The organism is Mycobacterium sp. pW045 (genome assembly GCF_041287085.1).
GTDB lineage: Bacteria > Actinomycetota > Actinomycetes > Mycobacteriales > Mycobacteriaceae > Mycobacterium > Mycobacterium algericum_A.
Window position 1 is genome coordinate 226007 of record NZ_JBGGKU010000005.1, and the last position, 112414, is coordinate 338420.

General features: G+C 67.3%; 112 protein-coding genes (2 of these 112 cut by a window edge). 79 read left to right on the forward strand and 33 right to left on the reverse strand.

All coding sequences use genetic code 11. The annotated features are described in order from the left end of the window. The 13 genes from ACAG20_RS10325 to ACAG20_RS10385 all read left to right on the forward strand — a co-directional run. Positions 1-16 carry the final stretch of an aldehyde dehydrogenase family protein gene (locus tag ACAG20_RS10325; RefSeq protein WP_370492464.1) on the forward strand. Its footprint begins 1487 nt before the window's first position, so the window shows 16 of its 1503 coding nt (coding positions 1488-1503); its start codon lies beyond the left edge, outside the window; it ends in the stop codon at positions 14-16. Further along, positions 13-1218 carry a CaiB/BaiF CoA transferase family protein gene (locus ACAG20_RS10330; protein ID WP_370492465.1) on the forward strand — a complete coding sequence of 402 codons (1206 nt, stop codon included), beginning with the start codon at positions 13-15 and terminating at the stop codon, positions 1216-1218. The genes ACAG20_RS10325 and ACAG20_RS10330 overlap by 4 nt, the downstream gene beginning before the upstream one ends. 8 nt (positions 1219-1226) lie before the next feature. Continuing rightward, positions 1227-2474: an OB-fold domain-containing protein gene (locus ACAG20_RS10335; protein ID WP_370492466.1), complete on the forward strand. Its 1248-nt coding sequence runs from the start codon at positions 1227-1229 to the stop codon at positions 2472-2474. After that, positions 2471-3637, forward strand: coding sequence for a thiolase family protein (locus ACAG20_RS10340; protein ID WP_370492467.1), 1167 nt, complete (start codon positions 2471-2473; stop codon positions 3635-3637). Before ACAG20_RS10335 ends, ACAG20_RS10340 begins: the two co-directional genes overlap by 4 nt. 63 nt (positions 3638-3700) lie before the next feature. Continuing rightward, on the forward strand, positions 3701-5002 hold the full coding sequence (locus ACAG20_RS10345) for an MCE family protein (protein ID WP_370492468.1): 1302 nt from the start codon (positions 3701-3703) through the stop codon (positions 5000-5002). Next, complete coding sequence (locus ACAG20_RS10350) at positions 4999-6027, forward strand: MCE family protein (RefSeq protein ID WP_370492469.1); 1029 nt, start codon at positions 4999-5001, stop codon at positions 6025-6027. Before ACAG20_RS10345 ends, ACAG20_RS10350 begins: the two co-directional genes overlap by 4 nt. Positions 6028-6073: 46 nt before the next feature. Beyond that, positions 6074-7168, forward strand: coding sequence for an MCE family protein (locus tag ACAG20_RS10355; RefSeq protein WP_085084130.1), 1095 nt, complete (start codon positions 6074-6076; stop codon positions 7166-7168). Next, positions 7165-8613: an MCE family protein gene (locus tag ACAG20_RS10360; protein WP_085084129.1), complete on the forward strand. Its 1449-nt coding sequence runs from the start codon at positions 7165-7167 to the stop codon at positions 8611-8613. The genes ACAG20_RS10355 and ACAG20_RS10360 overlap by 4 nt, the downstream gene beginning before the upstream one ends. After that, positions 8610-9773, forward strand: coding sequence for an MCE family protein (locus ACAG20_RS10365; protein ID WP_085084127.1), 1164 nt, complete (start codon positions 8610-8612; stop codon positions 9771-9773). The genes ACAG20_RS10360 and ACAG20_RS10365 overlap by 4 nt, the downstream gene beginning before the upstream one ends. After that, positions 9774-11324 carry an MCE family protein gene (locus tag ACAG20_RS10370; RefSeq protein ID WP_370492470.1) on the forward strand — a complete coding sequence of 517 codons (1551 nt, stop codon included), beginning with the start codon at positions 9774-9776 and terminating at the stop codon, positions 11322-11324. 17 nt (positions 11325-11341) lie between these two features. Then, positions 11342-11848 carry a hypothetical protein gene (locus tag ACAG20_RS10375; protein WP_085084123.1) on the forward strand — a complete coding sequence of 169 codons (507 nt, stop codon included), beginning with the start codon at positions 11342-11344 and terminating at the stop codon, positions 11846-11848. Between the two features lie 15 nt (positions 11849-11863). Beyond that, positions 11864-12283: a hypothetical protein gene (locus ACAG20_RS10380; RefSeq protein WP_085084121.1), complete on the forward strand. Its 420-nt coding sequence runs from the start codon at positions 11864-11866 to the stop codon at positions 12281-12283. A gap of 38 nt (positions 12284-12321) precedes the next feature. Beyond that, positions 12322-12780: a hypothetical protein gene (locus tag ACAG20_RS10385; protein ID WP_085084119.1), complete on the forward strand. Its 459-nt coding sequence runs from the start codon at positions 12322-12324 to the stop codon at positions 12778-12780. Positions 12781-12783: 3 nt separating this feature from the next. On the opposite strand, the gene ACAG20_RS10390 is transcribed toward ACAG20_RS10385, so the two are convergent. From ACAG20_RS10390 to ACAG20_RS10410, 5 genes are all read right to left on the reverse strand, one after another. Then, positions 12784-13386: a twin-arginine translocation pathway signal gene (locus ACAG20_RS10390; RefSeq protein ID WP_085084117.1), complete on the reverse strand. Its 603-nt coding sequence runs from the start codon at positions 13384-13386 to the stop codon at positions 12784-12786. Further along, entirely contained in the window at positions 13383-14177 is a 795-nt protein-coding gene (locus ACAG20_RS10395) for a hypothetical protein (RefSeq protein ID WP_370492471.1), read from the reverse strand. Before ACAG20_RS10395 ends, ACAG20_RS10390 begins: the two co-directional genes overlap by 4 nt. A 96-nt stretch (positions 14178-14273) precedes the next feature. Then, positions 14274-14705, reverse strand: coding sequence for a hypothetical protein (locus ACAG20_RS10400; protein WP_085084113.1), 432 nt, complete (start codon positions 14703-14705; stop codon positions 14274-14276). Between the two features lie 97 nt (positions 14706-14802). After that, the gene (locus tag ACAG20_RS10405; protein ID WP_085084111.1) at positions 14803-16443 is read right to left on the reverse strand and encodes an FAD-dependent oxidoreductase; all 1641 of its coding nucleotides are present in this window, start codon (positions 16441-16443) and stop codon (positions 14803-14805) included. A gap of 29 nt (positions 16444-16472) precedes the next feature. Further along, entirely contained in the window at positions 16473-17174 is a 702-nt protein-coding gene (locus ACAG20_RS10410) for an IclR family transcriptional regulator (RefSeq protein ID WP_085084342.1), read from the reverse strand. A gap of 137 nt (positions 17175-17311) precedes the next feature. Here ACAG20_RS10410 and ACAG20_RS10415 point away from each other — a divergent pair, with 137 nt between their 5' ends. From ACAG20_RS10415 to ACAG20_RS10455, 9 genes are read left to right on the forward strand one after another with little or no spacing between them, the layout of a single operon-like run. Next, positions 17312-18175, forward strand: coding sequence for an alpha/beta fold hydrolase (locus ACAG20_RS10415; RefSeq protein ID WP_013830384.1), 864 nt, complete (start codon positions 17312-17314; stop codon positions 18173-18175). Between the two features lies 1 nt (position 18176). Further along, a complete protein-coding gene (locus ACAG20_RS10420; protein ID WP_370492472.1) occupies positions 18177-19886 on the forward strand; it encodes a bifunctional 3-(3-hydroxy-phenyl)propionate/3-hydroxycinnamic acid hydroxylase in 1710 nt (569 codons plus the stop codon). Beyond that, on the forward strand, positions 19843-20772 hold the full coding sequence (locus tag ACAG20_RS10425; protein WP_370492473.1) for a 3-carboxyethylcatechol 2,3-dioxygenase: 930 nt from the start codon (positions 19843-19845) through the stop codon (positions 20770-20772). The genes ACAG20_RS10420 and ACAG20_RS10425 overlap by 44 nt, the downstream gene beginning before the upstream one ends. Continuing rightward, positions 20769-22514 carry an FAD-binding protein gene (locus ACAG20_RS10430; protein WP_370492474.1) on the forward strand — a complete coding sequence of 582 codons (1746 nt, stop codon included), beginning with the start codon at positions 20769-20771 and terminating at the stop codon, positions 22512-22514. Before ACAG20_RS10425 ends, ACAG20_RS10430 begins: the two co-directional genes overlap by 4 nt. Next, complete coding sequence (locus ACAG20_RS10435) at positions 22511-23833, forward strand: LLM class flavin-dependent oxidoreductase (protein ID WP_013830380.1); 1323 nt, start codon at positions 22511-22513, stop codon at positions 23831-23833. The genes ACAG20_RS10430 and ACAG20_RS10435 overlap by 4 nt, the downstream gene beginning before the upstream one ends. Beyond that, a complete protein-coding gene (locus ACAG20_RS10440) occupies positions 23830-24666 on the forward strand; it encodes a coniferyl-alcohol dehydrogenase (RefSeq protein WP_370492475.1) in 837 nt (278 codons plus the stop codon). The genes ACAG20_RS10435 and ACAG20_RS10440 overlap by 4 nt, the downstream gene beginning before the upstream one ends. Next, entirely contained in the window at positions 24654-25643 is a 990-nt protein-coding gene (locus ACAG20_RS10445) for a cyclase family protein (RefSeq protein ID WP_013830378.1), read from the forward strand. Before ACAG20_RS10440 ends, ACAG20_RS10445 begins: the two co-directional genes overlap by 13 nt. Positions 25644-25661: 18 nt before the next feature. Continuing rightward, the gene (locus ACAG20_RS10450) at positions 25662-26420 is read left to right on the forward strand and encodes an alpha/beta fold hydrolase (RefSeq protein WP_013830377.1); all 759 of its coding nucleotides are present in this window, start codon (positions 25662-25664) and stop codon (positions 26418-26420) included. Positions 26421-26430: 10 nt separating this feature from the next. After that, positions 26431-27258 carry an alpha/beta fold hydrolase gene (locus ACAG20_RS10455; RefSeq protein ID WP_013830376.1) on the forward strand — a complete coding sequence of 276 codons (828 nt, stop codon included), beginning with the start codon at positions 26431-26433 and terminating at the stop codon, positions 27256-27258. 103 nt (positions 27259-27361) lie between these two features. Here ACAG20_RS10455 and ACAG20_RS10460 read toward each other — a convergent pair whose 3' ends face one another. From ACAG20_RS10460 to ACAG20_RS10470, 3 genes are read right to left on the reverse strand one after another with little or no spacing between them, the layout of a single operon-like run. Next, positions 27362-27796 (reverse strand): nuclear transport factor 2 family protein, encoded by a 435-nt coding sequence (locus ACAG20_RS10460; RefSeq protein ID WP_013830375.1) that lies wholly within the window; start codon positions 27794-27796, stop codon positions 27362-27364. Continuing rightward, positions 27793-29277, reverse strand: a complete 1485-nt coding sequence (locus ACAG20_RS10465) for an aldehyde dehydrogenase family protein (RefSeq protein WP_041318713.1) — start codon at positions 29275-29277, stop codon at positions 27793-27795. The genes ACAG20_RS10460 and ACAG20_RS10465 overlap by 4 nt, the downstream gene beginning before the upstream one ends. Before the next feature lie 36 nt (positions 29278-29313). Next, positions 29314-29928 carry a TetR/AcrR family transcriptional regulator gene (locus ACAG20_RS10470; protein WP_013830373.1) on the reverse strand — a complete coding sequence of 205 codons (615 nt, stop codon included), beginning with the start codon at positions 29926-29928 and terminating at the stop codon, positions 29314-29316. A gap of 54 nt (positions 29929-29982) precedes the next feature. On the opposite strand from ACAG20_RS10470, the gene ACAG20_RS10475 reads away from it, so the two are divergent. Further along, positions 29983-30903: a TIGR03619 family F420-dependent LLM class oxidoreductase gene (locus ACAG20_RS10475; protein ID WP_370492476.1), complete on the forward strand. Its 921-nt coding sequence runs from the start codon at positions 29983-29985 to the stop codon at positions 30901-30903. Between the two features lie 12 nt (positions 30904-30915). Here the strand turns inward: ACAG20_RS10475 and ACAG20_RS10480 are convergent, their stop codons facing one another. Then, complete coding sequence (locus ACAG20_RS10480; protein WP_013830371.1) at positions 30916-31527, reverse strand: TetR/AcrR family transcriptional regulator; 612 nt, start codon at positions 31525-31527, stop codon at positions 30916-30918. 112 nt (positions 31528-31639) lie between these two features. Here ACAG20_RS10480 and ACAG20_RS10485 point away from each other — a divergent pair, with 112 nt between their 5' ends. The 13 genes from ACAG20_RS10485 (at position 31640) to ACAG20_RS10545 (ending at position 45301) form a co-directional block, all read left to right on the forward strand. Then, the gene (locus tag ACAG20_RS10485; RefSeq protein ID WP_013830370.1) at positions 31640-33016 is read left to right on the forward strand and encodes an SRPBCC family protein; all 1377 of its coding nucleotides are present in this window, start codon (positions 31640-31642) and stop codon (positions 33014-33016) included. A 5-nt stretch (positions 33017-33021) separates the two neighbouring features. Continuing rightward, entirely contained in the window at positions 33022-33543 is a 522-nt protein-coding gene (locus tag ACAG20_RS10490) for a hypothetical protein (protein ID WP_193465064.1), read from the forward strand. Positions 33544-33572: 29 nt separating this feature from the next. Then, positions 33573-34037, forward strand: coding sequence for a hypothetical protein (locus tag ACAG20_RS10495; protein WP_013830368.1), 465 nt, complete (start codon positions 33573-33575; stop codon positions 34035-34037). Beyond that, a complete protein-coding gene (locus ACAG20_RS10500) occupies positions 34034-35317 on the forward strand; it encodes a cytochrome P450 (protein WP_013830367.1) in 1284 nt (427 codons plus the stop codon). The genes ACAG20_RS10495 and ACAG20_RS10500 overlap by 4 nt, the downstream gene beginning before the upstream one ends. Before the next feature lie 104 nt (positions 35318-35421). After that, positions 35422-36240, forward strand: coding sequence for an SDR family NAD(P)-dependent oxidoreductase (locus ACAG20_RS10505; RefSeq protein WP_013830366.1), 819 nt, complete (start codon positions 35422-35424; stop codon positions 36238-36240). A 44-nt stretch (positions 36241-36284) separates the two neighbouring features. After that, entirely contained in the window at positions 36285-36950 is a 666-nt protein-coding gene (locus ACAG20_RS10510; RefSeq protein ID WP_112683941.1) for a TetR family transcriptional regulator, read from the forward strand. Continuing rightward, positions 36947-37144, forward strand: a complete 198-nt coding sequence (locus ACAG20_RS10515; protein ID WP_013830364.1) for a ferredoxin — start codon at positions 36947-36949, stop codon at positions 37142-37144. The genes ACAG20_RS10510 and ACAG20_RS10515 overlap by 4 nt, the downstream gene beginning before the upstream one ends. A gap of 21 nt (positions 37145-37165) precedes the next feature. After that, positions 37166-38386, forward strand: a complete 1221-nt coding sequence (locus ACAG20_RS10520; RefSeq protein ID WP_049793057.1) for a cytochrome P450 — start codon at positions 37166-37168, stop codon at positions 38384-38386. A 23-nt stretch (positions 38387-38409) separates the two neighbouring features. After that, entirely contained in the window at positions 38410-39582 is a 1173-nt protein-coding gene (locus tag ACAG20_RS10525) for an amidohydrolase family protein (protein WP_013830362.1), read from the forward strand. After that, the gene (locus ACAG20_RS10530) at positions 39582-40826 is read left to right on the forward strand and encodes a Xaa-Pro peptidase family protein (RefSeq protein WP_013830361.1); all 1245 of its coding nucleotides are present in this window, start codon (positions 39582-39584) and stop codon (positions 40824-40826) included. The genes ACAG20_RS10525 and ACAG20_RS10530 overlap by 1 nt, the downstream gene beginning before the upstream one ends. Further along, a complete protein-coding gene (locus tag ACAG20_RS10535; protein WP_013830360.1) occupies positions 40816-41931 on the forward strand; it encodes a Xaa-Pro peptidase family protein in 1116 nt (371 codons plus the stop codon). The genes ACAG20_RS10530 and ACAG20_RS10535 overlap by 11 nt, the downstream gene beginning before the upstream one ends. A 15-nt stretch (positions 41932-41946) precedes the next feature. Continuing rightward, the gene (locus ACAG20_RS10540; RefSeq protein WP_013830359.1) at positions 41947-42912 is read left to right on the forward strand and encodes an enoyl-CoA hydratase/isomerase family protein; all 966 of its coding nucleotides are present in this window, start codon (positions 41947-41949) and stop codon (positions 42910-42912) included. Positions 42913-42919: 7 nt separating this feature from the next. Then, positions 42920-45301: a CoA transferase gene (locus ACAG20_RS10545; protein ID WP_370492477.1), complete on the forward strand. Its 2382-nt coding sequence runs from the start codon at positions 42920-42922 to the stop codon at positions 45299-45301. 88 nt (positions 45302-45389) lie between these two features. Here the strand turns inward: ACAG20_RS10545 and ACAG20_RS10550 are convergent, their stop codons facing one another. From ACAG20_RS10550 to ACAG20_RS10565, 4 genes are read right to left on the reverse strand one after another with little or no spacing between them, the layout of a single operon-like run. Next, positions 45390-46448, reverse strand: a complete 1059-nt coding sequence (locus tag ACAG20_RS10550) for a phosphotransferase (RefSeq protein WP_370492478.1) — start codon at positions 46446-46448, stop codon at positions 45390-45392. Positions 46449-46456: 8 nt separating this feature from the next. Next, positions 46457-47296 carry a mycofactocin-coupled SDR family oxidoreductase gene (locus tag ACAG20_RS10555; protein WP_193465065.1) on the reverse strand — a complete coding sequence of 280 codons (840 nt, stop codon included), beginning with the start codon at positions 47294-47296 and terminating at the stop codon, positions 46457-46459. 49 nt (positions 47297-47345) lie between these two features. Next, a complete protein-coding gene (locus tag ACAG20_RS10560; protein ID WP_370492479.1) occupies positions 47346-48551 on the reverse strand; it encodes a cytochrome P450 in 1206 nt (401 codons plus the stop codon). A gap of 33 nt (positions 48552-48584) precedes the next feature. After that, positions 48585-49913, reverse strand: a complete 1329-nt coding sequence (locus tag ACAG20_RS10565) for a cytochrome P450 (protein ID WP_370492480.1) — start codon at positions 49911-49913, stop codon at positions 48585-48587. Positions 49914-50023: 110 nt separating this feature from the next. Here ACAG20_RS10565 and ACAG20_RS10570 point away from each other — a divergent pair, with 110 nt between their 5' ends. Continuing rightward, complete coding sequence (locus ACAG20_RS10570) at positions 50024-50677, forward strand: TetR/AcrR family transcriptional regulator (protein WP_193465068.1); 654 nt, start codon at positions 50024-50026, stop codon at positions 50675-50677. Here ACAG20_RS10570 and ACAG20_RS10575 read toward each other — a convergent pair. Continuing rightward, the gene (locus ACAG20_RS10575; RefSeq protein WP_193465069.1) at positions 50674-51396 is read right to left on the reverse strand and encodes an enoyl-CoA hydratase/isomerase family protein; all 723 of its coding nucleotides are present in this window, start codon (positions 51394-51396) and stop codon (positions 50674-50676) included. The two genes, ACAG20_RS10570 and ACAG20_RS10575, sit on opposite strands and share 4 nt — an antisense overlap. 57 nt (positions 51397-51453) lie before the next feature. Here ACAG20_RS10575 and ACAG20_RS10580 point away from each other — a divergent pair, with 57 nt between their 5' ends. From ACAG20_RS10580 to ACAG20_RS10635, 12 genes are all read left to right on the forward strand, one after another. Further along, entirely contained in the window at positions 51454-53076 is a 1623-nt protein-coding gene (locus tag ACAG20_RS10580) for an AMP-binding protein (RefSeq protein WP_370492481.1), read from the forward strand. Between the two features lie 35 nt (positions 53077-53111). Further along, on the forward strand, positions 53112-54302 hold the full coding sequence (locus ACAG20_RS10585; protein ID WP_013830350.1) for an amidohydrolase family protein: 1191 nt from the start codon (positions 53112-53114) through the stop codon (positions 54300-54302). Positions 54303-54304: 2 nt separating this feature from the next. Next, positions 54305-55762: a FadD3 family acyl-CoA ligase gene (locus tag ACAG20_RS10590; RefSeq protein ID WP_370492482.1), complete on the forward strand. Its 1458-nt coding sequence runs from the start codon at positions 54305-54307 to the stop codon at positions 55760-55762. Between the two features lie 6 nt (positions 55763-55768). Next, positions 55769-55951, forward strand: a complete 183-nt coding sequence (locus ACAG20_RS10595) for a bacterioferritin-associated ferredoxin (RefSeq protein ID WP_013830348.1) — start codon at positions 55769-55771, stop codon at positions 55949-55951. Positions 55952-56034: 83 nt separating this feature from the next. Continuing rightward, a complete protein-coding gene (locus ACAG20_RS10600) occupies positions 56035-56646 on the forward strand; it encodes a TetR/AcrR family transcriptional regulator (RefSeq protein ID WP_013830347.1) in 612 nt (203 codons plus the stop codon). 45 nt (positions 56647-56691) lie between these two features. Further along, on the forward strand, positions 56692-57369 hold the full coding sequence (locus ACAG20_RS10605) for a hypothetical protein (RefSeq protein ID WP_083037788.1): 678 nt from the start codon (positions 56692-56694) through the stop codon (positions 57367-57369). A gap of 362 nt (positions 57370-57731) precedes the next feature. Further along, positions 57732-59264 (forward strand): nitric oxide reductase activation protein NorD, encoded by a 1533-nt coding sequence (locus ACAG20_RS10610; RefSeq protein ID WP_370492483.1) that lies wholly within the window; start codon positions 57732-57734, stop codon positions 59262-59264. 13 nt (positions 59265-59277) lie between these two features. Continuing rightward, a complete protein-coding gene (locus tag ACAG20_RS10615) occupies positions 59278-60069 on the forward strand; it encodes a CbbQ/NirQ/NorQ/GpvN family protein (RefSeq protein WP_370492484.1) in 792 nt (263 codons plus the stop codon). Positions 60070-60083: 14 nt separating this feature from the next. Beyond that, on the forward strand, positions 60084-60215 hold the full coding sequence (locus ACAG20_RS10620; RefSeq protein ID WP_019736260.1) for a hypothetical protein: 132 nt from the start codon (positions 60084-60086) through the stop codon (positions 60213-60215). After that, positions 60212-60898 (forward strand): hypothetical protein, encoded by a 687-nt coding sequence (locus ACAG20_RS10625; RefSeq protein WP_112683542.1) that lies wholly within the window; start codon positions 60212-60214, stop codon positions 60896-60898. Before ACAG20_RS10620 ends, ACAG20_RS10625 begins: the two co-directional genes overlap by 4 nt. Positions 60899-60911: 13 nt before the next feature. Further along, positions 60912-61316, forward strand: coding sequence for a hypothetical protein (locus ACAG20_RS10630; RefSeq protein WP_112683541.1), 405 nt, complete (start codon positions 60912-60914; stop codon positions 61314-61316). Positions 61317-61322: 6 nt separating this feature from the next. Next, a complete protein-coding gene (locus ACAG20_RS10635) occupies positions 61323-62501 on the forward strand; it encodes a cytochrome P450 (RefSeq protein WP_370492485.1) in 1179 nt (392 codons plus the stop codon). Here the strand turns inward: ACAG20_RS10635 and ACAG20_RS10640 are convergent. The 3 genes from ACAG20_RS10640 to ACAG20_RS10650 are packed head-to-tail and all read right to left on the reverse strand — an operon-like array spanning position 62496 to position 65990. Then, a complete protein-coding gene (locus tag ACAG20_RS10640; protein WP_370492486.1) occupies positions 62496-63974 on the reverse strand; it encodes a class I adenylate-forming enzyme family protein in 1479 nt (492 codons plus the stop codon). The two genes, ACAG20_RS10635 and ACAG20_RS10640, sit on opposite strands and share 6 nt — an antisense overlap. An 8-nt stretch (positions 63975-63982) precedes the next feature. Further along, positions 63983-64804, reverse strand: coding sequence for a mycofactocin-coupled SDR family oxidoreductase (locus ACAG20_RS10645; RefSeq protein ID WP_370492487.1), 822 nt, complete (start codon positions 64802-64804; stop codon positions 63983-63985). 22 nt (positions 64805-64826) lie between these two features. Next, positions 64827-65990 (reverse strand): acyl-CoA dehydrogenase family protein, encoded by a 1164-nt coding sequence (locus ACAG20_RS10650; protein WP_370492488.1) that lies wholly within the window; start codon positions 65988-65990, stop codon positions 64827-64829. A gap of 60 nt (positions 65991-66050) precedes the next feature. Here ACAG20_RS10650 and fabG point away from each other — a divergent pair, with 60 nt between their 5' ends. The 4 genes from fabG to ACAG20_RS10670 are packed head-to-tail and all read left to right on the forward strand — an operon-like array spanning position 66051 to position 70041. Beyond that, positions 66051-66836 (forward strand): 3-oxoacyl-ACP reductase FabG, encoded by a 786-nt coding sequence (gene fabG / locus ACAG20_RS10655; RefSeq protein WP_193465080.1) that lies wholly within the window; start codon positions 66051-66053, stop codon positions 66834-66836. A gap of 41 nt (positions 66837-66877) precedes the next feature. Continuing rightward, a complete protein-coding gene (locus tag ACAG20_RS10660; protein WP_370492489.1) occupies positions 66878-68140 on the forward strand; it encodes an acetyl-CoA C-acetyltransferase in 1263 nt (420 codons plus the stop codon). Beyond that, a complete protein-coding gene (locus tag ACAG20_RS10665; protein WP_370492490.1) occupies positions 68137-69330 on the forward strand; it encodes an acyl-CoA dehydrogenase family protein in 1194 nt (397 codons plus the stop codon). Before ACAG20_RS10660 ends, ACAG20_RS10665 begins: the two co-directional genes overlap by 4 nt. Before the next feature lie 3 nt (positions 69331-69333). After that, positions 69334-70041 carry a GntR family transcriptional regulator gene (locus ACAG20_RS10670; protein WP_370492491.1) on the forward strand — a complete coding sequence of 236 codons (708 nt, stop codon included), beginning with the start codon at positions 69334-69336 and terminating at the stop codon, positions 70039-70041. A gap of 18 nt (positions 70042-70059) precedes the next feature. Here the strand turns inward: ACAG20_RS10670 and ACAG20_RS10675 are convergent, their stop codons facing one another. Genes ACAG20_RS10675 through ACAG20_RS10700 form a run of 6 tightly spaced genes read right to left on the reverse strand, consistent with a single transcriptional unit; the run spans position 70060 to position 77002 of the window. After that, positions 70060-71592, reverse strand: a complete 1533-nt coding sequence (locus ACAG20_RS10675) for a class I adenylate-forming enzyme family protein (protein WP_370492492.1) — start codon at positions 71590-71592, stop codon at positions 70060-70062. Next, the gene (locus ACAG20_RS10680; RefSeq protein ID WP_193465085.1) at positions 71585-73087 is read right to left on the reverse strand and encodes a class I adenylate-forming enzyme family protein; all 1503 of its coding nucleotides are present in this window, start codon (positions 73085-73087) and stop codon (positions 71585-71587) included. Before ACAG20_RS10680 ends, ACAG20_RS10675 begins: the two co-directional genes overlap by 8 nt. Then, positions 73077-74543 (reverse strand): AMP-binding protein, encoded by a 1467-nt coding sequence (locus tag ACAG20_RS10685; RefSeq protein WP_193465086.1) that lies wholly within the window; start codon positions 74541-74543, stop codon positions 73077-73079. The genes ACAG20_RS10680 and ACAG20_RS10685 overlap by 11 nt, the downstream gene beginning before the upstream one ends. Then, positions 74543-75334 carry an enoyl-CoA hydratase/isomerase family protein gene (locus tag ACAG20_RS10690; protein ID WP_041320176.1) on the reverse strand — a complete coding sequence of 264 codons (792 nt, stop codon included), beginning with the start codon at positions 75332-75334 and terminating at the stop codon, positions 74543-74545. Before ACAG20_RS10690 ends, ACAG20_RS10685 begins: the two co-directional genes overlap by 1 nt. Continuing rightward, the gene (locus tag ACAG20_RS10695) at positions 75331-76137 is read right to left on the reverse strand and encodes an enoyl-CoA hydratase/isomerase family protein (RefSeq protein WP_193465087.1); all 807 of its coding nucleotides are present in this window, start codon (positions 76135-76137) and stop codon (positions 75331-75333) included. The genes ACAG20_RS10690 and ACAG20_RS10695 overlap by 4 nt, the downstream gene beginning before the upstream one ends. A 16-nt stretch (positions 76138-76153) precedes the next feature. After that, complete coding sequence (locus ACAG20_RS10700) at positions 76154-77002, reverse strand: enoyl-CoA hydratase/isomerase family protein (RefSeq protein ID WP_370492493.1); 849 nt, start codon at positions 77000-77002, stop codon at positions 76154-76156. 80 nt (positions 77003-77082) lie between these two features. Between ACAG20_RS10700 and ACAG20_RS10705 the strand changes: the two genes are divergently transcribed. The 3 genes from ACAG20_RS10705 (at position 77083) to ACAG20_RS10715 (ending at position 79891) form a co-directional block, all read left to right on the forward strand. Then, on the forward strand, positions 77083-77769 hold the full coding sequence (locus ACAG20_RS10705; protein WP_193465088.1) for a hypothetical protein: 687 nt from the start codon (positions 77083-77085) through the stop codon (positions 77767-77769). After that, positions 77766-78641 (forward strand): enoyl-CoA hydratase/isomerase family protein, encoded by an 876-nt coding sequence (locus ACAG20_RS10710; RefSeq protein ID WP_013830322.1) that lies wholly within the window; start codon positions 77766-77768, stop codon positions 78639-78641. Before ACAG20_RS10705 ends, ACAG20_RS10710 begins: the two co-directional genes overlap by 4 nt. 74 nt (positions 78642-78715) lie before the next feature. Continuing rightward, on the forward strand, positions 78716-79891 hold the full coding sequence (locus ACAG20_RS10715) for a thiolase family protein (RefSeq protein ID WP_193465089.1): 1176 nt from the start codon (positions 78716-78718) through the stop codon (positions 79889-79891). Positions 79892-79897: 6 nt separating this feature from the next. Here the strand turns inward: ACAG20_RS10715 and ACAG20_RS10720 are convergent, their stop codons facing one another. Next, positions 79898-80650, reverse strand: a complete 753-nt coding sequence (locus ACAG20_RS10720) for a TetR/AcrR family transcriptional regulator (protein ID WP_013830320.1) — start codon at positions 80648-80650, stop codon at positions 79898-79900. A gap of 166 nt (positions 80651-80816) precedes the next feature. On the opposite strand from ACAG20_RS10720, the gene ACAG20_RS10725 reads away from it, so the two are divergent. The 8 genes from ACAG20_RS10725 to ACAG20_RS10760 all read left to right on the forward strand — a co-directional run bounded on the left by ACAG20_RS10725 (position 80817) and on the right by ACAG20_RS10760 (position 89335). Beyond that, on the forward strand, positions 80817-81578 hold the full coding sequence (locus ACAG20_RS10725; protein WP_041318687.1) for a crotonase/enoyl-CoA hydratase family protein: 762 nt from the start codon (positions 80817-80819) through the stop codon (positions 81576-81578). A 15-nt stretch (positions 81579-81593) separates the two neighbouring features. Beyond that, entirely contained in the window at positions 81594-82391 is a 798-nt protein-coding gene (locus ACAG20_RS10730; RefSeq protein ID WP_013830318.1) for an SDR family NAD(P)-dependent oxidoreductase, read from the forward strand. Between the two features lie 139 nt (positions 82392-82530). Continuing rightward, positions 82531-83370: an enoyl-CoA hydratase gene (locus ACAG20_RS10735; protein WP_193465090.1), complete on the forward strand. Its 840-nt coding sequence runs from the start codon at positions 82531-82533 to the stop codon at positions 83368-83370. Positions 83371-83374: 4 nt separating this feature from the next. After that, positions 83375-84625 carry an amidohydrolase family protein gene (locus ACAG20_RS10740; protein ID WP_193465091.1) on the forward strand — a complete coding sequence of 417 codons (1251 nt, stop codon included), beginning with the start codon at positions 83375-83377 and terminating at the stop codon, positions 84623-84625. Positions 84626-84627: 2 nt separating this feature from the next. Next, on the forward strand, positions 84628-86241 hold the full coding sequence (locus tag ACAG20_RS10745; RefSeq protein ID WP_370492495.1) for an acyl-CoA synthetase: 1614 nt from the start codon (positions 84628-84630) through the stop codon (positions 86239-86241). Continuing rightward, positions 86238-87077 carry an amidohydrolase family protein gene (locus ACAG20_RS10750; protein ID WP_013830314.1) on the forward strand — a complete coding sequence of 280 codons (840 nt, stop codon included), beginning with the start codon at positions 86238-86240 and terminating at the stop codon, positions 87075-87077. Before ACAG20_RS10745 ends, ACAG20_RS10750 begins: the two co-directional genes overlap by 4 nt. A 1-nt stretch (position 87078) precedes the next feature. Then, positions 87079-88149 (forward strand): acyl-CoA dehydrogenase family protein, encoded by a 1071-nt coding sequence (locus ACAG20_RS10755; protein WP_013830313.1) that lies wholly within the window; start codon positions 87079-87081, stop codon positions 88147-88149. A gap of 13 nt (positions 88150-88162) precedes the next feature. Beyond that, entirely contained in the window at positions 88163-89335 is a 1173-nt protein-coding gene (locus ACAG20_RS10760; protein ID WP_013830312.1) for an acyl-CoA dehydrogenase family protein, read from the forward strand. Here the strand turns inward: ACAG20_RS10760 and ACAG20_RS10765 are convergent. Together ACAG20_RS10765 and ACAG20_RS10770 are read right to left on the reverse strand one after the other, a co-directional pair. Then, positions 89328-89723 (reverse strand): carboxymuconolactone decarboxylase family protein, encoded by a 396-nt coding sequence (locus ACAG20_RS10765; protein WP_041318684.1) that lies wholly within the window; start codon positions 89721-89723, stop codon positions 89328-89330. The two genes, ACAG20_RS10760 and ACAG20_RS10765, sit on opposite strands and share 8 nt — an antisense overlap. 98 nt (positions 89724-89821) lie before the next feature. Further along, on the reverse strand, positions 89822-90640 hold the full coding sequence (locus tag ACAG20_RS10770; RefSeq protein WP_013830310.1) for a helix-turn-helix transcriptional regulator: 819 nt from the start codon (positions 90638-90640) through the stop codon (positions 89822-89824). Positions 90641-90665: 25 nt separating this feature from the next. Between ACAG20_RS10770 and ACAG20_RS10775 the strand changes: the two genes are divergently transcribed. From ACAG20_RS10775 to ACAG20_RS10825, 11 genes are all read left to right on the forward strand, one after another. Then, positions 90666-91928 carry an amidohydrolase family protein gene (locus ACAG20_RS10775; protein ID WP_193465094.1) on the forward strand — a complete coding sequence of 421 codons (1263 nt, stop codon included), beginning with the start codon at positions 90666-90668 and terminating at the stop codon, positions 91926-91928. Between the two features lie 64 nt (positions 91929-91992). Further along, the gene (locus ACAG20_RS10780; RefSeq protein ID WP_013830308.1) at positions 91993-92211 is read left to right on the forward strand and encodes a type II toxin-antitoxin system CcdA family antitoxin; all 219 of its coding nucleotides are present in this window, start codon (positions 91993-91995) and stop codon (positions 92209-92211) included. Beyond that, positions 92199-92531: a type II toxin-antitoxin system PemK/MazF family toxin gene (locus tag ACAG20_RS10785; RefSeq protein WP_370492496.1), complete on the forward strand. Its 333-nt coding sequence runs from the start codon at positions 92199-92201 to the stop codon at positions 92529-92531. Before ACAG20_RS10780 ends, ACAG20_RS10785 begins: the two co-directional genes overlap by 13 nt. Positions 92532-92694: 163 nt before the next feature. Further along, complete coding sequence (locus ACAG20_RS10790; protein ID WP_193465096.1) at positions 92695-93534, forward strand: SDR family oxidoreductase; 840 nt, start codon at positions 92695-92697, stop codon at positions 93532-93534. A gap of 1 nt (position 93535) precedes the next feature. After that, on the forward strand, positions 93536-94432 hold the full coding sequence (locus tag ACAG20_RS10795) for an IclR family transcriptional regulator (RefSeq protein WP_193465097.1): 897 nt from the start codon (positions 93536-93538) through the stop codon (positions 94430-94432). Beyond that, complete coding sequence (locus tag ACAG20_RS10800; protein ID WP_193465098.1) at positions 94429-95454, forward strand: NAD-dependent epimerase/dehydratase family protein; 1026 nt, start codon at positions 94429-94431, stop codon at positions 95452-95454. The genes ACAG20_RS10795 and ACAG20_RS10800 overlap by 4 nt, the downstream gene beginning before the upstream one ends. Next, the gene (locus tag ACAG20_RS10805; protein ID WP_193465099.1) at positions 95451-97676 is read left to right on the forward strand and encodes an acyl-CoA dehydrogenase; all 2226 of its coding nucleotides are present in this window, start codon (positions 95451-95453) and stop codon (positions 97674-97676) included. The genes ACAG20_RS10800 and ACAG20_RS10805 overlap by 4 nt, the downstream gene beginning before the upstream one ends. Before the next feature lie 24 nt (positions 97677-97700). Beyond that, positions 97701-98909 carry a thiolase family protein gene (locus ACAG20_RS10810; protein ID WP_013830300.1) on the forward strand — a complete coding sequence of 403 codons (1209 nt, stop codon included), beginning with the start codon at positions 97701-97703 and terminating at the stop codon, positions 98907-98909. A 6-nt stretch (positions 98910-98915) separates the two neighbouring features. After that, positions 98916-99338 carry a Zn-ribbon domain-containing OB-fold protein gene (locus ACAG20_RS10815; RefSeq protein WP_013830299.1) on the forward strand — a complete coding sequence of 141 codons (423 nt, stop codon included), beginning with the start codon at positions 98916-98918 and terminating at the stop codon, positions 99336-99338. Beyond that, the gene (locus tag ACAG20_RS10820; RefSeq protein ID WP_013830298.1) at positions 99331-99816 is read left to right on the forward strand and encodes a nuclear transport factor 2 family protein; all 486 of its coding nucleotides are present in this window, start codon (positions 99331-99333) and stop codon (positions 99814-99816) included. Before ACAG20_RS10815 ends, ACAG20_RS10820 begins: the two co-directional genes overlap by 8 nt. 107 nt (positions 99817-99923) lie before the next feature. Continuing rightward, the gene (locus tag ACAG20_RS10825; protein ID WP_013830297.1) at positions 99924-100697 is read left to right on the forward strand and encodes an SDR family NAD(P)-dependent oxidoreductase; all 774 of its coding nucleotides are present in this window, start codon (positions 99924-99926) and stop codon (positions 100695-100697) included. Positions 100698-100769: 72 nt separating this feature from the next. Here ACAG20_RS10825 and ACAG20_RS10830 read toward each other — a convergent pair whose 3' ends face one another. The 3 genes from ACAG20_RS10830 to ACAG20_RS10840 all read right to left on the reverse strand — a co-directional run bounded on the left by ACAG20_RS10830 (position 100770) and on the right by ACAG20_RS10840 (position 103652). Beyond that, positions 100770-101999, reverse strand: a complete 1230-nt coding sequence (locus tag ACAG20_RS10830; protein WP_193465100.1) for an amidohydrolase family protein — start codon at positions 101997-101999, stop codon at positions 100770-100772. 85 nt (positions 102000-102084) lie between these two features. Beyond that, the gene (locus ACAG20_RS10835; protein WP_013830295.1) at positions 102085-103230 is read right to left on the reverse strand and encodes a thiolase family protein; all 1146 of its coding nucleotides are present in this window, start codon (positions 103228-103230) and stop codon (positions 102085-102087) included. Continuing rightward, on the reverse strand, positions 103227-103652 hold the full coding sequence (locus tag ACAG20_RS10840) for a Zn-ribbon domain-containing OB-fold protein (RefSeq protein WP_013830294.1): 426 nt from the start codon (positions 103650-103652) through the stop codon (positions 103227-103229). The genes ACAG20_RS10835 and ACAG20_RS10840 overlap by 4 nt, the downstream gene beginning before the upstream one ends. A gap of 83 nt (positions 103653-103735) precedes the next feature. Between ACAG20_RS10840 and ACAG20_RS10845 the strand changes: the two genes are divergently transcribed. Then, a complete protein-coding gene (locus tag ACAG20_RS10845) occupies positions 103736-104752 on the forward strand; it encodes an NAD-dependent epimerase/dehydratase family protein (RefSeq protein WP_041318678.1) in 1017 nt (338 codons plus the stop codon). Continuing rightward, complete coding sequence (locus ACAG20_RS10850) at positions 104749-105546, forward strand: thioesterase family protein (RefSeq protein ID WP_013830292.1); 798 nt, start codon at positions 104749-104751, stop codon at positions 105544-105546. The genes ACAG20_RS10845 and ACAG20_RS10850 overlap by 4 nt, the downstream gene beginning before the upstream one ends. Here the strand turns inward: ACAG20_RS10850 and ACAG20_RS10855 are convergent. Continuing rightward, positions 105543-106757, reverse strand: coding sequence for a CaiB/BaiF CoA-transferase family protein (locus tag ACAG20_RS10855; protein WP_041320171.1), 1215 nt, complete (start codon positions 106755-106757; stop codon positions 105543-105545). The two genes, ACAG20_RS10850 and ACAG20_RS10855, sit on opposite strands and share 4 nt — an antisense overlap. Positions 106758-106814: 57 nt before the next feature. Between ACAG20_RS10855 and ACAG20_RS10860 the strand changes: the two genes are divergently transcribed. Further along, positions 106815-108371 (forward strand): aldehyde dehydrogenase family protein, encoded by a 1557-nt coding sequence (locus ACAG20_RS10860; protein WP_193465102.1) that lies wholly within the window; start codon positions 106815-106817, stop codon positions 108369-108371. An 83-nt stretch (positions 108372-108454) separates the two neighbouring features. On the opposite strand, the gene ACAG20_RS10865 is transcribed toward ACAG20_RS10860, so the two are convergent. The 3 genes from ACAG20_RS10865 to ACAG20_RS10875 all read right to left on the reverse strand — a co-directional run bounded on the left by ACAG20_RS10865 (position 108455) and on the right by ACAG20_RS10875 (position 111820). Beyond that, positions 108455-109666 (reverse strand): cytochrome P450, encoded by a 1212-nt coding sequence (locus ACAG20_RS10865; protein WP_013830289.1) that lies wholly within the window; start codon positions 109664-109666, stop codon positions 108455-108457. Between the two features lie 73 nt (positions 109667-109739). Further along, a complete protein-coding gene (locus tag ACAG20_RS10870; protein WP_041318675.1) occupies positions 109740-111020 on the reverse strand; it encodes a cytochrome P450 in 1281 nt (426 codons plus the stop codon). Positions 111021-111034: 14 nt separating this feature from the next. Further along, positions 111035-111820: an SDR family oxidoreductase gene (locus tag ACAG20_RS10875; protein ID WP_193465104.1), complete on the reverse strand. Its 786-nt coding sequence runs from the start codon at positions 111818-111820 to the stop codon at positions 111035-111037. A 147-nt stretch (positions 111821-111967) separates the two neighbouring features. Here ACAG20_RS10875 and ACAG20_RS10880 point away from each other — a divergent pair, with 147 nt between their 5' ends. Continuing rightward, on the forward strand, positions 111968-112414 hold the 5' portion of the coding sequence (locus tag ACAG20_RS10880; RefSeq protein ID WP_193465105.1) for an NAD(P)-dependent oxidoreductase. The gene runs 363 nt beyond the window's last position; 447 of the gene's 810 nt are visible here — the first part of the coding sequence; the start codon lies at positions 111968-111970; its stop codon lies off the right edge, out of view.

Consider the following 112414-nt stretch of genomic DNA (forward strand, 5'->3'; position numbering starts at 1 on the left):
GGGAGCCGCCGAATGAGGCCACTGGAGGGGGTCCGCGTCCTGGAGGTCGCGATGTACGGGTTCGTCCCGTCGGCCGGTGCGGTACTGGCGGAGTGGGGCGCCGAGGTGATCAAGGTCGAGCATGCGGTGACCGGTGACCCGCAGCGCGGGCTGCGGCAGACCGGCATGCTGCGGGTGGAGGGCGACCCCAACCCCAACATCGAGCACGCCAACCGCGGCAAGCGCAGCATCGGGCTGGACGTGTCGACGCCCGAGGGCCGCGAGGTGCTGCTCGAATTGGCAAAGCGCGCCGACGTTTTCCTCACCAGTTTCCTTCCCGGTCACCGCCGCAAGTTCGCCATGGACGTCGACGACATCCGCGCGGTCAACCCGAAGATCGTCTACGCCCGGGGCAGCGCGCTGGGTCCCCGCGGTATCGAATCGGAGAAGGGCGGCTACGACATGACCGCCTTTTGGTGTCGCGCCGGCACCGCCGCGACCATCACCCCGCCCGGTATCGAGGGCATGATCGCGCCGCCTGGACCGGCCTACGGTGACACCATCTCGGGCACCAATCTGGCCGGTGGTATCGCGGCGGCACTGTTCAAGCGCGAGCGCACCGGTGAGCCGTCGGTGGTGGACGTGTCCCTGCTGGGCAGCGGCCTGTGGGCCATGGGCCACACCGTCGCCCTGACCAGTCATCTGGGCGAGCGGCTGGTCCAACAGCCGCCCGGGGTTCACGGCTCGCCGATCAACCCGCTGGTCGGGGTCTACGCGACCGCCGACGAGCGCTACATCTCGTTCGTCATGATGCAGCCCACCAAGTTCTGGGCGGATGTGTGCCGACACATGGAACTCGACGACTACATCGACGATCCCCGGTTCGCCACCGCCCAGTCGTTCGCCGAGCACACCCCGGCGGCGGTGGAAATCCTGCGCGAGGCGATGTCCAAGCGGACGCTGCCCCAGTGGAGTGAGCGCTTCGCAACGCTGGCCGGACCGTGGGCACCGGTCCAGGACACCCTGCAGGCCGCCCAGGACGCGCAGATCCGTGCCAACGAATACATCGTGCAGGCAGGCGAACTCGAGTTGGTCGCCAACCCGGTGCAGTTCGACCTGGCCGCCCCGGCGGCCGGCCCGGCGCCCGGGTTCGCCGAGCAGACCGACGAGATCCTGGAAGAACTCGGGTTGGACTGGGATCGCATCATCGAACTCAAGACCGCCGGCGCGGTCACCTAGGCCACGCGATGCCGCACGTAGCTTCGATCGGTACCTACCTGCCGTGCTGGGGAACCCCCCAGCGCCGGCTGATCGGTGACGACGAGGATGCCATCACGCTGGCTGTCGAGGCCGGCCGTGCGGCGTTGACGGGCGGTGGCGCGGTGGAGCGCCTGGTGGTGGTCAGTCGTGACTTTCCGCTGACCGACAGCAGCAACGCCGCGGTGCTGCTGGCCGGCCTGGGCCTCGATCCCGAACTCGAGGTGGTCGAGCGTCTCGGCGGCGCCCCGGCCGCCCTGGACGCGCTCAGCTCGGCCCGGCCGCGCACCCTGATCATCGGGGTCGACCTGGACCCGGCCGGCGGTTCAGCGAGGCTCGACGGAGGAGAGGCGAAGCTGGGACCGCCGCATGGGAGCGGCGCCGCGGCGGTGCTCACCGCCGAGAACGGACTGCGTATCCGGACCGCAGCCCGTATCGCCCGCAGTCTGCCGGTGCGCACCCGCAACGACGGGGTGGTGCACGACTACGGCGACCCGCGACTGCTCTACGAGCGGGGCGTGGTGGCGTCGCTGGTGGCCGCCTGGGCGGAGACGCCGGTGATGCTCGCCGGGGTGGAACATGACCGCGCGGTCGAACTCTGCACCGGTAAACCCGCTCCGCTACCGACCACCGGTGCCAGCTCGGGGCTGTTCGCGCTGGCGGTGTTGGCCGAGACGCAGACGGTGGGTCCGCTGCTGGCGGCCGAGCAGGCCAACCTGTCCGGGATCACCGTCGTCGAAGGCGAGGCGCCGGTGCACCGGCACGAACCGGCGGCCCGGCCGGTCCCCGAGCGGGTGCACACTCCCGGCGCGGACCTGCCGATCTCGCTGGCCGCCTACGAGCGTGCCTTCGAAGCCAAGGTCCGCTGGGAGGCGGGCAAGCACCCGGGCAGCGACGAACTCGACTTCCCGCCGCGTTACCGCGTCGGCGAGGACTCGACGCTGAGCACCAACTACGAGCTTGTGGAGCTGCCCCGCGTCGGCACGGTCTATACCGAGGTGACCGTACAGATCCCGGTGCCCGGGCTGACCACCCCCTACTCGCTGGTCATCGTCGAGCTCGATGACGTGGCGGTCCGCGCGCTGGTGAAGGTGACGGGAGCGCCGGCCGGCAGCGCCTGGATCGGTGACCGGGGCCGGCTGGTGCTGCGCCGGATCGCGGTGCGCTCCGGGGTGCCCGACTACGGATACGCCTTCGAGCCCTTCGACCCGTCGGAACAACCCGAGGCGGTGGCATGAAACGGGTAGCCATCGTCGGCGCCGGGATGACGCCGTTCCGGGAGCACTTCGCGCTGGGCATCAAGGACCTGCTGCCGATGGCCTTCGCCGAATGTGCCGCCAGCGTGGACAAGGGCCTGACCAAAACCGATGTGCAGGCGGCCTGGTTCGGGGCGCTGGGCACCACCGACGGCTTTCCGTCCGGGATCCTGGCCGACACCTTGGGACTGCCCGACCTACCGGTCACGCGGGTGGAGAACTCCTGCGCCACCGGCAATGACGCGGTCCGCAACGCGTTGTTCGGCGTCGCGTCCGGGGCGGTCGACGTGGCGCTGGTGATCGGTGCCGACAAGCTGCGGGAGACCGCCACCAAGGACATGCTCTGGGCCTGGGAGGAAACCGCGCGCGACATGGCGTGGGACTACCCGCTCGGGTTGGTCGCGCCGGCCGGTTTCGCCTTGCATGTACGGCGCTACCTGCACGAGTCGCCCGCTACCCGCGAGCACCTGGCGATGGTGGCGGTGAAGAACCACCGGCACGGGGCCAGTAACCCACGCGCGCGGCTGCGTTTCGAGATCACCATGCAGCAGGCCCTCGAAGCGCCCATGGTGGCTTCCCCGTTCGGGGTGTACGACTGCGCCCCGCAGAGCGACGGCGCCGCCGCCCTGGTGCTGGCCGCCGAGGACGTGGTGGATCGCTTCACCGATCGGCCGGTGTGGATCCGCGGGGTGGGGCTGGGTCTGGACGCGGTGATGCATCAGCACAAACGGGACATGACGACGTTTCCGGCGACATTGCGCGCCGCCAAACAGGCCTTCGCCATGGCCGGGCTGACGCCGTCGGACATCGATGTCGCCGAGGTGCACGACTATTTCACCGGTGTGGAGATGATCAGCTACGAAGACCTCGGCTTCGCCGAACGGTTCGAAGCCCACAAGTTGCTCGAAGCCGAGGTGACCAGTGTCGGTGGCGCATTGCCGGTCAATCCCAGCGGTGGTTTGAAGTCCAAAGGCCACCCGCCGGGGGCCACCGGTGTGGCACAGTGCGTAGAACTCTTCGAGCAGTTGCGCGGGACAGCGGTCAATCAGGTCGATGGCGCCCGGATCGGCTTGGCGCACAACATCGGAGGGCCAACTGCGGTGGCGGCGGTCACCATCGTGGAAGGGGGCGGCGATGGCGTTTAGCGGCACGGCGGCGCTTCCCATCCACATTGACGTGACCGTCAATAACCGGGCGGCGGTGCGGTAATGGTGCTGGGGGCAACCGCCGATCCACCGCTGGACCGGGAACATGGCGAGCAGACCCAACGGGGGGATGCGGCAGGGCGGCATCGGCCCACCGGCCAGCGGCGAGAGTCGCCGGCCTATGTGCGGCCGATGATCGGGCTGCTGACGGTCCTGACGATCGCGGCGCTCGTCGCGCTGCCGATCGCGCTGTTCCGCGGCAGCTTCACCCGCACGGTGCCGGTCACGGTGCTGTCCCAGCGCGCCGGTCTGGTGATGTACCCCGACGCCAAGGTCAAGCTGCGCGGCGTCCAGGTGGGCAAGGTCGGGTCCATCGAGCCGCTGGCGGATGGCACCGCCGTGCTGCGACTGGAGATGCAACCCGACCAGCTGCGGCTGATCCCGGCGAACGTCACCGCCCGAATCGCCTCCACGACGGTGTTCGGGGCCAAATCCGTCGAGCTGGTGGCGCCCCCGGACCCGGAGGCGACCAGATTGCACGCCGGTCAGGTGCTGGCCGGCGAGCACGTCACCGTCGAGATCAACACGGTGTTCCAACAGCTGGTGCGGGTGTTGGACAAGATCGACCCGAAGAAGCTGAACGAAACGCTCAGCGCCGTCTCGACGGCGTTCAACGGACGCGGGCAGAAACTGGGTCAGGCGCTGACCGACTTCGACAAGCTACTGGCAGAGCTCGAGCCCAGCCTGGACACCCTCGAACACGAGGTCGCCACGATGCCTCCGGTGTTCCGGTCTTACGCCGATGCGGCGCCCGATCTCACCGCTGCGCTCAACGCCACCAGCACCATGAGTGAAAGCATCGTGGCTGAGCGCAACAGCCTGGACACCTTCCTGCTGAGCGCCATCGGCCTGGCCGATACCGGCAACGAGGTCCTGGGCGAGAATCGGCAGGGACTGACCGACCTGACGCGGGTGCTGGAGCCGACCGCACAACTGCTGGACAAGTATCACGACGAACTCGGCTGTTCGATCGGCGGGTTGGTGCCGTTCGCCAAATCCCCGCCCTTCAACGTCCCCGGCATCATCATCACCGCCAGCTTCACCCTGGCCAAGGAACGCTACCGCTACCCCGACCACCTACCGAAGGTGGCGGCCCGCTCCGACCGTTCCTACTGCACGGAACTGGGCCTGCCCGACGTACCGCCCGAATACCGGGTGCCCGCGTTGATCGCCGACGTCGGAGCCAACCCGTACGAATACGGCAACCAGGGCATCCTGCTGAACTCCGACGGCCTCAAGCAGGCGCTGTTCGGGCCGATCGGCGGGCCGCCGCGCAACAGCGCCCAGGTGGGGATGCCCGGATGACACGCCCCTTTGGTCCCCTGCTCAAATTCGCCGTCTACGCCGCGGTGATGGTGCTGGCCACGATCTTTTTATTCGCGATCTTCGCCGAGGTCCGGACCGGACCGACGGCGGGCTACCAGGCGGTCTTCTCCGACGCCTCCCGGCTGAAGGCCGGCGACAGCGTGCGAGTCGCCGGAGTTCGGGTCGGCACGGTCGGTCGCGTCGCGCTGCGCCCGGACGGCACGGTGCTGGTGAAATTCCAGGCTGACCGCAACATTTCGCTCACCACCGGCACTCAGGCCTCGGTGCGCTACTTGAATCTGGTCGGCGACCGCTACCTGGAACTGACGGACGGGCCCGGCTCGACCCGGCTGTTGCCGGTGGGCGCGGAGATCCCGCTGGAGCGGACCGCGCCCGCACTGGATTTGGACCTGCTGCTCAACGGCCTCAAGCCGGTGATCCGCGGGCTGAATCCGCAGGACGTCAACTCGCTCACCGCCTCGCTGATCCAGATCATGCAGGGCCAAGGCGGCACCATCGACTCCCTGCTGTCTCGGACGTCGTCGTTCTCGAGCTCGCTGGCCGACAACAACCAGGTGATCGAGTCCCTGATCGACCAACTGCGCACCACGCTGGCCACCCTGTCCAACGGCGACAAGCGGTTTTCCGGGGCGATCGATCGACTCAACAAACTGGTCGCCGGCTTGGCGGCCGACCGCGACCCGATCGGGACCGCGGTGACGGCCCTGGACCGCGGCACCGCATCACTGGCCGATCTGCTCGGCAACGCGCGCGATCCGTTGACCAACACCATCACTCAGGTCGATCGGTTGACCACCGCCATCAACGCGGACCTGGCCGGCCTGGATATGTCCTTGCAGAAGGCGCCGGAGAACTACCGCAAGGCCATCCGCCTCGGCGCCTACGGCGGGTTCATCCAGTACTACCTCTGCGCTGTGCAGATCCGGGTCAGCGACACCCAGGGCCGCACGGCGGTGTTCCCCTGGATCAAAGCGGAGGAGGGCCGATGCAGCGACACCGACTGAGCGCCGTGCTGCCCGGTGCCGCGCCCCTACGGCGGGGGGCCCGCCGATGCTGAAATACCGCGGCAGCCAGCTGAGCAGGATGGGCCTGATCGGCATTGTGGTCGTAGCCTTCGTCGTCGCGATCGGACTGCAGCCCGAGCAGTTGATCCAGTGGGCCACCTGCGTGCGTTACCAGGCCAAGTTCGCCGAAGCCGGCGGCCTGAGCGCCGGTGCCGACGTCACGCTGTCGGGGATCAAGGTCGGCTCGGTCACCGATGTCGCACTCGACAACGGCGACGCCCTGGTGACGTTCACCTTGGCCGGCAAGTACCCGCTGGGCTCGCAGACCACCGCGCACATCCGCACCGGGTCGTTGCTCGGCGAGCGGGTGCTGACGGTGGAGCCGGCGGGCAGCGGCAAGCTGCGCCCGCTCGAGGTCATCCCGCTCACCCGCACATCGTCGCCGTACTCATTGGTCGATGTGGTCGGTGAACTGACCTCCAATACCGGCGGCACCGACACCGAGTCGCTGAACCGGTCGCTGGACACCCTTTCGGACACCATCGACCAGATCGCTCCCCAGTTGGGGCCGACGTTCGACGGCCTGAGCCGGCTGTCCCGCGCGGTGAACAGCCGCAATGAGGGCCTTGCCGACCTGCTGAAATCGGCCGCCGAGCTCACCGGTGTGCTCTCCGAACGCAGCCAGCAGATCAACTCGCTGATCCTGGACGCCGACAGTCTCGTCGACGTGCTCAACACCCGCCGGCAGGCGATCGTCAACCTGCTGGCCAGCACGTCGGCGATCTCGCGGCAGCTGTCCGAATTGGTCGCCCAGAACAACGACCAGCTCAAACCGACGCTGGCGAAGATCATCGAGCTGAACAAGATCCTGGAGAAGAACCGGGACAACCTGGCCAAGGCGCTGCCCGGCCTGGCGAAATACGAACTCACCCAAGGTGAGACGGTTTCCAACGGGGCCTACTACAGCGCCTATGTGCCGAACCTGTTCCTGCCGCAGCTGCTTCAGCCGTTCCTCGATTACATCTTCGGCTTCCGGCGCGGCGTCGACGCCGGACAGCCGCCGGACAATGCCGGGCCGCGTGCCGAACTGCCGTTCCCGATCAATGGGATTCCGCAACCAGGAGACCTGCCGCCCCGATGAAGACTCGTAAACCACTGCGGATCGCGGCTGTCGCCCTGGCGGCGCTGCTGCTGCTGGCGGGCGCCGGCATCCTGGTTCGTCAGACCGTCCTGAAACCGACTCGGATCACCGCGTACTTCTCCACCGCAACCGCCATCTATCCCGGTGACGAGGTCCGGGTCGCCGGGGTGAAGGTCGGCACCATCGACCGCATCGAACCGCAGGGCACGCAGGCCAAGCTCACCCTGCGCGTCGACCACAAGGTACCGATCCCGGCTGCGGCCAAAGCGGTCATCGTCGCGCCCAACCTGGTAGCGGCGCGGTTCGTCCAACTGACCCCCGCCTACCACCGCGGCGATGGGCCGACCCTCGCTGATGGCGCGGTGATCCCGCGCGAGCACACCGCGGTCCCGGTCGAGTGGGATGAGGTCAAGACCCAGTTGAACCGGCTTGCCGCGGAACTGGGCCCGCGCAGCGGTGTTTCGGGAACGTCGGCGTCGCGCTTCATCGACAGCGCGGCCAATGCGATGGACGGCAACGGCGCCAAGCTGCGCGAGACGTTGGCGCAACTCTCCGGCGTGGCCCGGATCTTCGCCGAGGGCAGCGGCAACATCGTCGACATCATCTCGGGCCTACAGACGTTCATGACGGCGCTGCGTGACAGCGATCAGCAGATCGTGGTGTTCGAGTCGCGGCTCGCCACGTTGACGAGTGTGGTCAACGACAGCCGATCCAACCTGGATGCCGCTCTTACCGACTTCGCGGGCGCGATCGACACGGTGCGGGATTTCGTGGCGGGGAGCCGCGCCGAAACCGCCGAGGCGCTGCGGGGCGTGGCCAATGTCAGTCAGACGCTGGCCGATTCGAAGAACGCGATCCGCAATATTCTGCATATCACCCCGAATGCGATCGCCAACACGCTCAACATGTACAACGTGACCAGCGGGACCCCGGTGGGTTCGTTTGCGTTCGCCAACTTCAGCAACCCGGTTCAGGCGATCTGCACGATGACCGGCGCGATCGGAAACGTGACGTCGACGGAGACCGGCAAGCTGTGCGAGGGGTACCTCGGGCCGGCCATGCGGCTGCTGAATTTCAACGGGATGCCGTTGCCGATATCTCCGTATCTGACCAAGGCGGCCAGCCCGGAGAAGTTGATCTACACCGATCCGGCGTTGATGCCGCACGCCGAGCACCCGGGAAGCCTGCCGGAACAAGAGCCGTCGATCTCGGCCTACACCGGATTGCATGGCGACGTCCCACCCCCGCCGGGATGGACGGATCCGTTGCAACCGCGCGGTTCCCTTGCGCCCGACGGACTGCCGGCCGCGGCGACACCGCCACTGAACCCTGGAGTGCCGCTGCCGAGCCCGACCACGTTCGACGGGATGCTGCTGCCGGGCGGTCCGCCGCCGCCCGGGCCGCCGCCCGGTCCGTTGCCCGCGGAAGGGGGGCCCACGCCATGATCGGTCTTCGTTCCCTGCGGCGCGGCGCGGCGGTCGCGGCTTTGGTCGCCGTCACCACGACCGGCTGCGCCTTCGGCGGGCTGAACTCGGTGGCGCTGCCCGGTGTTCAGGGCCGCGGTTCCGGGGCGCAGCATTTCACCGTGCAGCTGGCCAATGTCGGGACATTGGAATCCAATTCGCCGGTGCTGCTCTCCGACGTGGTGATCGGCAGCGTCGGCAAGATGACCGTCAGCAACTGGCATGCCAACGTCGACATCGCGGTCAACCCCGGCGTCGAGGTCCCGGCCAATGCCGTCGCGACGGTCGGGCAGACCAGCCTGCTCGGTTCGATGCACCTGGCGCTCAATCCGCCGATCGGACAGCAGCCGACGGGGCGGCTGACCTCCGGATCCACCATCCCGTTGAGCGACTCGTCGACCTATCCGTCCACCGAGCAGACCTTGTCGTCGCTGGCGGTAATCGTCAACGGGGGCGGGCTCGGCCAGATCGGTGACATCATCCACAACTTCAGCGCGTCCATGGCGGGACGGGAAGCCGACATTCGCGATCTGATCGTCCGGCTGGACAACTTCACCGGTGCGCTGGACCGGCAGCGGAACAACATCGTCGAGGCCATCGGTGAGATGAACCGGACGGCCACGACTTTCGCCGGACAGCGCGACACCATCCACCGTGCGCTGGACAAGATTCCGCCGGCCATCGACGTCTTGATCAAGGAGCGCCCCAAGTTCGTCACCGCGATGACCAAACTCGGCCAGTTCGGCGACCTGTCGGCCGGCCTGGTCAACGACTCCGGGCACCAACTGGTCTCCGACCTCATCCACATCGAACCGGCGTTGCGTTCGCTGGCCGATATCGGCCCGGAGCTCAACTCGGCAGTGGCCTACGCCTCCGCGTTCCCGTACGGGCCCAATGCGATCGAGCGCGCCGTGCGGGGCGACTTCCTGAACCTGTTCGCCGTCTTCGACCTCACCAAACCGCGGCTCAAGCGGGCGCTGTTCGCCGGCACCCAGTGGGGCGACGAAGACGCGAAACTCGTTCCGGCGCCCGGTGACCCGTGGTATCTGAACTATTCTTACGACCCGCTGCAAGAGCCGATTCTGCGGTCGTCGAGCCAAGGCTTACCGCCGGGCGCGCTCGGCTCGGAAGGCGGTGGTTAGATGCTGACACGCTTTGTGCGGATCCAACTGATCCTGTTCCTGGTGGCCTCGGTGATCGGCGTCGGAGCCATGCTCTTTGGCTACATGCAGGTGCCGACCCTGCTCGGGATCGGCCGGGTCACGGTCAAGCTGGACCTGCCGGAGACCGGCGGGCTGTACCGATTCTCCAATGTCACCTACAACGGGGTGCAGATCGGCACGGTCACCGACGTCGCGCTGACCGGCAACGGTGTGCGTGCCACGCTGTCGCTGGATCGATCGCCGAAGATCCCGGCCGACCTGGTGGCCGCGGTGCGCAGCGTGTCGGCGATCGGTGAGCAGTATGTCGACCTGCTGCCGCGCAGCGACGGTGGTCCCTACCTGCAGAACGGTTCGGTGATCGCGGCGTCCGACACGCAAGTGCCCCAACAGGTCGGGCCGATGCTCGATCAGGTCAGTGCCCTGGTCGACAGTATCCCCAAGGACCGGCTCAGTGGCCTGCTCGACGAGACCTTCCAAGCCTTCGACGGGGCCGGCTACGACTTCCAATCACTGCTGGATTCGGCGACCACCATCAGCGGTGACGCCAACCGGGTCTCGGACAAGGTACGCAAGCTGGTCGACGACGGTGCGCCACTGCTGGACTCCCAGGAGAAAAGCACCGATGCGATCCGGACCTGGGCGCGCAGCGTGGCCGGGATCTCCGAACAAGTCGCCGTCAACGACCCGCAGTTGCGCGCCATCCTGCAGCGCGGCCCCGGATTCGCCGACGAAGTGTCCGGTCTGATGCAGGATCTCAAACCCACCCTGCCGATCCTGCTGGCGAACCTCAACACCTTGGGCCAGGTGTTGCTGGTCTACAACCCGTCGCTGGAACAGATGATGGTGCTGCTGCCCGGATACATTGCCGCCCAACAGTCGTTCGGGCTGCCCAAGAACAACCCGACCGGTCTGCCGCAGGGCGACTTCACCCTCACCTTCGGTGACCCCAACCCGTGCACCGTCGGGTTCCTGCCGCCGTCATCCTGGCGCTCGCCGGCCGACACCACCACGATCGACACCCCCGACGGCCTGTACTGCAAACTGCCGCAGGACTCACCGGTGTCGGTGCGTGGCGCCCGCAACTTCCCGTGTATCGAGCATCCGGGCAAGCGCGCGCCCACGGTCGAGCTCTGCGATGACCCGAAGGGGTTCGTGCCCATCGCGATGCGCCAGCATCTCACCGGCCCCATGCCGTTCGACCCGAACCTGGTCAAGCAGGGCATCCCGGTCGATGACCGGGTCGATTTCAACGACCGGATCTTCGCCCCGACCGGAGGCACACCGCTGCCGCCGTGGGCCACCCCGTCTGGCACGTCGCCGGATTCCCCTCGGCCGGTGGTGCCGGCGCCGCCCCCGGAAGCACCGGGTGCGGCTCCCTCGGCGAACGCCGGCCCGGGACCATCGGTCGCGGTGCTGCCCTACGACCCGAACACGGGCAAATACATGACACCCGACGGGCGCTACGAGCAGCAGACGAACCTGGTGCCCGGATCGAGTCCCAAGACGTGGACCGACCTGATGCCGTCCTAGCCGAAGGAGGACAAAACATGCGCGCACTTGAGTTGACCGTCGCCGCAGCGGCTTTCGGCCTTGTCGTGGCGTCCGCCCCGGCGCCGCCCGCGCAGGCCGCCCTGGGCTTCGAGCTCAATGGCCCCTACCGGGTCATCTCGAAGGGGGACTGGGCCAAGACCAACGAGGTATTCATGAACGAGGCCACCGTCTCATCGGTGTGGACGTTCAGCTCCAGTTGCGAGAACGCGCACTTCTGTACCGGCCAGGTCAGCAGCGACCAGGGCTGGACCGCGCCGCTGGAATTCCGCACCTCGCGGTGGATCGTCGACCGCTTCCACGAGAACTGGCAGACCTGCCCGGATGGCACCACCTCGCCGGGCCGGCAGCGCTACCAGTTCCAGGGCGGCGACCTCAACGGCCAGTACGACAAACGCAATATCGACCTACTGGTCGGCTACGACCGGACGATCGGCGTCTCGGGTGCGTGCGGACGCAACCAGCCCACGGTGATCCTCATGCCGCTGAGCGTGCAGCGGCTCTAGGCGGGAGGGAAGACCATGCAGACCACTCACATGACGAAAGCGCTTGTCGCGGCGGTACTTGCCGCGGGCACGGTCGCCGCTGTGACGCCCCCGGCGCCGGCGGGTGCCGACCCGTACGTGCCGATGTGCGACGTCCCGGCGTGCACACCCGGAATCGCGCCGAATGTTGTGCTGGGTGCGCCGTGCTCTAACACCACCTACTTCGTCTTCGGGTCCGCTGTTGCCGGGCCGTCGACACTGCCGGGCAGGCTGGTGTACTGCGCGTCGCCGCGCCGCTACGAGCCGCGCTGGTTCCGCTCTCCGGAGATGCACGGCGTCAAGGAGGAGAACAGCAAGTGCGACGAGTACTCCGGCGAGGTGGCGCAGGCACCCGACGGGCTGTTTTTGACCTGTGTCGCCGATGGCGAGTCGTTGTGGCGTCGCGGAGACCTGTAGCGGTACACCAGTCCTGGCAAGTCGAGGGAGTTCGGCCCATGATGCGAACCACTGTCGGTGCAGCGCTCGGCGCGCTCGCGGTTGCCACGGCCGTGGCGCCGCCCGCCGCGGCCGATATGCGCTACGGCAACTATGACGTGCTGAGCAACCGATGGACCGACGCATCCTGGGTGTGGGCGGCCTACCCGTGCGAGACGATCGGCAAATTCGATGACCTGCCGGCCGGGTGCGTTCAGATCAGCGCGATCGACCGGCCGCATTTCTTCGGCCGCGGATACTACGGCGGCACCGCCCGGCTGGTGAACGGGCAGTACTCGTTCACCTCGGATTACCCCAACGGCCTGAACTGTCCGTTCGGGCCCTCCATGCCGACCCGTGACACCTACACCTGGGATGCCAACACGTTGGCCGGCGTCGTCGAATCCCATTTCGACGTGGGCTGTATGAACGGTCCCGCGGGAGTGAACACCTGGACGTTCGCGCTGGTCCGGATGTAGCGGTTACACCGGATCGAACGAGGAGATCAGCCACCGGCCGCCGTGCTTCTCCAAGCCGACCTTGACGCTGCTCATCGAGTAGGAGCCGTCGGGGTTCGTCTTGCTGATCGTGGTCTGGTTGAGATAGATCAGCACTTCGGCGGAGCCGGGCCGCAACGACACGATGCCTTTGCGAACCACGGCGGCGATCGTCTGCACTTCCTTCTCTTTGACCGCCGGGGTGACGACCTTCTGGGTGAAATCGGTGTAATGCGAGAGGAAGTCACCGGTGAGGTGGCTCTCGGCGGCGGCGAAATCCTGCTCCATCGTCTTCGGCGCGTAGGTCAATACGGCGACCGCGCCGTCGGCGGCAGCGGCCATCACGGCCTGCTCGGCCGCGGGACCGAGTTGCTGATCGGCCCGCAGCACCCCGAAGTACAGCCAGCCGGCCAGCCCCGCCGACGCCAACAGCAGCCCCCCCAGCGTGGCCGCGATCCAGCGCGCGGTTGAGACCGTCGGGCCGGCTTGGGATTCCTCGGCAGGCTCCGAGGCCTCGTCGGCTTCAACGGTCACGGACTTGTCGACGGCCGCCTCGAGTGTCACGTCGTCCTCGTCGGGTTCGCTCATGCCGCGAAGTCCACCTTCGACATCTTGACCTGATCGCCCTCGCGGGCCAGGTGTACGGTCAGACGCCAGCTGCGCGGTTCCTCTTTCGCTCCGGCGACATTGGTGACCTTGGTGGTGGCCGCGACCAGCACCACCGCCTCGTTGTCCGACATCGATTCCACGCCGGAGACCACCGTGTCAACCGAGGTGACGGTTTTGGACTCGCGGGCCACCTTGGCGAAGTCGCCGGCGTGGGCTTCGAAATCCTTCTTGAACTCACCGGTGGAGTTTTCCAGAATCGCGTTGACGTCGTCGTCGACTGTCTCGTAGTTCAGTGACATCAGCGTGACCACGCCCTGGCGGGCGGCCGCGGCGTACTCGCCCAATTGATGTTGGCGTAGGGCAACGTCGCGATGGTGGGACAGCATCAGCACATCAACGGCGAGGAAACCGCCGATGGCGAGTACGGCCAGCGTCGCCGCCACCCAGCCCAGTTGTCTGCGGATGCCGATGAACTTGCGCGGCTGTTCAGCCGGTTCATCGACGGCAGCTTCGCCGGCACCCGGCGCCAGATCATCGGCTTCGATTCCCGCAGGCTTGACGTCCGGTGCGGTTTCCAGGTCGACCGCTTGGGCGGATTCCGACTCGGAGCCCTGCTGCGCCTTGAGCAGCTCCGCGCGGGCGCGGGCCAACTCCGCTGCAGCCTCGGCGGCCTTCGCCTCGGCTTCTGCCAGCGTCAGCGCATCTTTTGAGGTGCGCTTGGCGGCATGCTTTCCACCACCGGCCGGTTTCGCCGGATCACGCGACGGCATATGCCCTCCTGTCCGTTGTCCACCCAGCTCCGGCAGGGTCCCCCACAAGGCCAAGCACCCTCGCAAGCCCGCTCCGAAACGGTAGCACCAGGTCTCTCACCAGGTGCGGAGCGAGCAGAGCGCCCCCTTGGTGCCGGCGTCGGTGGCGACGACGACGTCGTCGATGCGCAGTTCGCAGACGAACCCGGGTGAGGCGAGTTGGGGATGCATCCCGGGCAACGACACCACCACCATCGCCCAGTCCTGCGGGTCGGCCAGGGTGGTCTCGAAGATCCAGGGCTGGTTCGGCCCGATTGTGACGTCCGCACGCGGGCTGTACTGGTATGGGTTGTGGCTGTATTCGCCGAAGTTGGGCGGCTGAGCTTCACGGTAGTAGACGTTCGCCTGGGCGGTTTCGGTCGCACTGACCAAGTAGCGCACCCGGTGTGGTGCGGAGTCGTCGGCGGCTGCCGGCGCCGCGGTGGCAAGCACACCGGTAAACGCCAGGCCTAGAACCAGGGGCGACGCCGAGAACTTCCTGGTTGTCACGGGCACCTCCGGGTGCGTTCACCTGCCAAAGACTCAAATTCTTTGTGCAGAAGAATAGCATTTCCAGTTCGGTGGCGGCGGGCGATTGTGCGGCTCGTCAGACGCTCGAATCACCGGTGGCCGCCGCGCGTCCGGCACGGAAGCCGAAGACCATCGCCGGTCCGATGGTGCCGCCGGCGCCCCCGTAGGCCCGCCCGGTCACCCCGGCCATCGCATTGCCCGCGGCGAACAGGCCGGGGATCGGTTGTCCGGTGACGTGCAGCACCCGACCGTCGGCGTCGGTACGCGGACCGCCCTTGGTGCCCATCGCTCCCACCGACAGCGGCACGGCGTAGTACGGCCCGGTGTCGAGCGGACCCAGCGTGCGGCCGGCCGGGGTGTCCGCCTGGTCGTCGCCCCAGTACCCGTCGTAGGCGCTGGCGCCGCGCCCGAACTCGGGATCGGTGCCGGCGGCCACGCCGCGGTTCCAGGACGCCACGGTCTGAGCCAGACCGTCCGGGTCGATGCCGGTCTTGCCGGCCAGGGCTGCCAGGTCGGGCGACTCGCAGAACCACTCCGGTGCCGTGCCGCCGGGGGCGACGCCGAGGAATCCGTACCGGCGCAGATGCTCGGCGTCGAAGACGATCCACGCCGGATCGTTGACGTAGCCGCCGCGCGGCGCCAGGTAGTGAAATGCGCCGGCCATCGAGTTGTAGTCACACGCCTCGTTGACAAACCGCCGCCCGGACCGGTTGACGATGATGCTGCGCGGCCGGGTGCGCTCCAGTCGCACGCTGCGGCTGCGCTGTTGGCCGTCGATGGTGTCGCCGGGAATTCGGACGATCGGAACCCACCACGCCTCGCCCATGTTGGCCAGGTCGGCGCCGAGCGCCATCGCCATGCGCAGCGCGTCGCCGGTGTTGTGCGGCGGTGACACCGCGCCCCGCATCGGCCCCCGCAGGAAGGCCTCCACCAGGGTGGTGTCCCATTCGAAGCCGCCGTTGGCCAGGATGACGCCGCGGCGGGCGCGCACCCGCCGAGACGTGCCGCCGGCGTCGACGCGGACGCCGGCCACACCGCCCCTACCGCTGTCGCCGTGATCGCCGATGAGCTCGACGCCACGACAGCCCGTCGCCGGCGCCACCCCGGCGTCCAGTAGCCCCTTGAGCAGCCCGGCGATCAAAGCGGTGCCGGCCACGCACAGATTGCCCGCAGCGGTGTCCGCTGTGTTGTCTATGTCGGCGTGCAGCCGGGCGCGGGTCTCGGCGTCGAATCCGACGTTGCTGTAGTCGGCCGGGAACGCGGTGATCCGGTCGTGCCAGGAACCCAGCCGGGAGATGTCGTAGGGCAGTGGGCTCAGTGAGCGGCCACCGGACGGACGTCCGCCGGGCAGCTCCGGCTTGTAATCGGGGAAGCCGGCCGCGACCTCGAAGCGGACGTCGCTGTGCGCTTCGACGAAGTCGACCATCTCCTGGCCGGTGCGCACGAACGTCGAGACCAGCTCGTCGTCCATCGCACCGAACGACTGCGCCCGCAGGTAGTCCAGGGCGGCCTCGACGGTCAAGCCGGGAGCCCGGGTATGCGCGGGAATCCAGGCGATACCACCGGAGACGGCGGTGGTTCCTCCCACGGTCGCGGACTTCTCGTAGACGGCGACCGAGGCGCCGTTGACCGCTGCGGTGAGCGCGGCGGTGAGCCCGGCTCCGCCGGTGCCCAGCACCACTACGTCGATCTCGTCGTCCCAATCACCGACTGTCAATGACGTTTTCCTCTCGGGCACAGCGGGTTTCAGCTGAGGATCTCAGACAGTTTGTCGGCCGCCGCCAGCACGGCATCCCGACCGCGCAACACGACGTCCTCGCGATGGGAGATCAGGTTGATGCAGGTGGGCGGCGCGGGAGGGCGGCGACGGACCGGAACCGCCAGCCCGAACGTTCCGGGCTCGATCTCGCCGTGGGTGACCACCCAGCCGCGCTCGCGGGTCTGTGGGACGATGTCGCGCTCGTCGGGGCGCCGCGGCATGGCGGCCGACAGCGCGATTCCGGCGGCGCCGAGGCTCAGCGGGTGGCGACTGCCCTCGTGAAACGCCAACTGATAGCCGACCTGGGTCGGCACGATGACGGCGACGGCCACTTGTTGGTCACCCTCGGCCACCAGTAGCGACACCGTGGTGCCGAGTTCGTCGGCGAGCGCGCGCAGCGTCGGCAGGCTCAGCTGGCGAACGTTGTTGTCGAACGACGCGCCGAGGACGGCCAAGGCCGCTGCCGAGCGGAACCGGCCGTCTTCGCCCTTGGCCACCAATCGGTGACTCGTCAGCGTGTTCAGCAGCCGATAGGCGATGGTCCGGTGGACGCCGATCCGGTCGGCGACCTGCTGGATGGTCAGCCCGTCGGGCGTGGTGGCCACCGCCTGCAATGCGGCCAGTCCCCGGGCCAGGGTCTGCGACCCCGGGGCGGCGTCGACGGCGCCGGCGGGCTTCCGCCTGGTCATCAGCTCGGCCTCCTTGACATCTACCCATCTGAGAGTGATGCTCTTCAATATAACGTACATCTATGTGCGATAAAAGCACGTTTAAATATCGGAAAATGAGAATCACATTTCCGCGACTGCGCAGGGAGAGGTGGCCGGTGCCGGAGTTCGAGAGCATCTGGAGTGATCTTCAGGGCGTTGTGTTCGAGCAGGGGTATCTCGATGCGGGCGGGGTGCGCACCCGCTACCTTCGGGCGGGCGACCCGAGCAAGCCGGTCCTGGTCCTGCTGCACGGTTCCGGTGGTCACGCCGAGGCCTATGTCCGCAATCTGGCCGCGCACGCGGAGCACTTCTGGACTTGGTCCATCGACATGCTCGGCCACGGCTACACCGAAAAACCCGGTCATCCGCTGGAGATTCCCCACTACGTGGCGCACCTGACCGCGGTGCTGGACGCCATCGGCGCCGGGCAGGCCAGCATCAGCGGTGAATCACTCGGCGGCTGGGTGGCGGCGCGCGCCGCCATCGACCACCCGGACCGCGTGCAGCGCCTGGTGCTCAACACCGCAGGCGGCTCCCAGGCCGATCCCGAGGTGATGAAGCGGATCATCACCTTGTCGATGGCGGCGGTGGAGAACCCCGACTGGGAGACGGTGCAGGCCCGCATCAAGTGGCTGATGGCCGACAAGTCCAAGGGCTACGACGACATCGTGGCCAGCCGGCAGCGGATCTACCGGCTGCCCGGCTTCATCGACGCGATGCGCGACATCATGGCGCTGCAGGATCCCGAGATCCGCCCCCGCAACCTGCTGGGACCGGGGGACTACGGCAAGATCACCGCGCCGACGCTGGTGGTCTGGACCAGTGACGATCCGACGGCCGACGTCGAGGAGGGCAAGCGGATCGCCTCGATGATCCCGGGTGCCCGGTTCGAGCTGATGCCGGGCTGCGGCCACTGGCCGCAGTACGAAGACCCCGCGACGTTCAATCGCCTCCACCTGGAATTCCTGCTGGGGCGTTAGCGTGACCGCTGAAACGAGTGCAGCCGTCGACGTCGACGTGGTGATCGTGGGTGCCGGGCCCGTGGGCCTGACGCTGGCGAACATCCTCGGCCTGCAAGGGGTCCGGACCCTGGTGGTCGAGGACCGCGCCACCCTCATCGACTATCCCCGGGGGGTCGGGCTCGACGACGAATCGCTGCGCACGTTCCAGGCGATCGGCCTGGTGGACGCCATCCTGCCGCACACCGTGCCCAACCAGATCCTGCGATTCTTCGACGGTAAGCGGCGACTGCTGGCCGAGATGGCGCCCGCCGACGCATGTTTCGGCTGGCCCAAGCGCAACGGCTTCGTACAGCCACTGGTCGACGCTGAACTGCTGCGCGGCCTGGAACGGTTCGACCACGTCCGGGTGCTGTGGGGTCGCCCGATGACCGGCTGCACTGAGACGGCCGACGGCGTCACCGTAAGCCTGGGTGGTTCGGATGGCCAGGAACCGCAGCCGATTTCGGCTCGCTACGTCGTCGGCTGCGATGGCGGCCGCAGCGCCACCCGCCGACTGATGGGGGTGTCCTTCGACGGCACCACATCCTCGACCCGCTGGCTGGTCATCGACCTCGCCAACGACCCGTTGGGCCACCCCAACAGCGAGGTCGGCGCCGACCCCGCGCGGCCCTACGCCTCCATCTCGATCGCCCACGGCATCCGGCGCTTCGAGTTCATGATCCACGCCGATGAAACCGACGAGCAGGCCGAAGACCCCGAATTCGTCGCGGCCATGCTGGCGCCGTTCCTACCGCATCCGCACGACGTCGACGTGATCCGGCACCGGGTCTACACCCACCACTCCCGAATCGCCGGCGCCTTCCGCCGCGGCCGGCTGCTGCTGGCCGGCGATGCCGCACACCTGATGCCGGTCTGGCAGGGGCAGGGCTACAACAGCGGAATCCGCGACGCGATGAACCTTGGCTGGAAACTGGCCGCGGTGGTGCAAGGGCAAGCGCAGCCGAGCCTGCTGGACAGCTACGACACCGAACGGCGCAAGCACGCCCGCGCCATGATCGACCTCTCCACGATGGTGGGCCGGGTGATCTCCCCGACCAACCGTCGGGTCGCGGCGGTGCGCGACCGGGTGATCCGGGCCGCCTCGGCGGTACCGACGCTCAAGCGCTACGTGCTGGAGATGCGGTTCAAGCCGATGCCGCGCTATGACCACGGTGCGGTCGTCCACGACCAGCCGCATCGTCCCGATTCGCCGACCGGGACCCTGTTCATTCAGCCCCGCGTGGACACCCGCACCGGGACGGATCTGCTCCTCGACGACGTCATCGGGGTCGGATTCGCGGTGCTGGCCTGGAACAACAATCCCCGTGCGCTGCTCGGGGAGGACGCCTTCGCGCAGTGGAACGCGTTGGGAGCGAGCTTCATCGCCATCCGGCCGCTGACTCAGCTGCACTGGACGCCGCCCGGCCAGGTCGATGATCCGGCCGTCACCATCGTGGGTGACCGGACCGGAGAGCTGAAGGCCTGGTTCGACCGCCACACCGAGTCGGTGTTGTTCCTGCGCCCGGATCGCTGCATCGCCGCGGCGTGCATCGCCCAGCGCGCCGCCGAGGTGAGCGCCCGGCTCGTCGACGTCCTGACGCTGACCGTAGGGGGTGATAACGCCGATGGCACTGGCCCTGTGCTGCATGTCCCACAGCCCGCTGCTGAATCTGCCGGGACCACCCCCTGAGTTGATGGCCGACATCGAGGCCGCCGTCGATGCGGCGGCGGCGTTCATCGCCGACTTCGACCCGCAGCTGACGGTGGTGTTCGCGCCGGACCACTACAACGGGTTCTTCCTGCAACTGATGCCGCCGTTCTGCATCGGCACCGCCGCGCACGGTGTCGGCGACTACGGCACCTACGCCGGCCCGTTGAACGTCGCCGCCGACCTCGCCGGTGAGACTGCGGCCGCGGTGCTGGAACACGGTGTCGATGTGGCTGTTTCGGCTCACATGGATGTCGATCACGCCACGGTGCAACCGCTGGAGCGGTTGCTCGGCGACGCAGGCGCATGCCCGGTAATCCCGATCTTCATCAACGCCGTCGCCGCGCCGCTGGGGCCGATACACCGCGCCCGCGCGCTAGGCGCTGCGGTCGGTGCTTACCTGCGCACCCTGGATCTTCGGGTGCTGATCCTGGGATCGGGCGGGCTATCGCACGATCCGCCGATGCCTACCCTGGCGACCGCGCCACCGGTCACTCGCGACCGGATCCTGCACGGCACCCCGATGAGTGCCGAGCAGCGCCAGGCCCGCCAGAACGCGGTGACGGCGGCAGCCCGCGATTTCGCCGCGGGCGCCAGCGACCTGACGCCGCTGAACCCGGAATTCGATCAACGGTTCCTGTCCATTCTCGACAGTGGCCGGCTCGACGACCTGGCCGACTGGTCGAATTCGTACATCACCGAGGCGGGTGGGGGATCTGCACACGAGATCCGCACCTGGGCAGCTGCTTTCGGTGCGTTGGCGGCGCAAGGCCCGTACCGTACGGCCAACCACTACTATCGGCCGGCCCCGGAGTTGATCGCCGGATTCGCCGTTCGCACCGCGCAACCGGTGGAGGTGAGCTCGTGACCGAGAACGACCACATCGTCGACGTGCTGGTCATCGGCTCCGGCGGTGGCGGAATGACCGCCGCGCTGGCCGCCGACGCCTGCGGCCTGCAGACCCTGGTCGTGGAGAAGTCGCCGCACTTCGGCGGATCCACCGCGTTGTCCGGCGGCGGCATCTGGGTGCCCGGCGCACCGGCGCAGCGCCGGGAGGGTTACGTCCCCGACCCCGACGGTGTCGTCGCCTACCTGCGTGCGATCACCGGCGGCCTGGTCACCGAGGCGCGGCTGCGGCAATACGTGGACACCGCACCGAAGATGATGGCGTTCCTGGAACAGGCCAGCGGCTGGCTCGAGTTCGTCTGGAAGCCCGGCTACGCCGACTACTATCCGGAGCTGCCGGGGGGATCGGCACTGGGCAGCACCATCAACGTGCCGGAGATCGACCTGCGCAAGCTCGGCGATCAGGAGCAGCACCTGCTGGCGCCGTTGGCGTTGGCGCCCAAGGGAATCTGGTTCGGCCCCAAGGACCTGCGGCTGTTCTACCAAGTGCGGCAGTCCTGGCGCGGCAAGGCGGTGCTGCTCAAACTGGCATGGCGGATGTTCCGCGCCCGGGTCTTCGGGGACCGCATGGCGGCCATCGGCCAATCACTGGCGGCCCGGCTGCGGCTGGCGATGCTCGAACGCAACATCCCGCTCTGGCTCGACACCCCGATGACCGAGCTGATCACCGATGCCTCCGGCGCGGTCACCGGAGCCGTGGTGCAGCGCGACGGTCGGCCGCAGCGCATCACCGCGCGCCACGGCGTCATCCTGGCAAGCGGCGGCTTCGACCACGACATGGCGTGGCGCAAGGAGCATCAGCCGGTGCTGGAACACGACTGGAGCTTCGGCAACCCCGTCGCCACCGGCGACGGCATCCGGGCCGGAGAGCGCGTCGGGGCGGCCACCGAACTGCTGGACGAAGCCTGGTGGTTCCCGGCCATCTGCTGGCCGGACGGCCGGCTGCAGTTCATGCTCAACGAACGCATGATGCCGTCGCAGTTCATCGTCAACGGCGACGGGCAACGCTTCATCAACGAGGCCGCGCCCTACATGGACTTCGCGCACGCCATGATCGCCGGACAGCAATCCGGCGTCACCCACATCCCGTGCTGGCTGATCACCGACCAGCGGTCCTTCCACCGCTACGTCGTCGCCGGGCACCTGCCGATCCCGAAGATCCCGGGCGCCCCGGTACCGACCGGGCGCAAGATCCCGCAGGCCTGGCTCGACTCGGGAGTGGTCAAGGCCGCCAAGTCATTCGCCGAGCTGGCCACCGCGATCGGCGTCCCGCCCGACCGGCTGGAGCGCACCGCGCAACGGTTCAACGATCTGGCGAGATCCGGCCACGACGACGACTTCAACCGCGGCGACAGCGCCTACGACAACTACTACGGTGACCCGACCCTGCCCAACCCCAACCTGCACCCGCTCGGCAAGCCGCCCTACTACGCGTTCCAGATCATCCTGGGCGACCTGGGCACCTCGGGCGGCCTGCGTACCGACGAGCACGCTCGGGTGCTGCGCGCCGACGACTCGGTGATCGACGGGCTGTACGCGGTGGGCAACACCTCGGCTCCGGTGATGGGCCGCAGCTACGCCGGTGCCGGAGCCACCATCGGACCGGCGATGACCTTCGGCTACGTCGCCGCCCGACATATTCACGCGACCCGCCGGCTACTCGGCACCCAGACTGCAACCAAACTCCAAGGAGGTAACCCGTGAAGATCTCACTGTTCTACGAATTCGCACTGCCCCGGCCATGGTCCGACGACGACGAGCACATCCTCTTTCAAGATGGCCTCGACGAGGTGGAGGCCGCCGACAAGGCCGGATTCTCGACGGTGTGGCTCACCGAGCATCACTTCCTGGAGGAGTACTGCCACGCGACCGCGCCGGAGATGTTCCTGGCCGCCGCCAGCCAGCGCACCAAGAACATCAGGCTCGGCTTCGGAATCATGCACCTGCCGCCGGTGGTCAACCACCCCGCCCGGGTGGCCGAGCGGATCGCCACCTTGGATCTGCTGTCGGGCGGCCGGGTCGAGTTCGGCACCGGTGAGGGATCGTCGATCGCCGAACTCGGCGGATTCGGCATCGACCCGGCTGACAAACGCGCCCAGTGGGAAGAGGCGCTGGAGGTCTCGATCCGCTGTATGACCGAGGAGCCGTTCACCGGCTTCGAGGGCCAGCACGTGCAGATGCCGGCCCGCAACGTCATCCCCAAGCCGATGCAGAAGCCGCACCCGCCGGTCTGGGTGGCCTGCACGCGGCCCGCCTCGGTGCAGATGGCCGCCCAGAAGTGCATCGGCGCACTGAGTTTCGCCTACACCGGCCCGGGACCGCTGGCCGAACGTGTCAACGGCTACTACAAGGAACTCGAGGAGAACGGCGTCCCGGTCACCCCGCAGGTCAACCCCAACATCCTGGCCATCGGCGGCGACCTGTCGATGATGGTGGCCCCCACCGACGAGCAGGCGTTGCAGCGGCTCGGTGTGGGCGGCGGGTTCTTCTCGTTCGGGATCATGCACTACTACATGACCGGCGAGCACACCCCCGGTCGCACCCGGGTATGGGAGCGCTACCTCGAAGAGGTCGAGAAGGACCCGACGCTGGCCTACGGGCCGGGCCGCGGCGCAATCGGCAGCCCCGCGACCACACGGGAGTTCCTGCGGGGCTACGAGGAAAGCGGTGTCGACGAGCTCATCCTGCTGCTCAACCCGCGCAGCCACGAGGCGACGATGGAAGCCATCGAGCTGATGGGCAAAGAGGTGCTGCCGGAGTTCATCGAACGCGACGAGAAGGCGGTCGCCGACAAGGCCAAGCGGCTGGCGCCGGTGCTGGAGAAACTGGAGGCGCGGCGTACGGAGTCGGTCGCGCCGAAGTTCGACGAGTCCTACTCGTTCGGCGGGTTGCCGACCGGCCGCGGTGGTAAGTTCACCGCGACTGAGATCCCCGAGGCGATGGCCGAGATGAACGAGGGCCGGGTGCAGGCTGCACAGCTGGCCAAAGACGAGCGAGCAGAGCGGGGCCGCGGCCAGAAATGACTGCACCCGCCGGGCTTTGGCGCTACGACGGTCGACGGACCGTGGTCACCGGCTGCGCGTCGGGTATCGGCGCGGAGCTGGTCGCCCAGCTCGGTGAGCTCGGAGCTGACGTGATCGGTCTGGACCTGGCCGAGCCCACCGGGGCGGTGGGCGAATTCCACCGGCTGGACCTGAGTGATCCGGCGTCGATCGATTCTGCGGTGGCGGCGATCCGAACGGGAGGTCGGGTCGATGCGCTGTTCAACGTCGCCGGGGTGTCGTCGGGCATCGGCGATCCGGAGCGGGTGGTCATGATCAACTTCCTGGGCATGCGCCACCTCACGGAGGCGTTGCTGCCGGCGATGTCGGCCGGCTCGGCGATCGCCAACGTCTCCTCGCTGGCCGCCGCGGCCTACCTGGAGAACGCCGAGACCACCGCCGGCCTGCTGCACACCGCCGACATGCCCGCCGGATTGCGGTGGTGCCGAGCGAATCCCGAAGCGCTCGCCGACGGCGGCTACCGGCTGTCGAAGGAGGCGGTCATCCTCTACGGCATGATCAACGCGGGCCGGCTGGGTAGTCGTGGTATCCGAATCAACTGCACGGCCCCCGGCGTCACCGAGACACCGATACTGGACCAGCTGCGCAGCAGCTACGGGCAGCGCTATCTCGATGACATCCCCAAACCGCTCGGCCGGGTTGCCAGCCCGGCCGAACAGGCCGCACCGCTGGTGTTCCTCAACAGCCCGGCCGCCGGTTACATCACCGGTCAGGTGCTCTGGGTCGACGGCGGCAACATCGGGAGTCGCACCGCCGCAACGCTTCCGGACGGATCGTGTGCATGGCCGGCCTGACCGAGTTCCGCCGGGTCGGCGATGCGGTGCGCAACTGGGGGCGCTGGGGCGACGACGACGAACTGGGCACGCTGAACCTCATCACACCGGAGAAGGTTGCTGCGGCCGCGGCCCTGGTGCGGCACGGCAAGGTCTTCCCGCTCGGCGTCGACTTCGGATCCTCGGGTCCGCAGGGCGCATTCGCGTTCCGGCACAACCCGATTCACGTGATGACCGTGGACGGCGGAGACGTCCACACGCTGGCGCAATACGGCCCGGAATGGCACCGCAATATCGTGGCACAGCAGCTGAGTGAGTTCTTCACCGACAATCCCTTCCGATTCAACGACGACATGGTCGTCATGCCGCTGCAGGCCGCCACCCAGTGGGATGCGCTGTCGCACGTCTACTACGACGATCAGCTCTACAACGGTTTCCCGGCCGGCTCGGTGACGAGCCTGGGCGCCTACCACTGCGGCATCGACAAAGTCGACGGCAAGGGCATCACCTCCCGCGGGGTGCTGCTCGACGTGGTCGCCCACCGTGGTGCGGAGACATTCCTGCCGCTCGGCACCCCGATCACCCCGGACGAACTCGACGACGTAGCACGTTCCCAGCAGGTCACGATCTCCCCCGGCGACATCGTGCTGGTCCGAACCGGTTGGTGGCAACGGTTTTCCGAGACCGGCGACGGCGCCGAGCCGGGCGCGGGACTGGACTGGCGGTGCGCCACCTGGCTGCACGAGCATGACATCGCCGCGGTGGCCGCCGACAACCTGATGGTCGAGAACCCGGTCTCCGGGGTCGAGGGCACGTTTTTGCCGATGCACATGCTGTGCCTGCGCGACATGGGGATGATGCTCGGGGAGTACTGGGATCTCGGCGCGCTGGCTGCCGACTGCGCCGCGGACGGCGTCTATGAGTTCCAACTGGTGGCGCCACCGCTGCGGGTGACCGGTGGCGTCGGGTCACCGGTGAACCCGATCGCGATCAAGTAGACCGGCAGAGGAAAGCACATGCGATTCGTATTCGTCCACGGCGGATTTCACGCCGCCTGGTGCTGGGAACGCACCATGGCGGAGCTGGAGCGCATCGGCCACAGCGCTATCGCCATCGACCTGCCCGGACACGGCGCCCGGCTCGGCGAGGAGTCGACGCTGGCCAACCGGCGCGAGGCCGTCACCGAGGTGCTACAGCCCGGCGACGTCCTGGTGGGACACTCCGGCGGCGGCTTCGATGCGACGCTGGGCGCCGACAGCGCACCGGACCTGGTGCGCCACATCGTCTATCTCGCCGCGGCGCTGCCCCGGGAGGGACGCAGCTACACCGATGCGATGACGATGGGCAGCGACGGAGCCGAGTTCTTCGACACCGCGGCCGGCGACATGCTGTCCCACCTGCACTTCGCCGACGACGGCGCGATGACCTTCGCCGACATCGACGGTGCGCGGCAATACTTCTACCACGATTGCGACGACGACACGCTGCGATGGGCGTTCGAACGGCTGGGCCCGGAACGTTTCGGCGACACCACGGTCGCCCCGGTTTCGGTGCCGAACTTCTGGGCGGCCGATATTCCGCGCAGCTTCATTCGCTGTGAGCAGGACCGCGCCTATCCGCGCTGGCTGGCCGACCTGGTATGCCGCCGACTCGGAGTCGAGCCGCTGACGATCGACGCCTCGCACTCGCCCTTTCTGAGCCGCCCCGCCGAGCTCGCCGAACTGCTGGTGCACGCCACCACGACCCGGCCGGTCGGCCCACTGATCCCGGACTGAGGAGTCGACGTTGCCGATCGAGCGTAAGACCGTCACCGTGGACGGCCTGAGCACCTCCTACCTCGAAGCCGGGGATCCGGCCGCCCCGGCGGTGGTGCTGCTGCACGGCGGAGAATTCGGCGCGGGCGCCGAAATCGGTTGGGAGCGCAACATCACCACCCTGGCGCAGCGGCACCGGGTGTTGGCCCCGGACCTGCTCGGCTTCGGCGAGTCGGCCAAGGTCATCGACTTCAACGACGGCCGCGGCATGCGGATTCGCCACGTCGCGCGGTTCTGCGCCCAGCTGGGTGTCGAGTCAGCCGATTTCGTGGGCAACTCGATGGGCGCGATCATGCTGCTCGTCGACACCACCTCGGACGCGCCGCTGCTGCCGGTACGCCGGCTGGTCGCCATCTGCGGCGGCGGCGAGATCCAGCAGAACGAACACATGGCCGCGCTCTACGACTATGACGCGACGCTGCCCGCGATGCGCCGGATCGTGGCGGCACTGTTCCACGACCCGGCCTATCCCGCCGACGAGGAGTATGTGCGACGGCGCTATGAGTCGAGCACTGCGCCCGGAGCGTGGGAGGCCATCGCGGCGGCCAGGTTCCGCCGGCCGGGTGCCGAGCCCCCGCCACCGGCGTCGAGCAGCCGTGCCTATGAACGCATCTCGGTGCCGGCGCTGGTGGTCGAGGGCGGCAGCGACAAGCTGCTGCCGTCCGGCTGGGCGTCGCAGATCGCCGATCAGATCCCCGCCGGCCGATCGGTCGTCGTCGATGCCGCGGGGCACTGTCCGCAGATCGAGCAGGCCGAGCAGGTCAACCGGCTACTGCTGGACTTCTGTTCCGGCGACTGATCAACTCCGCCATCTCCTCGACCAACCGCGAGCCTGTAGTTGGCGCGTGAAACTGCGAGTAGTGGGCACGCCAACTACAGGCCCGGGGGGAGGGGAAGGGAAATCAGCAGGCGTCGGGCCGCGTCGGGGGATTGGTGAACCAGAGGTTTTCCTCGCGCAGCCCCCGGCTGCGCCAGCCGTCGGCGGCGCGAACGAGGTCGTGGTGGTAGTAGCCGCCGCAGTAGCTGAGCTCGGCCATCCCCGGTAGCTGCATCGGGTTGTAGAACATCGCCCGCACCTGCGCGGAATCCCCGGCGTAGTCAAGTATCTCGATGTTGCTGATGTAATGCATCGACATCGGGATCGCGGTGAAGCCGGCGGCCAGCCAGTCGGCCACCTCGTCGCGGGTGCCGCAGATGGCCCCGGCCGACGAGTAATCGATGACGGCGTCATCGGTGAACACCGACCGGTACAGCGCCCAGTCCTTGGTGTCGACCGCGCGGGCGTAGCGGTACAACAGCGCAGCGATCTCCAGCCGGTCGTCGGCCGGGAACGTCATTCCGGCATCCCGATCGTCTTGATGTGCAGGTATTCGGTGAAGCCCTGGGCGCCGTTGCGATACCCCAGGCCGCTCTGCCTGGTGCCGCCGAACGGGCTGTCGATACCGAAGTGGCTCTTGCCGTTGATGCTGACGTTGCCGGTGCGCATCCGGGTCGCCACCGCCATCGCCCGGTCCATGTCGGCGCTGCTGACCTCGCCGGACAGGCCGTAGATCGAGTTGTTGGCGATCGCGACCGCATCGTCGTCGGTGTCGTAGGGGGTGACGGTGAGCACCGGGCCGAAGATCTCCTCCTGGGCGATCTGGCTGTCCGGGTCGACGTCGGCCAGCAGGGTCGGCTGCACGTAATAGCCGGTGGCCAGGTGCTCCGGGACGCCGCCCCCGGTGACCAGCCGCGCGCCCGAGTCCAGGCCGGAGGCGATCAGGCCCAGCACCTTGCGTCGCTGGGTCTCGCTGATCTGCGGGCCCTGCATGTTGCCCGGGGTCCACGGATCGCCCATCGGGAAGTTCTCCATCGACGCCTGGAGCACCGCAAGACCTTCGTCGTAGCGGCTGCGGGGCAACAGGATCCGCGACGGCAGCACACAGCTCTGGCCCGACATCACACAGGCCATCATGGCCGCCAGCGGCAGCGCGGAGTTGAAGTCGGCGTCGTCGAGCACGATGTGCGCCGACTTGCCGCCGAGTTCCAGCAGCGTCTTCTTCACCGTGGGTGCTGCGGCCGCCAGGATGGCGCGGCCGGTGGCCGTGGAACCGGTGAAGGTGATCATGTCGACCCGCGGGTCGGCCGACAATGCCGCGCCGACCTCGTTGGCGTTCGAGGTGACGACGTTGAACACCCCGGCCGGGATGTCCGTCTTTTCGGCGACGATCCGGCCCAGCTCGCTTCCGGACCACGGCGTGAGCTGCGCCGGCTTGAGCACCACGGTGTTACCGGCCATCAACGCCGGCACGGTCTCGGCGATGTTGAGATACAGCGGCACATTCCACGGCGTGATCGCACCGACCACGCCCTGCGGTTCGTAGTGCAGCTTGCGCCGTGCCGGGCCCAGCGGTGTGTCGTGCAGGCCGGTGTCCACCAGGTATTCGAACGCCCGGCCGTGATCCGCCCAGTGCTTCACCTCCGCGATCGGGGACTCGATCTGGCTGCCGGTGACCGTGACCGGGCATCCCACCTCGGTGATCAGGATCCGGCGCAGCCGTTCCTTGTCGGCCTCCAGTGCAGCGTGCAGCTGCATCAGGCAGTGGTGTCGGAACTCCAGATCGCGGGACCAGTCACTGGTGTCGAATGCGCGCCGGGCAGCGCCGACCGCGCGTTCCATGTCGTCGACGGTGCCGTCGGTGGCGGTTCCGGCCACCTGTTCACTGGCAGGGTGCACGACGTCGAACGTCGCCCCGCTGTTGGTTCCCACCAACTCACCGTCGACGAGCATCCGGGCCTCGCCGGCCAACACACCCGAATCATCTTGTACCGCAGTCATCGCAGATCCTTCCGTATGCGCGGTAACGCTACTCTATTAACGTAGAGCGTAGGAAGAGCCGACGCCGGCGACGATCCCCGAAATGAGCGCGTCCAGTTCCGCGGCGCTGCGAATACTGCGGTCACCGCTGGCGAACGCCTGCATCACGCCGCTGATGAACATCATCACCACGTAGGCCTGCCGGTCGGCCAGTGCTCGGTCCGGCTTGTCCTGTAGCCGCAGCACCACGTCGACGATCAGGGCGCGGAACCGGTCACCGTAGCTGCGGAGGGCCTCGTCGAGCAGTGGGTCCCGGCCGGCCTGCAACGCGAGTTCGTAGCGGGCCTTGGTGCGGATCAGCCTCGTGCCGGTCGCCGTGCGCATCACCAGGGTGGCCAGCCCGGACGGTTCGTCCGCGGTGAGTCCGGCCGGCGATTGCGCCCGAGTCGCCGCGATCAGGTCCTTGAGATCCAGCTCGGAGACCCGGACCGCGACCGCCTGCAGCAGTGCCGACCGGGTGCGGAAGTAGAACGACGTGGTTCCATCGGGGACACCGGCTTTGCGGTCCACCTTGAGATGGCTGACCCCCTTGACCCCGTCGTCGGCGAGTAGCCGGATGGCGGTATCGCAGAGCTCGCGCCGGCGTTGATCTGGATTGGGCTTGCGTCGCATGGTGCTGCCGAGTCTAGTCCGCAATGTCTCTACTGTTGTAGAGTCAGCGGCGATATGAAGCTAATATTCAACCTTCCCCACATGCTGCGGCTCAAAGCCATGATGCAACCGTGGGAGGCCGACGTCACCGGAGCCGACCAAACCCGGATGGCCAAGTGCGCCGACGAGTGGGGCTACGACATGATCGCCGTCCCCGAGCACTTCGTGATCCCCACCGAGCACGTGGAACTGTCCGGGCCGCACTATTTCCAGTCGACGGCCGCCCAGGCATATCTCGCCGGTGCGACCAACCGGATCACGCTGAACTCGTGCGTCACCGTGCTGCCACTGCACCAGCCGATCGTGCTCGCCAAGGCGCTCGCCACCGCGGACTGGCTCAGCGGCGGCCGCATGATGGTCACCTTCGGGGTGGGCTGGCTCCAGCGTGAGTTCGAACTACTCGGCGTGCCGTTCGCTGAACGCGGGCGCATCGCCGATGAGTATCTGGCGGCGATCATCGAGTTGTGGACCAGTGAGTCGCCGCGGTTCGAGGGCCGCTATGTCTTTTTCGACGAGGTGGCGTTCGAGCCGAAGCCGGTGCGCAAACCCCATCTGCCGGTCTGGATCGGTGGCGATGCAGATGCGGCGCTACGGCGTGCGGCGAAGTACGCCTCGGGGTGGTGGAGTTTCCTGACGCCGCCGGAGCAGATCGCGCAGCGCGTGGACTTCATCAAGTCCCAGCCGGAATATGACGGGCGTCCCTTCGAGGTGGTGCACGGCATGGCGACCACGCGGGTCGGGGAGGGCCACGTTGCGCGCAACGACCCGAACGCGCGATCAGGGATGAGCGGTCAGCAGATCATCGATCGGCTGAGCTGGCTCGCCGAGCAGGGCGTGACGGTCAGTGCCGTGCCACTGCCCTCGGTGCGCGACGTTGATGAGTACCTCGACTACGCGCAGTGGGTGATCGAGGAGATCAAGCCGAAAGTCCCCTGATCGTAACGGCGCTCAGCCACCACGCGGCGCAACGATATTGGCGACCACCATGCGCAGAAACGGCCGGAACACCGCTTGGTCGTCGAGCAGGCTGTTCAGCGTGACGCCGTCGTTGGCCGCCAGGATGACACGCGCGAGTTCCAGCGCGGGCATGGCGAGCTCACCGCCCAGCCGCGCGGCGCCTTTGGTGATGTAGTCGGCCAGGGCCTGCGCGGTCTCCTCGCGCTGGGCCGCGACACGCTCGCGGGCATCGGGATTGCGCAGCAGGAACAACGTGAACTCGTAGCCCAGCATCGAACGGTCGGGCCCCTCTTTGGTGATGAGCTGGCGCCAGCGCTCGGCGAGCTCGTCGATGTCGAGTTCGTCGAGTCGGTGGAAGGTGGCGATGACGTCGGCGAACCCGTCGAGGAACTGCTGGCGTTGCCGTTCGATCACCGCGAGGAACAGCTCGGCCTTGCTGCCGAAGTGCGAGTAGATGGCGCCCCGGGTGTAGCCGGCCGCATCCGCGATGTCCTCCAGCGCGGCTCCGTCGAACCCGCGCCGCGCGAAGATCTGCTCGGCGGCGTCCAACAGCAGGTTTCGGGTGTGTTCGAGGCGGCGTTGCATGGTCCAGCGTTCAGCCATCTGTCGATCCTTCCACGGACAACGGAGAGCGGCCGGGCTACTTTCAAACACTCTTGTATTAAATATACAACCATGTATAGTCGTGATGCCAGTCACGCGATAGGAGGCCACTGTGCAGACAACGCTCCCGGGCAGCTGGGTCGACAACGCCACATCGCTCGATGACATCGGTCCTGACCGGTACCGGATGCAGATCCCGACCGAGCGCTACACCAGCGCGGAATTCGCTGCGGTGGAACGTGAATCGATCTGGCTGAAGACCTGGCAGGTGGCCGGGCGGGTCGAGGAACTCGCCAAGACCGGCGATTGGAAGCAGTACCGGATCTCCGACCAGTCGTTCATCGTGGTGCGCGGCAAGGACGACAAAATCCGCGGCTTCGTCAATGCCTGCCGTCATCGCGGCAACCTGCTCTGCCCGGAGGCGCGCGGCAACACCAAGCGCAACTTCTTGTGCAACTACCACCTGTGGTCCTACGACCTGCAGGGCAAGCTCACCGGCATGCTGCGTGAAGATCTGGCCGGACCGATCGACAAGGACACCCACGGCCTGATCGAAGTCCCGGTGGACACCTTCGCCGGCTTCATCTTCCTCAACCCGGACCCGCAGGCCGCGCCGCTGTCGGAGTTCATCGGTGACGAGATCGCCACCATGCTCGCCCCATACCACCTCGACGAGATGGTCACCGTGATGGACGTGACCGAGCGCATCGACTGCAACTGGAAGGTCGTCATGGACGCCTTTCAGGAGGGCTACCACATCAACGGCATCCACCCGCAACTGCTGCGGGTCATCAACATCGACCCGGCAACCACCCGGTACCGGTTCTTCGACCGGCACAGCGTTGCCGTCGCCCCATTCGACGTCGTGGGTGCTACCCCGGCGGATCAGGTCGAAGGAACCATGGCGCTGCCCGACACCTTCCCGTCGACGGCCGCCGTGCTGCCGCGGTTCAAAGAGCTGGTGGCACAGTACGAATCGCCGGACGGTGCACTGACCTTCCCCGAGGGGGTCACCGCCCGGACCCTGCTGCAGCAGGCGACGCGCGACACCCTGACCGGTATGGGGCTCGACGTCAGCGGACTGACCGACGCCCAGATGAGCGACAGTCACGGCTGGGTGCTGTTCCCCAACTTCTTCATGACGATTCGTGCCGGTGAATGCCACATCATCATGGCGTTGCCGGACCCGGACGGCGATCCGCATCGCTGCGTCTGGCACGTGGCCAGCTACATGTACCTGCCCGAGGAGTACAAAGCGTCGTTCGTCGCAGAACCCGTCGTGGTCGACGAGCCGGGAAGCTACAAGTACTTCGAGGCCCTGCAACAGGACTACGACCAGATGCCGCGCCAGCAGGCCGGGTTGCGCAACAGCATGCTCACCTACATGGCACTGGTCAAGGAGGAAGTGGTGATAGCGCACTTCCACTCGGTCGTCGACAACTGCATCGCGGCCATGTGCGGGAACTCAAACCACCGAAGCGAAGGGTGAACAGCATGGATATCCGGGAACGTATCGAGCACCACCGCCGGATGGCCGAGGCGTACCGCAACGCCTATCTGCGCCAAGGGGTTCAGGACGGTGAGAGCTACGAGGCGTGGACCTTCGCCGACGACGGCGTGTACGTCTCACCGTACTTCACCGGCGATCAGGTCTTCTTACTCAAGGAGTTTCCCGCCGACACCGCGCAGGCCGCCACGATGGAGGCCAAGGCCTACTCGCTGACCTTTCCCGACTGGAAACCGGCCAGCTTCAACTACTGGCCCGCCGACAACGGGTTCGTGATGAAGACCCGGTGGCAGGGCACCACCAAAGACGGCAAGACCATGGGCTTCTACTCCTACAGCTTCGTCGAGACCAACGACAACGGCGAGGTGTCGCGCTGGGAGACCCACGTCAACGACGAGTACAGCCCGTTCCTGGAGGTCGCGATCGGAGTCAGCGGTCCGTTCCACGGCACCACCGAGTATGTGGACGCGCTGCACCGCTGCCTGGAGAAGGCCGGCGTCTCCATCTGACCGAATACCGTTGCGAGAAAAGAGTTGCGATGAAGGACGTTGACGAGGTCATCGACGGCCATAGCGGGCGGGCGCACACCGTGCTGTTGTACACCCAGACGGTCAAACGACTGGCCGACGCCGCCAAGGCGCCGGGCTTCACCGCCGATGACTGGTCCCCGCTGGCGGCGCTGGTCGACACCGCAGCCTTCGAGCGGGTCGGCAATTTCAAAGAGGTCATGAACTGGACGGAGTACCTCGGGTTCTTGTCGAACTGGGCGCCGTCGTCGAGCTGGGAGGCCTCGTTCAAACGGGTGAGCGAGGTCGACGGTGTGGTGTTCCTCGAACTCGAGGAGCGCAGCGAGATCGGTGAGTTCACGTCGGTGGTGAACTCGCTGTCGGTCTACGAGTTCGCCGATGACGGAAAGATCTCCCGCATCGACTTGTATCTGCAGATGGCACTACCGAACATGGAGATGCTGGACAGCTACCAGGCAGTGGAGATATCCGAGTGACCATCACCGGCCGAACCGACATCGACGCGGTCGACTTCTTCACCGATAACGCGGTGCTGCATGATCCGTACGCCTATCTCGCACAGCTGCGAGACGAATGCCCGCTGCGCCGGGAACCGCACCACGGCGTGGTGATGGTGACCGGCTACGACGAAGGCGTGGTCATCTACAACGACACCGAACGGTTCTCGGCGTGTGTGTCGGTGACCGGGCCGTTCCCGGGTTTCCCGGTCCCACTGGAGGGGGCGGACGTCTCGCCGCTGATCGAGAAGTATCGCGACGAATTGCCGTTCAGTGACCAACTACCCACCTTCGACCCCCCGAAGCACACCGCGCACCGGGAGCTGCTCGCCCGGATGATCACGCCCAAGCGACTGAAGGAGAATCAGGAGTTCATCTGGCGGCTGGCCGACCAGCAGTACGACGAGGTGCTGGCGGGCGGATCATGTGAATTCATCGGTGATTTCGCCAACCCGTTCGCGATGCTGGTGATTGCGGATCTGCTCGGTGTCCCCGAATCCGATCACGACGAATTTCGCGCGGCACTGCTCAAGGGTGCCACCGGGACCATCGGGAGCAGTTCCGGTGATGCGATGACCCACACGCCACTGGAGTACCTCTACGGCAAGTTCACCGAGTACATCTGCGACCGACGCGCCGAACCGCGCGGTGATGTGCTGACCGGTGTGGCCTCGGCGACCTTTCCCGACGGCAGCACGCCGGAGGTGATCGACGCCGTCCGGGTGGCGGCCAACCTGTTCGCCGCCGGCCAGGAGACCACCGTGCGGCTGTTGTCGACGGCGGTCATGATCATCGCCGAAGACCAAGCGCTGCAACGGCGACTGCGCGACAACCGCGATCTGCTGCCGCGGTTCATCGAGGAATGCCTGCGCTATGAGAGCCCGGTGCGCGGCGACTTCCGGATGGCCCGGGTGCCGGTCACCGTGGGCGGCGTCGACCTCCCGGCCGGCACCATCGTGATGCTGGTCAACGCGGCGATGAACCGGGATCCTCGCAAGTTCGACGACCCGGAGGCCTTCGACGCCGAGCGCGACAACGCGCGCAATCACGTGGCCTTCGGTCGCGGTCCGCACAGCTGCCCCGGTGCCCCGCTGGCGCGCACCGAGGCGCTGGTCAGCCTCCAGCGCTTGCTTGACCGCACCTGCGAAATCTGGATAGACGAGGAGGTACATGGTCCGCCCGGGCAGCGCAGGTACCGGTACCTGCCGACCTTCATCCTGCGCGGGCTGACCAGACTGCACATCCGGTTCACGCCCTGACCGCCGGGCCCGAGGCTCGCCATTTAATTCAGTCGCTTGACTGAGCGGGGTGAAACGGGTTGAGTCGAACCGCTGCGGTGTTCCGGTCTGGTGAAGGGTTGTGGATGGTCAACGAGCTGGCGGGCAAGACGGCGATCGTCACCGGGGGAGCGTCGGGGCTGGGTCGCGGAATCGCCGAGCGCTTCCTCGCCGAAGGAGCCCGGGTGGTCCTCGCCGACCTGGATCCCGAGCGCGGCGCGGCGCTCGCCGGTGAACTCGGCGCTGACACCGTCTTCCGGGTCGCCGACGTCGCCGACCCGCAACAGGTCAGCGACCTGGTGGACGCCGCCGTCGAGACGTTCGGCGGACTCGACATCATGGTCAACAACGCCGGCGTCTCGGGCACCATGCACAACCGATTCCTCGACGACGACCTGGCTGACTTCCACCGCATCATGGCGATCAATGTGCTCGGCGTGATGGCCGGAACCCGCGATGCCGCCCGGCGGATGTCCAAGGCCGGCGGGGGATCGATCATCAACCTGACCTCGATCGGCGGCATCCAAGCCGGCGGCGGGGTGATGACCTACCGCGCGTCGAAGGCCGCCGTCATACAGTTCACCAAGTCCGCCGCGATCGAATTGGCGTATTACGACATCCGGGTCAATGCCATCGCGCCCGGCAACATTCCGACGCCGTTCGTGGCGTCGTCGGCCGCCGCGGGGCTGGACCGGGAAGCCATCGAACGGTACGAGGCGGGCATCCGCGAGACGATGCGCGCTGATCGCCCACTGAAGCGGGAGGGTACCGCGGCCGACGTGGCCGAAGCCGCGCTGTACCTCGCCGGTGAACGATCCCGCTACGTGACCGGCATCGTGCTGCCGGTCGACGGCGGCACGGTGGCCGGAAAGGCCATCCGGCGGCGCAGCGACCAAAAACGTTAAATCAATCGCTTGACTTAATTGTCTGGACGGGGTTGACTGGCGCCGTGACCACCGCTGATCGGGCCGTGCGGGCTGAGCGGGCCAACAGCACGCGGGAGGCGATCCTGACCGCCGCGGAACGGCTGTTCGCCGACCACGGGGTGTTCGCCGTCTCCAACCGGCAGGTCAGCGAGGCCGCCGGACAGGGCAACAACGCCGCCGTCGGCTACCACTTCGGCACCAAGACCGACCTGGTGCGCGAGATCGAACGCCGGCACCGGGCCCCCGTCGAGCGGTTGCGCGAACAGCTGGTCGCCGCTGCCGCCGATTCCACCGAACTGCGCGACTGGGTGTCCTGCCTGGTTCGGCCGCTAACCGACCACCTTGCCGCGCTGGGTAACCCGACCTGGTACGCGCGGTTCGCCGCACAGGTGATGGCCGATCCGGCCTACCACGACATCGTCGTGAAGGACGCGCTCAGTTCGCCGTCGCTGGTGCAGGTCATCGACGGCATCAACCGTTGCCTGCCGGACCTTCCGGTGCCGGTCCGCCAGGGCCGCAACGTGATGGCCCGAAACCTGTTGATGCACACCTGCGCCGACCATGAACGTGCGCTGGCGTCGGGTTCGTCGGCGTCCATCAGCTGGGCGGAGGCCGGGTCCGGCCTCATCGACGCGATCGTGGGGTTGTGGCTGGCGCCGGTCACCGGAGTGCAGGGAGGTTCGCCATGAAAGTCACCGCCGACCAGAACATCTGCGCGTCCTCGGGGCAGTGCGCCGCACTGGCACCCCGGGTGTTCGACCAGCGTGATGAGGACGGCGTCGTCGTCCTGCTCGATGAGAACCCGCCCGACGAATTGGCCGACGCCGTTCGTCAGGCGGTCGCAGTGTGTCCGTCCCGAGCAATCAAGATCGTTGAGGAGTAGAGCGTGACCGACGCAACCACCATGGCGGCCACCGAAACGCCGGAGTACCCGATGAGTCGGGACGGCCGGTGCCCGTTCGCCCCGCCGCCGGAGACTATGGCGCTGGCTGCGCAGGCCCCGCTGAGCCGGGTGCGGATCTGGGACGGCAGCACGCCGTGGCTGATCACCGGCTACGAGGCGGTGCGCACGCTGTTCTCCGATCCCCGGGTCAGCGTCGACGACCACCAGCCGGGCTTTCCGCACTGGAACGAGATGATGCGCGCCAGCGTCGACCACCGGCCCAAGTCGGTGTTCACCACCGATGGCGCCGAACACATCCGCTACCGGCGGATCCTGTCCCCGGCCCTGACCATGAAACGCGTCGACGCGCTGACCCCGGTGGCGCAACGGATCACCGACGAACACCTGGACGCCATCCTGGCCGGCCCGCAACCGGCCGACCTGATCGAGGGATTCGCGCTGCCGATTCCCTCCCTGGTGATCAGCGAACTGCTCGGTGTTCCCTACCAGGACCACGAATTCTTCCAGCAGCACGCCACCATGGGGGTGGACCGCAACGCCACCTCCGACGACCTCGCTGAGGGTGCCACCGAACTGTCGAAGTACCTGGTCCGGCTGCTGGAGACCAGGATGGCCGAGCCGGCCGACGACATGGTCTCCGCCCTGGGCAAGCGCGTGAAAGACGGGGAGCTATCGATACGCGAGGCCACCCAGCTCGGTACCGGAATGCTGATCGCCGGCCATGAGACCACGGCCAACATGATCGGCCTGGGCATCGTGGCCCTGCTGCATGAGGCCGACAAGATCGACGAGCGCACCGCGGTGTTCCGCGGTGACGACGACGCCGCGATCGCCAATGCGGTCGAGGAACTGCTGCGCTACCTGTCGATCATCCACACCGGCCAGCGCCGGGTCGCCTTGGAGGACATCGAGATCGGCGGTGAGACCATCCGCGCCGGAGAGGGCATCATCATCGACCTGGCGCCGGCCAACTGGGACCCCGCCGTCTTCCCCGAGCCCGAGCTGCTCGACTTGGCCCGGCCGGCCCGCCAGCACATGGCCTTCGGGTTCGGCCCGCACCAGTGCGTGGGCCAGCAGCTGGCGCGCGCCGAGATGGTGATCGCCTTCCGCACGCTGTTCCGCCGCATACCGACGCTGCGGCTCGCGGTGAGCGTCGATGAGATCCCGTTCAAGAATGACCGCCTCGCCTACGGCGTCTACGAACTCCCCGTCACCTGGTAACCGCCCGATTGGAGTGGATTGACATGTCCAGCACAACTACTCGAGACGCCACGTTCTATCCCCCCGGTGGCTACGGGGCGCCCAAGGACCGCCGCGGGCAGGCCGGACGCGATGTCGGCCTGCCGGCCGGGACCGAGGTGTTCTCCGCCGACAACCACATCTCGATAGCCGACGACATCTTCTATCAGCGCTTTCCCGAGGACCTGCGCGACAAGGCACCCCGGATCTGGTATGAGGACGGCGCCTACATGGTCGGGCGCAAGGGTCAGACTTTCCTGCCGGGCGACTTCTCGGCGGTGCTGATGCAGTACGACGACCTGGCCGGCGCCGCCAGCAGCAATATCGAGGCCCGGATCCAGGAGCTGGCCAGCGACGGTGTCGACAAGGAGCTGGCGTTCCCCAATGCGGTGCTGGCGCTGTTTCACTTCCCCGACAAGGAACTGCGGGAGCGTGTCTTCCGCATCTACAACGAGCACATGGCCGAGCTGCAGGAGCGCTCCGGCGGCCGCTTCTACGGGGTCGGCCTGATCAACTGGTGGGATCCGGTCGGCACCCGGCGCAACCTGGAAGAGCTGAAATCGCTGGGCCTCAAGACGTTTCTGTTGCCGCTGAACCCAGGCAAGGACGACGACGGCAATGTCATCGACTACTCCAGCGCGACGATGCGCCCGGTGTGGGATGAGATCGAGGCGGCCGGGTTGCCGGTGACCCACCACATCGGCGAGACCCCGCCGAAAACCCCGTGTGAGGTCAACAGTGTCGTCGTCGGCATGATGATCAATGTCGACTCGTTCCGGGAGATGTTCTCCAAGTACATCTTCGGCGGGATCCTCGACCAGAACCCCGGCCTGCGGGTCGGCTGGTTCGAAGGGGGCATCGCCTGGGTGCCCTCGGCGTTGCAGGACGCCGAACATCTGCTCGCCTCTTATCAGCACATGTTCAACCACCAGTTGGAGCATCCGATCCGGCACTACTGGAACACCAACATGAGCGCGTCGTTCATGGTCGATCCGCTGGGCCTGCGGCTCATCGACGAGATCGGGGTGGACAAGGTGATGTGGTCGTCGGACTACCCGCACAACGAGAGCACCTTCGGCTACTCGGAGAAGTCACTGACCAGCGTGGTCAACGCGTTGGGACCCGAGGATGCTGCAAAAGTGGTGAGCACCAACATCAAGAAGTTTCTGGGGGTCTGATGGGGCCGGCTGCGGCAACGCTGCCGGCCGCGGCCGGCAGCGTTGAGATCGCAGATGTCCCGGACCGCGCCCGATTACGTCGAGAGACCGGCGCCCGGTTGCGCGCGGCGATGACCGAACGCGGAATCGACGCCCTGGTGCTGCTGGGCAACGACGCCGTCACCTACGCGACCGGAACCAGCCGGCGGCTCGGCGACGCCGGACTGTCCCACGTGGACCGACCGGTAGCGGTGGTCCTCGCCGATGACCCCCACCCGCATCTGTTCCTGCCGTTCCACCGAGGCGGTTCGGAGAACCCGGAGCTGCCGGCCGATCACCTGCACGGGCCGGTGTACCTCGAATTCGATGAAGGGGTAGCGCAGTTCGCCAAGGAGATCGCCGAACTCATTCCGGCTGGCTCCGCAATCGGCGTCGACGAGTGCACCGGTGCCATGCGTCGCGCTCAGCAGCACCTCTTTCCCGGCCGACGGCCGATCGATGCGATACAGGTGGTCTCCGACGCCAAGTTGATCAAGACCGCCGATGAGCTGTCCTACATCCGCTCCGCCTGCCGGATCACCGAGCAGGCGATGGCCGCCGCGCAGGCGATGCTGGCGCCCGGCGCCCGCCAACTCGACCTGTCCGCGCACTTCCTGCGGCGGGCGTTCGAATTGGGCGCGGACGCCAGCATGTTCGAACCGATCTGGCAAGTGATGCCGGCCAGCAGGTCCGCCGGGGTGTGGACCACCCACGGTGAGCTGGCGCTGCCACTGCTGGCCACCGGGCGTGAGCTGACCGCCGGCGACGTACTGTGGAGCCAGGTCTCGATCAGCTGTGGCGGGTACTGCTCAGAACTCGGACGCACCTGGATCGCCGGATCCGAACCGACGTCACGCCAGCGTGCCCAGTTCCGGAGGTGGCGGGAGATCATCTCGGCCATGCAGGAAGTGATCCGCGCGGGCTGCAATGCCGCCGAGCTGGCCCGGGCGGCCACCGCCGCCAACGCCGGCGTGCGGCCGTGGCTGCCGCACGGTTGCCTCGGCCACGGCATCGGCGTGACCGATACCGAGATGCCCAAGATCGGCACCGACCTGGGTGCAGAGTTCGACCGCAATTTCGTCTTCGAGCCGGGCATGGTGCTGGTGCTGGAGCCGATCGTGTGGGAGGACGGCACCGGTGGTTACCGCGGCGAAGAGGTCGTGGTGATCACCGAGGACGGCTTCATCTCGCTGACCGACTACCCGTTTGCGCCCTATGAGCACTGACGTTCTGCCCGACGTCGCCGGGCTGCGCTGCGGGCGGCGGGAGCGTGCGCTGGCCCAGATGGCCGCCCATGACCTCGACGTGCTGGTACTGGGCCGCCAGGCCAATGTCCGCTATGTCACCGGCGCGCCGCAGCGCTGGATGGCCGGCACCCGGCCGTTCTCGCCCAACTGCGTGCTGGTGCGCGCAACGGGCGCCATCCACCTGCTGAGCAGCTGGGACGACGGTGTCCCCGACGACATCCCGCACGACAATCTCTACGAGATCTCGTGCAATCCAACGAATATCATTGCCGCGCTGGCGCATATCGAGGGCGCTCTCACCGCGCGTCGGGTCGGAACCGACGCGATCTCACCGCTGTTCGCCCAGCTGCTGCCGCTGGCCTTCCCCAAAGCTGAACTCGTCGACGGTGAACCGGCTATGCGGGCGGCCCGGGCGATCAAGACGCCCGACGAGCTGACCGCGCTGCGCAGCGCCATCGCCGTCGCGGAGTCGGCGCTGGCCGCAACGGTGGACGCACTGCAGCCCGGGGTTGGTGAGGCGGCCCTGGCCGGGGCGATGATGCAGGCGATGGCCGGGGCTGGGGGCACTCCGGCGAACCAGGACGTCGCCTGGGTGACCTCACGCGACCAGCCGTGGCGACGGGCAGTGGGCGATGGGCGGGTCGGGCCCGGGGACCTGGTGGGAATCTCGGCCGCCGTGGTTGCCGGCGGCTACCTCGGTGAGGTGGGACGCACCCATGTCGCCGGCGGCCCGCCGGACGGCCACGCCGCAGCGCTGTATCGGCGATGGGACGCGTTGTGGCAGCGGCTATCCGGCGCCTGCCGCCCGGGCGCGGCCGGCAGCGAGCTGCTGAACGCCTACGCCGCGGCGGGCGAGGCGCTGCCGCCGGTGCCGGTGGCTCACGGGCTCGGCATGGGTTTCGACCCGCCGGTGGTCTCGGCGCGGCTGCCGCAGACCGCCGGCGCCGAACGGCTCGAACCGGGAATGGTGCTGGCCGTCACCGGGTATGTGTTCGAGCCCGGTGTCGGCGCGGTGTTCGGGCGCGAGGCGGTTCTGATCACCGAAGATGGCCACAAAGTTTTGACCACCAGTCCGTTCAGCTGAAGGAGCACAACACCAATGTCAGACACGCGCACGGACTCGGGCCGGCCGTCCGCCGAGGAGATCATCCGCTACCACAAGGACCCGGCCACCAAGATCGCCACCATCACTTTCGACCGGCCGGAATATCTCAATGCGCCAACATCGTCCGCGCGGCTGCGGTATGCGGACCTGCTGCGCGGCGCCAGCGTCGACAACGACGTCAAGGTGGTGGTGATCCGTGGTGTCGGAGACAACTTGGGCAGCGGTGCCGACCTGCCGGAGTTCATGGAAGGTGTCGATGAGCCCGAGAAGCGGTTGGCGGAACTGCGCTTGGAGGGCACCGACGTCAACTATCCGCCGAAGGGGACTTTCCGTAACGGCGCGACAATCAGCGCCTGGTACGCCAACGTGCAGGCCGGCAACCGGCCGCTGCAGGAGCTCAAGAAGATCAGCATCGTCGAGGCCAAGGGCTACTGCTACGGCTGGCACTTCTACCAGGCCGCCGACGCCGATCTGGTGATCTCCTCCGACGACGCCCTGTTCGGCCACCCGTCGTTCCGCTACTACGGGTGGGGGCCGCGGATGTGGACGTGGGTGCAGATGATGGGGCTGCGCAAGTTCTCCGAGATGGTCTTCACCGGAAGGCCTTTCACCGCCGCCGACATGGAGAAGTGCAACTTCCTCAACAAGGTGGTCTCGCGCGATCAGCTCGAGGCCGAGGTCGACAAGTATGCGCTGGCGTGCGCTCGCAACCGCCCCGTCGACACGGTGTTCATGCAGAAGATGTTCTTCGAGGTCTACAAGCAGCACCAGGGCGAGTACATGGGCAGCCTGCTGTCGGCGTTCTTCGAGTCGATGGGCTCCGGGGTGGCCCCCGACGCGGGAGACCTGATGCTCGATGAGGCCATCGAGTCCGGCCTGTCCGGAGCGGTCAAGGACAACGACTCGAGGTTCCCGCCCGACTTCAGGTTGAGCAAGTCCAGTCGCAGCAAGGACAGTTGAGGTCGTCGTGACACCACTCGACGGCTTCACGGCCATCGATCTCTCCACCGGGATCGCCGGGGCCTACTGCACCAAGATGCTGGCCGACGGCGGCGCGGAAGTCCTCAAAGTCGAGCCGCCGCAGGGCGATCCACTGCGGTACTGGTCGGCCTCGGGTGCCGATACCGCCGGCGAAGGGGCATTGTTCAGCTTTCTGTCCGGCGGCAAACGCAGCGTCGTCACCGATCCCGAATCCGGCACCGCGCTCGTGGACCGGTTGCTCTCCGGCGCGGACGCCGTCATCTGGTCGCGCGGATCGGCGCTGGCCGAGCACCCGGCGTTTGCGCCCCACCAGATCACTCGCGACCATCCGCATCTGATCGTCACCGCGATCACGCCCTTCGGTCTGGACGGTCCGTGGAGCGATCGGCCGGCCACCGAATTCACCCTGCAGGCGTGGTCGGGTGGCATCTTCGGGATCGGGCGCGGATCGCAGGACCGGCCACCGGCATTCGTCGGCGGACAGATCGGCGAGTACCTCGCCGGCGCTTACGCCAGTGCGCTGACCCTGGCATCGTGGTTCGCCCGCCGCGACCGTGGTGACCTGTTGGACCTGTCGATGCTCGAGACACAGATCATGGGCCTGACCTACTACCCGGTGACCTACTTCGAGATGCTCGGCAAGCCCTGGCGCGACACTCGCAGGCTCACCGTGCCCGGTATCGCCTCCGCCAAGGACGGCCTGGTCGATGTCGGGTGCGGCACCGCCCAGCAATGGTTCGACCTGTGCGCGATGACCGGGCATCCCGAGTGGATCGACGAGGACTCGCCGCTGTCGATCACCGAGCAGGCCAACGAGAAGGCCGAGGAGATCTACGCCTGGTTCAAAGAGCAGACCGTCGAGGAGATCCGGGATCTGGCCACCGCGTTCCGGATCCCCAACGCCCCGGTCGGCAACGGCGCCAACGTCACCGAACTGGATCACTTCCAGGCGCGGCAGGTCTTCGTCACCAACCCGCGCGGCGGATTCATCCAGCCCGATCGCCCCTATCGGATGCCGCAACTGAGCTGGGGCCCCCCACAGCCGGCGCCGCGTCTCGGCGAGCATACCGAGCACTACCGTTCGACGCCGCCACCAGCACGTGTTGCCGGTGGGGGTGAGCAGCACGACGCCGGGCCGTTCAGCGGCCTTCGGGTGCTCGACCTGACGACATTCTGGGCCGGCCCGAGCTGCACCCATCTGCTGGCCATGCTCGGCGCCGACGTCATCCATATCGAATCGACCGGCAAACCCGACGGCACCCGGCTCATCGCCGGAATCCCGGCCAGTGAACCGCAATGGTGGGAGCGTTCACCGATCTTCTCGGCGCTGAACACCAACAAGCGGGGGCTCACGACGGACCTGCGTCGGGAGGCCGGCCGCGAGATTCTGCGGAAGCTGGTCGCGACCGCGGATGTGATCGTGGAGAATTTCACCCCGCGGGTGCTCGAGCAGATCGGCTTGGATTTCGACACGGTCCGCCGGTTGCGGTCCGACGCGATCTTGTTGCGGATGCCCGGTTTCGGGCTCGACGGGCCGTGGCGTGACAATCCGGCGTTCGCCTACGCGATCGAGGCCGCCGCCGGCGTGAGCTGGCTGACCGGCTTCCCCGACCGCAACCCCTACGAGCCGTATTCGGTGGGCGATCCGAACGCGGGCGTGCACGCCCTCAACGCGCTGCTGCTGGCGCTGGAGCATCGTCGTCGTACCGGCGAAGGGATCCTGGTGGAAGCGGCGATGGTCGATGCGGCCCTCAACGTCGCCGCCGAGCAGGTGATCGAGTACTCCGCCTACGGCGCACTGTTACAGCGCGACGGCAATCGGGGTCCGACCGCAGCACCGCAAAACCTGTACCGCACTTCCGATATCGACGAGTTCGGCCGGCTCGACAGCTGGGTCGCAGTGGCGATCAGCACCGACGAAGAGTGGATCGCGCTCTGCGAGGCACTGGGTCGACCGGCCTGGGCGGCCGACCCGAGCCTGGCGACGGCAGCAGGACGGCGCGAACACCACGATCTCATCGACTCCCGGCTCGGCGCCTGGTGCGCCGAACGCAGCGGCGATGAGATCGTCGAGTTGCTCTGGCCGGCCGGGATTCCGGTGGCCAAAGCTGTGCAACCGCACCGGCAGGCCGAATCGCCACAGTTGGCGCATCGCGGCTTCTTCGAAGATGTCGCCCACCCGGTGAACCCGACGGTGCGGCACAGCACGCTGCCGGTGCGTTCGACGCACGGGCCCAGCCGGTGCCACCGTCGCCCGGCGCCGTTGCTCGGTGAACACAACCACGAACTGTTGCGCGAGCTGGGTTTCACCGAGGCCGAGGTCGCCGCACTGGAAGCCGACGGTGTGATCGGCAACGCACTCGGTTAGCCGGCAACCCGCCGTCGCAGTGACGCTGCACTCACGGCGCACCCTTCTCGCACCGTTTCGCCATGGGCTCAGCGTCAATGATCAACGGCTACGGCTTGTCCAGCGCGTCCAGCGCCGCCCGGGTGTCCAGATCGGTGAATGCCGCGGCGTAGCGCTGCGCGAGCGCCAGGCTGATGTCGGGCCGCTGCCAGTTGTCGCCACCGGACAGCGTGGCGATCCAGATCGCCAGGCCGTGCGCCGCGGAAGCCCGGTAGTGCAACCAGATCTCCTCGGCCGAGGGTAGTTCGGCAGACGGAAGGCCCAGGGCGCCACGGTAGTCCTCGACCAAGTCACGCTCGGCAGCCTGCCGGTCGGCGATGGTCAGCGCACCCTGCAGGAAGTAGCCCAGGTCCAGCGAGAAGTTGCCGTGCCGGACCATCTGCCAGTCCAGGAAGCCGACGTCACCGTCGGGCAGCACGTAGGTGTTGCCGATGTGCGGGTCGCCGTGCAGCAAAGTCTGCGGCCCCCGGGCCAGGCTGCGGATGTAGCGGGCCCAGATGTCGCCGAAGAGTTCCGGCCCGCTCATCGCGGTGATCTCGGCGGGAACCGAGTCGCCCAGTCGCTGGTAGGCGACGTCCAGCGGTGCGAGCTCCAGACCGGCGAACGGCACGAACGGCTCCACCCACTCCAGCGCGGGATTGCCGCTGATGCGTTCACCCCAGAACGCCCCGTGCAGGCGGGCCAGGCCGCGTACTCCCCGGGCCGCTTCGTCGAGGTTCAACGGCCGGGTCGCGTCGCGCGGGTCGGCGCCGCGTGCCACCACATCCTCCATCAGCAGCAGGAAGTCGCGGCGCTGCTCGTCGATCACCGCCCGGTAGACCGTCGGATGATCCAGTGGCAGTTCAACTTGCGCGAGGAATAGTCGCGGCTCGTGGTACAGACCGCTGGTCAGCTCGACTAGATCGGCGTGCTCGGGGTCGACCGCCTTGACGAAGACGGTGGCCGGCCCGCTTCCGGCCGCGTAGCGCAGCGCCAGCCGAGCCCGCCGGTTGGTGCCGTCGTCGCGCGACACGACCGAGACCTCTTGCACCACCGCGCCGGGGTGGTGACCGCTGATGGCAGCGGTCACCCACTCCGGTGTTATCGACTCCCAGCTGTCGGGAATCACCGGCGCGGCTACTTCAGGCAGCTTCCGGCGTCGACGGGCAGGGTCACCCCGGTGATGTAGCGGGCCTCGTCGGATGTCAGGAAGAGCACGGCGTTGCTGATGTCGACCGCGTCCACCCACGGAATCGGCAGGGTGTGGAAGAGCTGGCAGATCGGCGCCATGTCGTCGGGGCCCGGGTTCTCCAGGTCCGGCCGGAACATCTTCCAGGTGCCCTCGTTCATGATCATTCCCGTGCTGACATGGGTGGGGTGCACGCTGTTGACGCGAATGTTGTGCTGCCCCAACTCGACGGCGAAGGAGCGCATGATGCCCACCACGCCGTGCTTGGCGGCCACGTAGTTGCCGCAGTGGGGGTAGGCCTTCAGCCCGCCCACCGAGCTGGTCAGCACGATCGAACCGCCGTTGCCCCCGGCAATCAGGTGCGGCACACCGGCTTTGACGGTCTTCCACACACCCGACAGGTTGATGTCGATCATCTCCTGCCAGTCGTGTTCGCTGCACTGGTCGAGGGTGTCGCCACCGTTGCCGATGCCGGCGTTGGCGACGATGATGTCCAGGCGGCCGAGCTCCTCGACACCGGCATCGACCGCGGACTTGAGAGCGTCATAGTCGCGCACGTCGACCTCGGCGGTGTAGATCCGGCGGTTCAGCGCCTTGACCATGTCGGCGGTCTCGGCCAGCTCCTCCGGGGTGGCCGGCGGAATGGGCGAGTTCTCCACGATCGGCTTACAGACGTCGATCGCGATGATGTCGGCGCCCTCCTGGGCCAACCGCACCGCGTGGCTACGGCCCTGGCCGTGCGCCGCGCCGGTGATGAACGCGACCTTGCCCTCAACACGTCCGGTCATTGGAAACCTCAATTCTGTTGTTGCGGAAAATTTCGGGTGACTAGGGGGTTCAGGGAATGAGCGCCGGCATGGAGACCCAGCCCCGCACCGTCGACGTCGGGGAGATCTGCGTCGCCGACAGGTCGACCTCCCACTCCGGGAAACGCTTGAGGATCTCCTCGAGCGCGATCCGCGCCTCGAGCCGGGCCAGGGCATTGCCCACACAGAAGTGGGTGCCGTGACCGAAGCCCAGGTGCGGGCGCCGTTCCCGGTGGATGTCGAACACGTCGCCATCCGGCGGGAACCGGCGGTGGTCGCGGTTGGCGGCACCGATCAGCAGGAGCATCGCCGAGCCTTCGGGCACCGTCTGGCCGTAGTACTCCACGTCGCGCGTGACGTACCGGGCCGCGTGCGGTGCCGGCGGCTCGAACCGGACCAGCTCCTCGACCGCCCGCGGGATCAGTGCCGGGTTGGCCGCCAGCTGCGCGCGCTGGTCGGGGTGGTCGGCCAGCACTTTGCCGGCCCAGCCGATCAACCGGGTGGTGGTCTCACTGCCGGCGGTGGCAAGCACGGTGAGGAACAGGTGCAGTTCCTCGCGGGACATTCGGCGCCGGGTGCCGTGTTCGTCCTCGAACTCCGCATTCATCAACTCGGTGATCAGGTCATCGGAGGGGTTCGTGGTCCGGTAGGCGATGATGTCGGCGAACACGTCACCGGTGGCGATCGGACCGTCCGGGTTGTCGGTCATCTTCTGACCGGGCTCGGTGCGGATGGTGGCGTCACCGTGCTCGGTGACGTGGCGCTGCTGATCCTCGGGAATACCCAGCAGCATGCCGATCACCCGCATCGGCATCTCCGCGCCGAGATCGGTGACGAAGTCTAATCGGCCGGTGCCCACCAGCGGGTCCAGGCAGCGCGCGCAGAACTCCCGGATCTGCGATTCGAGGGCGTTCATCCGCCGCGGGCTGAACATCCCCGCCATCAAGTTGCGGTGGATGTCGTGGATCGGCGGGTCCTCGAAGATCAGGATGCCCGGCGGAATCTCCATGCCGGACTTGATGATCTCCAGGACGGCACCCTTGGCGGAGCTGAAGGTCTGGTAGTCGGCCAACGCGGCGTGCACGTCGTCGAATCGGCTCAGCGCGTAGAAGTCGTGTTCTTCGTTGTAGTACAACGGCGCCTCTTCGCGCAGCCGGCGAAACATCGGGTACGGGTCGTTGTTGAGTTCGACATCGTACGGGTCATAGCGCGCTTCGTCGGTGGTGGTCACCGTCATGGTTGCCCCTTTGAGTGGGTGGGAGAACAGCGGTCAGAGGCCGGCGGGGACGGGAGCCGCCACCGGGGTGAATTCCAGGTGGAGTTCTGTCAGGCCGCGCAGGATGAAGGTCGGTTCGAAACTGAATCGGCGGTCACCGGCCGGTCCGTGCTGCGACTCGTCGAGCCGGATGTCGGTCATGCGGTCCAGGATGCGTTCCAGCGAGATCCGGCTCTCGGCGCGGGCGAGCGGCGAGCCCGGGCAGGTGTGGCTGCCGCGGGCGAACGCCAGGTGCTCGCGCACATTGGGCCGGTCGATCCGGAACTCGTGCGGGTTCTCGAACTTGCGGGGGTCGCGGTTGATCGCCCCGGGGAACATCACCACGACCGTGCCGGCCTTCAGTTCGACGCCACCCAACGTCGTGGTCTTGCGCACCAGCCGCGGGTCGGTCTTGACCGGGCTCTCCATCCGCAGGGTCTCTTCGAGGAAGTTCGGGATCCTGCTGCGGTCCTCGCGCAGTTGCGCGACGAGGCCGGGGTCCTCGGCCAGGAACCGCAGCGCCGCGCTGAGCAGCTTGGTGGTGGTCTCCTGTCCGGCCGCGAACAGGAACGTGGAACTCTTGACCACGTCGGAGATCTCGGGGATCGACCCGTCCTCGTAGGTGGCGGTGGCCAGGTCGGTCAGCACGTCGCCGCGTGGATTCTCCCGCCGGTCATTCAGGTAGCCGCTGAACTTGTCGTCCAGCCACGCCAGCGGGTCGTGGGCCAACTCCTCGTGATCGAGCGAGCCGATACGGGCGCCCGGCTGCGGCGCGCCCAGCACCTCCTGGAACGTCGGCCGGTCCTCCTCGGGCACACCGAGCAGGTCGGCGATCACCAGCAGTGCGAACGGGCGGGCGTACTCGGAGAGGAATTCGCATTTGCCGCTTTCGGCGAAGTAGTCGAGCTGGCGGTCGGCCAGCTGCCACATGAAGTCCTGGTTCTCCTTGAGCCGCTTCGGTGTCAGCAGCCGATTCAGCAGCGACCGGGCCTTGGTGTGCATCGGTGGGTCCATGGTGACCATGTGATCGGCCATCGGCATCTGATGGCGGTGCGCCTCGATCTGCTCGCTGATGTCGTCGCCCTCAGGCTCGAACGGCAGCGGCGGGAAAGGCCCACCCACGGCCACCAGGTTGGAGTAGGTGTCAGAGTCGCGGTAGACCTCGTTCGCTTCTTCGTGACCGGTCACGGCGACGACGCCGTAGACGTTCAGCGGGGTCACCGGATTCTGGGCCCGCAGGTAGTCGAAGTACGGGTGAGGGTCCGGTATCAGGGACTGATCGGTGAAGAAGTCGATGGTGTCGAAGTCGGTCAACGTGGACCCCTCTGCTGAATGGGCTGACATGTGCTGTGCATCTGCTTAGCATGGGCGGGACCGGGAAGCAAGGGTTGCGGCGGCATTACGCTGGCCGCCGGACGTGTAAAGGTGGAATGTGATGACGCGGAGCGGACCGTATGCCCGAATCTGGTAAGGGGCAGCGCAGAATTGGGGCTCCGGACGCGAAGAACCGGTTGCGGTTGCTCGATGCCGCCGAGGAACTCTTGTTGACCGCCGGCCACACCGCCGTCAGCTCGCGCCGCGTCGCCGAGCGGGCCGGTCTCAAGCACCAACTCGTGCACTACTACTTCCGGACCATGGATGATCTTTTCCTGGCGATGTTCCGCCGTCGGGGTGATCAAGGGGTGGCCGAGCAGGCCGCGGCGCTGGCGTCGCCGCAGCCGTTGTGGGCGCTGTGGCGGTTCAACACCGACCCGGCGTGGACCGCGCTGACCATGCAGTTCATGGCGCTGGCCAACGAGCGTGCGGCGTTGCGGTCGGAGATCGCCAGCTATGCCGAGCGGCTGCGCGCCGAACAGATTGAGGCGGTGGCCGGCCTGCTGGCCCGCTATGGCATCGATGGCGGCGAGTTTCCGGCGACGGTGCTGACGGTGTTGATGACCAGCGCGTCGCGGATGCTGATCATCGAACACGAGGCGCTGGGCATGACCCTCGGCCATGCCGAGACCGTCGAGTTCGTGGAGCGGTGGTTGCATCGCTTCGAGGGCGAGCCGCAAGCGGTCACCGGCGCCGACGGACAGGTCCTCCCGGCCAGTGCCGCTGCGCGCTAGCGGTTGTTGCGCTGCTGCTGCAGCGCGTCCGCGGCCGCCCAATGCTCGTCGGAGACCCAGAGCCGGGCAAACGCTGCCACCGCCTCGTCCGCCGACGCGCCGGCCAGCACCCGTTTGATCTCGCCCGCCGACCGGTTGGCCAGCGACCGCGCCAGCCCACGCCATTCGGCCTCGAACGACTCCCGTGGCACCACCCGGTTCACCAGCCCGATCCGTTCGGCCGCGGCGGCGTCGAGCATGGTTCCGGTGCCGGCCAGCAGCAGCGCCTGACTGTGCCCGACCAGGGCCGCCAGGCGCTCGGCCCCGCCCCAAGCCGGCATGATCGCCAATGACACCTGATTGAACGCGATCTTGATGTCGGCGGCGGCGATCCGGATGTCGGCGGCTACCGCGACCTCGGCGCCGCCGCCCAGCGCGTGGCCGTTCAATGCCGCGATCACCGGCGCGGGGAACGCGGCGATGCGGTCGCACAGTAACCGCATCCGCCAGGCCATGGCCTGCGCGTCCGCTTCGGTGCGGATGGCGGCGAGTTGCTTGAGATCGCCGCCTGAGACGAAGGCGCGATCGCCGCCGCCGGTGATGACCAGCGCTCGTGCCGCGGCTACCGCATCAAGAGCACGATCGAGCTGATCCATCGTCTCCGGGGCGATCGCGTTGCGCGCCTGGGGACGATCGATCGTGATGACCGCCAATCCTTCATCCAGCTCGACATCAACCATGACTCTCCAATGAGGATATTGGCATTCTCGGATCAGGAGAATAACATCGCGGGGAACATGCGAAAGATTCCCGACGATCTGGTGCGTCGCTACGAAGCCAACGGGTGGTGGACCCGGGAGACCCTCGGGGACCTGCTCGGTCACGGTCTGTCCCGCGGGGCCGCCAACCACTTCGAGGTGCACTCCGCGGTACGCCCATGGGTCGGCACGTTCGGCGAGGTGGAGCTGACCGCCCGCCGGCTGGCGGCCGGGCTGCGGGCCCGCGGCGTCGGGCCCGGCGATGTCGTGGCGTTCCAGCTGCCCAACTGGATGGAGGCCGCCGCGACCTTCTGGGCGGCGGCGTTCCTGGGGGCGGTCGTGGTGCCGGTCGTGCACTTCTACGGCCCCAAGGAGCTGGGCTACATCCTGGCCGCCAGCAAGCCCCGGGTGTTCATCACCGCCGAGAAGTTCGGGCGGATGAGCTTTCGGCCGGAGCTTGCCGGCGACATCCCGATCGTCGGGGTGGTGGGCGGGAGACCGGCGAGCGTGGTGGGCGGGAGACCGGCGAGCGTGGTGGGCGGGAGACCGGCGAGCGTGGTGGGCCAGGACTTCGATGAGTTGCTCGCCGCTGAACCGATGGCCGGGATCCTGGCCACCGACCCCGGCGCACCGGCGCTCATCGCGTTCACGTCCGGCACCACCCGAGACCCCAAGGGCGTCATACACAGTCACCAGACGCTGTGCTTCGAGACGCGCCAGCTGCTCGATAACTACCCCAAGGATCGCGGTCGGCAACTGACCGCAACCCCGGTCGGGCACTTCATCGGGATGCTCGGCGCTTTCTTGATCCCGGTGCTGGAGAGCGCTCCGATCGACCTCGCCGACACCTGGGATCCCGCCCAGGTGCTGGAGCTGATGACCAGTCAGGGCGTGTCGATCGGCGGCGGACCGCCGTATTTCGTCACCAGCCTGCTCGATCATCCGGGCTTTGCGACCGAGCATCTCAAACACATCCCCAATGTCGGGCTCGGCGGGGCGACGGTGCCCGCGGCGGTCACCCGCCGGCTTGCCGACCTCGGCATCTATGTCTACCGCTCCTACGGCAGCACCGAGCACCCGTCGATCACCGGCTCGACCTCCAGCGCTCCGGAGGACAAGCGGCTGTTCACCGACGGTGACGCGCGGCCCGGCGTGGAGATCCGGTTGGCCCCTGACGGGGAGATATTGAGTCGGGGACCCGACCTGTGCCTGGGCTACACCGACGATGCCCTGACCGAGGCGGCGTTCGACGCCGAGGGCTGGTACCACACCGGCGACGTCGGCGTGCTGGACGCCGAGGGGTATCTGACCATCACCGACCGCAAGGCCGATGTGATCATCCGCGGCGGCGAGAACATCAGCGCCGTGGAGGTCGAAGAGGTGTTGTTGGCGATGCCGGCCGTCGCCGAGGCGGTGGTGGTCGCGGCGCCCGACGCGCGGCTCGGGGAGCGGGCGGCCGCGGTGGTCCGGCTCAAACCCGGCTTCGCGTCGCCGACGATGCCGGAACTGCGGGCCCACTTCGAGCGGATGGGCGTGGCGCGGCAGAAGTGGCCGGAGGAACTGCACGTGGTCGAGGATTTCCCGCGCACCGCCAGCGGCAAGGTGCAGAAGTACCGGGTGCGGCAGGGCCTTGCCAGCGAGGTTGCACCGACACCATTGTGAGAATATGATTCTCACGAGCCGAAAAGGAGCATTCCATGGGTCAACTGTCACATCGCGTCGAGATCCCGTTCCCGTTGTTCGACGCCGACAACCACCTCTATGAGCCGCCGGAGGCGCTGACCAAGTACTTGCCCAAGGAGTACAAGGACATCGTCCAGTACGTGGAGATCAACGGGCGTACCAAGATTGCGATCGACGGCCACATCAGCAACTACATCCCGAACCCGACCTTCTCGCACGTCGCCAAGCCGGGCGCCTGGGAGGAGTACTTCAAGTTCGGCAACCCCGACGGCAAGAGCAAGCGTGAACTGTTCGGGGAGCCGATGAAGTCGATCCCGGCGTTCTTCGAGCCGGCTCCGCGCCTGGCACTGATGGACGAACTGGGCGTCGACCGTTCGCTGATGTTCCCCACGCTGGCCAGCCTCATCGAGGAGCGGCTGCGCGATAACCCGGTCGCCATCCACGTCATCATCCACTCGCTCAACCAGTGGCTGGACGAAGTGTGGGGCTTCAACTACAAGAACCGCATCTTCACCACCCCGGTGATCACCTTGCCCATCGTGGAGAAGGCGATCGAGGAGCTCGAGTGGTGTGTCAAGCGTGGTGCCCGCGCCATCTTGATCCGCCCGGCTCCGGTCCCCGGTTTCCGCGGCCCGCGCTCGTTCGCGCTGCCCGAGTTCGACCCGTTCTGGGAGCGTTGCGTGCACCATGACGTGTTCGTCGGCATGCACTCCAGCGACAGCGGCTACGCGCGCTACACGTCGGAGTGGGACGGCACGGTACAGGAGATGCTGCCCTTCCAGACCAATGCGATGAACATTCTGAACGAATGGCGCCCGATCCAGGATGCGGTGGGCTCCTGGGTGATCCACGGTGCGCTGTTCCGCCACCCGAAGCTCAAAGTGGGCATCGTGGAGGCCGGCTCGAAGTGGATGTTCCCGCTGTTGGACTCCATGGCCGAGGTGTACAAGAAGGCGCCGGAGGCCTTCCTGGGCAACCCGATGGAAGAGATCAAGAACCGGATCTACGTCAGCCCGTTCTACGAAGAGGGCATCGACGATCTGATCAACCTGATCGGGGTGGAGCAGGTGCTCTACGGTTCCGACTGGCCGCACCCGGAGGGCCTGGCCGAGCCGACCCACTACGTGACGGCGCTGTCGCACCTCTCCGTCGAGGACCAGGCCAAGATCATGGGCGGTAACCTCGGTCGGCTCGTCACCGTTTAGCGGTGCCGCGCTGGCAGACCATTCCCGAGATGGTCTTGAGTGTCGGCGATCGCTTCGGGGACGCCGAAGCGATCGCCGACGGCCCGGTGCGGCTGAGTTTTTCCCAGTTGGCCGACCGGGTCCGCTGCGCGGCGGGAGCGTTCGCCGCGGCGGGGGTCGCCAAGGGTGATCGGGTGGCCATCTGGGCGCCCAACTCCGCGGAATGGATCATCGCCGCATTCGGGCTGCTGACCGCCGGCGGAGTGCTCGTTCCGGTCAGCACCCGGTTCAAGGCGGCAGAGGCCGACGACATCATCCGTCGCAGCGGCGCCAAGCTGGTCATGGTCGAAAAGGGTTTCCTGGGGCTGGATTTCACCGCCCCGCCCGGCATCCCGGTGATCGACCTGAAATCAGACTTCCTGGCCTCAGGTGCGCCGCTGCACCGCGCGGTCGACGGTGGCGACATCGCCGACATCATCTTCACCTCGGGCACTACCGGCCGGCCCAAAGGCGTCATGATGAGCCATCAGCAGAATCTGCGGCTCTACGCCGAGTGGTGCGACCTGGCCGATCTGCGCGAGGGTGACCGCTATCTGATGGTCAACCCGTTCTTCCACACCTTCGGTTACAAGGCGGGCTGCATCGCCGCCTGCATCCGAGGGGCGACCATGGTCCCGGTTCGGGTTTTCGACGTCGACGTGGTGGCCGAACTCATTGAGACCGAACGCATCACGATGCTGCCGGGTCCGCCGACGCTGTATCAGTCGCTGTTGGACGCTGTGTCCGCGCGTGACCTGTCATCGCTGCGCGCCGCGGTCACCGGCGCCGCCGACATCCCGGTGGACCTGATCCGCCGGATCCGCAGCGAATTGCCGTTCCAGTCGATCATGACCGGTTACGGCCTGACCGAGGCCGGTACGGTGACCGCCTCACGCCGCGGCGACTCATTCGAGGACATCGCCACCACGGCGGGCCAGGCCTGTGCGGACATCGAGATCCGCATAGCCGGCGACGCCGAAGCCGGCGAGGTCCTGGTACGCGGCTACAACGTGATGGCCGGCTACCTCGACGACCCGGAAGCGACCGCCGAGGCGATCGATCCGCAGGGCTGGCTGCACACCGGAGACATCGGGACGATCGACGATGCGGGTCGGCTGCGGATCGTGGGACGCAAGAAGGACATGTTCATCGTCGGCGGCTTCAACGCCTACCCGGCCGAGATCGAGGGCTTCCTGCTGGAGCATCCGGCCGTCGCGCAGGCCGCGGTGATCGGTGTCCCCGACGAGCGGCTCGGCCAGGTGGGCAAGGCCTTTGTGGTGAAACGGGATCCGCGGCTCTCGGAATCGGAGCTGATCGCCTGGAGCCGTGACCGGATGGCGGGTTTCAAGGTTCCGCGTTCGGTTCGCTTCGTAGACCGGTTGCCGCTGAACGCCACCGGCAAGGTGGACAAGGGACAACTGGAGACTCAGGCCGGGGCGTGAGACCCCATGTACGTCTGCCTGTGCGCGGGGGTGACCAGTCAGCAGGTGATCGATGCCGTCGCCGCCGGTGCGTCGAACACCAAACAGGTCGGTGAACTCACCGGGGCGGGCACGGTATGCGGGCGGTGTAAGAACAACATCCGCGCCCTGATAGCGGCAGCTCCGACCGGAACGCAGTCACTGACGTAAGTCATCTTCCGGCGGGGGAGTGCCGAGGCGGTACTGTCGTGACCGGCGAATGGTCACAACGCAGTAGGCAGAGGGATCCGGGCATGGCCGTGGTGGACAAGTCAGACAAGATGACGGCGCGTGAAGCCAAGCGCCTGCAAACGCGCGAGCGCCTGCTGGGTGCGGCGACGGCCGAGTTCAAGCGGACCGGGATGGCGCAGGCCGACGTCGGGGCCATCGTCGCCGCCGCCGGCGTCGCGCACGGCACGTTCTTCTTCCACTTCCCCACCAAGGAACATGTGCTGTTAGAGCTCGAGCAGCGTGAAGAGGACCGGATGGCAAAGCAGTTCGGCCGGTACCTGGCCAAGGGGCATGACCTGAAATCCGCCTTGACCGAAGCGGTGCGACTGGTGTTGGGGCTGGAGCGCCGCCTCGGCGAGCTGTTGTTCAAGGATTTCCTGGCGTTGCACTTCTCCCAGACCCGCCCGGCCGCCGAGGACGGTAGTGATCACTCACTGGTCCTGCTGTTGGGCAAGCGCATCGAGCAGGCCCAGGCCGAGGGGGAGGTGGACCCGGAGGTCCGGCCGATCAACAGTGCGGTGTTCTTCTTGCTCGGTCTCTACGCGCTGGCGATCACCACCAACGATCCGATGCGTCACGAGTTGCTCGAAGATCTGGTGAAGCGCACCCTGCACAGCGTGGCCGTGATCGCCTGATCAATCCTTGTCGTCCGCGACATTGAATGACTAGAGTCAGTCGACATGCCCGGTGCACTGTCGGTTGAAGAGCATATGGAAGCGTCGCGCCTCGCCCAGCGTCAGGCGGACAAATGGCTGATCAGCGGAAGCATCCTGATAGGAACTGCGGCATTGGGCATTTTCGGCCTGCCGTTGTTCCTCCGGGGAGTGTGGCTGCTACGGCAGGCGCAGCGGAACGGGATGTCGGTGCGGCCGATGCTGGTGACCCTGCTGGGGTACCTGGTCATCGTCGACGCGGCGATCAACACCGTGGGGTGGGCGCTCGACCTGATCGGTAGTCACACCTTGCTGGCGCGTGTGCTGCTCAGCGGCTGGGGCTACATGTTCGACGCCGGATACTTCTGGCATTTCAACGAACTCTGGGTCGGCGGCGCTGCCGGCCCAGGCGAAAAGGCCATGGAAGCGGGGATGATTCTCACCGTGTTCACCATGCGGATCGCGGCCGGGATCGGGTTCCTGCAGATGAAGCGCTGGGGTCACCAGTGGATGGTCGTCACCTGCTGGATGGGCGTGGTGATCTGGGTGTTGTACGTCTTCAACATGACGATGTTCGCCGACGTGCGGTTCGCCGGGGTGATCTTCCCGGTCGTGGGCTGGTGGCTCTACGACATCTTCTACATCACCCCGTTCCTTGCGATCCCGTATCTGCACACGGTGAACCGCGAGATCTTCACCGATTGACCACCCCGCAAGCATCCGTTCTATTGACTGAAGTCAGTCAATGAGTTAGAAACAGTGCACCATGACCCCACAGCTGCGCCTAGTCCGGCACGACACCCCCCGACGCCAGACACGGGCCGGCGTGGTCTTCGGGAGGCTTCGCGGTGGCGGACGAAACATCATGCGCTACAAGTCGTCCTGCGCCGCGGCGCACGGCCTGAACCCGTCAACAAGGAGGTCCGACCATGGACTACGTCTGGGAGATTCTGCGTTACGTCGCGGCATGGGGCGGTACCGGTCTGGTCATCTGGTTCTGGTATTGGATGTTCTCCAACATCGGCACATTCTGAGCCGGGCGCACATCTGCCCGGGAGCGACGTTTCATGACTGACCTCGACCAGACCGCCGCCATGGCGCTGGAGCGCAGCTGCTCGGTCACCGCGGTCGCGCTGAGCGAGGAGAACCGCGCCGGCGTGCGGCTGGTCACCGGCGACCACCGCGGCTTCGGCCTCAGCGTGTCGCGCAGTCACGTGCACGTGCCCTACCCGGTATTGCGGACCGACTGGACCCGGCGATCGTTGACCTGCGGGATCGCCCTGCAATGCGCATCGTCGAAGGACCGGCTGGGCCAGTACCGGATCAACGAACTGTCGGCACGTGAACTGCGGGCGCTGACCGTCGTGGAAGCCGGCGTCGCTCTGGGCTGGATCGCGGCGCGGTGGCCGGGCCTGATGCCCGAGTTCGACCGTCTGCTACCCGAACTCGCACCGGCGGACCCACAGCTCGAGGCGCAGGACATGATCGGTCGGGCCATCGAGACCGCCCGGGCATCGGATCAGGCGGAGCTCGACCCGTTGCTGGGCCGGCTGCCGGCGATCTACACGGCGCCCACCGGGCTGACCGACAGACTGCGGCGGCAGTTCGGCAGGATGCCCTGGACCACGACGCAGCAGCGGATGCCGCGGCCGTACTCGGTGCCCGTCGGCGGTGACGGTGGGGTTCGCAATCCGAACCTGCCTCCCCCGAGCCGGCCGCAGGACAACGACACCGATGTCACCCCTGAGCACCGTCCGGGAATCCCGTATCCGGAGTGGAATTCCTGGACCGAGCGCCTGATGCCCGACCACGTGGCCGTTGTGGAGTTGGCGCGTGACCGACGAGTCGGTGCCCCCACCACGACCTCGGCTGACCTGCGCAAGTGGTTTCAGGAGGACACCCATCGCGCGATGGTCAGCCGGCTCGAGGACGGGTCGGATCTCGATATCGACCAGTACGTCCGCCATTACGTCGACCTGCGCACCGGGGAGGCCGGCGAGCCCCGACTGTTCCGCGACCTGTTGCCGTGTGACCGCGATGTCAACACCGCGCTGCTGCTCGACGGCAGCTCCTCGCTGGGGGTACACGGGGGACGGGTGTTCCGGCTCGAGCTGGCCTGCGCGGATGCGTTGTCCCGCGCCATGACCCACGCGCGTGAGCGGCACGGGATCTTCGTGTTCACCGGCAACACCAGACATCGGGTGGAAGTCCGTTGCCTGAAGGACTTTCCGGAAGCCCGCTTCGTGCCGCCGAGCGGTATGGGGTTGTCCGCTGGTGGTTACACCCGCCTCGGTGCCCCGATCCGGCATCTGACCAGCCGACTGCTCGACCAGCCCTCGGAGCGCCGACTACTCATCATCATCGGCGACGGGATGATCTCCGACGAAGGCTACGAGGGTAGGTACGCCTGGTCGGACGCCGCACACGCGGTGGAGGAGGCCAACGAGGCCGGTGTGTCGGTCTACTACGTGGGCGTCGGCCCGACACGCGTCGACCCGTTGCCCGAGGTTTTCGGACCCAAACGCTCACAACGGATCAGCCGGGTCGAAGAACTGCCGCGCGTACTGGCACGCGTGCACCGCGAACTGATCAGTACGTAAGGGAGGGAGCCACATGAGCAGCGACATGTATTACTCGAACGGAAACGAGGTCCGACTCTTCGAGCAGGCCTTCACTCGGAAGATCCCGGTGATGCTGACCGGGCCGACCGGCTGCGGTAAGACCCGGTTCGTCGAGCACATGGGATCACTGCTGGGTCGGCCCGTCATCACCATCAGCTGCCATGACGACCTGACCAGTTCAGATCTCGTCGGACGCTTCATGGTGACCGGCGGTGACGTCACCTGGACCGACGGACCACTGACCCGGGCGGTCAAAACCGGTGCCATCTGCTACCTCGACGAGGTGGTGGAGGCGCGTCATGACTCACTGGCGATTCTGCACTCGCTCACCGATCATCGGCGCACGCTGTATCTGGACCGGGCCGACGAAGTGGTCCCGGCGCCAGACGATTTCATGCTGGTGTGCTCCTACAACCCGGCGTACCGGAGTTCGTTGAAAGAACTCAAACCGTCATTTCGGCAGCGCTTCGCCACCTTGCCGATGACCTACCTTCCCCCCGAGCGGGAGGCGCAGGCCGTCGTCGCGGAGACGGGCATCGAACTCGCCGCCGCGCAGCGACTCGTGCAGTGCGCCATCGCCATCCGCACCGCCGACGAGGCGTTCCACTTCGAGCCGCCGTCGACCCGGGTGCTGGTCACCGCGGCACAGCTCATCGCGGCCGGTGCCGGCGAACTGGAAGCCGCCGAAGCGTGCATCCTTGCGCCGCTGAGCACCGATGGCGCCATCAGTGAAGGGCTGCGCGAGATCGCGGCCGCAGTTCTGCTCGACGCCGACAAACTCTAGAAAGGACACCCGAAATGGCCGACCAGCGAGAGCAGAAGCGCAAGAGGGCCTTGATCGTCTTCCAGATCGTCATCTACGGCTACCTGCTCACGATGTTCCTGATCCAGCTGTACATGTCGTTCGAACGGGGCTGGTGGTACCTGTGACCGTCACCGGGCCACCGGTCGGTCTGGAAGACCACCAGGAGCAGTCCCGCCTCGCCCAGTGGCAGGCCGACAAATGGATGATCGTCGGGGCTGCGCTGATGGGTATGTGGGCACCCGGGTTGATCGGCTTTCCGATCTTCATGCGCGGGGTGTGGCTGCAGCGTGAGGCCCAGCGGGCCGGCCTGTCGGTGCGGCCCATGATCGTCACGCTGATCGGTTATCTGGTGCTGATCGACGGCATGCTCAACAGCCTGGGCTGGTCGCTGGACCTGGTTGCCAACCACACCCTGATCAACCGGGTGCTGATGATCGGCTGGGGTCACATGTTCGACGCCGGCTATTTCTGGCACTACAACGAACTCTGGGTCGGCGGTGCCGCCGGGCCCGGGGAGAAATCCATGGTCTTCGGCATGATCCTCACGGTGTTCGCGATGCGCTGCGCCGCCGCGATCGGCTTTCTGCAGATGAAGCGCTGGGGCCACCAATGGATGATCGTCACCTGCTGGATGGGTGTGTTGATCTGGGTGTTGTACGTGTTCAACATGACGATGTTCGCCGACGTGCGGTTCGCCGGGGTGATCTTTCCGGTCATCGGCTGGTGGCTCTACGACATCTTCTACATCACCCCCTTCCTCGCCATCCCGTACCTGCACACGGTGAACCGCGAAGTCTTCACCGACTAAAAGGAGCGCAACTATGGAAACCACTGCCGCCGAAGACCTCCCGCCGGGCACCACGCCGTACTACGCGCGCATGCACACCTGGATCAAGCGCGCCACGTTGGTGTGCCTGGTCGCACTGGTCATCGAAGGCGCTTTCACCCTGCCGTTCATGGCGATCTACTACGGTTACCCGACGCTGAGTCTCACCCAGATCTGCAGCGAGCTGCTCAAGGTGCGCTACTCCGACGACACCCTCGAGTGCAAGTACCCCTACCCGCCGCTCGGCCCTCCGGAGGGCGCCGAGGGCAAGGACACCGCCAAGGACATCTGGGGGATTCAGCCCGTTCCGCAATATGACCGGCTCGGCTTCCGGGAGCTGGTCGAGCGGTACCAGGCCCGGCTGGCCAGACAGCAAGCTGCACAACCGCAGGGTGGTTGAGCGGTCATGACCGACGTGCACGTGGCACCGGCGGTGCCGCACTTCGCTTACGCCGACCTGCCGATGGCCCGCGATCGTGGTGAAGGGTGGGCGGCGCTGCGCGATCTCGGGCCCGTGGTGTACGGCGAGGGCGCCTACTACCTCACCCGTCGCGATGATGTGCTTGCCGCGCTGCGTGACTGGGAGGTCTTCTCCTCGAGGATCCCCTACGGCGACATGATCAGCCCGGTTCCGCTGGTGCCGTTGGGGTTCGACCCGCCTGACCACACCCAGTACCGGCAGCTGCTACATCGCTACTTCAGCCCCCAGACCCTGATGGCTCTGCTGCCATCGTTGCAGTCGCAGGCCGCCGAGCTCATCGCCGGGATCGCCGAGCACGACCGGTGTGAGGTGATGGCCGAATTGGCCACCCCCTACCCATCGCAGGTGTTCCTCACGCTGTTCGGTCTGCCCCTGGAGGATCGGGACCGCCTGGTCGCCTGGAAGAACGCGATTATCGCGTTGAGTCTGACCGACGACCCCGCCAGCGTGGATCTGACCCCGACAGTGGAGCTGTTCGGCTACCTCACCGAAGCGGTTGCCCGCCAACGCAAGGAACCACGGCCCGGCATTCTCTCGGAAGTGTTGCACGGCGCAGACCCGCTCGACGACGACGAGGCCACCGGACTGTCCCTGGTGTTCGTGCTGGCCGGGCTGGACACCGTCACCGCCATGATCGGCATGACGATGCTGGAACTGGCCCGCCGGCCCGGGTTGCGTGCGGAATTGCGCGCCGACCCCGACGGTGTCGCGGTCTTCGTCGAGGAGATGATCCGCCTCGAACCTGCGGCACCCGTCGTCGGGCGAGCGACCACCCGCCCGGTCACCGTCGCCGGCATTGAGATTCCCGCGGGCGCCCAGGTCCGCCTCTGCCTCGGTGCGATCAATCGAGACGGCAGCGACGAGTATTCCGGGAATGAACCGGTTCTCGACGGAAAGGTGCATAAACACTGGGGATTCGGCGGCGGTCCGCACCGCTGTCTGGGCTCACACCTCGCCCGTCTGGAGCTCAAACTCGTGGTCTCGGAATGGCTGGCCCGCATTCCTGATTTCGGGCTCGCACCGGGTTTCGTGCCAGAGATCAGCTGGCCGTCGGCGACGTGCTCGCTGCCGGCGCTGCCACTTCGGCTCGGGCCGGACTCATGACCGCCGCGTCTCGAACAGCGCCGCGACATCGGCGGGCCGCACTTTGAGCGCGGCATTGCGCGGCAGTTGTTCGACGACGACGATCGCCACCGGCACATGATGGCTGGGAAGCGCGTTGCGCACCAAGGTCTTCAGGTCGTCCTCCGACGGCTTCCCGCCACTGTGCCGCAGCTCGACGGCCGCTACCGGGACTTGACCCAGGCGGGTATCAGGGAGCCCGATCACACAGGCGTCCCGCACCGCCGGATGTGACACCAGTACCGCGCGCACCGTTTCCGGCAGGACCTTGAAACCGCCGCGGTTGATCGCGCCATCCGCGCGCCCGTGAATCGTGACGAAACCGTCGGCATCCACCGAGGCGAGATCGGTGGTGCGGATCCACTCCGGTCCCATCACCTGCACCCGGGCTTCGAGAAGGCCGTGCCTACCGGTCGGCAGTACCGTGCCGGTGTCCGCATCCACGATGCGAACCTGCACGCCCGGCAGTGGCCTGCCCGAACTGGCCGGCTTGGTGTCGCGGTAGCGCTCGTACAGCTCCGGCGTCCAGGCACAAACCGAGCCGGCGAATTCCGTTGCGCCGTACGCCCACAGCAGCGGTATGCCGTAGCGGCTCTCGAACTCCTCGCGCAGCTGCGACTCCAACGGGCCAGAACCACCGGGCAGGTACTCCAGTGAGGCCAGATCCGATTCGGCGACATCGGCGTCGAGCAGCATGCGCAGCATCGCCGGCTGCACACCGGTCCGTTTAATCCGGTAGGTCTTGACCGCCCGCACCCACTCGGCGACAGTGAACTTCTCCAGCAGCACCATCCGTTTACCGAGGTAGGGGCCCGCCAGCAGTTGACACACACCGATGCTGCCGAACGGCCAGTACACCAGTTCGGGGGAATCGTCGGGGGCGGGGCGCTGCCCCACGGTCATGGTCAGCACCGTGTGCTGCAGTGCCGACGTCGATACCGGCACCCGTTTGGGCGCTCCGGTAGTGCCGCTGGTCAAGATGTGCAGTCCGGGTGCGAGCCTGCCGCCGGGCGCTGCATCACCGACTTGCCGTCGCGCAGCGATGGTTTCGACACCGATCGGCTCGGGAATCAGCCCGATCCCGGCCGATCCGACATGCGTGACGGCGTCGCGCACCGGTCCGGTCCAGTCCTGCTGGTCGGCCAGGATCGCCGGTAGCCGAAGCGAGGTGATGTCGCGCGCAATGGATTCGGCCGATTGGTAGGAGTAGATCATCGCGACCGGACGACCGGCGGCGACGAAGCCTAGGATGACCGCGGCGTGCGGGACGCGGTTGCGCACCACCACGCCCACCGGATCGCCGGGTGCGACACCCGCCCGGGCCAGCTGGTCGTCGACAGCTGCGATGTAGCCGGTGATGTCATTGCCGGAGTACCAGGTTCGCTCGAACTCGATACACGGGGCTGCGCCGTAGCTGTTGAGGCCCGCCGATAGCGTTGCGCAGAACCGGTCCATTCCCCACCTCAGTACTGCGTGCAGCCCTGATCCACCGGAATCGCGGCGGCGGTGACCAGATGGGAGTCACCGCTGGCCAGCCAGCACACCGTGCCGGCGATGTCTTCCGGCTCGGCCACCCAAGTGGGCAGGAAAGGCGTGAGCATCTGCGAGAGTTGCGGATTGGTCTCCATCGCCTGCCCCAGCGCGCTGACCATGTCGCCGGTACCCATGTCGGTGTTGACCGGGCCGGGATGCACGCTGTTGACCCGGATCCCGTGCTTGCCCAGTTCGGCGGCGAACGCGCGGGCCATGCCGGTGACGGCGTGCTTGCTGGCGGTGTAGTGCACCATGAACGGCTGCATCTTGATGCCGGCCGCCGAGCTGATCAAGATGACCGAGCCGCCGCGACCTCCGTCGATGATGTGTTGCGCACCGGCCATCACGGTGTTCCAGGTGCCGGTCACATTGATGTCCAGCACATCGCGAAAATTCTCCGGGGTGATGGCATCCCAGGCCTGCGGGGCTGCGACACCGGCATTGGCGACGATGATGTCCAGCCTTCCCAGCGTGGACACCCCGGCGACGACCGCCTCCCGCAACCCGTCGTAGTCGCGGGTGTCGACCACCGAGGACACAATGCGCCGACCGGTGGCTTCCACCAGTTGTACCGTTTCGGCCAGATCCTCCGGGCTTGCCGGGTCGTACGGTACGCAGTCCGGGAGCTTGCCCGCCACATCGATTGCGATGATGTCGGCGCCCTCGCTGGCCATGCGCACCGCGTGCGCGCGCCCCTGCCCGCGTGCGGCTCCGGTGATGAACGCGACCCGGTCGGTCAACCGTCCCGTCATGCCTGATCCCTCCCTTGTCGATTCATGTCTGCCGCTGAGCGGCTTTGACCAGACCCGAGCCGATGATCAGCCGTTGGATCTCGCTGGTGCCCTCATACAGGCGCAGCAGCCGGACATCGCGGTAAATGCGTTCGACCGGTACCCCGCGCATGTAACCGGTGCCGCCGTGGACCTGTACCGCGAGATCGGCGACCTTGCCGGCCATCTCGGTGCAGAACAGCTTCGCCGCCGACGGCGCGATTCGGCGGTCTTCCTCGGTGACCCACTTGCGCGCGGCGTCACGAACCATGGCGCGGCCGGCCAAAACGCCGGTCTGCTGGTCGGCCAGCATCGCCTGCACCAGTTGAAAGCTGCCGATCGGGGTGCCGCCCTGGGTGGCGGTGGCCGCATAGCCGACCGACTCGTCGAGAGCGCGCTGGGCGGCGCCGACCGCCAGCGCGGCGATGTGCACCCGGCCGCGCGCCAGCGAGGTCAATGCAGCCCGGTAGCCGAGATCCTCGCTGCCGCCGACCAGCGCCGCATCGGAGACGCGCACGTCGGTGAAGCCCACGTCGGCCGTCCACGCCCCTTCCTGGCCCATTTTGGCGTCCTTGACGCCCACCTCGACGCCGGTGGCGCCGGCGGGAACCAGGAAGACCGCGATACCGGCGCCCTGCTCGTCGGCCGGGCGGGTGCGGGCGAAGACGATGAACAACTCGGCCGTGGGCGCGTTGGTGATGAACCGCTTCTGGCCGGTGATCAGCCAGTCCGAACCGTCGCGGACCGCCTTGGTCAGCAGTCCGGCCGGGTTGGAGCCCGCACCCGGTTCGGTGAGCGCGAAGGAGGCCACGACGTCGCCGGTGGCAATGGGGGCCAGCCAGCGGCTCTTCTGTTCCTGCGTGCCGAACCCGACCAGCACCTGACCGGCGATGCCGTTGTTGGTGCCGAACATCGAGCGCACCGCCAGCGATGTGTAGCCCAACTCCATGGCCAACTCGACGTCCTGGGTGAGGTCCAGTCCCAGCCCGCCCCACTGCTGCGGGATGGCGTAGCCGAACAGGCCCATCGCCTTGGCCTGTTCGCGCAGATCGTCGGGAACGCGGTCCTCGGCGAGGATCTCGGCCTCGCGCGGAACCACCGAGCTGCGAACGAAATGGCGGGTCTGGGCCAGAATCTCGGCGAAATCCTCGCCGCTGACTTCACTCATCGACGCCGCTTCTCCTCACGTCCGACACGTTGAACGACCCGTTACCGACGATGATCATATATGAAATATGATGCTGCAAACATCTCACAGAAGGCGGGTGATCGAGTGTCCTTGCTGACCGGTCAAACAGCGGTCGTCACCGGCGGCGCCCAGGGGCTGGGCTACGCGATTGCGGAGCGATTCATCGCCGAAGGCGCCCGGGTGGTGCTGGGCGACGTGAATCTGGCGGCCACCGAGGAGGCGGCTGCGCAGTTGGGGGGATCCGAGGTGGCGCGAGCGGTGCGCTGCGATGTCACCAGCTCCGCCGAGGTCGAGGCGTTGGTCGCCGCCGCGGTGGAGATGTTCGGCGGGCTCGACATCATGGTGAACAACGCCGGCATCACCCGCGACGCCACCATGCGCAAGATGACCGAGGACCAGTTCGACCAGGTGATCTCGGTGCACCTCAAGGGCACCTGGAACGGACTGCGGGCGGCCGCTGCGATCATGCGGGAGCAGAAGCGCGGCGCCATCGTCAACATGTCCTCGATCTCGGGCAAGGTCGGCATGGTCGGCCAGACGAATTACTCGGCGGCCAAGGCCGGCATCGTCGGCATGACCAAGGCGGCCAGCAAGGAGCTGGCCTACCTGGGGGTGCGGGTGAACGCGATCCAGCCGGGGCTGATCCGATCGGCGATGACCGAGGCGATGCCGCAGCGCATCTGGGACTCCAAGGTGGCCGAGGTGCCACTGGGTCGGGCTGGGGAGCCCGATGAGGTGGCCAACGTCGCGCTGTTCCTGGCCTCCGGGATGTCGTCCTACATGACCGGCACGGTGCTCGAGGTGACCGGCGGCAGGCATCTATGACCGGCGCGAGCAGACGTGAAAGCCCCCAAATCGGGTCTAGAATGGGGGCTTTCGCTGGGGGGACCTCCCGCTTGCGGGGGACTTCTCGGCCGAGGGAGGCGGTGATCTGCGAACCGGTCCGTACCCCGATCGGCCGCTACGGTGGGATGTTCGCCTCGCTGACCGCCGTCGAGCTCGGCGTCGCCGCGCTCAAAGGTCTGCTGGACCGCACCGGGCTGCCCGCCGACGCGATCGATGACGTGGTGCTCGGCCACTGCTATCCCAATAGTGAGGCACCGGCCATCGGACGGGTGGTCGCGCTGGATTCCGGTCTGCCGGTGACGGTTCCGGGCATGCAGGTCGACCGCCGCTGCGGCTCCGGGCTGCAGGCGGTGCTGCAGGCCTGCCTGCAGGTGAGCAGCGGCGACTGCGACGTGGTGATCGCCGGCGGCGCGGAGAGCATGAGCAACGTGGCGTTCTACTCCACCGACATGCGCTGGGGCGGGGCCCGCGGCGGGGTCCGGATACACGACGGCCTGGCGCGTGGCCGGACCACCGCCGGCGGCCGGCACCACCCGGTACCCGGCGGCATGCTGGAGACCGCTGAGAACCTGCGTCGGGAGTACGGCATCTCCCGCGCCGAGCAGGACGAGCTGGCGGTGACCTCGCACCGGCGTGCGGTGGCGGCCCAGCAGTCCGGCGTGCTGGCCGAGGAGATCATCGGCGTCACCGTGCGATCCCGCGCCGGCGAGGAGTGCATCGACACCGACGAACATCCCCGAGCCGACACCTCGGTGGAGTCGCTGGCCAAGCTGAAACCGGTGCTGGGCAAGAGTGATCCGGACGCCACCGTCACCGCCGGCAACTCCAGCGGCCAGAACGACGCGGCGTCGATGTGCGTGGTGACCACCCGCGAAAAGGCCGAGCAGCTGGGCCTGACCCCGTTGGTGCGACTGGTGTCGTGGGGTGTCGCGGGAGTCGCGCCCGATGTCATGGGGATCGGGCCGGTGCCCGCCACCGACGTCGCGTTGGGCAAGGCCGGGCTGCGGTTGTCCGACATCGACCTCATCGAGCTCAACGAGGCGTTCGCCGCGCAGGCACTCGCGGTGATGGCCGCATGGGAATTCGGCGCCGCCGACCGGGAACGAACCAACGTGCACGGTTCGGGAATCTCGCTGGGGCATCCGGTCGGCGCGACCGGTGGGCGGATGCTGGCCACCCTGGCCCGCGAGCTCAACCGGCGCGGCGCCCGCTATGGACTGGAGACCATGTGCATCGGCGGCGGCCAGGGGCTCGCCGCCGTCTTCGAAAGGGTCGGGCCGTGACCAAACTCGCGCAAACCCTGGGGCTCACCGAGTTCCAGACCGAGATCCTCGACACCGTGCGCCGATTTGTGGACAAGGACGTCATCCCGGCGGCCGGCGAGCTGGAGCGCACCGACACCTATCCGCAGGCCATCGTGGACTCGATGCGGGAGATGGGCTTGTTCGGCCTGATGATCCCCGAGGAATACGGCGGCCTCGGCGAATCCCTGCTCACCTACGCGCTGTGCGTCGAGGAGTTGGCCCGCGGCTGGATGAGCGTCTCCGGTGTGCTCAACACCCATTTCATCGTCGCCTACATGTTGCGCCAACACGGCACCGACGAGCAGAAGCAGCGTTTCCTGCCGCGGATGGCCACCGGCGAGACCCGCGGCGCGTTCTCCATGTCCGAGCCCGAACTGGGGTCCGATGTCGCTGCGATCCGCACCCGCGCCACCCGGCAGCCGGACGGCGGGTACGTCATCGACGGGCAGAAGATGTGGCTGACCAACGGCGGTAGCTCCACGTTGATCGCCGTACTGGTGCGCACCGACGAGGGCGCCGACAAGCCGCATCGCAACCTGACGGCTTTTCTGGTGGAGAAGCCGGTCGGCTTCGGCGAAGTCCTTCCCGGGCTGACGATTCCGGGCAAGCTCGACAAGCTCGGCTACAAGGGCATCGACACCACGGAGCTGATCTTCGACGGGTACGCCGCCGCCGACGACGACGTGGTGGGCGGAGCGCCGGGTCAGGGTTTCTTCCAGATGATGGACGGCATCGAGGTGGGCCGGGTCAACGTCTCGGCGCGGGCCTGCGGGGTCGGTATCCGGGCGTTCGAGCTCGCGGTGCGCTACGCCCAGCAGCGCGAGACCTTCGGGAAACCCATCGCCGAGCACCAGGCGATCGCCTTCGAGCTCGCCGAGATGGCGACCAAAGTCGAAGCGGCGCACCTGATGATGGTCAACGCCGCCCGGCTCAAGGACTCCGGCGAACGTAACGACGTGTCTGCTGGGATGGCCAAATACCTGGCCAGCGAGTTCTGCTCGGAGGTCACCCAGCAGAGCTTCCGGATTCACGGCGGCTACGGCTACTCCAAGGAGTACGAGATCGAACGGCTGATGCGCGACGCGCCGTTCCTGCTGATCGGCGAGGGCACCAGCGAGATCCAGAAACAGATCATCAGCAAGCGACTGCTCGCCGACTACCGGGTCTGAGAAGTGGGCGCCCCCGATTTCCCGGTGCGGTCACAGCTCTCCGAGGATGTGGCCCGCTTCGTGCGCAAGCGAATCTTCAACGGGGACTATCTCGCCGGGCAGTATGTGCGGCTGGACCAGCTGGCGGCCGAGCTGGGTGTCAGCGTGACCCCGGTGCGCGAGGCGCTGTTCGGCCTGCGCGCCGAGGGCCTGCTCGATCAGCAGCCGCATCGCGGATTCGTCGTGCTCCCGGTGACGCGGCGCGACATCACCGATGTTTCCGACGTCCAGGCGCACATCGGTGGCGAGCTCGCCGCGCGGGCGGCGGCCAACATCACCGACGACCAGCTACGCGAACTCGACGAGATCCAGGATCAGCTCGAAGACGCCTACACCGCCGATGACGAAGAACGGGCGGTGCGGCTCAACCACGAGTTCCACCGTGCCATCAATGTCGCCGCCGACTCGCCCAAGCTCGCCCAGCTGATGTACCAGATCACCCGGTACGCACCGGAATCGGTGTTTCCCACCGTGTCGGGTTGGCCGGCCAAATCGACCAGCCACCACCGCGCCGTGCTGGCGGCGCTGGCCAAGCGCGACGAAGAACTGGCCCGCGCGGCGATGGCCGAGCATCTGGCCGCCGGTGCGGCCCCACTGATCGATCACCTCGTCGAGCACGGTGTGGTGGAGTCGGCCGGCGGATCGGGTCGGCGTCGGCGGCAACCAAGCTGAGGGCCGCCGTCAGCTGGCTCAAAGCCGATTTGCTTCGATGGTCTCGGTCAGTCGTTCGCGGAGTCGCCGCTTGTCGACCTTGCCGGTCGGTCCGCGCGGAACGGCGTCGGGACTGGAGAACAGCAGCCACACCGTCGGCACCTTGAAGGGGCTCAACCGCTCGCGGGCATCCTCGCGCAGTCGCTCGACCGTCAGGGCAGCACCGGCCACCGCCGCACCGACCCGATCCCGGCCGTCATCGAACACATTCGTGACGAAGGCGGCCTCGACGCCGTCGATGGCGCGCAGCGCCTTCTCGACCTCGCTGGGATACACGGTGGCGCCGCTGACCTTGAACATGTCGTCGGATCGGCCGTGGTAGAACAGGAACCCGTCGTCGTCGAGGCGCCCCAGGTCACCGGTGGGGTAGAAGCCGTCGGCGGTGAAGGTCTGCTCGCGGCTGCGGCGGCAGATGCCGCGCAGCATGTGCGGCCCGCGCAGCTGGATCATGCCCACCGTCTCGGCCGGTACCGGGACGCCGGTGTCGGGGTCGACGATCCGAACCTCCATGCCCTCGAACGGTTTACCGCAGCTGCCCCAGGCGGACCGGGGCATGTCGGTGTCGGCGGGATAGCCGCTGTACGGTCCGAACGATTCGGTCATCCCGAACAGATTGGCGCGTGCGCCTGGCTGGGCGCGCAGCTGCGGCGGCAGCAGTGCTTCCAGGCTGCCGGGTTGCAGCGCCGACAGGTCGGCGTCGCCGCGGTGGCGTGCCAGCGTCTCGGCTTGGTCGGGCCAGCCGCGAAACAACGTGACCCGTTCGGATTCCAGCAGTTTCAGGGTCGTCTCCGGTGTCGGGATCTGCTCGGTGACCAACGTCGCACCCGCCAGCAGCGCCGACAACACGCCGCCGCCGAAGCCACCGACCCAGAAGAACGGCATCGGCAGGTACAGCCGGGTGCCGGCGTGGATGCAGCGGGCGGCCAGACCGGCCCGAACGGCGCCCAGTGCGTTGCCGTGCGAGTGCAGCACCCCTTTCGGCGGGCCGCTGCTGCCGGAGGTGAACATGATCACCAGCGGGTCGGAGGGCGTGACGGCCGCGGCGAGTGCGTCGACGATCCGGGCGGGTGCGGCACCCGCGGTGACGGAAGCCAACTGTTCGACATCCCAAATCTGTTGCAGAGCGGGGAGAGTCGAAGTATTCACTTCCAGTCCGTCGAGGTAACGTCGGCCACGGAATTCGTCGACGCTCACCAAGAATTGCACCGCCGCGACGCGAAGCTGGGCGACCAGCTCCGGCGGGGTCAACAGTGTGCTCAGCGGCACCAGCACCGCGCCGATGCGGGTCAGGGCTATCGCCGTGCGCACCCACTCGACGCCGTTGGGCATGATCAGCCCCACTCGGGTGCCCTTCCCGACACCGGCCTGGACGAAGACCGCTGCCAGCTCACGAGACGATGTGTCGAGTTCGGCGTAGCTGAGCCGGGTGCTCGGATCGATCACGGCGGGCTTGTCGGGCTGCGAGCCGGCACGGGAGCAGACCAGGGCGTCGATGGTGGCGGAGTCAGACATCGAAGACCTCGGCCAGCCGGTGCCGGTCGACTTTGCCACTGGTCAGCAGTGGGAGCTCGGCGGCCGGGACCGTGGCAAAGCGGCGCGGGATCTTGTAGGCCGACAGTTCCGGCTTGAGAAGCTCCGGCAGCGATCCCAGATCCAGGTCCTGCTGCACGACGACCGCCGCCACCAGCTGTCCGCGATCGGGGTCGGGAATGCCGATCACGTGGGCGACGGCCCCGCCGGTCACCTTGGCGATGGCGCGTTCCACCTCGATCGGTGACACGGTGACGCCGGCTGTCTTGATCACCGCGTCACGTCGGCCCTGGTAGTAGTAGAAGCCGTCGGCGTCGGTGCGCACCAGGTCCCCGGTGGCGAACCAGCCGTCGGCGTCGAAACATTCCTCGCGGCTGCGCTTGTGATAGCGCTGCATCAGGTGGCGTCCGCGCACCATCAGCTCACCGTCGCGGACTCGGCACTCGAACCCGGGCGCGGGCCGGCCGAAACTGCCGCGCCGATGCTCGGCCTGATCGCTGTCGTCCTCGCTGAGCAGCACCGGGCCACCGGTCTCGGTCATACCCAACATCTGGTGTCGCAACTGGGGATCCGCGGGTCGCGCATCGGGGGCCATGAGCGGATACAGGTTGCCCCGGCGCAGCGTGGACAGGTCACGGCGGGGCAGGCTCGGGTGGCGCGCCAGGGCCGTTATCCCGCTGACGAAACCATTGGTCATCGTGGGCTTTTCGGCCTCGATCAGGTCCAGCGTGGCGCCCGGGTCGGTGGCGTTGGAGCACAGTAGTGTCGATCCTGCCAGCAGGCTGGCCAGCAGCGCGAACGCGAATCCCCCGATCCAGAAGAACGGCGAGTTGCAGAACAGGATGTCGGCGGCGGTCAGTCGCCGGATGTCGTTCAGATTGCGCTGGTGGCCCAACAGCCCGGCGTGGGTATGGATCACGCCTTTGGGCATCCCGGAGGACCCCGAGGTGTAGATGATGCACAGCGGATCGCTGCCGTCGACATCGGTCTCCAGGGCTTCGAGGATTTCCGGAGCCTCGCCACCGGCATCGGCATCGAAGACCACCCGGCGCAGCTGCGGGGCATGGACGCTGAATACCGGCTCACCACAGTCGAGCCCGACCTCCAGCGCTTCGGTGAGCCGCTGCCGGTAGTCATGCGACCGATAGGACTCGCCGGCCAGCAGGATCTGGGCATCGCTGTGGGCCAGTTGGCGGCGCAGCTCCGGGGCGGTGGCGAAGGTGGGGAAGGGGACCACCACCGCTCCGATACGTGCGGCGGCCAGCGCGCCGACCAGGAACGACCCGCCATTGGGGTACAGCAGTCCGATGTGACTGCCGCGGCCGGCCCCGAGCGCGAGCAGCCGGCCGGCCAGCTGGGCGGATCGCCGCTCCGCCTCGGTGTAACTGATGCGTTCGGTGTCGCAGATCAGCAGCGGATGAGCCCCGCGCGAACGAGCTTGTGCGCGCAGGATTTCCGGCAGTACATCAGTGGACATGCCGTCCCTGTGCGCCGATCAGCTCCCGCACCGCATTGAGGTCGGCCTTGCCCGACGGGGTCCGCGGCAGGGCGTCGACGATCGTGATGTCGGTGGGGATCTCGTAGCGGGCCAGCCGGGTGCTCAGGAAATCGGCCAGTGTCTCGGCATCGGTGACGGCTCCGGAGTGCAGCTCGACCGCGGCCACCGGTGTCTGACCGAGGCGATCGTCGCTGCGTCCCACCACGGCGGCGCCCTTCACCGCCGGGTGGGCCTCCAGGGCGACCCGCACATCGTCGGGCATCACCTTGAAACCACCGCGGATGATGGCCTGATCCGCCCGGCCGAGGATCCACAAGAATCCGTCGACGTCGATGCGGGCCAGGTCGGTGGTGCGCATCCAGTCCGCGTCTGGGCCGAGTTGGCCCGGCTTGACCTCCAACAAGCCGGGCTTGTCGGGGCCGACTGGGACGCCGTCGTCACCGACAACCCGCAGTTGTGCTCCCTGAGTTGCCCGTCCGACGCTGCCGCGCTTGTCCTGCCAGAACCGCTGGTAGTCGCCCAGGGTCCAGCCGGCTACTCCGCCACCGAATTCGGTTGCCGCATAGGAGGTGAGCACCGGGATGCCGAATTTGGCGGTGAAGGCGTCGGAGTCGTCGGCCGACAGCGGAGCCGTGCCCGAGGTGACAGCACGGATACTGGATAAGTCCTCACGGGTCAGGTCTGAGTGCAGCACCATCCGCAGCGCGGTCGGGACCAGCGACACCGCGCGCGGCCGATACTTGCGCACCGCCTCGGCCCAGCCCGTCAGCTCGAAGCGGTCCAGCAGCACGAATGGCCGTGCCTCGGCGACACACTGCAGTACCCGGAACACTCCGCCGATGTGTACCAGCGGTGAATTGACGATCGCCACACCGCCGCGCAACTGGGTCGGTGCCGGTGCCCGGGCGGGATCGGGGCCGATCACGCTGTGCGCCAGCATGTCGTAGGTCAGGTCGATGCGTTTCGGGGGGCCGGTCGTCCCGCTGGTCAGCATCCACACCGCCACGCCGGGACGGCCCGCATCCGAACCGGCCTCGGTGGCCGCGGTGACCTGTGGCTCACCGGTGAGGTCGGAGACCGACACCGTCGTGGTGCGCGGTGTCGGCGCGACCAGGGCGGTCAGATCCTCGGGTTCGCCGATGAGTACCGGCAGTTCGAGCGCGGCGATGTCCGCGCGGGTGCGTTCGTCGCCGCGGGACGGGTTGATCACCACCACGCAGCCGCCACCGAGCAGCACGCCGAGCAGCGCGGCCAGCTGCGGGGGACGGTTGCGCAGCAGGATTCCGACTCTTCGGCCGGCGGTCAGTGCCGCGATGCGCCGGGCCATGACGGCGACCTGAGACCAGGAGTGCCATTGGCCGGCGTATTCGAACGCGCGCGCGTCGGGCTGCAGGTCGAGGACCGCGGCGATACGTTCGGTGAGCGGATGCGCCATCAGCGGATCCGCGGCGGGGCGGCAGGGTGGGGTGGTTGGGCGTCGAGTTCGGCTTTGCCGAGCGGGTTTCCCAGCCGGGTGTAGATCAGTCCCTGTTCCAGGGCGGCTCGGTAGGGCTTGTCCAGCGATTCCCAGATCGCCTTCACCGTGCCCTGGGTCGCCGACGGCGGCTTGGCCGCGATGGCGGCCGCGATCTCGTGTGCCCGCCCCCAGAGTTGTTCGGGTGCCACGATCTCTGACACCAGGCCGATGCGCAGCGCGGTGTCGGCGCCGACTCGTTCGTCGTTGCCCATCAACGCGATCCGCAACGTTTCGCCCAGACCGATCCGGCGCATCAGTCCGATCGGTTCCAGTGCGCAGACCAGTCCGGCGGACACGTGCGAGTCGAAGAACGTCGCGTCGGCCGAACAGATCACCACGTCGGCTTCGTTGACGAAGTAGAACGCGCCGGCGGTGCACATCCCCTGCACCGCGCAGATCACCGGTTTGAACATCTTCTGCCACTTGGGGCTGAGCGCCTCGCCGGGATCCTCGTGATTCCAGACGTTGTCGGGTTGTCCGTAGGAGGCCTTGATGTCCAGTCCGGCGCTGAAAGCCCGGTCGCCGGCGGCTCGCAGCACGACGGCGTTGACGTCCTCGTCGAGTTTGACGATGCGCCACGCCGCGGCCATCTCCTCGCACATGGTGCGGTTGAAGGCGTTGAGCCGATCCGGCCGGTTCAGCGTGATGGTGGCGACCCGGTCGTCGCGGTCGACATCGAGCAGGATGGTCTCGAAGCTGTCCGGCGTCATCGGCACTGCCATTCCGGTGCCCGCTTCTCCACGAAGGCCTTGGGGCCCTCCAGTGAATCCTCGGTGTGCAGGTTGCGCTCCCGGAAGGCCTCGGCGAGCATTTCGGCTTCGTGGAGCGGCAGGTCGAGGCCTTTGAGGATCGCCAGCCGGGTCCCGCGCACCGCCAGCGGAGCGTTGGAGTTGAGGATGCCGGCGATCTCATGCGCGCGTTCCAGCAACCGGTCGTGCTCCACCACCTCGCTGATCATGCCGAGGTCGTAGGCCCGCTGGGCGTTCATGCGTTCGTGGCGGCCCATCATCGCCATGCGCAGGGCGACCGAGCGGGGCAGCACGCGTGCCAGCCGCACCACTTCACGGCCGGCGACCAGGCCGATCGAGACGTGCGGGTCGAAGAAGGTGGCACGCTCCGAGGCGATGACGATGTCTCCGGTGGTCACCCAGTCAAGGCCCGCGCCGCAACAGATTCCGTTGATCGCGGCCAGGACCGGTTTGGCCATCGTCCGGAACGGCGGGGTCCCCTCCTGCGGGGCCTCCCACTGCTCGTAGGTCGACAGGTAGGGCCGTTCGTTGATCACCTTCCCGTCGCCGGGGATCGCCTTCACGTCGGCGCCGGTGCAGAACGCCCGCCCGGTTCCGGTCACGATCAGCAACCACACCTTCTCGTCGTTCTCGGCCTCGGCGTAGGCGGCCCGCAGTTCGGTGACCATGTGCGGGCTCAGTGCATTGAGTGCCTCGGGACGATTCAGGGTGATCGTCGCGGTATGGCCGTCCAGTTCGTAGGTGATGGTGTCGAATGTCGGCATGGCCGGTCCCTTCTTCTCAGCGTCCGGTGAATCCCGGCGGGCGCCGCTGCGAAAACGCGGCCAGTCCTTCTTTGAAATCCATGGTGCGGCAGGCCAGTTCAAGATTGAACAGCTCCTGGGTCATGGATTGGGGCAACGTTGCGTGCTGCCCGTAGTGCAGCGCCTGCTTGGTCAGGCCGATGGCGACGGTGGGTCCGTCGGCCAACCTGGCCAACAGCTCGTCCGCGGTCGCGTCGACGTCGGTTGGTGCCACCGACTGATGGATCAGCCCCCATTGTTCGGCGGCGGTTCCACTGACCTGCTCGCCGAGCAGCAGCATGCGGCGGGCCCGGGCCAGCCCGACCAGTCGCGGCAGCAACCAGGTGGCTCCAGAGTCGGGGCTGAAGCCGCGGGCCAGGAATGGCTCCCAGAAGACGGCGTCGGCGGCGGCGATGGTGAAGTCGGCAGCCAGCGCCAGATTGCAGCCCAAACCGACCGCCCAGCCCTGCACACTGCACACCACCGGCAGCTGGATGGTGTGCACCAGTTCGATGATCCGGTGCGCGGCATGCGGGATGCGCCGGACCAGATCGCCGGTGCGGGGCCGCCGGTCGGCCGCATTGGTGGCGACCCAGTCGGCGCCTGCGCAGAAATCGTCGCCGGAACCCCGGATGTGAACGGCTCGCAGCGTGTCGTCGCTCGCCGCCTCGGTCAGGGCGCTGATCAGCGCTTCGGTCATCGCTGGACTCAGCGCGTTCCGGCGATCGGGGCGGACCAGCGTCAGTCGCAGCAGTGCGCCGTCGCGCAGCACCGTCACCGAACCATCAACCGGAGAGTCCGCGGCCCCGGACCCGGAATCGGGGGAGTCGGCCACTGTGCTGCCCACCTTTCAGCGCCATATCGTGAGAGCTACAGTATGCTATACGATTAGCGTGTTTCGCCGCGGATTCGACCGGGAAGGGCCCCATGACGGACGGCTCGGGCAGCTCAGCGGTTTCGGCCGGTAGCAGCCGTTTCGGCGAACAGCCGCTGCAGCAGACCGTGGCGGCGGCCGGCGCGCTGCGGCGGATGACCGGGCTGCTGCTGGCGCTGGAGCATCCGCACCCGGTGGTCGACGACATGCTGGCGCGATTCGCCGACTGGGAGCGACAACTGGGTGGGGTCGTCCGGGCGGACGCGACGCCCCGCCTCGAATCCGACGACCGCGGCCGGGTCTACCTCAACCACGCCTTTGACGTCGGGGCGTTCAACCCGTGCTTTCCGGAGTACCGGTTCGACCTGCTCGACACCGACACGGCGTCGGGACGAGTCACGTTCCCGCTGGCCTACGAAGGGCCTCCGGGGCTGGTGCACGGCGGGTTTCTGGGCGTGTTCTTCGATTGCGTCACCCAGCACCAGAGCTGCGCGGCGGGGTTGGCCGGCCGCACCCGGTCGCTGCTGGTCGCCTACCGCCGCCCGACGCCCATCCTCACCGAGTTGGAGTTCGACATCGCGCGAACCGAGACCGGGCGTGGGATCACGTCCACCGCGCGACTGACCCTTGGCGGCGAGCTGCTGTGCACCGGCGAGGTCTCCACCGCGGCGATGCCGCCGGAGAAGGTGAGCGCCAATCGATTCGGCCGCCGGCGGCCGGGCAAGGAGACGCAGCGATGAGCGATGGCAGCGACGACCGGGTGCTCTTCGACGTCGACCCCGACGGGCGGATCGCCACCATCACGTTGAACAACCCCGGCCGGCGCAATTCCTACGATGCCGCGATGCGGGATGCGATCGCCCGCTTCCTGGACCGGGTCGCCGACGACGATGACGTCGTGGTGGTGCTGCTCCGAGGTGCCGACGGCGTGTTCAGTACCGGAGCCGACATGAACAACGCCTACGGCTGGTACGGCGAGCGGGGCGAGCAGCCGCCGGCCAAGAGCCGGCCCAGCCAGCGTCGCCGCCTCGCCGTCGACCGCCGCTCGTTCGGCTTCTACCACAACCTGATGGGCTTTCCGAAGGTCACTGTGGGCGAGATCAGCGGCTACGCGCTGGGGGGCGGTTTCGAGATGGCGCTGATGACCGATATCTCGGTGATCGCGCGCGACACCAAGATCGGCATGCCCGCCACCCGCTTCCTCGGTCCGGCGCTGGGCAGCCTGCACATGTTCTTCCATCGGCTGGGTCCGGTGCTGGCACGGCGACTGTTGTTGACCGGGGACATCATCGAGGCGGGCGCGGTCGAACACCTCGGCGTCTTCACCGAGACCTGTGACCCCTCGGCGGTTTCGGCGCGAGCACGCTATTGGGCGAGCAAGGCGGCCAAGATGCCCGCCGACGGGGTGGTGATCGCGAAGGAGGCCTTCCGGCTGGTCGAGCAGAGCCAGGCCTACCAGGGCGAAGAGGTGGCCAGCTACCTGTTCCACGCCTACGGCACCAACCTGCAGTTCGCACCGGGCGAGTTCAACTTCGTCAAGACCCGGGCGCAGCACGGCACCAAGGAGGCGTTCCGGCTGCGTGATGAGCATTTCCACGTGCCGGAACCGTGATCCGGCCCCGGGCGGCGCCTGCCGCCGCAAACCGGTAGCTTTACAGAAACAATCAACAATGTAAGGTTCGAAGAATGTCCACACCTGTCATCGTCGGCGCCGTTCGCACAGCCATCGGACGCTCATTCAAGGGAACACTGGCCAACACCTCCGCGGAGACGCTGATCACCACGGTGGTGCCCGAGGTGATCCGCCGGGCCGGTATCCCGGTCGCGGACATCGACGACATGATCTTCGCCGAGTCCCACTACGGCGGTGGCGATATGGCGCGTTTCGCGGCCGCCGCCTGCGGGATGGAGTCGGTGCCCGGCCAAGCCGTCAACCGGCACTGTGCGGGCAGCCTGACCGCCATCGGCAATGCCGCCGCGCAGATCGGATCCGGGATGGAGCGGGTGCTGATCGCCGGGGGTGTGCAGACCCTGTCGATGCTGCCGGTGATGAAGATGCGCATCCCCGGCCCGGAGCTCAGCTTCGCCGAGCCGTGGATGCCGCCGACCCACCCCGAGACCGTGGATGCGCCCACCCGCGACATGTCCATCACGGTGGGCTGGAACACCGCCCAAGCCGTTGGCATCTCCCGCGAGGAGATGGACGCGTGGGCGGCCCGTTCACACCAGCGGGCGATCGCCGCGATCGACGCCGGCAAGTTCGCCGACGAGATCGTGCCGCTGAAGGTGCAACTGCCCGACGGCTCGGTCACCGAGTTCACCGTGGACGAGCACCCCCGCCGCGACACCACACCGGAGAAGCTGGCCGGCCTGAAGGTGCTGCACCCCGAGATCGAGGGATTCTCGATCACCGCCGGTAACAGCAGCGGCACCAACGATGCCGCGGCCGCGGTGGCGCTCGTCGACGACGGCTATGCGCAAGCCCAGGGCCTGGACGTCATGGGCACGGTGAAGGCGTGGGCGTCCGCCGGTGTGGCCCCGCGCGACACCGGACTCGGCGCGGTGAAGGTGATCGGCAAGGTGCTGCAGCGGGCGGGCCTGCGGCCCGGCGATGTCGCGCTGTGGGAGATCAACGAGGCGTTCGCCTCGGTGCCGATCGCGGCGTGCCGCGAGTACGGCCTCGACGAGGAACTGGTGAACTTCTCCGGCAGTGGCTGCAGCCTCGGTCACCCGATCGCGGCCTCCGGCGCACGGATGGTGACCACCCTGGCCTACGAGCTGCGCCGGCGCGGCGGCGGTATCGGCGTGGCGGCGATGTGTGCCGGCGGCGGTCAGGGCGGCGCCGTGGTCATCGAGGTCTGACGGCCGCTAGCGGGCTTTAGCCGAAGCCGGCGCGGTGCGACGCCGCGCCGGCTTGCTGTTCTGCTCGATCAATCGCTCGGCCTGGTCAAGGATGCAGTCGAGCCCGTAGTCGAAGTTGGCGTCATCGGCCGCGCCGATCCGGTGCCCTTGCCGGGTGGTCTGCGCCAGCAACGGGGTGGCCTCGGGGTCGATGACCATCGCCTCCTCGAAGTCGGATGGGCCTTCGGCATCCGATGCCCGGTTCTTCTCGTAGAGGCGCCGCAGCACGACCGATCCGCGGATGTGCAGCGAGATCGCCGAGTAGATGTCGAAGGCGTCCTGCGGTGACAGCCCGGCTTCCACCAGCCCGGCGATCGCCCGCTCCACCTCCTGGACGCCGAGCTGCGCGGCTCTGGGGCTCAACGCTGCCCGGATCAGGATGAGGTCGCACAGAATCGGGTTGCCCAGGAACGTCGTCCGCATGGTGTGGGCGTGGTTGCGCAACGTCTGACGCCAATCCTTGGCCTGCACGTACGGGGTGGCGAACACGTACTGGCGCAGCGCCCGACTGGTCATCGCGTTGAGCAGATCGTCCTTTTTGCGGAAGTACCAGTAGATGCTGGTCACCCCGACGCCGAGATGCTTGCCGAGCAACGGCATGCTCAGGTTGTCGACCCCGATCTGTTCGGCGAGCTCGAACGCGCCGTCGATGATGTCGTCGGGATTGATGGATCCGCGTTCGCGCCGCTGCCGCTTCTCGGCGACTGGCTGCTTGGCCACTGCGGGTACCTCCAGTTCTGGTCGACAAGGCCGGATTCTTCGCCGTCAAACCTAGTCGTCAAACCTACCTGTGCCCTCGTCGTCACCGGGCATCGAGCTTCTCTTACCGTAAAGCATATGGTAAGCATTTTGATATAAATTGTCGCAACGCGTGTAGGGGTGGCCGGTGTCAGAAGCAGTGCTCAGCGAACGTCGTGGACGAACCCTCATCATCACAATCAATCGTCCGGAGGCCCGCAATGCGGCCAACAAGGCGGTCGCCGAAGGCCTGGCCGCCGCCTGCGACGAACTCGACGGCACCCCGGAACTATCGGTGGCGGTGCTGACCGGCGCCGGCGGCAACTTCTGCGCGGGTATGGACCTCAAGGCGTTTGCAGCCGGCGAACTGGCGTATGTACCGGGCCGGGGTCTGGGCTTCACCGAACGCCCGCCCCGCAAGCCGATCATCTCCGCGGTCGAGGGTCACGCGGTGGCCGGTGGCACCGAGCTGGTGCTGGCCACCGACCTGGTGGTGGCCGCCAAGGGGGCGAAATTCGGTATCCCGGAAGTCAAAAGAGGTCTGGTGGCCGCCGGTGGCGGTCTGCTGCGGTTGCCGCACCGCATCCCTTACCAGAAGGCGCTGGAGTTGGCTTTGACCGGGGAGAGTTTCACCGCCGACGAGGGCGCCCAATGGGGTTTCGTCAACGTGCTGACCGAGCCGGGCGAGGCGCTGAACGGGGCGATCGAGTTGGCCGAGCGGATCACCGCGAACGGTCCGCTCGCGGTGGCGGTAACCAAGGAGATCATGGTGAAGGCCGCCGGCTGGTCCCAGGACGAGATGTGGGCCAAGCAGGGCGAGCTGATCGCGCCGGTGTTCGCCTCCAAGGACGCCAAAGAAGGCGCCATCGCGTTCGCCGAGAAGCGCGCCCCCAACTGGACCGGCGCCTGATCCCGGCGGGTAGTCGTGGATCTGGGCTTGCGCGACGCGCGCGCCGTCGTCGTCGGCGGCGGCCGCGGCATGGGGTTGGCCACCGCCCGCTGCTTGGCCGACGACGGCGCGCGCGTCGCTGTCGTGGCGCGCACGGCCGCCGACCTTGACCGCGCGACCGACGACCTGGCCCGGCGCGGCAGCCCAGACGCGCTCGGGTTGGTCGCCGACGCCTGCGACGAACAGCGCATTGAGCAGGTCTTCGCCGAGCTCGGTGAGCGTTGGGGCGGCGAACTCAACATCCTGATCAACACCGCCGGACCCGATGTGCAGGGCAGCTTCGACGAGCTCACCGACGAGCAGTGGCGCCGGGCCATCGACCAGGGCGCGATGGGGATGGTTCACGCCGTGCGGGCGGCATTGCCGTTGCTGCGCAACGCGCAATGGGCCCGGATCGTGAATTTCTCGGCACAATCCACACAGCGCCAAAGCACCGTGCTGGCCGCCTACACCGCGGCTAAGGCAATGGTCAACAGTGTCTCGAAGAACCTGTCGCTGCTGCTGGCCCCCGATGAGATCCTGGTCAACGTGGTCTCCCCGGGCAGTGTCGCCTCCGAGGCGCTGACTGGCTGGGCCCGCTCGATCGGGGTGGACGGTGATGACCCCTACCGGCTGATGGGCGCCATCACCGAGCATTTCGGTCATCCGGCGCACCTGCCACGGGCCGGCCTGCCGGACGAAGTGGGCGCGGTGGCGGCCTTTCTGGCCTCGCGCCGCAACTCGTACATGACCGGGGCCAACGTCAACGTCGACGGCGGCTCGGATTTCCTCTGATCGGAGCGCCCGAAACCAGCCCTGACCTGCTGACATGACAGTTCGCGCCAGGATCGGCGTGGGTTGCGGAATGCGCTACCGAAAGGTATACAGTAAGAATCATTCCGAAGGATTCCCAAGGTGCGGAGGTGCGGGATCGATGGCCGCTGCCGACGACGGCACGCTCGTTGACGCAGGCGCCGCGGTTCGCTACGAGGCGCGAGACGGCGTCGCGGTGCTCACCTTCAACCGGCCGCAGCGGCTCAACTCCTGGGGCGCGGACACCGCAGCGGGCCTGTACGCGGCGATCGACCGCGCCGAGGCGGACCCCGACGTGCGGGCGATCGTGCTGACCGGCACCGGCCGCGGGTTCTGTGCCGGCGCGAGCCTGGGGCCCACCACGAGCCTCGAGGAGGATGGGGGCGACAGCTCAAAGACCGATGTCGCCCAACTGGTCGGGGACCGGCCGGCTTACTTCCTGACCGAACTGCGCAAGCCGGTCATCGCGGCGATCAACGGCGCCTGCGTCGGTATCGGGCTCACCCACGCGCTGATGTGTGATGTCCGATTCGCCGCTGCCGGAGCCAAGTTCGCCACTGCGTTCACCCGACGCGGCCTGATCGCCGAACACGGCATCACCTGGATCCTGCCTCGACTGGCCGGCTGGGGGGCGGCGATGGATCTGCTGCTGAGCGGTCGGACATTTCTCGCCGAGGAGGCCCGCGAACTCGGCCTGGTCAACCACGTCGTCGCGGGCGACCGGCTGCTGGAACGCGCCATGGACTACGCGCGAGACATCGCCGCGAACTGCTCACCGGCATCGCTGGCGGTGATTAAAGCACAGGCCTACCGCGATGCGCTCGACGACGTCGCGGCGGTGAGCGCGCGCGCCGAGACGCTGATGTACGAGTCGCTGCAGCGGCCCGACCTCATCGAGGGCATCACGAGTTTCTTCGAGAAACGCCCGCCGAACTTCCCGCCTCTCATGCAGAAAGGTTGAGTACATGACTGCCACACCTGAACGGCTCCCGTACTTGGCCGTTGACGTCGACAACCACTACTACGAGCCGCTGGACGCCTTCACTCGGCACCTGCCCAAGGAATTCCGCAGCCGCGGTGTCCAGATGCTGCAGGACGGCAATCGCACCCTGGCGGTGTTCGGCGGGGTCGTCAACCACTTCATCCCGAACCCGAGCTTCGACCCGATCATCGAACCCGGCTGCCTCGATCTGCTGTTCCGCGGCGAGATCCCCGAAGGTGTGGACCCGGCGTCGTTGATGAAGCTCGACCGGCTCTCCGAGCATCCCGAATACCAGAACCGCGACGCCCGCGTGCAGGTGCTCGACCGGCAGCGGCTGGAGACGGTGTTCATGCTGCCGACCTTCGCCTGTGGTGTGGAGGAGGGACTCAAGCACGATATCCCCGCCACCATGGCGTCGGTACACGCGTTCAACCTTTGGCTCGACGAGGACTGGGGCTTCGACCGTCCCGACGGCCGTCTGATATCCGCACCGATCATCTCGCTGGCCGACCCCGAGAAGGCCGTCGACGAAGTCGAATTCGTGATCAGCCGCGGTGCCAAGCTGGTGTGTGTGCGTCCGGCGCCGGTGCCCGGCGAGGTTCGGGCCCGGTCCCTCGGTGACCCGGTGCACGACCCGGTGTGGGCGCGCCTTGCCGAGGCGGGCGTCGCAGTCGTCTTCCACCTGTCCGACTCCGGTTACATGGCGATCCCTGCGTTGTGGGGCGGCAGCGGTGTGTTCAAGGGATTCGGCAAGCGCGACCCGCTGGACATGGTGATCATGGACGATCGCGCGATCCACGACACCATCGCCTCGATGATCGTGCACCAGGTGTTCACCCGTCACCCCAAGCTCAAGGTGGCCAGCATCGAGAACGGCTCGTACTTCGTTTACCGGCTGATCAAGCGGTTGAAGAAGTCGGCCAACAATGCGCCGTACCACTATAAGGAAGATCCGATCGAGCAGCTGCGCAACAACGTCTGGATTGCCCCCTACTACGAGGATGACGTGAAGCTGCTAGCCGACACCATCGGCGTCGACAAGATCCTGTTCGGTTCCGACTGGCCGCACGGTGAGGGCCTGGCCGACCCGACCACCTTCACCGCCGACATCCCGCAGTTCCCTGAGTTCAGCGTGGAAGATACCCGAATGGTGATGCGGGACAACGCATTGACCCTGCTGGGTGATCCGAATCGTACTGCACCAGGCGCCGCCCACCTGGCAGCTTCGGTCTGACGGTGGGCGAATGGACGATCGGCGGCGTCGTTGACGCGATCGCGGAGGTCGTGCCCGATCGTGAGATGACGGTATGCGGCACCCGGCGTAGCACGTTTGCGCAGAGTGCCGAGCGCACCCGCCGGCTGGCCAACTTCTTGGCCGGCCGCGGGCTGGGCGTCCGGCGAGAGCGTGCGGAGCTGGCGAACTGGGAGTGCGGCCAGGACCGGGTCGCGCTGCTCATGCACAACGACCTGTACCCCGACATGGTGGTCGGCTGCCTCAAGGCGCGGACCGTTCCGGTCAACGTCAATCACTACTACACCCCGGTCGAAGCGGGCGAGCTGCTGGACTACTTGCGGCCCCGTGCGGTCATCTTCCATGCGAGCCTGGAGGCGAAATTCGCCGACACGCTGCGGGATTGCGGGGCCGACCTGCTGATCCGCATCGACGACGGCGCGGCCGACGCGCCGATCCTGGACGCGACATCGCTGGATGATGCGCTGGCGCAAGGCGATACCGATCAGCAGATCGCGCCGTCCCCGGACGACGTGCTGATGATCTGCACCGGGGGGACCACCGGCAGCCCGAAAGGTGTGCTGTGGCGCCAAAGCGACATCTACGTCTCGTCGATGGTCGGCGACGACCATGCGTCGGCCGCGGAAATCCACCAGAAAGTGCAGTACGCCGGCCCGCCGTGGTTCGCGCTGTCGCCGCTGATGCACGCCGCGGGTCTGTGGACGGCGTTCTCGGCGATTTTGAGCGGGCAGACGGTGATCCTCAACGACACCCGCACCAAGTTCGACCCCCGTGCGGTATTGGAAACCGTCGAGCGGGAGAAGGTCGGCTTGATGACCATGGTCGGCGACGCCTACGCCGCACCACTTGTCGCCGAACTGGGCCGCTCGGATTACGACCTATCGTCGCTGCACTCGATCGGAACCGGCGGCGCGGCAACGAATCCGAAATATCAGGCGGCACTGCTGGAATACCTTCCGCAGATCACCCTGATCAATGGGTACGGGTCATCGGAGACCGGGAACATGGGCTTCGGGCGCAGTCAGCGTGACGCGCGGCGCGACACCTTCGAGTTGCGGACCGGGGGATCGGTGGTTTCGCAGGACCGTACCCGGTTCCTGCAGCCAGGTGATCCCGAGGTCGGCTGGGTGGTGCGGACCGGCCGGATCCCGCTCGGCTACTTCGATGACGCCGACGCGACCCGACGCACCTTCTGCGAGGTCGACGGTCAACGGGTGGTGATCTCCGGAGACCGGGCCTCGATCGAGGAAGACGGAACCCTGCGTTTCCTCGGTCGCGATGCACTGGTGGTCAACACCGGCGGGGAGAAGGTATTCGTCGAGGAGGTCGAAGAAGTGCTGCGCGCCCACCCCGGGGTCGCCGACGCGCTGGTGGTGGGACGTCCCAGCGACCGGTGGGGCGAAGAACTCGTTGCGCTGGTGGCACTGCAGTCGGACGCCGATATTGACCTGCTGGCCGCAGAGTGCAGATCGGTGCTGGCCGGATTCAAGGTGCCCAAGGAGTTCATCGTCGTCGCACAGGTGCGCCGACTGGGTAACGGCAAGGCCGACTACCGCTGGGCGAAACGCCAGGTCAATGAAGAGGTTCCTACGGCATGAGAGCAATCGACTGCCTGGTCAATGTGCACTTCGGCGAGAGCGAGCAGCCGGCCTGGATGCGCAAGACGCGCGACGAGTACTTCAAGGGGCCGGCGTCGATGTTCGATCCGGTCGACATGTCGGCGCTGCTCGACGAGATGGACGCCAACGGTGTCGCCAAGGCCGTGCTGATGGACAACCTGGCCAAGCCGTCGGTGACCGCGCGAAAGTTCGTGGCGGACAGGCCGGATCGTTTCGCCCTGGCGATGGGCGGGGCGAATCTGCTGCGGCCGGTGCCGTCGCTGCGCGAACTCAGTGCCGTCGTCAAGGACCTGCCGGTCGCCTACGCCGTGGTGGGGCCCAGCTTCTGGGGCGATGGCCAATACCCGCCCAGTGACGCCGTCTACTACCCGCTGTACGCCAAGTGCGCCGAACTGGACCTGCCGCTATGTGTCAACACCGGCATTCCGGGACCGCCCATCCCCGGTGAGGTGCAGCATCCGATCCACCTGGACCGGGTCTGCGTGCGCTTCCCGGAGCTGCGGCTGTGCATGATCCACGGCGCCGACCCCTGGTGGGACGTTGCCATCCGGATGCTGATCAAATACCGCAACCTGCGGCTGATGACCTCGGCATGGTCGCCGAAACGGTTGCCGGAAGCCCTGCTGCACTACCTGCGCACCCGGGGCGCCGACAAGATCATCTTTGCCTCCGACTGGCCGGTGCTGCGGATGAACCGCGTGGTGCCCGAAGCACTCGCACTGGACCTGCCCCCCGAGGTGATGGACAAGTACCTGTACCGCAATGCTGCGGACTTCTTTTTCGCCGATCTACGCGCCCCCGAACAGGAGAGCTGATATGGACCGTTTCGAGCTGCGCAGGCTGGACTACAGCCTGACCGAGGATCACCAGGCGCTGCAGGCCGCCTACAAGCAGTTCTTCACCACCCACTGCGATATCGAAACCGTGCGTGCCGCCGAGGAATCCGGCTTCGACAAGAATCTGTGGGAGCGGCTGTGCGCGATGGGCGCCACCACCATGGCGCTGCCGGAGTCGGTCGGTGGCGACGGCGCGACCCTGGTGGACCTCACCCTGGTCGCCGAGGAGATCGGCCGGGCGCTGGCCCCGGTGCCGTGGATCGACCATGTCTGCGCCGCACGGCTACTGGAACGACTCGGCGCGCTGTCGCACGGCGACATCGTCACCGGGACACGCTTGGTCGCGTTCGACCCGCATCAGGACAGCGCTGTGGGGCCGCGTCTGCTGCCCACCGGTTCGATCGCCGACGAGATCATCGTCCGCGATGGTGACCAGATCGTCCGCCTGGTCTTCGATACCCGGCCGGCGACCGTCGACAACATCGGCCGGCTGCCGATGGCCTGGATCGACCCGGACACTGCCGACGCCCGGACCGTGCTGGCCGAAGGTGTCCAAGCCGCCGCGGAATACCAGCGGGCGCTGGATGAATGGCGGCTGCTGACTGCCGCCGCGCTGGTCGGGATGGTGGAGCAGACCATGATGATCGCCGCGGAGTTCGCCAAGACCCGCTACACGCTCGGGGTGCCGATCGGGACCCTGCAGGCGATCTCACACCCGCTGGCGAACATGGCCATCACCGTTGCCAGCGGGCGCAATCTGGCCTACCGCGCCGGATGGTTCATGGACAACGAGCCCGATGAGCGGCCGGAGCTGGCCGCCTCGGCGTTCGTGTTCATGGCCGAGGAAGCCGCCAAGGCCGCCACCATGGCGGTGCACATCCAAGGTGGTCTCGGGGTCTCGGCGGAGGCCGCGGCCACGGCATATCTGGTGCGGGCGCGCGGCTGGCCATTGGCCGGCGGCGACCCGGGTGCCAGCGCATGCCGCATCGCCGAGTTCGTCGCCGCCCGCGAAACCGCCGCCCGCGAAACCGCCGCCCGCGCAGCCGAATAGGACACCGAACATCATGGACTTCTCACGACCCCAACTGACCGACGACGACCTTGCCTTCCTCGAAGAGGCACGCGCCTTCCTCGCTACCCACGTCACCGAGGACGTCAAGCGCCGCGACCGCGAGACCGGTGACAACTTCGACGAAGGCGTGCACCTGGCGCTGGGCGCCGCCGGCTACCTGGAAAAGGAATGGAAGACCGAGGCCGACGGCGGCTTCTCCCGGGTGCGGCGACGCATCTGGGAACTGGAGAAGCGCCGCGCACACGTGCCCTGGGTGACCTGGGGGACCACCGCGATGGTGGCGCGCTCGGTGGCGTCGTTCGGTTCGCCGGAGCTGTGCGACGAGATCCTGCCCGGCGTCTTCAGCGGCCACATCCGGCTCTGCCTGGGCTACACCGAACCCGAAGGCGGCTCCGACGTCGCGACCTGCAAAACCCGCGCGGTCCGGGACGGGTCGAGCTGGGTGGTCAACGGCTCCAAGATGTTCACCACCGGCGCCCACAACTGCCAGTACGTTTTCTTGATCACCAACACCGACCCGGAGGCGCGAAAGCACAAGAGCCTGACCATGTTCCTGGTGCCACTGGACTCCCCGGGTATCGAAATTCAGGGCCTGCGCACCGTCGACGGCGATCGCACCAACATCGTCTACTACAGCGATGTCCGCGTCGACGACAAATACCGGCTGGGGGAAGTCAACGGCGGCTGGACGGTGCTGCGCGAACCGCTCAACGTCGAACACGGTGCCGTGGACGCCGATCCCGACGGGCTACAGGATGTGTCGATCATGATGCACCAGGCCGGCTTCATGGCCGAGGCCGTCGACAAAGCCGGCGCGGTCGTGGGGCGGTCGGGACGCATCGACGATCGTTCGGTGGCCTACCGACTCGGTCGGGCCGCAGCGCGGGTGGAGGCGTCCCTGTCGGCCCCGTCCATCTTCGGCCGGGTCGCGCTCGCGCAGACGATGCGCGACGTGTCACCGGATCTGATGGACCTGCTCGGCAGCGCATCGGCGCTGCCGATCGGCACCGACGGCGCCATCGACGACGGTGCGTCCGATTACGTCTACCGGTTCGCTCCGCTGGTCGGCATCTACGGCGGCACCCTGGAGGTGTTCCGGAACATGATCGCCCAGTACGTGCTCGGGCTGGGCAAGCCGAATTATTCGCCGCCGCTGGTCAAGTGACGGCGGTGTCGCCCTCGTCGGCCCGCTTGGCGAAGGCGCGTGTCGCTGCCTGCCGGGCCGAGTTGGCAGCGGGGAAGCCGACGTAACCGGTGGTGTGATAGACCACTTCGGCCAGTTCGCCGCGGGTCAGGCCATTCTGCTCGGCGATCCGGAAGTGCGACTCGAGTTCCTCTTCGGCGCCCAGCGCTATCAGCATGCCCAGCGTGAGCAGACTGCGGTCCCGGCGTGCGAGGCCTTCGCGTGACCAGAGCCGGCCGAAGACACCTTCGACGCCGATATCCATGAGTTCCGGCGCGAACCCGTGGTGGAAATCGACGTCGCCGTCGGGCAGTACCCCCGGCAGCATCTCCCGGAAAACTCGAAGACCTTCGGCACGCCAGTCCGTCATACGCTCATCCCTTTGGGTAGGTGTGGATCAGTTGGGTTGCAGGATACGGTGATTCAGTAGACTTCGTCACTCGACGATGCGGCCCATTCGCCGCGTGGTCAAGCCGTCGTGATCCGGCGGTGGTAGCGCGACGGGGCTTCGCCGGCGAACCTGGTGAACGCCCGGGTGAACGCCGACAGGCTGTCGAACCCGACGGCCGTCGCCGTCTGCTGCACCCCCTGATCCGGGGCCGCCAACAGCGCCATCGCCTGCAGCATCCGCGCGTGCAGCAGATACGTCCGCCACGACATCCCGGTCACCGCTTCGAACTGCCGGCGCAGCGTGCGCTCGGAGACCGCGACCGCGCGACCGACGTCGGCTGCCGTCACCGACGACAGGTGCGCCTTGGTGTAGACCATCGCCGGGCCCACGATCGGGTGATCGGACACCGGTAGGCTCAGCGGGGCCTCATGGTCGAGTGCTGCGGAGACCAGATGACCCAGCGTGCGGAAGAAGTCGTCGGAGACGGTGTCGCCGTCGGATCGCTCGATCGGCCAGCGCAGTGAGTACAGCATCATCTCCCGGATCAGCGGCGAGACGGTCAGGATGCGGGCGCGGTCACCGGCATGCGCCACCAGTTCGGGGTCGAACATCACCGCCACGGTGCGCACCTCCGGGCGCATGACGGCCTGATGCTCCAGCCCGGCCGGAATCCAGGCCGCCTGCTGCGGCGGCAACAGATAGTGCGCCGCGGCGGTCTCGACTTCCACCACCCCGCCGACGGCGTACTCGATCTGGTGCATCTCATGGGAGTGCCACCCGGTGACCAGATGCTGCCCCTCGTAGAGATAGCTGCCGGCGCGGGCGCGACCGCCCCGGCGCAGATCGATGTTGGCCGGTTCTGCAAAGTCTATGGCCGAACGCGCGGAGACGGTCACGGTTTTCCAGGGTACTAGTAGAGACATGAATACCGACGACTTGATCCTGGTCAGCATCGACGACCACGTGGTGGAGCCGCCCGACATGTTCCTGCGCCACGTGCCGGCCAAATACAAGGACGAAGCGCCCATCGTCGTCACCGACTCTCACGGTGTCGACCAGTGGATGTATCAGGGCCGCCCGCAAGGCGTCAGCGGGCTCAACGCGGTGGTCTCCTGGCCCGCCGAGGAGTGGGGCCGCGACCCCGCCGGCTTCGCCGAGATGCGCCCCGGCGTCTACGACGTGCACGAACGGGTCCGTGACATGAGCCGCAACGGCATCCTGGCCTCGATGTGCTTCCCGACCTTCACCGGGTTCTCCGCGAGGCATCTCAACATGACCCGCGAGAACGTCACGCTGGTGATGGTGTCGGCCTACAACGATTGGCACATCGATGAGTGGGCGGGCTCCTACCCGGGCCGCTTCATCCCGATCGCGATCCTGCCGACCTGGAACCCCGAGGCGATGTGCGCCGAGATCCGCCGGGTGGCCGCCAAGGGCTGCCGGGCGGTCACGATGCCCGAGCTGCCGCACCTGGAGGGGCTGCCCAGCTACCACGACGAGGAGTACTGGGGACCGGTGTTCACCACGCTGTCGGAGTGCAACGTGGTGATGTGCCTGCACATCGGCACCGGCTTCGGGGCGATCAGCATGGCGCCGGACGCCCCGATCGACAACCTGATCATCCTGGCCACCCAGATCTCGGCGATGTGCGCCCAGGACCTGCTGTGGGGTCCGGCGATGCGCAACTATCCGGACCTGAAGTTCGCGTTCTCCGAGGGCGGCATCGGCTGGATCCCGTTCTACCTGGATCGCAGCGACCGGCACTACACCAACCAGAAGTGGCTGCGCCGCGACTTCGGCGACAAGCTGCCGTCCGAGGTGTTCCGTGAGCACTCGCTGGCCTGCTACGTCACCGACAAGACGTCGCTGAAACTGCGTCACGACATCGGTATCGACATCATCGCCTGGGAATGCGACTACCCGCACTCGGACTGCTTCTGGCCGGACGCTCCCGAGCAGGTGCTCGCCGAACTGAACGCCGCCGGCGCCAGTGACTCCGACATCAACAAGATCACCTGGGAGAACTCCTGCCGGTTCTTCGGCTGGGACCCGTTCGCCCACACCTCGCGCGAACAGGCGACGGTGGGGGCGTTGCGGGCCACCGCGACCGACGTCGACGTGTCCATCCGGCCGCGTGCCGAGTGGGCGCGCCGGTACGCCGAGAAGCAGCTGGCGAAAGCATAGGGGTCTCGCGAGTGTCGGGAAAAGATGTCGGCACATTTGGAGGATAATTAGTAGGATCATTTTCATGGCAGCGAAAACCAAGGTCTCGGCGACGCTGACACCCGAGCGTTTGCGGCAGGCTCAGGCGGTTACCGGTACCTCAAACGTCTCCCAACTGCTCGAAGATGCGCTCGGCGCACTCATCGAACGCGAGCTTGAGAAGCGATGGCTTGAGGCGAACCGCGACGACGAACTGCCGGGTGAGGTCCCGGTCGACCTGAGTGCGGTGCCATGGGAGGAGTAGGCGGACCGGTCATCAACCGGGGCGAGGTGTGGTGGGCCGACGTGCCAGGCGACAAGATTCGTCCCGTTCTCGTCTTGACCAGACAGCGCTTCACTTCGCGTCTGACGTCACTGCTGGTCGCGCCGGTGACGACAACGGTCCGCAATATCCCCACTGAGGTTGCCCTGGACCGGGCAGACGGGCTACCGCGACAATGCGCGGTCAACTTCGACAACGTATTCACGTTGGGCCGTTCGAGGTTCACGAGTCGTATCGTCCGACTGGCTGACGAGCGGCTTTCGGAGGTGTGCCGAGCCTACCGGTTCGCCGTCGGCTGTTGATCTTGTATGCGTCGAATAGTCGACGTATCCTTCGACAATGTGACGGCGGACGTCGGCGCCCGGGTCGCCGGTGCGGCGCAGCTGTTGGCCTCGCTGGGCCGCAACGAGTCGGTCGCATTCATGGCACAGGCGATCAACGCCACCATGGGGAAGTGAGGGAGCCATGTCGATGGTGTCGGTGATCACCGGTGGTGCGGGCGGCATAGGCCTGGCCACGGCGAAGATCGTCGGTCGCGAGCAGTCGCTGGTGCTGTGCGATGTTCGGCAGGACCGGCTGGATACCGCGGCGAAAACCCTTGAAGCGCTAGGCATCGCGGCATCGGTGGTCAACTGCGACGTCACCGACCGCCGGGCTGTCGCCGAGCTGTTCGACACCGCGGCCGCCATCGGGCCGGTCGCCTCGGTGATCCACGCCGCGGGGGTCAGCCCGAGCATGGGTGACGCCGACTATGTCATGCGGACCAACGCAATCGGCACGCTCAACGTCAATGAGGCCTTTTATGGTGCGGCCGGGCAGGGCTCGGCGATCGTCAATGTGGCATCGATGGCCGCGCATCTGCTGCCCGAGGAGCTGATCCCGGTCGGGCAGTTCCCGCTTGCCCTCGGTGACGCCGGCGCCTTCCTGGCGGCCATGGCGACGGTCTGCGAACCGATGCCGCAAGAGGTGCGTTCGGGTGTCGCTTATGCCGTGAGCAAGGCATTCGTCCGCTGGTACAGCAGTTCGCAGGCTGAACGGTTCAACGGCCGCGGTTTGCGCATCGTCTCGGTCTCGCCCGGGTCGACCGACACCGAAATGGGCCGGCTGGAGGAACAAGCCGGTGCCGGGGCGCTGGTCGTCGACGCCGCCGTCCCGCGCTGGGGCAAACCCGAAGAGATGGCGGCGCTGCTCGCGTTCTGTGTCAGCGATGCTGCCGGCTATCTCACCGGCACCGACATCCTCAATGACGGCGGCGTGGTCGCCTCGGTGCGTGAACGCGCCCGGGTGGCTGCCGAAAACGCTTGATATGACCGCAAATGCCGGCGAGTCCGGCCGGCCCGTGTCGTCGCCGCCGACCGAGCGCGTGATCAGGATCCTGGAGCTGCTGGCATCAGACCCCGAACGCGGCTTCTCGCTGTCGGAGATCGCGCGGATACTGCACATCAGCCACGGCACGTGTCACGCGATCGTCACCACCCTGGCCGCCCGGCAGTGGATCGTGCGCGACCGGCGCTCGAGCGGCTACTCGTGGGGGCCGGCACTGGCCGCACTGACCCGGCCGGTCAACAAGCAGGCGTTCCGACCGGAGCTGCAACGGCTCTCCGACGATGTCGGCATGCAGGTCATCCTGGGCGCGCGGCAGGGACCGACGGTGGTGGTCACCGATGCGGTCGGTGAATCCCTTGCCGCGCCGCACGTCAGCGTCGGCTTCCGAATGCCGATAGTGGCCCCGTTCTGCCGGGAGTTCGTCGCCGAAGCGAGCGATCAGCTCAAGAAGGAATGGTTGAGCGGCTTGGGGGCTCCGTCGCCGCGGCTGCGCCGGCGACTGGCCGCGGTGCTCGATGAAGTGCGCGCTCGCGGCTACGCGGTCGAACGGCTCAGCCGCGAGTACGTCCGGGTGTATTCGGCGCTGCAGGCGCTGGCCGCCGAGGGCGAGCCCGACGAGATCACCTCGCGGCTCGCCAGCGCCTTCGCCGACCTGACCGTGGTCGACTACCTGCCCGGTGAGCTCGACAGCGCCGAGCATCGGATCGCCAACGTGGCCGCACCGATCCACGACACGGATGGCACGGTCACCATGTCGGTGGGCGCGTCCCCGTTCGCGACGATGACTCCGGCCGAGGTCAGTGATCTCGGAGCGGTCGTGCAGGAGACCGCGCGGCGCATCGAATCACTCTGGACGGCAAGGAAAGAGCCGGTATGACCGATCATGCCGATACTCACAAGAAGTTGGTCATCGGGGCCAGCGGATTCCTCGGCTCGCATGTCACCCGGCAACTCGTCGACGCCGGCGAAGACGTTCGGGTCCTGATCCGCGCCACCAGCTCAACACGCGCGATCGACGGCCTCGATGTCGACGTCCGGCGCGGTGACATCTTCGACCAGGACGCCGTGCGCTCGGCGATGAACGGATGCGATGTCGTCTACTACTGCGTCGTGGATGCGCGGGCATGGCTGACCGATCCGGAACCGTTGTACCGCACCAACGTCGAAGCTCTGCGCCATGTCCTCGACGTTGCGGCCGGCGCGGCACTGGACCGGTTCGTGTTCACCAGTTCGATCGGAACCATCGGGCGCGTCGATCACGGTCTGGCCGACGAGCGCACCGCCCACAACTGGCTCGACTCCGGCGGGGACTACATCCGAAGCCGGGTCGAGGCCGAGAATCTGGTGCTGGACTACCACCGGGACAAGGGCCTGCCTGCGGTGGCGATGTGCGTCGCCAACACCTACGGCTCCGGCGATTGGCAGCCCACCCCGCACGGCGGGCTGGTCGCCGCTGCCGTCCGCGGGAAGCTGCCCTTCTACATCTCCGGTGCGCAAGCCGAGGTCGTCGGTGTCGATGATGCGGCGCGCGCCCTGATTTTGGCCGGGCAACGCGGCAGGCCGGGCCAACGCTACATCGTCTCCGAACGGTTCATGAGCGCTCGCGACATCTACCGGGCGGCATGCGCCGCGGTCGATGTCGAGCCACCGAGGTGGGGCGTGCCGGTCGCGGTGATGTCGGCACTGGGACATCTCGCCCAGTTCGCGGCGCGGCGGCGGCGGCGCGAAACCGCACTCACCCCGCTGTCGATACGGCTGATGCACATCATGTCGCCGATGAGTCACGACAAGGCCGTCCGGGAACTCGGGTGGGAGCCCCGGCCGGCCACTGAGGCACTGGCCGAAGCCGCCGGTTTCTTCCGCAGCAGGCGGCGCACCAAGAACCAGGAGAGCTCGTGAGCGTGGCACTCACCGTCGAGCAGCGGGAACTCGGCGAATCACTGCGACGCTTCGCCGCCCGGCACGCACCGATCGCCGACGCCCGCAAGGCGTTCGACTCGCTGGCGGCGGGGGAGCTGCCGGGATGGTGGCCGGAGCTGGTGGCCAACGGCTTTCACGCCATCCACCTGCCCGAATCGTGCGGCGGGCAGGGCGGAGGTCTGCTGGACGCCGCCGGCGTTCTGGAGGCCGCCGGAAAAGCGTCCCTGCCGGGGCCGCTGCTGGCGACGGTCACCGCGGGAGCGGTCGGGCTGCTCGCCGATGCGACACCTGCCCGCGAGGTGTTTCTGGGCGCCTTGTCATCGGGTACGCCGGCGACCGTGCTCCTGCCGCAGTACGCGAAGCTCACCGCACATCCGATCGGCGACGGATGGCTCATCGACGGTGCCGCCGAACTGATCTCGGGCGCCTGCTCGGCGCGGCTCGCGCTGGTCTGCGCCGAGCTCACCGACGGTGCGGCGATCTGGCTGGCCGTGGACATGTCCCGACCGGAAGTGGCGGTCCGGCCGGCCGCGGGTACCGATCTGCTCACCGACGTGGGAACGATCACGTTTACCGGCTACCCCGCGGCGGCGGCCGACGTCATGACCGGTATCGACCCCGGCCGTGCCGAATGGCTCACCGTCGGGCTCGCCGCGGCGGTATCCGCAGGAATCGCCGGATGGTGCGTCGAGGCGGCCACCCAACATCTGCACACCCGCGAACAGTTCGGCAAGCCGATCGGGACATTCCAGGCGCTGCAACACCAAGCGGCCATGCTGTTGGTGAACAGCGAACTGGCCAGCGCCGCCGCCTGGGACGCCGTACGCGCAGCCTCCGACGACTCCGACCAGCACGAGATGGCGGCCGCCGCTGCGGCGCTGACCGCCATCGCGCCGTGCCCGGACGCCGTCCTGGACACGCTGACGATGTTCGGCGCCATCGGCTTCACCTGGGAACACGACCTGCACCTGTACTGGCGCCGCGCCACCAGCATCGCCGCATCGATCGGCGCCGCCACCGGTTGGGCACGGCGCCTCGGCGAGCTCACCACCACGCAGCAGCGGGATTTCACCGTCGATCTCGGCGGCGCCGAAGCCGAGTTCCGGGCGGAGATCGCCGCGACACTCGACGCTGCGAGTCTCCTGCGCAACGACGGACCCGGACGGCAAGGCGACTACCCGCACTTCGAAACAGGTCCGCAGCGAACCCTGATCGCCGAAGCCGGGCTCATCGCGCCGCACTGGCCGGCGCCGTGGGGTATCGACGCCACCCCGTTGCAGCAGCTCATCATCGTCGAGGAATTCGCCAACCGCCCCGGCCTGATACGGCCGTCGTTGGGCATCGCCGAATGGATCCTGCCGTCGCTCCTGCGGGCAGCGCCGGATGCCCTGCGCCAGCAGCTGATTCCGCCGACGCAACGCGGTGAGCTGGCTTGGTGCCAGCTCTTCAGCGAACCCGGGGCCGGTTCGGACCTGGCGTCCCTGATCACCCGGGCGGTCAAGGTCGACGGCGGCTGGCGCGTCAACGGACACAAGATCTGGACGTCGTGCGCGCAACGCGCCGACTACGGCGCACTGCTGGCCCGCACTGATCCCGACGCCGCCAAACACCGCGGCATCGGCTACTTCATCGTGGACATGCGCTCGCCAGGTATCGAAGTCCAGCCGATCGTGCAGGTCACCGGCGACTCCGAGTTCAACGAGGTCTTCCTCAACGACGTCTTCGTCCCCGATGACATGCTGCTCGGCGAGCCCACCGGTGGCTGGCAGCTGGCGCTTGCCACCATGGCCGAAGAGCGTTCCGCCATCAGCGGATACGTTCAGTACGACCGGGCGGTCGCATTGCGGCGGCTGGCCGCCGCCCCGGGCGAGCAGCGTGACGACGCGGTGCGGGCTCTCGGTGAGCTCGACGCCTACACGCAGGCGATCAAGGCGCTCGGCGTACGCGAGACCATCAGACTGCTGGACGGCCAGGGCCTGGGGCCGGCATCAAGCATCGCCAAAGTGGCGATGAACGTCCTGCTGCGCCGCACCTTCCGGGCCACCCTGGCCATCGCCGGGCGGCTGGCGATGACAACCGACTCCGACCCGGCCGTCGTCGAACCGTACCTGCTGTCACCGGCCGAACTGATCGGCGGCGGCACCAACGAGATCCAGCTGAACGTCATCGCCCAGATGATCCTCGGCCTGCCCCGCAAATGACCGCATTCAGATAGAGGACAACACATGGGATTACGAGGAGAGGCCGCGATCGTCGGCTACGTCGAGCTGCCGCCCGAGCGGATGAACAAGGGCACCCCGGCCCCGTTCACGCTCGAGCAATGGGCCGAGCTGAGCGCGGACGCGCTTGCCGACGCAGGGCTATCGGGTGAGCTCGTCAACGGAATCGTCACCTCGCACCTGGGCGAGTCGGAGATCTTCGTGCCCTCCACCATCGCCGAATATCTCGGCGTGCCGGCCCGCTTCGCCGAGATCGTCGACCTGGGCGGGGCCAGTGCCGCTGCCATGGTGTGGCGGGCCGCGGCCGCGATCGAACTCGGCATCTGCGATGTGGTGCTGTGCGCGTTACCGGCCCGCTACATCACCCCGATGTCGGAGCGCAAACCCAAGCCGCTGGTCGACGCGATGTTCTTCGGCTCGTCGAGCAACCAATACGGTTCTCCCCAGGCGGAGTTCGAGATCCCCTACGGCAACCTCGGCCAGAACGGCCCCTATGGGCAGGTGGCCACCCGCTACGGAGCGGTCTACGGCTACGACGAGCGGGCGATGGCCAAGCTTGTCGTCGACCAGCGGGTCAACGCCAACCACACCGACGGCGCCATCTGGCGTGACACGCCGCTGACCGTCGAGGACGTGCTGGCCAGCCCGATCATCGCCGATCCACTGCACATGCTGGAGATCGTGATGCCCTGCGTCGGCGGTGCCGCCGTGGTGATCGCGAACGCCGAGGTCGCCCGGCGAGCCCGCAACCGTCCGGTGTGGGTCAAGGGGTTCGGCGAGCACGTTCCGTTCAAGACCCCGACCTACGCCGCGGACCTGCTGGCCACCCCGATCGCCGAGGCCGCCGACACCGCCTTTGCGATGACGGACCTGACCCGCGCGGACATGGACATGGTCTCCATCTACGACTGCTACACGATCACGGTGCTGCTGTCGCTGGAGGACGCCGGCTTCTGTGAGAAGGGCAAAGGCATGCAGTTCATCACCGACCACGACCTGACCTTCCGCGGCGACTTCCCGCTCAACACCGCCGGCGGCCAACTCGGTTTCGGGCAGGCCGGCCTGGCCGGCGGCATGCACCACGTCTGTGACGCCACTCGTCAGATCATGGGCCGGGCCGGTGCCGCGCAAGTGGCCGACTGCAACCGGGCCTTCGTCTCGGGCAACGGCGGCATTCTGAGCGAACAGACCGCTCTCATCCTGGAAGGGGAATGAGCACCGATGACCACCTTCGAACGCCCGATGCCGGTCAAGACGCCCACCACCGCACCGTTCTGGGACGCACTGGCGCAACACCGCATCGTCATCCAGTACTCGCCGTCAACCGACAGCTACGTGTTCTACCCACGGGTCCGGGCACCGCGCACCCTGGCCGACGACCTGGAATGGCGCGAGATCTCCGGGATGGGCACGCTGTACTCCTTCACGGTGGCACGCCGGCCGGTCGGCATCCACTTCGCCGACGCCGTGCCGCAACTGTTGGCCATCGTCGAATGGGATGAAGGGCCACGGTTCTCCACCGAGCTGGTCAACGTCGACCCCGCAGAACTGGCGGTCGGTATGCGGGTGCGACCGGTGTTCTGCGACTATCCGGAGCACGACGTCACGATGCTGCGCTACGAACCGGCGGCGAACCATGACTGACGACGCCGCGGAAATCGAGGCGATCAAACGCCTGAAGTCCCGCTACTGCCGTTACCTGGACACCAAGGACTGGGCGGCCTGGCGTGCCCTGTTCACCGACGACTTCGTCAGTGACACCTCCCGCGCAGGCGGCAAACTCATCAGCGGCGCCGACGAATTCGTCGCCTTCACCCGCAAAAGTCTGCGCGACCAACCCACCGTCCACCAGGTCCACGCTCCCGACATCGAGTTGACCTCACCGACCACCGCCGGCGGGGTGTGGGCGCTGGAAGACGTGGTCCGGTTCGGCCCGGGAGTCAACCTGCGGGGTTACGGCCACTACACCGAGACCTACGAGAAGACCGACGGTCAGTGGCGGATAGCGAGTTCCACGCTCACCCGGCTGCGCGAGGACGTGTTCAACGGGTTGTTCGCCGTCTACCTGTCACCGCGCGTGCGCGCGGTGCTGGCCGCAGTGGCGGGACGGTTGATGAAGTGAGCGTGCCCAGGACTGCCGTGCACTGTCCCGATGGTATTACCGAAAGGTCTATAGTATAGGCGCCGGGACCGGTCCCGGGTGCTCGTAAACCGAGAAGGGGAGTGTTCGTGGAGATCGAAGGCAAAGGCGCGATCATCGTCGGTGGCGCATCGGGGTTCGGCAAGGCGACAGCGGAGCTGTTGGCCAAGCGCGGGGCCAAGGTAGCGATCCTGGACCGGCCGCAGTCCAAGGGCAAGGATGTCGCCGACGCGCTCGGCGGCCAGTTCTTCGAGGCCGATGTCACCGACTTCGCCGGGATCGAGAAGGTGCTGAACGAGGCCGTCGAGGCGCTGGGCGGTGTGCACATCGCGGTGACCACGGCCGGCGGGACCACCGCGGGCGGCGGTATCGGTGAGCGAACGATCAAACGCGATGGGCCGCACGATCTGGAGGCGTTCCGGTCCACCCAAGATCTCAACGTCGTCGGTACGTTCAACGTGAGCCGGTTGGCCGCCTGGCACATGAGCACCAACGAGCCGGAGGACGACGAGCGCGGCGTGATCATCAATACGTCGTCGATCGCGGCGTTCGAGGGCCAGATCGGGCAGATCGCCTACACCGCATCGAAGGCCGCGATCGCCGGGATGTGTCTGACGATGGCCCGCGATCTGGGCGGCGTCGGCATCCGGGTGCTGGCGATCGCGCCCAGTTTGTTCGCCACCGGTCTGACTCAGGGCATCCCGGACGAGTTCGCCGCGGTGCTCACCAAGGACGCGGCGTTCCCCAAGCGGCTGGGCCGCCCGGAGGAGTACGCCAAGCTGGCAGCGGCCATCGTGGAGAACCCGATGCTCAACGGCCAGTGCATCCGCCTCGATGCCGGCCAGCGCTTCGCGCCGAAGTGAGCTTGCGTTGACTTTGCAGTCAGGGCTGTGAATTGCGTGGATTCACAGCCCTGACTGCAGTTTCAAGACGGCTCAGGGGCCGGCGAGCACCGGCGGCTTGGTGGCGGCCGGGTCCGGGTTCGCGATCGGCAAGGCCATGAACCGGCGGGCGTTGTCGCCCATGAAGTCATAGCTGCGCCGGACGTCCATGCCCTCGGCGTAGCGCCAGAATCCCTTCGGTTCGGCCAGGCCCTCGGGATGCGGATAATCCGACCCGAACAGCACCTTGTCCCAGCCGACGGTGTCCACCACGTCGGAGATGCAGCCCTCCCAGAACGGGCTCACCCAGATGTTGCGCCGGAACACCTCGTGGGGGTGTTCGGGGAAGTTCTGCGGCATCTTCTTGTACAGGTCGGCGAAGTCGTGGAACAACGGGGCGATCCAGGAGCTGCCGTTCTCGACGCTGGCGATGCGCAGCTTGGGGAAGCGGGTCAGGGTGCCGTGGCAGATCAGCGCGGTGATCATGTCGGCGATCTCCCGATGGCCCAGCACCATCCACCGGAATGCGCTCTGCGCCATGAAATTCTGGGTGTACGGCGGCTCCCAGCGGCCGACATAGTCGTCGAGCGGCGGGAAGCTGGCGTGCAGCACGATGGGCAGGCCGGCGGCTTCCACGTCGCGCCAGAACGGGTCGAACTCCGGCAGTGCCGGTGAGCGCCAGCCGTGGACGCCGTTGACCGGGCCGGGTTTGATCAGCGCCACAGCGGCGCCGTGATCGAGGATGTACTCCAGTTCGCGCTGGGCGCCGTCGACCTCGGAGAGGTTGATGATCGGCGTGGAGAAGACCCGGCCGTCGTAGTTGTAGGTCCAGTGCTCGGCCATCCACTGGTTCAGCGCGTGGATGATGGCCAGCGTGAGCTCTGGGTCGTCGGCGCTGGAGTGTTCCACCAGGCTGGCCAGCGTCGGATAGTTCAGCGCCTCCACCACCCCCTGGCGGTCGAGTTCGGCGACCCGGTCGGCGGGGTTGCGGGTGGCCGCAGGCGCCTCGATGGCGGGTCCCTGCATCTCGCGCAGGGTCAGTCCCTCGGTGTTCTCGCCGGCGAAAAATTTCTCGTGGGCACCCGGCGCGGCGACCCGCTCGAACGTCGGGTTGGGGATGAAGTCGCTGACGCGGTTGTTGATGATGATCCGGGTCTGGCGGCCGATCTGCGCGAATTGGACTGCGCGGGAGTACTTCTCCGGCAGGTACTTGGTCAGTGCCTCGGGGGTTTCGTACATGTGCTGGTCGGCATCGAAGATCGGTGCGTCGCGGAATTGGGTCATGACGGGTTCCTTTCCCACCGCGAGCAGTCGCGAAAGCCCCCTAAAATCAGCGTGTTTTGGGGGCTTTCATGTCTGCTCGCGGTAATTACGTCGTCAGGATGGTGGCCGCGGCGGTGCCCGGCGCCCCGTAGAGCTGGGCGAACCCCACCTTGGGCTCGCCCGGCACCTGGCGGTCACCGGCCTCGCCACGCAGTTGGCGCACCAGCTCGTGGAGCTGGCGCAGCCCGGAGGCGCCGATCGGCTCGCCGTTGGCGATCAGCCCGCCGTCGGTGTTGACCGGCAGCGAGCCGCCGATCTCGGTGGCACCGTCGGCGAGTAGCTTCTCCTGGTCGCCGTCGGCGCAGAAACCGCATTCGGCCATGTGGATGACCTCGGCGCCGGCGTCGGTGTCCTGCAACTGGATGACGTCGACGTCCTGGGGCGACACCCCGGCCTTCTCGAACGCGGCGCGAGCGGCGTACACCGTGGGCGCCACATCCTCGGTGACCGGGGCGAAGGTGGTGTTGACCTCGTAGGCGCCGTAGCGGCGGGTGCGCACCTCCACCGCGCGTAGGTAGACCGGCTTGTCGGTGTAGCGGTGCGCGATGTCCGCGCGGCACATCACCACCGCCGCCGCACCCTCATCCGGTGCGCAGAACATGTACTGCGTCAGTGGGTAGTTCAGCATCGTCGAGCCGAGAATCTCCTCCTCAGAGATCGGCTTGCGGCGGAACGCATTCGGGTTCAGCGCCCCGTTGCGGAAGTTCTTGGCGGCGACCTTGGCCAATGTCTGTTGGGAGATACCGTGATCATGCAGATACCGGTTGGCCTTCATGCCGAAGAACTGGGTGGTCAGGTACTGGCCGTTCTCGGCGTACCAGCGTGGCATCCCGACCAGCGCTGGGTCCTCGGTGAACGCCCCGCGGGGATGCTTGTCCAGGCCGACGGCGATACCGATGTCGTAGTCGCCCAGCCGGATACCGTCCGCGCAGACCTTGGCGGCGCTGGCCGCCGTGGCGCAGGCGTTGAACACGTTGGTGAACGGGATACCCGACAGCCCGACCATGCCGACGATCGCATCCGGGTTGGCCACCGTCCAGCTGCCGCCGGTCGCGGCGCCGATGTCCGACCATGCCACGCCCGCGTCGGCGACCGCGGCGAAGATGGCATCCACCCCCATCTGCATCGCGGACTTGCCTTCGAAGCGGCCGAACGGGTGCAGGCCGACCCCGATGATGGCGACGTCGTTCATGCGCCCTGCTCCATCGGCCGGAAGGCGAACGTGATGATCTCGGTGCCGTCGGCGTCGGTGGCGAACGGCACCATGGTCAGCTCCACCGGCATGTCGAACTCCAGCTTCTCGGGGTCGTTCTCGGTGAGCCGGCCTTCCACCCGCACGGCATCCCCGAGCTGCACCAGGCCGACTCCGAACGGGACGAAGTCCTTCCCCGTCGGGCCTAGATACGGTGGGCCGGGCGGGAAGCCCTGGGTGGTCCAGGCCACCAGGGTTCCGTTGCGGGGGAGCAGCTGCTGTGTCATCTGGTCACCGCTGCAGCTCGGGCAGCGCGGCTGCGCCGGAAATACCGTGGCCTGGCAGTCCGCGCAGCGGCTGCCGATCAGCTGCGGGCTCGCGTCCGGCCAGGTCGAGATATCGGGAGCTAGCGCCTTCTGCATGGATCCTCCGCGCAACGGGTTTATTAACTGTAACGCTTACAGTAATGTACGCTAGCGCGAGTTGAACAGTGGGGTTTGAGGCGATGACGGCGAACAACGAATCGGCGAAACGGCGTCGCATCCTCGTCATGGGCGCCAGCGGCAATGTCGGCGCCTGCGTCACCCGGCACCTGGTCGCCCGTGGCGACGATGTGCGGGTGCTGCTGCGTCGTTCGAGTTCCACCAAGGGCATCGACGGGCTCGACGTGCAGCGACATTACGGTGACATCTTCGACACCGAGGCCGTCGCCGCCGCCATGGCAGACCGCGAGGTGGTGTATTACTGCGTTGTCGACACCCGCGCGGAACTCCGTGACCCGGCACCGCTGTTTCGCACCAACGTCGAGGGGCTGCGCAACGTGCTGGAGGTGGCTGCCAATGCCGACCTCGACAAGTTCGTCTTCCTGAGCACCATCGGCACCATCGCGGTGGGGCGCAACGGCGAAACGGTCGACGAGGAGACACCGTTCAACTGGGCCGACCAAGGCGGCGCCTACATCGCCTCCCGCCGCGAGGCCGAGCGGCTGGTGCTGTCCTACGCCGCCGACCGTGGTCTGCCGGCCGTCGTCACGAACGTGTCCAACCCCTACGGCCCGCCCGACTGGCAGCCGCGCCAGGGCATGCTCGTCCAGCTCGCGGCGCTGGGCAAGATGCCGGCCTACGCGCGGGGGGTGGGATCGGAGGTGGTCGGCATCGACGATGCCGCCAGAGGCCTGATCCTGGCCGCGGAACGGGGGCGGATCGGCCAGCGCTACATCATCTCCGAGCGGTATATGAGTCAGCGCGAGATGCTCACCATCGCGGCTCACGAGGTCGGGGCAACGCCGCCCCGCTTCGGCATACCGATGGCGGTGTTGCATATCGCTGGGCAAGTCGTCGGGGCACTGGGCGCGCTGTTGCGCCGCGACTTCGCGTTCACCGCAACGGGTGCCCGGCTGATGGCGTTGACGTCGCCCGCCGATCACAGCAAGGCCACCCGCGAACTGGGCTGGCACCCCGAGCCGACCGAGCGTGCGATTCGCAGTGCCGCACGGTTCTACGTGGAGCGGAGCAAGACATGATCCCGTTCGTGGTCCGGCGTGACGACGGCTTCGTGCCCAACGCCATCGCGCACGGCGGGTGGGGGCCGACGCTGGGCGGACAGGTGGTCGGCGGGCTGCTGGCCCGCGCTGTGGAGCAACACGTCTCCGACGACGACCTGCAGCCGGCGCGGCTGACCGTCGAGATCCTGCGCCGGGTGGCATGCGAACCACTGCGGGTCACTGCGTCGGTGGTCCGCGCCGGGTCGCGGATGCGCGCGGTAGACGCCGCGATGACGCAGGACGGCGAGCTGGTCGCCCGCGCATCGGCACTGTATCTGCGGCGCGGCACCCAGCCCGGCGGCGAGTTCTACACCACCGAGGTCACGATGCCCTCGGTGCCGGAGGAGCCGGCGCGCTTCGACGAATCCGTGCCGATGTTCATCCAGACGTACGGCAACAACGACGGCGGCCGCTTCCCGTGGCAGCATTCGGGACCGCGGTACGCCTGGATACGCGAGATCCGAGATCTCGTCGACGGCGAAGAACTGACCCCGTTCGTGCGGGCGGCGATGGCCGTTGACGTCACCGCGTCGCTGACGAACTTCAGCACCACGGGGTTGGCGTTCATCAACGCCGACTACACCCTGACCCTGAGCAGGTTGCCGGTCGGCCCCTACATCGGGCTGGCGGCGTTGACCCACTACAGCGATGCGGGCGTGGCGACCGGAAGCGCCGCCCTGTTGGACAGCTGCGGCCCGATCGGCAACGGTGTATCGACCGCCGTCGCGAACTTCAACTTCGATCCGAGCCGGGAGAGCCCCGCGGCAGGCTAGGCGATAGCGCCGGACTCCTTCAGCTTTTCGATGCGGTCCCAGTCGATCCCGAGTTCCATCAGCACCGTCTCGGTGTGCTCGGATGCCTGCGGGGCGCGAGTGGTCTCCAGCGGCTCGTGGTTGAACTGCACCGGGCCACGGACGACTTTGAACGCCGGCCCGCCATCGCCCGCGTCGACCTCGACGATCATGTCGTTGGCGATCGCCTGCTCGTCGGAGCCCAGGTCCACCAGGCTCTGGAATGGCGCCCACTGGCCCTTCATGGTCTTGAGGTGCTGACGCCAGTATTCGAAAGGCTTCGCGCCGATCGCGGCGACGATCAACTCACTGGCCGCATCGGCGTTCTCCATCAGCGGCAGCACGTCGGAGAAACGGGGGTCGTCGGCGGCTTCGGGAATGCCGAGGTGCTCGAAGGTGTCCCGAATGTATCCGGTCGGGCTGACGATGCACAGGTTGATGGTGCCGCCGTCGGAGGTGGTGTAGTTGCCCAGGAACGGATTCGCCGGGGAGCCACCGGATTGCGGCATCAGCGAACGCATGGCTTCGCCGGTCTCCATCCCCTGGGTCACGCTGGCGCCGGCCGCCCACCACGCGGTGGACAGCAGCGAGACGTCGACCTCGAGAGCTTCCCCGGTGCGTTCCCGATGCAGCAGCGCGGCGGCGATACCGCCGGCGATGTTCATGCCGCCGACCGAGTCGCCGAACGCGGGAATCCCCTGGGACAGCGGCGCCCCCAGTTCTTCTGGGCTCAGCGCGTGGCCCACTCCGCTGCGGGTCCAGAACGCGGTGCCGTCGAAGCCGCCGATGTCACGCTCCGGGCCCTTGTCGCCGTACGCGCTGCCGCGCGCGTAGATGATGTTCGGGTTCGCGGCACGAATGTGCTCGACGTCGAACCGGTTCTTCTGCCTTGCCCGCGGAAGGTAGTTGGTAAGGAAGACGTCTGCGGTCGCGGCCAGTTCATAGAGCACCTGCTGCCCGTCGGGGGTCGAGACATCGATGCCGACGCTGCGCTTGCCGCGGTTGGGATGCTCGATCAGCGGATGCCGGTCGGGGTCGAGTTCGAAACCGCCCATCCGGATGAATCCGCGCTGAGTGTCGCCGCGCACCGGGTGCTCGACCTTGATGACGTCGGCGCCCCAGTCGGCCAGGATCGCCCCGGCCGCCGGGACGAACGTGAACTGCGCGACCTCCAGTACCCGGAAGCCGTCCATGACCTTGATCAACCCGGCACGCTCCTGACATCCGACCAATTGGAGTATTCTACTGTAATGGTTACGGTTGGGCATCCGAAAGACGCCGGCGTGGTCCGGGCCACGAGTGTCGAGATCGGCAAACGCGCCGCGACAGCCGCCGAGTCGCGGATGCTCATTGACGGTGAGCTGGTCGGGGCGGCCTCAGGCGCGGAGTTCGACAACATCAGCCCCGCCACCGGGCGGGTGCTGGGCACCACCGCGGCCGCCGATGCCGCCGACATGGACAGGGCCGTCGGCGCGGCCCGCCGAGCGTTCGACGACACCGACTGGTCGATCAACAGGGAACTGCGCAAGCGATGCCTCCAGCAGTTGCAGTCCGCACTGGAGTCGGAACAGGAGGAGTTGCGCACCGAGCTGATCGCCGAAGTGGGCTGTCCGGTGATGACGACCCAACTGGCACAGCTGGATTGGCCGCTGGCCGACGCATTGCGCTATCCCGCCCGGCTGATCGATGAGTTCGAGTGGGAGCGGCCGCTGCAGGGTGGCGGGCTGTTCGGCGAGCGCAATATGCGCACCGTGGTCAAGGAGCCGGTCGGAGTGGTGGCGGCCATCACCCCGTCCAACTTCCCGATCGAGGTGATCCTCAACAAGCTGGGGCCGGCACTGGCGGCCGGCAACACCGTCGTGCTCAAGCCCGACCCGAACACGCCGTGGAACGCCACCCGGCTGGGGCGGCTGGTCGCCGAGCACACCGACATTCCCGCAGGCGTGCTCAACGTGGTGCCCACCGGATCCAACGAGGTGGCCGGTTTGCTCGGAACCGATCCCCGCGTCGACATGATCTCGTTCACCGGATCCACCGCCGTAGGCAAGCTGCTGGCACGCCAGAGCGCCGACACCATGAAGCGCACTTTCCTTGAACTGGGCGGGAAGTCGGCGCTGATCGTGCTCGACGACGCCGACCCGGCCAAGGTGATCCCGGGTGCGGTCGGAGTGTGCGTGCACGCCGGACAGGCCTGCGCGGCAACCACCCGGATGCTGGTGCACACCTCGCTCTACGACGAGGTGGTCGCCGCGGTCACCGCGGCGTTCGCGGCGGTGACGGTCGGTGACCCGGCGCTGCCGCAGACCCTGGTGGGACCGCTGATCAGCGCCGCGCAGCAGCAGCGGGTGCTCGATGCGATTGCACAAGCCCGCCGCGATGGCGCCGAGATCACCACCGGTGGTGGGGACGTCACGGATCTGCCGGGTGAACTGGGGGGTGGGTACTACGTGCGGCCGACGGTGATCGTCGGCGTCGACAACAGCGCGGCCATCGCCCAACAGGAGGTGTTCGGTCCGGTGCTGGTGATCCTGCCGTTCGGTGATGACCACGAGGCGGTGCGGATCGCCAACGACAGCGCCTACGGGCTGGCCGGCGCGGTGGTGTCGGCGTCGAGCGAGCGGGCCATGGCCGTGGCCCGCCGGGTGCGGACCGGGGCCATCGGCGTCAACGGCGGCATGTACTACGGCGCCGACGCGCCGTTCGGCGGCTACAAGAGCAGCGGCTGGGGTAGGCAGTGCGGGATCGAGGGGTTCTCGCAGTATCTGGAGACCAAGACCATCGGCTACCGCAGACCGCGGGGGGCGTAAGGAAACCCCGCGGTTGGATCATCGACTGTGCGGTCTGGGTGGCCAGCGTCGGTGTGTCGCGTACCAAACCGCACAGTCGGCGGCTACTTCGGGGTGAACGTCACCGGCAACGCACGCGGGGAGCGGAACGGCTGACCGTAGATGTGCGGGTTGTCGTCGGTCGCCAGGGCGATGTCGCCGAGCCGGTCCAGCAGGCACTCCATCGCAACGCGCATCTCCATGCGGGCCAGATGCAGACCCATGCAGGTGTGCTCGCCGGCGGCGAACGTGATGTGCGGAATCCATTTGCGGAAGATGTCGAACTCCTCCGAGCGCTCCCACCGGGTCTCGTCCCGGTTGGCGGACCCGATGCAGACATCGACGACGGCGCCGGCGGGGATCGCCACTCCGGCGACCTCGGTGTCGCGGATCGCGGTGCGCTGCACGGTGGTCAGTGGGGTTTCGTAGCGCAGCCCTTCCTCGATGGCGGCGCCGATCAGGTCGTGGTCGGCCCGTACGGCGGCGAACTGTTCGGGATGGGTCAGTAGCAGATAGAGCAGGTTGCTGGTGGCCCGGTAGGTGGTCTCCAGCCCGGCCGGCAGCAGTAGCCGCAGGAACGAGTAGATCGCCTCGTCGCTCAACTTCTCGCCGTCGATCTCGGCAGTGACCAGATCGCCGATGATGTCTGCGGTCGGGTGCGATTTGCGCTCGTCCATCTGGTCGAGGAAATAGTCCTTCAACGCCGCCGACGCGCTGAATGCGCGCTCGTGGTCGACGGTGTAGCTGATCAGCTCGATCGCTCGCTGCCGGAACCACGGTAGGTCCGCTTCGGGGAGGCCCAGCAGCTTGGAGATGACCCGGGTGGGGAACTCGAAGGTGAAACCGGCCACCAGATCGGCGGAGCCGGTGTCGATGAACTCATCGATCAGGGCGTTACAGACGGGCCGCACCACGTCCGGTTCCCAGTGCACCAACGATTTCCGCTTGAAGGCCGAGGACACCAGGTTGCGGTGCTTGCGGTGCGGCTCGCCCTCCATCGCCAGGATGGTGGGCCCCAGGAACAGGCCGATCGTCATGTCGTAGATGCGCGAGTTGAACGATTCCGCCTCGCGGAACACCTGGTTGACTGCTTCAAAAGAGACAGCGGCGAACGACATCTTCGGTCGCAGGGATTCCGGGGTCTTGGAGTAGTCCATGACCGTTCCGGGGAAGATGCCCGCCTCGCGGCGCTTGGCCTCGAAGTACGGGTACGGGTCCCGGATGAAGCCGGTCGGCTTGTCGAGTGCGGTGGCGGCGCCGTCAACCTGGCTCTCCACGACTGGTCTCCCGTCTGGCTGAGAAGAATACTGTAAGCATTACAGTAAATGATCACACATACCTGCGCCACCCTCAGGCCAGGCTGACCGGCATCCGCTTGATGCCGTGCACGAAGGTGCTCTGCAGGTACTCCGGCTCGCCGAGCGTGACCTCGGGCAGCCGCGTCAGCAGCTCGTAGAACAGGTGGCGCAACTGCATCCGGGCGACGTGGGTGCCCAGACAGTAGTGCGCGCCGCCGCCGCCGAATCCCAGGTGCGGGTTGGAATCACGGGTGATGTCGAACTCGTGCGGCCGGTCGAACACCGCCTCGTCACGGTTGGCCGAGCAGTAGAACAGTGCGATCTTCTCGCCGGCCTTGATCTCGGTCCCGGCGACTTCGGTGTCGACCACGGCGTGACGGGCGAACGCGAGCACCGGTGTCGACCAGCGCACGAATTCCTCGACCGCCCCGCCGATCCGGTTGTCGAAGTCGGCCAACAGCCAGGCGCGCTGTTCGGGGTGATCGATCAACGCCTTGAACGCGTGCGTGGTGGTCTGTTTGGTGGTGTCGTTGCCCGCCGAACCCAGCAGCACCATGAAGGAGCCGAGTTCTTCGTCGGTGAGCCGGTGGCCGTCGACCTCGGCGTTGACCAGTTCGGTCATCAGGTCATCGTGCGGCTCGGCGCGACGGCGCTGCGCCAACTCGACGCCGGAACCGGCCAGCACACCCAGCTGCGTCATGACATGCACGGCCCGCTCCTCCAGCGAGGCGTACTCGTCGTCGCTGCCGCTGAACAGACATTCGGCGGCGTAGGCGACCTTCTGCTGGTCGGCGGGATCGATACCGATCATGTCGGAGACGGTGCGCATCGGCAGCTGGCCCGAACAGCTTGCGACGAAGTCGATCTGGTTGCCGGTGTGCAGCTGCTCGAGCAGGTCGTCGACGATGCGGCGGGCGTTGGTCTTGATCTGCTCCTCGATGCGGCGGACCTGCCGCGGGGTGAAGCCCGAGCTGATCAGCTTGCGGTAGCGGGTGTGCTCCGGTGGGTCCATCGCCAGGAAGAACGTCATGTTGCGCTGGATCTCGGCCGGCATCGGATCGACGCTGACCCCTTCACTGGAACAGAACAGCTCCTCGTGCTGGCTGACGAACTTGACGTCGGCGTGCCGGGTCGCCGCCCAGTAGCCGGTCTCTTCGTGGGGGAATACGGCCGGTATCGGCCGGTGCCAGCTCAGCCCCGGTTCGCCGCGCAACATCGCGAAACTCTCATCGCGGGAGCGAAAGTCATTGCCCCAGAAGGCTGGATCCGAGATATCGAGCCGGTGGTAGGGGCGCGGCGAAGTGGGCGGGCTGGCAGGTGAACTCAGGGTCATGTCGTCCTCTCGGCTCAGACGGTGATGGGGGTGCCGGCGGTGATCGCGGTGATGAAGCCGCCGTCGACGGCGATGTCCTGACCGGTTATCCAGCCGGCCTGCGGCGAGCCGAGGAAGTCGATCAGCGGCACGATGTCGTCGACGACGCCGTGCCGGCCGACGGTGTCGCGCACGGTGTCGAGCACTTCTTTGCCCATCGACTGCTCGAAGTCGGCCAGGATCGGGGTCTCGACCGGGCCCGGGCTGACGGTGTTGATCCGCACCCCGTACTTGGCGTGCGCGGTCGCGGCCAATCGCTTGGCGTACAGGATCATCGCCTGCTTGGAGGAGGTGTACACCGGGAACGCCGGATCCTGGCCGGCCTGCCAGCGCAGCACCGACTCGGCATCGGTCGCGTCGAGCAGCCCGTTGAGCGTCTCGATACGCTGCTCCCAGCCCAGCGCGGCCGTCGAGGCCACCGCGACCACCGCGCCGCCGGGGCGCAGCCGCGGCAGCATGGCCTCGATCATCAGGCGCATGCCCAAGTAATTGATGGTCAACACGTCCGCGGCCGATGCGGTCCCGGGTACCCCGGCGACGTGGGCCAGCAGGTCCCAGCCGTCGCCGATCCCGCCGGTGAACTCGGCGATGGCGCCGGCATCGCGTAAGTCGCAGCAGGCGTGCTGCGACGCCGGGGTCTGCTGTGGGCGCACGTCGACGGCGAGCACGAAATCGCCACGCTGGTGAAAGTGCGCGGCCGTCGCCGCGCCGATCCCCGATCCGGCGCCGACGACCACCACCCTGCGCTGAGCGTTGCTCATTCTCGCCAGCTTTCTGGTGAACCCGAAATGTCGACAGTAAGCTCGACTGTAACGAACTCGGGGGCTCCCGACAATGCTACGGTTGGCCCTCCGGACCACCCGCTGAACTCCCGGCAGGGGCGGCGCACGACGCAGGAGGAGCCGAACATGACCGACACCATCGGGTTCATCGGCGCAGGCAAGATGGGCGAGCCGATGGTGCTGCGCCTGCTCGATGCCGGCCACCGCGTGCAGGTGTATGCACGCCGGCCCGATGTGCGCGAGCGCCTGGCGGCGGCCGGTGCGGTGCCGGTGGAATCGGTCGCCGCGGTCGGTCGCGAATCCGACCTCGTGATCAGCTGCCTGTTCTCCGACGCCCAACTGCTCGAGATCGCCGCTGGTCCTGACGGCCTGCTGGCCAACGTCAAGCCCGGCACCGTGGTGGTGTCGCACACCACCGGCACGGTGAGCACTCTGACCGGACTGCTCGAGCAGTTCCCCGCAGGGCCGGTGCTGGCGGACGCACCGGTCAGCGGCGGCGCCCACGACATCGCCGCCGGGAAGCTGACGGTCCTGCTCGGTGGCCCCGGCGACGCGGTGGCTCGCGCCCAGCCG

Bases quoted from the DNA above. Each gene is read 5' to 3' on its own strand.
- ACAG20_RS10330 (WP_370492465.1), top strand. From the start codon at position 13: ATGAGGCCACTGGAGGGGGTCCGCGTCCTGGAGGTCGCGATGTACGGG.
- ACAG20_RS10335 (WP_370492466.1), top strand. From the start codon at position 1,227: ATGCCGCACGTAGCTTCGATCGGTACCTACCTGCCGTGCTGGGGAACC.
- ACAG20_RS10340 (WP_370492467.1), top strand. From the start codon at position 2,471: ATGAAACGGGTAGCCATCGTCGGCGCCGGGATGACGCCGTTCCGGGAG.
- ACAG20_RS10345 (WP_370492468.1), top strand. From the start codon at position 3,701: ATGGTGCTGGGGGCAACCGCCGATCCACCGCTGGACCGGGAACATGGC.
- ACAG20_RS10350 (WP_370492469.1), top strand. From the start codon at position 4,999: ATGACACGCCCCTTTGGTCCCCTGCTCAAATTCGCCGTCTACGCCGCG.
- ACAG20_RS10355 (WP_085084130.1), top strand. From the start codon at position 6,074: ATGCTGAAATACCGCGGCAGCCAGCTGAGCAGGATGGGCCTGATCGGC.
- ACAG20_RS10360 (WP_085084129.1), top strand. From the start codon at position 7,165: ATGAAGACTCGTAAACCACTGCGGATCGCGGCTGTCGCCCTGGCGGCG.
- ACAG20_RS10365 (WP_085084127.1), top strand. From the start codon at position 8,610: ATGATCGGTCTTCGTTCCCTGCGGCGCGGCGCGGCGGTCGCGGCTTTG.
- ACAG20_RS10370 (WP_370492470.1), top strand. From the start codon at position 9,774: ATGCTGACACGCTTTGTGCGGATCCAACTGATCCTGTTCCTGGTGGCC.
- ACAG20_RS10375 (WP_085084123.1), top strand. From the start codon at position 11,342: ATGCGCGCACTTGAGTTGACCGTCGCCGCAGCGGCTTTCGGCCTTGTC.
- ACAG20_RS10380 (WP_085084121.1), top strand. From the start codon at position 11,864: ATGCAGACCACTCACATGACGAAAGCGCTTGTCGCGGCGGTACTTGCC.
- ACAG20_RS10385 (WP_085084119.1), top strand. From the start codon at position 12,322: ATGATGCGAACCACTGTCGGTGCAGCGCTCGGCGCGCTCGCGGTTGCC.
- ACAG20_RS10390 (WP_085084117.1), bottom strand. From the start codon at position 13,386: ATGAGCGAACCCGACGAGGACGACGTGACACTCGAGGCGGCCGTCGAC.
- ACAG20_RS10395 (WP_370492471.1), bottom strand. From the start codon at position 14,177: ATGCCGTCGCGTGATCCGGCGAAACCGGCCGGTGGTGGAAAGCATGCC.
- ACAG20_RS10410 (WP_085084342.1), bottom strand. From the start codon at position 17,174: ATGACCAGGCGGAAGCCCGCCGGCGCCGTCGACGCCGCCCCGGGGTCG.
- ACAG20_RS10425 (WP_370492473.1), top strand. From the start codon at position 19,843: ATGTCCCACAGCCCGCTGCTGAATCTGCCGGGACCACCCCCTGAGTTG.
- ACAG20_RS10440 (WP_370492475.1), top strand. From the start codon at position 23,830: ATGACTGCACCCGCCGGGCTTTGGCGCTACGACGGTCGACGGACCGTG.
- ACAG20_RS10445 (WP_013830378.1), top strand. From the start codon at position 24,654: ATGGCCGGCCTGACCGAGTTCCGCCGGGTCGGCGATGCGGTGCGCAAC.
- ACAG20_RS10450 (WP_013830377.1), top strand. From the start codon at position 25,662: ATGCGATTCGTATTCGTCCACGGCGGATTTCACGCCGCCTGGTGCTGG.
- ACAG20_RS10460 (WP_013830375.1), bottom strand. From the start codon at position 27,796: ATGACGTTCCCGGCCGACGACCGGCTGGAGATCGCTGCGCTGTTGTAC.
- ACAG20_RS10465 (WP_041318713.1), bottom strand. From the start codon at position 29,277: ATGACTGCGGTACAAGATGATTCGGGTGTGTTGGCCGGCGAGGCCCGG.
- ACAG20_RS10470 (WP_013830373.1), bottom strand. From the start codon at position 29,928: ATGCGACGCAAGCCCAATCCAGATCAACGCCGGCGCGAGCTCTGCGAT.
- ACAG20_RS10475 (WP_370492476.1), top strand. From the start codon at position 29,983: ATGAAGCTAATATTCAACCTTCCCCACATGCTGCGGCTCAAAGCCATG.
- ACAG20_RS10480 (WP_013830371.1), bottom strand. From the start codon at position 31,527: ATGGCTGAACGCTGGACCATGCAACGCCGCCTCGAACACACCCGAAAC.
- ACAG20_RS10490 (WP_193465064.1), top strand. From the start codon at position 33,022: ATGGATATCCGGGAACGTATCGAGCACCACCGCCGGATGGCCGAGGCG.
- ACAG20_RS10495 (WP_013830368.1), top strand. From the start codon at position 33,573: ATGAAGGACGTTGACGAGGTCATCGACGGCCATAGCGGGCGGGCGCAC.
- ACAG20_RS10505 (WP_013830366.1), top strand. From the start codon at position 35,422: ATGGTCAACGAGCTGGCGGGCAAGACGGCGATCGTCACCGGGGGAGCG.
- ACAG20_RS10515 (WP_013830364.1), top strand. From the start codon at position 36,947: ATGAAAGTCACCGCCGACCAGAACATCTGCGCGTCCTCGGGGCAGTGC.
- ACAG20_RS10520 (WP_049793057.1), top strand. From the start codon at position 37,166: ATGGCGGCCACCGAAACGCCGGAGTACCCGATGAGTCGGGACGGCCGG.
- ACAG20_RS10525 (WP_013830362.1), top strand. From the start codon at position 38,410: ATGTCCAGCACAACTACTCGAGACGCCACGTTCTATCCCCCCGGTGGC.
- ACAG20_RS10530 (WP_013830361.1), top strand. From the start codon at position 39,582: ATGGGGCCGGCTGCGGCAACGCTGCCGGCCGCGGCCGGCAGCGTTGAG.
- ACAG20_RS10535 (WP_013830360.1), top strand. From the start codon at position 40,816: ATGAGCACTGACGTTCTGCCCGACGTCGCCGGGCTGCGCTGCGGGCGG.
- ACAG20_RS10540 (WP_013830359.1), top strand. From the start codon at position 41,947: ATGTCAGACACGCGCACGGACTCGGGCCGGCCGTCCGCCGAGGAGATC.
- ACAG20_RS10555 (WP_193465065.1), bottom strand. From the start codon at position 47,296: ATGACCGGACGTGTTGAGGGCAAGGTCGCGTTCATCACCGGCGCGGCG.
- ACAG20_RS10560 (WP_370492479.1), bottom strand. From the start codon at position 48,551: ATGACGGTGACCACCACCGACGAAGCGCGCTATGACCCGTACGATGTC.
- ACAG20_RS10565 (WP_370492480.1), bottom strand. From the start codon at position 49,913: ATGTCAGCCCATTCAGCAGAGGGGTCCACGTTGACCGACTTCGACACC.
- ACAG20_RS10570 (WP_193465068.1), top strand. From the start codon at position 50,024: ATGCCCGAATCTGGTAAGGGGCAGCGCAGAATTGGGGCTCCGGACGCG.
- ACAG20_RS10575 (WP_193465069.1), bottom strand. From the start codon at position 51,396: ATGGTTGATGTCGAGCTGGATGAAGGATTGGCGGTCATCACGATCGAT.
- ACAG20_RS10580 (WP_370492481.1), top strand. From the start codon at position 51,454: ATGCGAAAGATTCCCGACGATCTGGTGCGTCGCTACGAAGCCAACGGG.
- ACAG20_RS10585 (WP_013830350.1), top strand. From the start codon at position 53,112: ATGGGTCAACTGTCACATCGCGTCGAGATCCCGTTCCCGTTGTTCGAC.
- ACAG20_RS10595 (WP_013830348.1), top strand. From the start codon at position 55,769: ATGTACGTCTGCCTGTGCGCGGGGGTGACCAGTCAGCAGGTGATCGAT.
- ACAG20_RS10600 (WP_013830347.1), top strand. From the start codon at position 56,035: ATGGCCGTGGTGGACAAGTCAGACAAGATGACGGCGCGTGAAGCCAAG.
- ACAG20_RS10605 (WP_083037788.1), top strand. From the start codon at position 56,692: ATGCCCGGTGCACTGTCGGTTGAAGAGCATATGGAAGCGTCGCGCCTC.
- ACAG20_RS10610 (WP_370492483.1), top strand. From the start codon at position 57,732: ATGACTGACCTCGACCAGACCGCCGCCATGGCGCTGGAGCGCAGCTGC.
- ACAG20_RS10615 (WP_370492484.1), top strand. From the start codon at position 59,278: ATGAGCAGCGACATGTATTACTCGAACGGAAACGAGGTCCGACTCTTC.
- ACAG20_RS10620 (WP_019736260.1), top strand. From the start codon at position 60,084: ATGGCCGACCAGCGAGAGCAGAAGCGCAAGAGGGCCTTGATCGTCTTC.
- ACAG20_RS10630 (WP_112683541.1), top strand. From the start codon at position 60,912: ATGGAAACCACTGCCGCCGAAGACCTCCCGCCGGGCACCACGCCGTAC.
- ACAG20_RS10635 (WP_370492485.1), top strand. From the start codon at position 61,323: ATGACCGACGTGCACGTGGCACCGGCGGTGCCGCACTTCGCTTACGCC.
- ACAG20_RS10640 (WP_370492486.1), bottom strand. From the start codon at position 63,974: ATGGACCGGTTCTGCGCAACGCTATCGGCGGGCCTCAACAGCTACGGC.
- ACAG20_RS10645 (WP_370492487.1), bottom strand. From the start codon at position 64,804: ATGACGGGACGGTTGACCGACCGGGTCGCGTTCATCACCGGAGCCGCA.
- ACAG20_RS10650 (WP_370492488.1), bottom strand. From the start codon at position 65,990: ATGAGTGAAGTCAGCGGCGAGGATTTCGCCGAGATTCTGGCCCAGACC.
- fabG (WP_193465080.1), top strand. From the start codon at position 66,051: ATGAAATATGATGCTGCAAACATCTCACAGAAGGCGGGTGATCGAGTG.
- ACAG20_RS10660 (WP_370492489.1), top strand. From the start codon at position 66,878: ATGGGGGCTTTCGCTGGGGGGACCTCCCGCTTGCGGGGGACTTCTCGG.
- ACAG20_RS10675 (WP_370492492.1), bottom strand. From the start codon at position 71,592: ATGTCTGACTCCGCCACCATCGACGCCCTGGTCTGCTCCCGTGCCGGC.
- ACAG20_RS10680 (WP_193465085.1), bottom strand. From the start codon at position 73,087: ATGTCCACTGATGTACTGCCGGAAATCCTGCGCGCACAAGCTCGTTCG.
- ACAG20_RS10685 (WP_193465086.1), bottom strand. From the start codon at position 74,543: ATGGCGCATCCGCTCACCGAACGTATCGCCGCGGTCCTCGACCTGCAG.
- ACAG20_RS10690 (WP_041320176.1), bottom strand. From the start codon at position 75,334: ATGACGCCGGACAGCTTCGAGACCATCCTGCTCGATGTCGACCGCGAC.
- ACAG20_RS10695 (WP_193465087.1), bottom strand. From the start codon at position 76,137: ATGCCGACATTCGACACCATCACCTACGAACTGGACGGCCATACCGCG.
- ACAG20_RS10705 (WP_193465088.1), top strand. From the start codon at position 77,083: ATGACGGACGGCTCGGGCAGCTCAGCGGTTTCGGCCGGTAGCAGCCGT.
- ACAG20_RS10710 (WP_013830322.1), top strand. From the start codon at position 77,766: ATGAGCGATGGCAGCGACGACCGGGTGCTCTTCGACGTCGACCCCGAC.
- ACAG20_RS10715 (WP_193465089.1), top strand. From the start codon at position 78,716: ATGTCCACACCTGTCATCGTCGGCGCCGTTCGCACAGCCATCGGACGC.
- ACAG20_RS10735 (WP_193465090.1), top strand. From the start codon at position 82,531: ATGGCCGCTGCCGACGACGGCACGCTCGTTGACGCAGGCGCCGCGGTT.
- ACAG20_RS10740 (WP_193465091.1), top strand. From the start codon at position 83,375: ATGACTGCCACACCTGAACGGCTCCCGTACTTGGCCGTTGACGTCGAC.
- ACAG20_RS10750 (WP_013830314.1), top strand. From the start codon at position 86,238: ATGAGAGCAATCGACTGCCTGGTCAATGTGCACTTCGGCGAGAGCGAG.
- ACAG20_RS10755 (WP_013830313.1), top strand. From the start codon at position 87,079: ATGGACCGTTTCGAGCTGCGCAGGCTGGACTACAGCCTGACCGAGGAT.
- ACAG20_RS10760 (WP_013830312.1), top strand. From the start codon at position 88,163: ATGGACTTCTCACGACCCCAACTGACCGACGACGACCTTGCCTTCCTC.
- ACAG20_RS10765 (WP_041318684.1), bottom strand. From the start codon at position 89,723: ATGACGGACTGGCGTGCCGAAGGTCTTCGAGTTTTCCGGGAGATGCTG.
- ACAG20_RS10775 (WP_193465094.1), top strand. From the start codon at position 90,666: ATGAATACCGACGACTTGATCCTGGTCAGCATCGACGACCACGTGGTG.
- ACAG20_RS10780 (WP_013830308.1), top strand. From the start codon at position 91,993: ATGGCAGCGAAAACCAAGGTCTCGGCGACGCTGACACCCGAGCGTTTG.
- ACAG20_RS10785 (WP_370492496.1), top strand. From the start codon at position 92,199: ATGGGAGGAGTAGGCGGACCGGTCATCAACCGGGGCGAGGTGTGGTGG.
- ACAG20_RS10790 (WP_193465096.1), top strand. From the start codon at position 92,695: ATGTCGATGGTGTCGGTGATCACCGGTGGTGCGGGCGGCATAGGCCTG.
- ACAG20_RS10795 (WP_193465097.1), top strand. From the start codon at position 93,536: ATGACCGCAAATGCCGGCGAGTCCGGCCGGCCCGTGTCGTCGCCGCCG.
- ACAG20_RS10800 (WP_193465098.1), top strand. From the start codon at position 94,429: ATGACCGATCATGCCGATACTCACAAGAAGTTGGTCATCGGGGCCAGC.
- ACAG20_RS10810 (WP_013830300.1), top strand. From the start codon at position 97,701: ATGGGATTACGAGGAGAGGCCGCGATCGTCGGCTACGTCGAGCTGCCG.
- ACAG20_RS10815 (WP_013830299.1), top strand. From the start codon at position 98,916: ATGACCACCTTCGAACGCCCGATGCCGGTCAAGACGCCCACCACCGCA.
- ACAG20_RS10820 (WP_013830298.1), top strand. From the start codon at position 99,331: ATGACTGACGACGCCGCGGAAATCGAGGCGATCAAACGCCTGAAGTCC.
- ACAG20_RS10830 (WP_193465100.1), bottom strand. From the start codon at position 101,999: ATGACCCAATTCCGCGACGCACCGATCTTCGATGCCGACCAGCACATG.
- ACAG20_RS10835 (WP_013830295.1), bottom strand. From the start codon at position 103,230: ATGAACGACGTCGCCATCATCGGGGTCGGCCTGCACCCGTTCGGCCGC.
- ACAG20_RS10840 (WP_013830294.1), bottom strand. From the start codon at position 103,652: ATGCAGAAGGCGCTAGCTCCCGATATCTCGACCTGGCCGGACGCGAGC.
- ACAG20_RS10845 (WP_041318678.1), top strand. From the start codon at position 103,736: ATGACGGCGAACAACGAATCGGCGAAACGGCGTCGCATCCTCGTCATG.
- ACAG20_RS10850 (WP_013830292.1), top strand. From the start codon at position 104,749: ATGATCCCGTTCGTGGTCCGGCGTGACGACGGCTTCGTGCCCAACGCC.
- ACAG20_RS10855 (WP_041320171.1), bottom strand. From the start codon at position 106,757: ATGGACGGCTTCCGGGTACTGGAGGTCGCGCAGTTCACGTTCGTCCCG.
- ACAG20_RS10860 (WP_193465102.1), top strand. From the start codon at position 106,815: ATGGTTACGGTTGGGCATCCGAAAGACGCCGGCGTGGTCCGGGCCACG.
- ACAG20_RS10870 (WP_041318675.1), bottom strand. From the start codon at position 111,020: ATGACCCTGAGTTCACCTGCCAGCCCGCCCACTTCGCCGCGCCCCTAC.
- ACAG20_RS10875 (WP_193465104.1), bottom strand. From the start codon at position 111,820: ATGAGCAACGCTCAGCGCAGGGTGGTGGTCGTCGGCGCCGGATCGGGG.